We start from the raw sequence: 114,324 nt of genomic DNA on the forward strand, positions 1-114,324 counted from the left end.
GGACATCGAGAACTCGGTCGGCACGCTGACCGAGGAGGACGTCGCCACGACCATCGAGTACCTCGTCCGGCTGCACGCCGGCGAGACCACGATGTCGGTGGGCTCCGGCGACTCCGCCCGGGAGATCCCGGTCGAGACCGACGACATCGACCACTTCGGCAACCGGCGTCTGCGTACCGTCGGCGAGCTGATCCAGAACCAGGTGCGGGTCGGTCTGTCGCGCACCGAGCGGGTCGTCCGCGAGCGGATGACCACGCAGGACGTCGAGGCGATCACGCCGCAGACCCTGATCAACACCCGGCCGATCACGGCCGCGATCCGGGAGTTCTTCGGCACCTCGCAGCTGTCCCAGTTCATGGACCAGCACAACCCCCTCGCGGGCCTGACCCACAAGCGCCGCCTGTCGGCGCTCGGCCCGGGTGGTCTGTCGCGTGAGCGTGCGGGCATGGAGGTCCGTGACGTCCACCCGTCGCACTACGGCCGGATGTGCCCGATCGAGACCCCGGAGGGGCCGAACATCGGTCTGATCGGGTCGCTCGCCTCCTACGCGCGGGTCAACCCGTTCGGCTTCATCGAGACCCCGTACCGCAAGGTCACCGAGGGTGTCGTCACCGAGCAGATCGACTACCTGACCGCCGACGAGGAGGACCGCTTCGTCGTCGCCCAGGCGAACGCCCGGCTGAACGAGGACGGCTCGTTCGCCGAGGACCGGGTCCTGGTCCGCCGCAAGGGCGGCGAGGTCGACCTGATCTCGCCCACCGGCGTCGAGTACATCGACGTCTCGCCGCGCCAGATGGTGTCGGTCGCGACCGCGATGATCCCGTTCCTCGAGCACGACGACGCGAACCGCGCCCTCATGGGTGCGAACATGCAGCGTCAGTCCGTGCCGCTGCTGCGTTCCGAGTCGCCGCTGGTCGGCACCGGCATGGAGCTGCGGGCCGCGGTCGACGCCGGCGACGTCGTGGTGGCCGAGCAGGCCGGTGTGGTCGAGGAGCTGTGCGCCGACTACATCACCGTCATGGACGACGAGGGGCAGCGTCAGACCTACCGTCTGAACAAGTTCCGCCGCTCGAACCAGGGCACCTGCAACAACCAGAAGCCGATCGTCGACGAGGGCATGCGGGTCGAGGTGGGCCAGGTGCTCGCCGACGGACCGTGCACCGAGAACGGCGAGATGGCGCTGGGCAAGAACCTCCTCGTGGCGATCATGCCGTGGGAGGGCCACAACTACGAGGACGCGATCATCCTGTCGCAGCGCCTCGTCCAGGACGACGTCCTGACCTCGATCCACATCGAGGAGCACGAGGTCGACGCCCGTGACACCAAGCTGGGCGCCGAGGAGATCACCCGGGACATCCCGAACGTCTCCGAGGACGTGCTCGCCGACCTCGACGAGCGCGGCATCATCCGGATCGGTGCCGAGGTCCAGCCCGGCGACATCCTGGTCGGCAAGGTCACGCCGAAGGGCGAGACCGAGCTGACCCCGGAGGAGCGCCTGCTCCGCGCGATCTTCGGTGAGAAGGCGCGCGAGGTCCGCGACACCTCGCTGAAGGTGCCGCACGGCGAGAACGGCAAGGTCATCGGCATCCGGGTCTTCTCCCGCGACGACGACGACGAGCTGGCCCCGGGCGTCAACGAGCTGGTCCGGGTCTACGTGGCCCAGAAGCGCAAGATCTCCGACGGTGACAAGCTCGCCGGCCGCCACGGCAACAAGGGCGTCATCGGCAAGATCCTTCCGGCCGAGGACATGCCGTTCCTCCCGGACGGCACGCCGGTCGACATCATCCTGAACACCCACGGTGTGCCGCGTCGTATGAACATCGGCCAGATCCTGGAGACCCACCTCGGGTGGATCGCCAAGACCGGCTGGGAGATCGAGGGGCAGCCCGAATGGGCGTCCCGGATGCCCGAGGAGCTCTACTCGGTGCCCGCCGACACGAAGACCGCGACGCCGGTCTTCGACGGTGCGCGCGAGCACGAGATCACCGGGCTGCTCGGCAGCACCCTCCCGAACCGCGACGGTGAGCGGATGGTGCAGCCGGACGGCAAGGCCCAGCTGCTCGACGGGCGCTCCGGCGAGCCGTACCCGTTCCCGGTCGCGGTCGGCTACATGTACATCCTGAAGCTGGCGCACCTGGTGGACGACAAGATCCACGCCCGGTCGACCGGCCCGTACTCGATGATCACCCAGCAGCCGCTGGGCGGTAAGGCACAGTTCGGTGGTCAGCGCTTCGGTGAGATGGAGTGCTGGGCGATGCAGGCGTACGGCGCGGCCTACACCCTGCAGGAGCTGCTGACGATCAAGTCCGACGACGTCGTGGGCCGCGTGAAGGTCTACGAGGCGATCGTCAAGGGCGAGAACATCCCGGAGCCGGGGATCCCCGAGTCGTTCAAGGTGCTCCTCAAGGAGCTGCAGTCCCTCTGCCTGAACGTCGAGGTGCTCTCCAGCGACGGCGCGGCGATCGAGATGCGGGACGCCGACGACGAGGACCTCGAGCGTGCCGCCGCGAACCTGGGCATCAACCTGTCCAGCCGCCCGGGCTCGGAGTCGATGACCGTCGACGACGTCGTCAACTGACCCCGCCGTAGACCGACTCAGCCGAGATAACGAAGAAACAGAGGACATACGTGCTCGACGTCAACTTCTTCGACGAACTGCGCATCGGCCTGGCCACCGCCGAGGGCATCCGCCAGTGGTCGCACGGTGAGGTCAAGAAGCCGGAGACCATCAACTACCGCACCCTGAAGCCGGAGAAGGACGGGCTCTTCTGCGAGAAGATCTTCGGTCCGACCCGGGACTGGGAGTGCTACTGCGGCAAGTACAAGCGCGTCCGGTTCAAGGGCATCATCTGCGAGCGCTGCGGCGTGGAGGTCACGCGCGCCAAGGTGCGTCGTGAGCGGATGGGCCACATCGAGCTGGCCGCGCCGGTCACGCACATCTGGTACTTCAAGGGCGTCCCGAGCCGGCTGGGCTACCTGCTCGACCTGGCTCCGAAGGACCTCGAGAAGATCATCTACTTCGCGGCGTACGTGATCACCTCGGTGAACACCGAGCTGCGGCACAACGACATGTCCACGCTCGAGAACGAGATGAGCGTGGAGCGCCGGCGGATCGAGCAGACCCGCGACGCGGACCTCGAGGCCCGCGCCCAGAAGCTCGAGTCCGACATCGCCGAGCTCGAGGCCGAGGGTGCCAAGGGCGACGTCCGCCGCAAGGTCAAGGACGGCGGCGAGCGGGAGATGCGCCAGCTCCGCGACCGTGCCCAGCGCGAGCTGGACCGGCTCGACGAGATCTGGACGACGTTCACCAAGCTCGACGTCCAGCAGCTCATCGCGGACGAGTCCATCTACCGCGAGCTGTACGACCGCTACGGCGACTACTTCACCGGCGCCATGGGTGCCGAGGCGATCCAGAAGCTCCTGGAGAACTTCGACATCGAGGCCGAGGCCGAGAAGCTGCGCGAGATCATCCGGTCCGGCAAGGGCCAGAAGAAGCTGCGTGCGCTCAAGCGCCTGAAGGTCGTCGCGGCGTTCCAGTCCACCGGCAACTCGCCGATGGGCATGGTGCTCGACTGCGTCCCGGTCATCCCGCCGGACCTGCGCCCGATGGTGCAGCTCGACGGTGGCCGCTTCGCCACGTCGGACCTGAACGACCTGTACCGCCGGGTCATCAACCGGAACAACCGCCTCAAGCGACTGATCGATCTCGGCGCGCCCGAGATCATCGTCAACAACGAGAAGCGGATGCTCCAGGAGTCCGTCGACGCGCTGTTCGACAACGGCCGTCGCGGCCGGCCGGTGACCGGGCCGGGCAACCGCCCGCTCAAGTCGCTGTCCGACCTCCTGAAGGGCAAGCAGGGCCGGTTCCGTCAGAACCTGCTCGGCAAGCGCGTCGACTACTCGGGCCGTTCGGTCATCGTCGTCGGCCCGCAGCTGAAGCTGCACCAGTGCGGTCTGCCCAAGCAGATGGCGCTGGAGCTGTTCAAGCCGTTCGTGATGAAGCGCCTGGTGGATCTCAACCACGCGCAGAACATCAAGTCCGCCAAGCGGATGGTCGAGCGCGGCCGCTCGCAGGTGTGGGACGTGCTCGAGGAGGTCATCTCCGAGCACCCCGTCCTGCTGAACCGTGCGCCGACGCTGCACCGTCTCGGCATCCAGGCCTTCGAGCCGCAGCTGGTCGAGGGCAAGGCCATCCAGCTGCACCCGCTGGTCTGCGAGGCGTTCAACGCGGACTTCGACGGTGACCAGATGGCGGTGCACCTGCCGCTGTCGGCCGAGGCGCAGTCCGAGGCCCGCGTGCTGATGCTGTCCTCGAACAACATCCTGTCCCCGGCGTCCGGCCGCCCGCTGGCGATGCCCCGCCTGGACATGGTGACGGGTCTGTTCCACCTGACCCGGCTGCGCGAGGAGGCCCACGGGGCCGGCAACCACTACGGCTCCTCGGCCGAGGCGATCATGGCCTACGACCGCAAGGTGCTCCACCTGCAGGCGCCGATCAAGATCCGGCTCCCGCAGGTCACGCCGACCGCGGGTGCCGCGGCCGAGACGGTCACCGAGGACGGCGTCTGGACGGCCGACACCACCCTCGGCCGGGTGCTGTTCAACGAGCTGCTCCCGGCGGACTACCCGTTCGTCAACGAGCCGCTGCCGAAGAAGCGCCAGGCGATGATCATCAACGACCTGGCCGAGCGGTACTCGATGACCGAGGTCGCGCAGGTCCTGGACCGCCTCAAGGACGCCGGCTTCTTCTGGGCGACCCGCTCGGGCGTCACCCTGGCGATCGACGACGTCGTCGTCCCGCCGAAGAAGCAGGAGATCCTGGACTCGTACGAGGTCAAGGCCGACCAGATCAACAAGCGCTACCAGCGCGGCGCCCTGTCGCACCAGGAGCGCAACGACGAGATGGTCAAGATCTGGTCGCAGGCCTCGGAGGAGGTCGCGCGGTCCATGGAGGAGAACTTCCCCCAGGACAACCCGATCCCGACGATCGTGCAGTCCGGTGCCGCGGGCAACATGGCCCAGGTCCGCCAGCTGGCGGGCATGAAGGGCCTGGTGGCGAACCCCAAGGGCGAGTACATCCCGCGGCCCATCAAGTCGAACTTCCGCGAGGGCCTGTCGGTGCTGGAGTACTTCATCTCCACGCACGGCACCCGGAAGGGTCTGGCGGACACCGCGCTGCGGACCGCCGACTCGGGGTACCTGACCCGGCGTCTGGTCGACGTCTCGCAGGACGTCATCGTCCGCGAGGTGGACTGCGGCACCGAGCGTGCGATCACCATGCAGGTCACCGAGGAGACGGCCGACGGCCGCCTGATCCCGCACCGGTACCTGCGCACCTCGGTGTACGCCCGTACCTCCGGTGAGGAGGTCACCGCGCCCGACGGCACGGTGATCGTCCGCAAGGGCGACGACCTGGGCGACCCGGCGCTGGACGCGCTGGTCGGTGCCGGCATCCGGCAGATCCGGGTGCGGTCCGCGCTGACCTGCGCCTCGGCGACCGGCATCTGCGGCATGTGCTACGGCCGCTCGATGGCCACCGGCAAGCTGGTGGACGTCGGCGAGGCCGTCGGCATCGTCGCCGCGCAGTCCATCGGTGAGCCGGGTACGCAGCTGACGATGCGTACCTTCCACATCGGTGGTGTGGCCGGCGACGACATCACGACCGGTCTGCCGCGTGTCACCGAGCTCTTCGAGGCCCGGGTGCCGCGGGGCAAGGCGCCGATCGCCGACGTCGACGGGCGCATCCGCATCGAGGACGGCGACCGCTTCTGGAAGATCACGCTGATCCCGGACGACGGCGGCGAGGAAATCGTCTACGAGAAGCTGTCCAAGCGGCAGTGGCTCGGGATGACCTCGGTCGACGGTGCCGAGCGGCCGCTGGCCGACGGCGACCACGTGACGGTCGGTCAGCTGCTCCTCGAGGGCACGGCGGACCCGCACGAGGTGCTGCGCGTCATGGGCCCGCGTGAGGTGCAGCTGCACCTCGTGCGGGAGGTGCAGAAGGTGTACCGCACGCAGAGCGTGGACATCCACGACAAGCACATCGAGGTCATCGTCCGGCAGATGCTCCGCCGGGTGACGATCATCGACTCCGGTGCGACCGAGTTCCTGCCCGGCGCGCTCGCCGAGCGCGGCGAGTTCGAGTCGGAGAACCGCCGGGTCGTCGCCGAGGGCAACGAGCCGGCCTCCGGCCGCCCGGTGCTCATGGGGATCACCAAGGCCTCGCTGGCGACGGAGTCGTGGCTGTCCGCGGCCTCGTTCCAGGAGACCACCCGGATCCTCACCGATGCCGCGATCAACGGAAAGCGCGACAAGCTCGTCGGGCTCAAGGAGAACGTGATCATCGGCAAGCTGATCCCGGCGGGTACCGGCATCAACCGGTACCGGAACATCCAGGTCCAGCCGACCGAGGAGGCCCGCGCGGCCGCCTACGCGCTGCCGAGCTACGACGACGGCTACTACAGCCCCGACGTGTTCGGCACGGGCACCGGTGCCGCGGTGCCGCTGGACGACTACGACTTCGGGCGCGACTACCGCTGATGCGGTGACCGCACCGCGTCCCGCCGCGACGGCGGCGGGACGCGGCCGAGGAGGTCCCGGACGGGGCCGGGCACCGCTCTCCCGTGGCGGTGTCCGGCCCCGTTCGTGCGTTCCGGGCCCGGCCGGTGGTCAGCGCACGCAGTCCGCCCGCAGTGCCGCCCCCAGGTGACCCAGGACGTCGTCGGCCTCGGCGAGCAGCCCGGCCAGCGTCGGGAAGGCGTGCCACATGCCCTCGACGCGCTGGTACTCCACGGTGCCGCCGGCGGCACGGGCCCGCTCGACGAGGGTGTCGGCGTCGTCGACGAGGATCTCGTCCGATCCCGCGACGACGTGCAGCGGCGGCAGCCCGGAGAGGTCGGCGTCGAGCGGGCGGAGCTCGGGTGCCACGACGCCGCCCGGGGCGTAGTCGGCGGCGGCGGACGGCAGCCACGACGGGTCCAGCATCGCGTCGGACGCGGCGTTGCGCGTCATCGCGTCCGCGGTGCAGCCGAGATCGAGCCAGGGGGAGACGAGCCCGACCGAGCCGGGCAGGTCCTCCCCGTCGGCGCGGAGCCGCAGCAGCAGCGCCATGGTCAGGCCACCGCCTGCGGAATCACCGGCGACCGCGATGCGTTCTGCAGGGTGTCCTGCTGCGCGCAGGGCGTGCCAGGCGGCCAGTGCGTCCTCCAGGCCGGCCGGGAACGGGTGCTCCGGTGCCAGGCGGTACTCGGGTGCGTGCACGGGCGTCCCGGTCGCGTGTGCGAGCCCCGCGAGCAGTGGCCGGTGCGAGGCGGCGGACCCCACGAGGTAACCGCCGCCGTGCAGGTAGAGCACACGGTGCGGTCCGAACGGCACGGACGGCGCGACCACCTCGGTGGGGACGCCACCGAGCTCGCCGCGGGCCCGCCGGGTGCCGCGGGGGAGCGGTACCGACGCGCCGACGAGGTCGAGGCCACGACGCCGGACCGGTACGGGTAGTGTCGGTGCGAGCAGTGGCGCGATGAGCGCGCGCGTGGCGAAGCGGTTGACCGCCGTCGGCAGGTGCATACCGGACGGTAACCGGAACACCGGACCCTCGGGGTGACCAGCCGGACCACGTGCGACAGCACCATCGCCCAGCACCGACCCGGCCGCGACGAGCGGCAGACGATCTGCGACGAGCGGGTGAGCCTGCTTGCCAGGCGCCGCTCCGTGCGGCATCGTCGGGTCACATCAGGTCTCCGCAGGGGCACGGCCCCGGCGGATCCGAGGATCTCCGAAGCCCCCGGAGGATCCCGAGGCGGTGTCCGTGACGGACCCGCTTTGACCGTGTCGAAGAGGGCCGAGTACTCTCATGCTCTGCGCTCGACTTCGGTCGGGCCGGTCCGCGTGCCCCGTGGTACTCGGTCCCGGAAAATCATCACCTCCCGGGACCAGGTAGCGCCGCGGTGACGGGCACGGTGGACGTCCCGACAGCCTCCGCGGGGCCCTTCCGGCCACGAGCGTGCACGGGACGACACGCCCGACCTCGGGGTCCGGCGCGACGGTGGCGGAGATCGGAAGCCACCCCGGCGCCCGGATCCCCGGAGCCATCGAGAACGAAGCACGACGAAGAACAGCGACGAGCGACAACAGTCGAGCCACACCTGACGGGAAGAAGTAGACGGTTCATGCCCACGATCCAGCAGCTGGTCCGCAAGGGCCGCGAGGACAAGGTCGCGAAGACCAAGACCGCCGCGCTCAAGGGGAGCCCCCAGCGCCGCGGGGTCTGCACCCGCGTGTACACCACCACCCCGAAGAAGCCGAACTCCGCGCTTCGCAAGGTCGCCCGTGTGCGGCTCTCGAGCGGCATCGAGGTCACCGCCTACATCCCCGGTGAGGGTCACAACCTGCAGGAGCACTCCATCGTGCTGGTGCGCGGTGGCCGAGTGAAGGACCTGCCGGGCGTGCGCTACAAGGTGATCCGCGGCTCGCTGGACACCCAGGGCGTCAAGAACCGCAAGCAGTCCCGCAGCCGGTACGGCGCGAAGAAGGAGAAGAGCTGATGCCCCGCAAGGGCCCCGCCCCGAAGCGTCCGCTGGTCTCGGACCCGGTCTACGGCTCCCCGCTGGTCACCCAGCTGGTGAACAAGATCCTGAAGGACGGCAAGCGCTCGCTGGCCGAGCGCATCGTCTACGCCGCCCTCGAGGGCACCCGTGACAAGACCGGCACCGACCCGGTCGTCACGCTGAAGCGCGCGCTCGACAACGTGAAGCCGGCCCTCGAGGTCCGCAGCCGCCGTGTCGGTGGCGCGACCTACCAGGTCCCGGTCGAGGTCCGTGCCGTCCGGCAGACCACCCTGGGCCTGCGCTGGATCGTCACCTACTCCGGTCAGCGCCGTGAGAAGACCATGGTCGAGCGCCTCATGAACGAGCTGCTCGACGCGAGCAACGGCCTCGGTGCCAGCGTCAAGCGGCGCGAGGACATGCACAAGATGGCGGAGTCGAACCGCGCCTTCGCCCACTACCGCTGGTGACCGGCCGACCGTCGGGCGCCAACTCGCGATCGAGGGAGAGCTGAGCAGTGGCAGCACAGGACGTGCTGACGGACCTCACGAAGGTCCGCAACATCGGCATCATGGCCCACATCGACGCCGGTAAGACCACCACGACCGAGCGGATCCTGTACTACACCGGGATCAACTACAAGCTCGGTGAGGTGCACGACGGCGCCGCCACCATGGACTGGATGGAGGAGGAGCAGAAGCGCGGCATCACGATCACGTCGGCCGCGACGACCTGCTTCTGGAACGACCACCAGATCAACATCATCGACACCCCCGGGCACGTCGACTTCACCGTCGAGGTGGAGCGGTCCCTGCGGGTGCTCGACGGCGCGGTGGCGGTCTTCGACGGCAAGGAGGGGGTCGAGCCGCAGTCCGAGCAGGTCTGGCGGCAGGCCACCAAGTACGACGTCCCCCGCATCTGCTTCGTCAACAAGATGGACAAGCTGGGCGCGGACTTCTACTTCACCGTCCAGACGATCAAGGACCGGCTGAACGCGACGCCGCTGCCCCTGCAGCTGCCGATCGGGTCGGAGTCGGACTTCATCGGTGTCGTCGACCTGGTCGAGATGCGGGCGCTGACCTGGCGTGGCGAGCCCAAGAAGGGCGAGGACTACGCCATCGAGGAGATCCCGGCCGAGCTCAAGGAGCGGGCCGAGGAGTACCGGACCGCGCTCATCGAGGCCGTCGCCGAGACCGACGACGCCCTGATGGAGGCCTACTTCGGCGGCGAGGAGATCTCGGTCGCGCAGATCAAGACCGGTATCCGGAAGCTGGTCACCGACCGCGCCGCCTACCCGGTCCTGTGCGGGTCCGCCTTCAAGAACAAGGGTGTCCAGCCGATGCTGGACGCGGTGATCGACTACCTGCCGTCGCCGTACGACGTGCCGCCGGTCGAGGGCTTCCTCACCGACGGTGAGACCCCGGCGAGCCGCAAGCCGTCGAAGGACGAGCCGTTCTCGGCGCTGGCCTTCAAGATCGCCGCCCACCCGTTCTTCGGCAAGCTGACCTACGTCCGGGTCTACTCGGGCCGGGTCGCGTCGGGCGCGCAGATCATCAACTCGACGAAGGACCGCAAGGAGCGCATCGGGAAGCTCTTCCAGATGCACTCCAACAAGGAGAACCCGGTCGACGAGGCCGTCGCCGGGCACATCTACGCGGTCATCGGTCTGAAGGACACGACCACCGGCGACACGCTCTGCGACTCGCAGAACCCGATCGTCCTCGAGTCGATGACCTTCCCGGACCCGGTCATCCAGGTGGCCGTCGAGCCGAAGTCGAAGGCCGACCAGGAGAAGCTCTCCACGGCGATCCAGAAGCTCGCCGAGGAGGACCCGACGTTCCAGGTCTCCCTGGACGACGAGACCGGCCAGACCATCATCGCCGGCATGGGCGAGCTCCACCTCGAGGTGCTCGTCAACCGGATGAAGTCCGACTTCAAGGTCGAGGCCAACATCGGCAAGCCGCAGGTCGCCTACCGGGAGACCATCCGGCAGCCGGTCACGAAGTACGAGTACACGCACAAGAAGCAGACCGGTGGCTCGGGGCAGTTCGCCCGCGTCATCATCAACCTGGAGCCGCTCACCGGCGGCGACGGTGCGCTGTACGAGTTCGAGAACAAGGTCACCGGTGGCCGCATCCCGCGGGAGTACATCCCGTCGGTGGACGCCGGTGTCCAGGACGCCATGCAGTACGGCATCCAGGCCGGCTACCCCGTGGTCGGCGTGAAGTGCACCCTGCTGGACGGGCAGTACCACGAGGTCGACTCCTCGGAGATGGCCTTCAAGGTCGCCGGTTCGATGGTGTTCAAGGAGGCGGCCCGCAAGGCGAGCCCCGCCATCCTCGAGCCGATGATGGCCGTCGAGGTCACCACCCCCGAGGACTACATGGGTGACGTCATCGGCGACCTGAACTCCCGTCGTGGTCAGGTCCAGGCCATGGAGGAGCGGGCCGGCGCCCGCGTCGTCAAGGCGCTCGTGCCGCTGTCCGAGATGTTCGGCTACGTCGGTGACCTCCGGTCGCGGACCCAGGGCCGGGCGAACTACACGATGGTCTTCGACTCGTACGCCGAGGTTCCGGCGAACGTGGCCAAGGAGATCATCGCGAAGGCGACGGGCGAGTAAGTCTCGCAACGAGGGCCGGTCGGTACCCAGTCCGACCTGCTCGGAGGGAGCGGTCCGCGGATCTGTAAGGTCCGCGGCCCGCACCTCACACCCACAGACCTGCCGTCAGCACGGCGGAGAAGAAGACAAGAGTCCAGGAGGACCCAGCAGTGGCGAAGGCGAAGTTCGAGCGGACCAAGCCGCACGTCAACATCGGCACCATCGGTCACATCGACCACGGCAAGACCACGCTGACGGCGGCCATCACCAAGGTTCTGCACGACAAGTACCCGAACCTCAACGAGGCTTCGGCGTTCGACATGATCGACAAGGCGCCGGAAGAGCGCCAGCGCGGTATCACGATCTCCATCGCGCACGTCGAGTACCAGACCGAGAAGCGGCACTACGCGCACGTCGACTGCCCCGGGCACGCCGACTACGTGAAGAACATGATCACCGGTGCCGCCCAGATGGACGGCGCGATCCTGGTGGTCGCCGCGACCGACGGCCCGATGCCCCAGACCCGCGAGCACGTGCTGCTCGCGCGTCAGGTCGGCGTGCCGTACATCGTCGTCGCCCTGAACAAGGCGGACATGGTCGACGACGAGGAGATCATGGAGCTCGTCGAGATGGAGGTCCGTGAGCTCCTCTCGGACCAGGACTACCCGGGAGACGACCTCCCGATCGTCCGCGTCTCGGCGCTCAAGGCCCTCGAGGGCGACGAGCAGTGGGCCAACGCGATCGTCGAGCTGATGGACGCCGTCGACGAGGCGATCCCGGAGCCCGAGCGCGACATCGAGAAGCCGTTCCTCATGCCGGTCGAGGACGTCTTCACGATCACCGGTCGCGGCACGGTCGTCACCGGCCGTGTCGAGCGGGGCATCGTGAAGGTCAACGAGACCGTCGACATCGTCGGGATCCGCCCGAACAAGACCTCGACCACCGTCACCGGTGTCGAGATGTTCCGGAAGATCCTCGACGAGGGGCGTGCCGGCGAGAACGTCGGCCTGCTGCTCCGCGGCATCAAGCGCGAGGACGTCGAGCGCGGCCAGGTCGTCGTGAAGCCGGGTTCGATCACCCCGCACACCGAGTTCGAGGGCCAGGTCTACATCCTGGGCAAGGACGAGGGCGGCCGTCACACCCCGTTCTTCAACAACTACCGTCCGCAGTTCTACTTCCGGACGACCGACGTGACCGGTGTGGTGACCCTCCCGCAGGGCACCGAGATGGTCATGCCGGGTGACAACACCACCATGAGCGTTCAGCTGATCCAGCCGATCGCCATGGAGGAGGGCCTGCAGTTCGCCATCCGTGAGGGTGGTCGTACCGTGGGCGCCGGTCAGGTCACCAAGATCAACGCGTGAGGTCGCGGGGCTGCTCCGAGGTGAGCAGCCCCGCTACCCACCCCCCGGTCGAGGGTGCCGCACAGCGGTGTGTCATCCTTGACGGGTTGCACGATGAGCATGGCGCGTGGAAGCGCCGCCTCTGTTCCCGGTCCTCCGGTAGTTCAGGAGTCGCGCTCCACGCGCCATGTTCGTTGTGAGCCCCGAGTTCGTCGTTCCCGTCCCGGTCAGCCGGTGTCGGGCAGCGGGATCGGGGAGATCCAACGACATGCCCGCCCCACAGGGGGTGGGACGCGGTGACCCGGGTAGAACCATGAGGGTCGGGTGCGACACGCCCGACCGCGTGGACCGGAGAGCCCCGGCAGGAAGCCGGTTCCAGGCGACTGGAGCCGCTCCGGGCCGACAGACCTGAACAGAGCACGGGCCGCAGCCGGCCGCGTCCCGGGGATCCCCCGGTGGCAGCACGGCGCGAGTTCTTACGGGGCCGAACCGCGACACCCCCGCGGCAGGAAGAAGAGGACGACCGACGACCATGGCGGGACAGAAGATCCGCATCAGGCTCAAGGCCTATGACCACGAGGCAATCGACGCGTCTGCTCGCAAGATCGTGGAGACCGTGACGCGCACCGGTGCCCGGGTCGTCGGCCCCGTGCCGCTGCCTACCGAGAAGAACGTGTACTGCGTCATCCGCTCGCCGCACAAGTACAAGGACTCGCGCGAGCACTTCGAGATGCGCACGCACAAGCGGCTGATCGACATTCTCGACCCGACGCCGAAGACGGTCGACGCGCTCATGCGCATCGACCTCCCGGCGAGCGTCGACGTCAACATCCAGTAGGCGTGGGGGCGACGATGACTGCAGTGAACAAGAAGACGGCCGCCACGAAGCAGGCCAGGAACATCACCGGGGTCCTGGGCACCAAGCTCGGGATGACCCAGGTGTTCGACGACAACAACCGCGTCGTGCCGGTCACGGTGGTCCAGGTCGGGCCGAACGTCGTGACCCAGGTGCGCTCGGAGGAGTCCGACGGCTACACCGCCGTCCAGCTGGCCTACGGGGCCATCGACCCGCGCAAGGTGAACAAGCCGGAGACCGGCCACTTCGCCAAGGCCGGCGTCACCCCCCGTCGCCACCTCCTCGAGCTCCGCACCGCCGACGCGGCCGACTACACGCCGGGCCAGGAGATCACCGCGGAGGCCTTCGCGGAGATCGCCGAGGTCGACGTGGTCGGAGTGACCAAGGGCAAGGGCTTCGCCGGTGTCATGAAGCGGCACGGCTTCGCCGGCCTGGGCGCCTCGCACGGCACCCAGCGCAAGCACCGCTCGCCGGGCTCGATCGGCGGCTGCGCCACCCCGGGCCGCGTGTTCAAGGGCGTGCGGATGGCCGGCCGGATGGGCTCCGAGCGCCAGACCACGCAGAACCTCAAGGTTCACCGCGTGGACGCCGAGCGCGGCCTGCTGCTCATCAAGGGCGCGGTCCCCGGTGCCCGTGGTGGCCTCGTCGTGGTGAAGACCCCCGCGAAGGGTGATGGCAAGTGAGCACCGTTCAGATCAAGACGCCGGAGGGCGCCGCAGGTGGCAGCGTCGAGCTGCCCGACCACGTCTTCGACGTGACGGCGAACATCGCCCTCATGCACCAGGTCGTGACCGCGCAGCTGAACGCGGCGCGCCAGGGCTCGCACGACACCAAGACCCGCGGCGAGGTCCGCGGTGGTGGCAAGAAGCCGTACCGGCAGAAGGGCACCGGCCGCGCCCGTCAGGGTTCGGTCCGCGCGCCGCAGTTCGCCGGTGGTGGCACCGTGCACGGCCCGACGCCGCGGGACTACTCGCAGCGGACCCCGAAGAAGATGAAGGCCGCCGCCCTGCGCGGTGCCCTCTCGGACCGGGCCCGCGCCGGCCGCGTCCACGTCGTGTCCGCTCTGGTCGAGGGTGACACCCCGTCGACCAAGGCCGCCCGCAAGACCCTCGAGGTCCTGCTGCCGGAGGCCGGTGCGAGCCGCGTGCTCGTCGTCGTCGAGCGGACGGCGGAGACCGCGCTGCTGAGCCTGCGCAACCTGCCGCAGGTCCACATGATCGCGCCGGACCAGCTGAACACCCACGACGTGCTCGTCAACGACGTCGTCGTGTTCACGCAGACGGCGCTGGACGATTTCCTGTCCGGCCCCATCGCCACGCCGAAGGCCGCGAGCCGCCGGGCTGCCGCTGAGGAGGGCGAGAAGTGATCACGGACCCGCGGGACGTGTTGCTCGCGCCGGTCGTCTCGGAGAAGAGCTACGGGCTGCTCGACGAGCGCCAGTACACCTTCGTCGTGGCACCCGACGCGAACAAGACCCAGATCAAGATCGCCGTGGAGAAGGTGTTCGGGGTCAAGGTGACCAGCGTGAACACGCTGAACCGCCCGGGCAAGCGCAAGCGCTCCCGCACCGGCTACGGCAAGCGCAAGGACACCAAGCGCGCGATCGTCACGCTCTCCGAGGAGAGCAAGGCGATCGACGTGTTCGGTGGCCAGGCGAGCTGAGGGAGCGAGCAGACCCATGGCCATTCGTAAGTACAAGCCGACGACCTCCGGTCGCCGCGGCTCCAGTGTCTCGGACTTCGCCGAGATCACCCGGGACCACCCGGAGAAGTCGCTGCTGCGTCCGCTGCACAACAAGGGCGGCCGCAACGCCCACGGCCGGATCACCACCCGGCACCAGGGTGGCGGCCACAAGCGGGCCTACCGCCTGATCGACTTCCGTCGCAACGACAAGGACGGGATCCCGGCGAAGGTCGCTCACATCGAGTACGACCCGAACCGCACCTCGCGGATCGCGCTGCTGCACTACGCGGACGGGGAGAAGCGCTACATCATCGCCCCGGCCCGCCTGAAGCAGGGCGACCCGATCGAGAACGGCCCCCGGGCCGACATCAAGGTGGGCAACAACCTGCCGCTGCGCAACATCCCGACGGGCACCGTGGTGCACGCGATCGAGCTCCGCCCCGGTGGCGGCGCGAAGATCGCGCGCTCGGCCGGCGCCGGCGTCCAGCTGGTCGCCAAGGACGGGCCCTACGCGCAGCTGCGGATGCCCTCCGGCGAGATCCGCAACGTCGACGTGCGCTGCCGCGCGACCGTCGGCGAGGTCGGCAACTCGGAGCACGCCAACATCAACTGGGGCAAGGCCGGCCGCATGCGGTGGAAGGGCAAGCGCCCGACCGTCCGTGGTGTCGTCATGAACCCGGTGGACCACCCGCACGGTGGTGGTGAGGGCAAGACCTCCGGTGGCCGGCACCCGGTCAACCCGGCCGGTACCCCCGAGGGCCGCACCCGTCGCAACAAGCCCTCCGACAAGTTGATCGTCCGCCGGCGCCGTACCGGCAAGAAGCGCTGAGCAGGGAGGTAAAGATGCCGCGCAGCCTGAAGAAGGGCCCCTTCGTGGACGACCACCTGCTCAAGAAGGTGGACGCCCTCAACGAGTCCGGCAAGAAGACCGTCATCCGCACGTGGTCCCGACGGTCCACCGTCATCCCGGACATGATCGGTCACACGATCGCCGTGCACGACGGCCGCAAGCACGTCCCGGTGTTCGTGTCCGACTCGATGGTCGGGCACAAGCTGGGGGAGTTCGCCCCCACGCGGACCTTCCGGGGTCACATCAAGGACGACCGCAAGGCACGTCGGCGCTAGAAGCCGGCCCGAGTAGCGACAAGGAGAGGTGGAGGAAATGGCAGACACTGCCGAGACCACCGGCGCCGTGCTCGAGCCGACTCGTGCGCGTGCCGTGGCACGGTTCGTCCGTAGCTCGCCGATGAAGACCCGCCGCGTCGTGGACCTGGTCCGCGGCCTGCCGGTGTCCGAGGCGCTCGCGATCCTGCGGTTCTCGCCGCAGTCGGCTGCGGAGCCCGTGGCGAAGGTCGTGGCCAGCGCCGCGGCCAACGCGGAGAACAACCTGGACCTGGACCCGGACACCCTCGTGGTGGCCGTGGCGATGGTCGACGAGGGCCCGACGCTGAAGCGCATCCGTCCGCGTGCCCAGGGGCGCGCCTACCGGATCCGCAAGCGGACGAGCCACATCACCATCGAGGTCGAGTCGGTCCCCGCGAAGGCCGGCCGTCGTGGTGCGAAGGGGAGGGCCCGCTGATGGGGCAGAAGATCAACCCGCACGGCTTCCGCCTGGGCATCACCACGGACTGGAAGTCGCGCTGGTACGCGGACAAGCAGTACTCGGAGTACGTGAAGGAGGACGTCGAGATCCGCAAGATGCTCTCCAAGGGCATGGAGCGGGCCGGCATCTCCAAGGTCGAGATCGAGCGGACCCGGGACCGCGTGCGGGTGGACATCCACACCGCCCGTCCGGGCATCGTGATCGGCCGCCGCGGCGCCGAGGCCGACCGCATCCGGGGCAACCTGGAGAAGCTGACGAAGAAGCAGGTCCAGCTGAACATCCTCGAGGTCAAGGCCTCGGAGTCCGACGCACAGCTCGTCGCGCAGGGCGTGGCGGAGCAGCTGTCGAATCGTGTCGCCTTCCGGCGTGCGATGCGCAAGGCCATCCAGTCGGCCATGCGCAGCCCGCAGGTCAAGGGCATCCGGGTCCAGTGCTCCGGCCGGCTCGGCGGCGCCGAGATGTCGCGGTCGGAGTTCTACCGCGAGGGTCGGGTCCCGCTGCACACGCTGCGCGCGGACATCGACTACGGCCTGTTCGAGGCCCGGACCTCCTTCGGCCGGATCGGCGTGAAGGTCTGGATCTACAAGGGTGACGTCGTCGGTGGCCGCCGTGAGGGCGCGCCCGCCGCCGAGGCGCCGGGGCGCGGTCCGCGCCGCGAGCGTCCGGCCCGTCGTCGCTCGGGTGCCTCGGGCACGACCGCGACCAGCACCGAGGCCGGGCGTGCCGCGCAGAGCGGCGGCCAGGGCGGCGCCTCCACGGCGACCGCCGAGGCGCCGGCCTCCGGTGAGAACCAGAGCAACGGTGGGGAGAGCTGACAGATGCTGATCCCACGCAAGGTCAAGCACCGCAAGCAGCACCGGCCCAAGCGCAAGGGCATGGCCAGCGGCGGTACCGCGGTCACCTTCGGTGACTGGGGCATCCAGGCGCTGGAGCCGGCCTACGTGACGAACCGGCAGATCGAGTCCGCACGTATCGCCATCAACCGGCACATCCGGCGTGGCGGGAAGATCTGGATCAACGTCTTCCCGGACATCCCGATGACCAAGAAGCCCGCCGAGGTCCGCATGGGCTCCGGTAAGGGTTCGCCGGAGAAGTGGGTCACGAACGTGAAGCCCGGCCGGGTGCTGTTCGAGATGACCTTCCCGAACAAGGAGACGGCCCACGAGGCACTTCGCCGGGCCATCCACAAGCTGCCCATGAAGTGCCGGATCGTGTCCCGTGAGGGTGGTGACATCTGATGGCGAGCGCTGGCAACACCAAGGCGGCCGAGCTGCGCGAGCTCTCCGACGAGGAGCTGGTCGTGCGCGTCCGGGAGGCCAAGGAGGAGCTGTTCAACCTCCGCTTCCAGATGGCCACCGGGCAGCTGGACAACAACCGGCGGCTGCGGGCCGTCCGCCACGACATCGCGCGGGTCTACACCGTCATGCGCGAGCGTGAGCTGGGCCTTTCCGCTGCGCCGATCGAGAGTGAGGGCGCAGCATGAGCGAGGGCGTGAGCGACGACGTGCGCTCGCCGGCCGACGACGCGACCGCGGCGAGCAAGCCGCAGTCCGCGCACGTCAAGCCGGAGGGGCAGCGCGGCGAGCGCAAGGTCCGCGAGGGCCTGGTCGTGTCCGACAAGATGGACAAGACCGTGGTCGTCTCGCTGGAGGACCGGGTCAAGCACCCGCGTTACAGCAAGGTCATCCGCCGGACCAGCAAGGTCAAGGCGCACGACGAGGGCAACACGGCCGGCATCGGTGACCGTGTCCGCCTCATGGAGACCCGTCCGCTGTCGGCGACCAAGCGCTGGCGGCTGGTGGAGATCCTCGAGAAGGCCAAGTAGGAGTCACAGTGATCCAGCAGGAGTCGCGGCTGCGCGTCGCCGACAACACCGGTGCCAAGGAGATCCTGTGCATCCGGGTGCTGGGCGGCTCCGCGCGGCGCTACGCCGGGATCGGCGACGTCATCGTCGCTACGGTCAAGGAAGCCATCCCCGGCGCAGGTGTCAAGCGTGGTGACGTCGTCAAGGCGGTCATCGTGCGCACCAAGAAGGAGAAGCGCCGTCCCGACGGCAGCTACATCCGATTCGACGAGAACGCCGCCGTCCTCATCAAGGCGGACAACGGACCCCGAGGGACCCGTATCTTCGGCCCGGTCGGGCGCGAGCTGCGCGACCGCAAGTTCATGAGGATCATCTCCCTCGCTCCGGAGGTGCTCTGATCATGAAGGCGAAGATGAAGGTGAAGAAGGGCGACACCGTGCAGGTGATCGCCGGCAAGGACAAGGGCGCGACGGGCAAGGTCATCGCGGCCTACCCGGACCGTGAGCGCGTGCTGGTCGAGGGCGTGAACCGGATCAAGAAGCACACCCGGATCAGCCAGAACCAGCGTGGCGCCGAGAGCGGCGGGATCGTCACGCAGGAGGCGGCCATCCACGTCTCGAACGTGATGGTCGTCGACTCGGACGGCAAGCCGACCCGGATCGGCAAGAAGGTCGTCGAGAACGAGGACGGCACGACCCGCCGGGTCCGGATCTCCAAGCGCAACGGGAAGGAGATCTGAGATGACCGCTCCGACCACCGAGATCCCGCGTCTCAAGCAGCGTTACCGTGACGACATCCTCGGCTCCCTGCGCGAGGAGTTCGGCTACACGAACGTCATGCAGATCCCCGGCCTGACCAAGGTCGTGGTGAACATGGGTGTCGGCGACGCCGCCCGGGACTCCAAGCTGATCGACGGCGCGCTGCGCGACCTGGCCACCATCACCGGTCAGAAGCCGCAGCTGCGCCGCGCGACCAAGTCGATCGCGCAGTTCAAGCTGCGCGAGGGGATGCCCATCGGCGCGAAGGTGACCCTGCGCAACGACCGCATGTGGGAGTTCCTGGACCGGCTGCTGACCATCGCGCTGCCGCGTATCCGGGACTTCCGGGGCCTGAGCGGCGACCAGTTCGACGGTCGCGGGAACTACACGTTCGGGCTGAACGAGCAGTCGATGTTCCACGAGATCGACCCGGACACCATCGACCGGCCGCGGGGCATGGACATCACGGTCGTGACCACCGCGACCACCAACGCCGAAGGCCGGGCGCTGCTGCGCCACCTGGGCTTCCCGTTCAAGGAGAGCTGAGCGAATGGCGAAGAAGGCGCTCATCAACAAGGCGAACGCGAAGCCGAAGTTCGGCGTGCGGGGTTACACCCGCTGCCAGAAGTGCGGCCGTCCGCGTGCCGTCTTCCGCAAGTTCGGCCTCTGCCGCGTGTGCCTGCGCGACATGGCCCACGCCGGCGAGCTGCCGGGTGTGAGCAAGTCCAGCTGGTGATCCGCAGGCCCCGCACCGGCGGGGCCCGGGTCGACCCGATCGCCGAAGGCCCGCGCCGGCGCGGTGCCCCTCCACGGGGGCACCGCGCCGGGCCGCGAGGAACCACGGCGGGAAAGAGACATACACCATGACGATGACCGATCCGATCGCAGACATGCTGACCCGTCTGCGGAACGCGAACTCGGCCTACCACGACCGCGTCGTGATGCCGCACTCCAAGCTGAAGGTCTCCATCGCGGAGATCCTGCAGAAGGAGGGCTACATCGCGGCCCACCACACCGAGGACGCCGAGGTCGGCAAGTCCCTGGTGGTCGAGCTGAAGTACGGCCGCAACCGTGAGCGGAGCATCGCCGGCCTGCGCCGGGTCTCCAAGCCCGGTCTGCGCGTGTACGCGAAGTCGACGAACCTGCCGCGGGTCCTGGGTGGCCTCGGCGTGGCGATCATCTCGACCTCGCGGGGTCTGATGACCGACCAGCAGGCCTACCGGAGCGGCGTTGGCGGGGAAGTCCTCGCCTACGCCTGGTGAGAAAGGGGTAACGAACGATGTCCCGCATCGGAAAGCTGCCCGTCACCGTCCCGTCCGGCGTGGAGATCACCATCGACGGCCGCACGGTCACCGCGAAGGGCCCCAAGGGCACCCTGTCGCACACCGTCATCGAGCCGATCACGGTCGAGCGCGACGACGACGGCGCGGTGCTGGTCCAGCGTCCTGACGAGGAGCGCGAGACCCGGGCCTTCCACGGCCTGTCCCGCTCGCTCGTGAACAACATCGTCGTCGGCGTCAGCGCCGGCTACGAGAAGAAGCTGGAGATCCACGGCGTGGGTTACCGGGTGCAGCTCAAGGGCGCGAACCTCGAGTTCTCCCTGGGCTACTCGCACCCGGTCGTCATCGAGCCGGCGGAGGGCATCTCCTTCGCGGTCGAGTCGCCGACCCGGTTCTCGGTCTCCGGCATCGACAAGCAGCTGGTCGGCGAAACCGCCGCGAACATCCGGAAGCTGCGCCGTCCCGACCCGTACAAGGGCAAGGGCGTGCGGTACGCCGGCGAGCAGGTCCGCCGCAAGGTCGGAAAGACGGGTAAGTGATGGCCGAGACGAACGAGACCGTGTCGGGTGCCGCCCGTCGGCGGATGGCGTCCCAGGTTGCGCGCAAGCGCCGCGACTCGCGCATCCGTCGGCACGCCCGGCTCCGCAAGAAGATCTCCGGTACGCCGGTCCGCCCGCGTCTGGCGGTCAACCGCTCCTCGCGGCACATCACCGTCCAGCTGATCGACGACCTCGCCGGGCACACCCTGGCGCACGCGTCCAGCCTGGACGTCGAGGTGCGCACGGTGGACGGCGACAAGAAGGCCAAGGCGGCCAAGGTCGGCGAGCTCATCGCAGCCCGGGCCAAGGCCGCCGGCGTCTCCGCGGTCGTGTTCGACCGTGGGGGCCTCGCCTACCACGGGCGGATCGCGGCTCTGGCCGACGCCGCCCGCGAGGGGGGCCTGGAGTTCTGATGAAGACGCAGACCATGCACGGAACTGAAGGGATCGTCTGATGCCGGGACGTACGCGGCGTGACGGCGGAGGGCCCGGCGGCGGTAGCAACGACAACCGCAACAGCCGGGACCGCCGGGACGGTGGCCGTGGCGGGGCGGCCCAGGACAAGACCCCGTACATCGAGCGGCTGGTCACGATCAACCGCGTGGCCAAGGTCGTCAAGGGCGGCCGCCGGTTCAGCTTCACCGCGCTGATGATCGTCGGCGACGGCGACGGCCTGGTGGGCGTCGGCTACGGCAAGGCCAAGGAGGTGCCGGCCGCGATCGCCAAGGGCGTCGAGGAGGCGAAGAAGAACTTCTTCCGCGTCCCGCGCATCGGCGGCACGATCGTGCACCGCGTGCAGGGTGAGGACGCCGCTGGCGTCGTTCTCCTGCGTCCGGCGTCGCCGGGTACCGGTGTCATCGCCGGTGGCCCGGTCCGCGCGGTGCTGGAGTGCGCCGGCATCTCGGACATCCTGTCCAAGTCGCTCGGCTCCGACAACGCGATCAACATCGTGCACGCCACGGTGGCCGCGCTGAAGTCGGTGCAGCGTCCGGAGGAGGTGGCGGCCCGCCGTGGCCTGCCGCTCGAGGACGTCGCCCCGCATAGCATGATGCGTCGGCGGGCCGAGGCCGACGCGGCGAGGGTGTGAGCGACATGGCCACTCTGAAGATCACCCAGGTGAAGAGCCGGATCGGGACCAAGAAGAACCAGCGTGACTCGCTGCGTTCGCTGGGCCTGCGCAAGATCCGGCAGTCGGTGGAGCGCCCGGACGACCCGCAGACCCGCGGGTACGTCCACGTGGTGCGCCACCTCGTGACCGTCGAGGAGGTGCAGGCGTGAGCGACGAGCAGAACGTGATCAAGCTGCACGACCTGCGGCCGGCCCCGGGCTCGAAGCAGGCCAAGACCCGTGTGGGTCGTGGTGAGGGCTCGAAGGGCAAGACCGCCGGTCGCGGCACCAAGGGCACGAAGGCCCGCAAGACGGTGTCGCCGCGCTTCGAGGGCGGTCAGATGCCGCTGCACATGCGGCTGCCGAAGCTCAAGGGCTTCAAGAACCGCTTCAAGGTCGAGTACCAGGTCGTGAACGTCGGCGAGCTGGCCGCCCTGTTCCCGAAGGGTGGCGAGGTCGGACCGGCCGAGCTGGCCGAGGCGGGCGCGGTTCGCAAGAACCAGCCGGTCAAGGTGCTGGGCGAGGGCGAGCTGTCGGGCGTCACCCTCACGGTGAAGGCCCACAAGTTCTCGGCCTCCGCGCGCGAGAAGATCTCGGCCGCGGGTGGGTCCGTCTCCGAGCTCTGACGAGCTCGCGGGACGGGGCCCGGCCCCGAGGCCAGGCGGCCGGGGGTGCGGAGCCATCGGCTCCGCACCGCCCCCTCCGACACGTCCACGGCGCCGTCCACGGTGCCCGTCGTCCGCCCAGGCGGGACGGGTTCGTGGGCGGCGCCGAGGCGTGTCCGGGCCGCTGTTACAGTCACTTCCGGACTACGCGTCCGAGGCAACGGGACAGGCGTGTCATCGCGCAGCCCCCGCCGGTGCAGGACCTGCCGGCCCGGGTGTCCCCGCAAGGCGCGGATCGCGTCTTCCAACCGGCCGTCCCCGTCCCGGGGCCGGCGCAGGCGGTGTCGGGCCGCCGACGTCGTAGGAGGATCACCGAGTGCTCAGCGCAGTCCGGTCGGCCCTGACCACGCCGGATCTCCGCAAGAAGATCCTCTTCACGCTGGCGATCGTGGCGGTGTACCGGCTCGGGGCGAACATCCCGTCGCCGGGGGTGTCCTACCCCAACATCCAGGAGTGCGTCCGCCAGGTCGAGGGCGGCGACAACGCGAGCGTCTATTCGCTGATCAACCTGTTCTCCGGCGGGGCGTTGCTCCAGCTGTCGATCTTCGCGCTGGGCATCATGCCCTACATCACCGCGAGCATCATCGTGCAGCTGCTGCAGGTCGTGATCCCGCGGTTCGAGCAGCTGAAGAAGGAAGGCCAGTCCGGCCAGGCGAAGCTGACGCAGTACACCCGCTACCTGACGATCGGTATCGCGGTGCTGCAGGCGACGGGCTTCGTCGCGCTCGCCGAGCGGGGCCAGCTCTTCCAGGGCTGCCAGCTGCCGGTCATCCCGGACTCGTCGGTCTTCACCCTGGTCGTCATCGTCGTCACGATGGTCGCCGGAACGACGCTGGTGATGTGGCTGGGCGAGCAGGTCACCGAGCGCGGCATCGGCAACGGCATGTCGCTGCTGATCTTCGCCTCGATCGCGCACCGGATCCCCGCCGAGGGCCAGCTCATCCTGGAGAACTCGGGCGGCCTGGTCTTCGCCGGTGTCTGCGCCTTCGGTCTCGCCATCATCGCGAGCGTCGTGTTCATCGAGAACGGCCAGCGGCGGATCCCGGTCCAGTACGCCAAGCGGATGGTCGGGCGCCGGATGTACGGCGGCACCTCGACGTACCTCCCGCTGAAGGTGAACCAGGCCGGCGTCGTGCCGGTGATCTTCGGTAGCTCGCTGCTGTACCTGCCCGACCTGGTCGCCCGGCTCGCCGGGAACGAGGGCGGATGGTTCCAGCAGTTCGTGCAGACCTATCTCGTCGATCAGTCCAATCCCGTGCACATCGTGTTGTACATGGCACTGATCATCTTCTTCACGTACTTCTACGTCGGCATCACGTTCAACCCCGACGAGCGCGCCGAGGACATGAAGAAGTACGGCGGCTTCATCCCGGGCATCCGGCCCGGCAGGCCCACCGCCGAGTACCTGAACTTCGTGCTCAGCCGCATCACGCTGCCGGGATCGCTGTACCTGGGCATCATCGCGGTGCTGCCGAACTTCTTCCTCGGCATCACCGGGACCGGCCAGAACCAGAACTTCCCGTTCGGTGGTACGGCCGTGCTGATCATGGTGACGGTGGGCCTCGACACCCTGAAGCAGATCGAGAGCCAGCTCATGCAGCGGAACTACGAGGGTTTCCTGCGTTAGAGTCCGGCGGAACGTGGCCGTGCGGGAACCCCGGTCGGGGCCCCGGCCCCGGTTCGGTGCCGGCGGCACCGCGCGCCGGTAACGCCGCCGGTGTGGACAAGCAAGAGACTTCAGGAGGTCGGGTTCGCGTGCGACTCGTTCTGGTGGGACCGCCCGGTGCCGGCAAGGGGACCCAGGCTGAGCAGATGGCCGAGAAGCTGGATGTCCCGCACATCTCGACGGGCGATCTGTTCCGCGCGAACCTGCGCGACGAGACGGAGCTCGGCCGCGAGGCCAAGCGGTACATGGACGCCGGGGACCTCGTCCCCGACGAGGTGACCGTGGGCATGGTGAAGGACCGTCTCGGCGACGCCGACACGGAGAAGGGCTTCATCCTCGACGGGTTCCCGCGGAACACCGCGCAGGCGGCCTCGCTCGGCGCGATCCTGGACGAGAAGGGCCTGAAGCTCGACGCCGTCGTCCAGTTCGACGTCGAGGACGAGGTCGTCGTGCAGCGGCTGCTGGGCCGTGGCCGCAGTGACGACAACGAGGACACCATCCGCAACCGGCAGCGCGTGTACCGCGAGGAGACCGCGCCGCTGCTGGACCACTACCGCGACCAGCTGGTCACGATCGACGCCGTCGGTGAGATCGACGAGATCACCGAGCGGGTCTTCTCCGCGCTGCGCGACCGCAGCGCCTAGCGGACCGGCGTCGGCAGTGGGCCCCGCCCGGGACGACCGGGCGGTGCCGGCCGGCACGGCGAGGAACCGAGGGAACGCATGAACGGTCGGGGTGGCCTCCGTGGCGCCATCGCCCGGTACCGGGGACGGGACATCGAGCTCAAGACCCCGCGTCAGCTGCAGGCGATGCGGGAGTCGGGGGCACTGGTGGCCGCGACGCTCGCCGCCGTCACCGAGCACGCCAAGCCGGGGGTGAGCACCGCCGAGCTGGACGCGCTGGCCGAGCAGACCATCCGCGACGGCGGCGGGGTCCCCTCGTTCCTCGGGTATCACGGGTTCCCGGGGAGCATCTGCGCCTCGGTGAACGAGCAGATCGTCCACGGCATCCCGTCCGCGGGGCAGGTGCTGGCCGACGGCGACCTGCTGTCGGTCGACTGCGGCGCGATCCTGGACGGCTGGCACGGCGACTCGGCCGTCACCATCGCCGTCGGCGAGGTCTCGCCGGCCGACCTGGCGCTGTCCGCGGCGTGCCGGGGCGCGATGGACGCCGGCGTCGTCGCCGTGCAGGACGGGGCGCGCCTCACCGACGTCTCGTACGCGATCCAGGAGGCGTGCCGGGCCGCCGCGGAGGCGGACCGCGCCGACTACGGCATCGTCGCGGAGTACGGCGGGCACGGCATCGGCACCTCGATGCACATGGACCCGTTCCTGCCCAACCACGGCGAGCCGGGCCGCGGCCCGCGGCTGCGGCCCGGGATGGCCCTGGCCGTCGAGCCGATGCTCGTCGCGGGGGACCCGGAGACCGTGGAGCTGGACGACGGCTGGACCGTCGTCACCGCGAGCGGCGGACGGGCCGTGCACTGGGAGCACACCGTCGCCGTCACCGAGGACGGGCCGTGGCTGCTGACCGCGCCCGCCGGCGCACCCGACCGTCCGGGTAGCTGACCCTCCGGCCACCCGCCCGGCAGGTCAGGCCCTGATCGATACAGGTCGTACCGGGTAATCGATCAAGGGCTCTCCCAGCGGGTAGTGCCCGTCACGTCCCGGGCCCACAGACCGTTGCACGTGGTCTAGGTTCCCCGCATGAGCGATGAGGCCGAGCAGGACGGCCCGCAGAGCACGGTCACGGTCGGGGTGCCGAAGGAGATCCGGGAGGGCGAGCGCCGCGTGGCGCTGGTCCCGAAGGTCGTCGGCAAGCTGGCAGGCCGCGGTGCGCGGGTCGTGGTGGAGACCGGGGCGGGCGAGGGCGCACTGATCCCGGACGACGAGTTCACCGAGGCCGGCGCCGAGATCGGGGACCCGTGGGCGGCCGACGTCGTCGCGGTGGTCAATCCGCCCAGTGCGGAGCAGATCGGGAAGCTCCGGTCCGGCCAGGTGCTGGTCGGGTTCCTGTCCCCGCTGACCCACCCCGAGACCGTGGAGAAGCTGCGCGACGCCGGGGTGACGGCGTTCGCGATGGAGTCGATCCCGCGGATCTCCCGCGCGCAGGGCATGGACGCGCTGTCGTCGCAGGCGAACGTCGCCGGGTACAAGGCGGTGCTGGCCGCTGCCGAGCACTCCACCCGCTTCTTCCCGATGCTGACGACGGCGGCCGGCACCGTGAAGCCGGCGACCGCGCTGGTGCTCGGCGTCGGTGTCGCGGGCCTGCAGGCGCTCGCGACGGCGAAGCGACTCGGGGCCCGCACCACCGGCTACGACGTGCGGCCCGAGGTCGCCGACCAGGTGAAGTCGCTGGGCGCCCAGTGGCTGGACCTCGGCATCGACGCGGCCGGTGAGGGCGGCTACGCCCGCGAGCTCAGCGACGACGAGCGGGCGAAGCAGCAGAAGGCGCTCGAGGAGGCCATCACGGGCTTCGACGTCGTCGTCACCACCGCACTGGTGCCCGGGCGGAAGGCGCCGCAGCTGGTCAGCGCCGCCGCGGTCGAGGGGATGCGGCCGGGCAGCGTCATCGTGGACATGGCGGGCGAGGCCGGCGGCAACTGCGAGCTGACCGAGCCCGGGGAGACCGTCGTGCGTCACGACGTGACGATCGTGTCCCCGCTGAACCTGCCCGCGTCGATGCCCGAGCACGCCTCGGAGCTGTACGCCCGCAACGTCACCTCGCTGCTCGAGCTGATGGTCACCGACGGCCGGCTGTCCCCGGACTTCGACGACGAGGTACTGGCCAAGTCCTGCGTGACGCGTGAGGAGGGGAGCGCCTGATGGACTCCGGACTGCTGGCGAACATCGCCATCCTGGTGCTGGCCGGCTTCGTCGGCTTCGCCGTCATCTCGAAGGTCCCGAACACGCTGCACACGCCGCTGATGTCGGGCACCAACGCGATCCACGGCATCGTGCTGCTCGGCGCGATCGTCGTGCTCGGCCGTGAGGAGGTCGGCGTCGTCGACGCGATCATCCTGGTCGTCGCGATCGCCTTCGGCGTCATCAACGTCGTCGGCGGCTTCCTGGTCACCGACCGGATGCTCGGCATGTTCAAGGGCAAGACGCCCGGTGCCGCGAAGAAGGCCGAGCAGAACGGGAGCGGATCGTGACCCTCGCCGCCACGGAGACGATGCCGGACGGCCCGCTCGGCGTGATCGTCCCGATCCTCTACATCATCGCGTTCGCGCTGTTCATCTACGGCCTGTCCGGCCTGACCGGGCCGAAGACGGCGGTGCGCGGCAACAAGATCGCCGCGGTCGGCATGGCGATCGCGGTGCTCGCGACACTGCTGCTCGTCCAGGCCAACTGGATCCTGATCATCGTCGGCCTGGTGGTCGGCACGCTGCTCGGCGTCCCGTCCGCGCGGAACGTCAAGATGACCCAGATGCCGCAGATGGTGGCGCTGTTCAACGGCGTCGGCGGTGGTGCGGTCGCGCTGATCGCGTGGGCGGAGTTCCGCGGGTCCGACGGGTTCGTCGGCGTCGAGCTCTACATCGTCATCGCGTCGCTGTTCGCCGCGATCGTCGGCTCGATCTCGTTCTGGGGCTCGCTGATCGCGTTCGGCAAGCTGCAGGAGATCCTCCCCGGCAAGCCGATCGGGCTCGGCGGCGCTCAGCAGATCATCAACATCGGGTTGCTGGTGCTGGCCGTCGTCGCCGCGGTGTTCGCCGGCATGGAGGGCGCCTCGGAGATCTGGATCGTCGCGGTGCTGGTGATCGCCGCGGTGGTCGGCGTGCTGGTCGTCCTGCCCATCGGCGGTGCGGACATGCCCGTCGTCATCTCGCTGCTCAACGCCATGACCGGGCTGTCCGCGGCGGCGGCGGGTCTCGCGCTGGACAACACCGCGATGATCGTCGCCGGCATGATCGTCGGTGCCTCGGGCTCGATCCTGACCAACCAGATGGCCGTGGCGATGAACCGGACCATCCCGGCGATCGTCGCGGGCGGGTTCGGCGGGACGCAGGCCGCGGCCGTCGACGACGGCGTCGAGCGCACCGTGAAGTCGACCTCGGCGGCGGACGCGGCGATCCAGATGGCGTACGCGTCGCAGGTCATCGTCGTCCCCGGCTACGGCATGGCGGTGGCGCAGGCCCAGCACGCCGTGAAGGACATGGCCAAGCTGCTGGAGGGCAAGGGCGTCGAGGTCAAGTACGCCATCCACCCGGTGGCCGGCCGGATGCCCGGGCACATGAACGTCCTGCTCGCCGAGGCCGACGTCTCCTACGACGCGCTCAAGGAGATGGACGACATCAACGACGAGTTCTCCCGCACCGACGTCACGCTGGTGATCGGCGCGAACGACGTCACCAACCCGGCCGCGCGCAACGACCCGTCGAGCCCGATCCACGGGATGCCGATCCTCAACGTCGACGAGTCCCGCAACGTCATCGTGCTCAAGCGGTCGATGGGGTCCGGGTTCGCCGGCATCGACAACCCGCTGTTCTTCGCCGACAACACCTCGATGCTCTTCGGCGACGCGAAGTCGTCGGTGACGGAGGTGACGGAGGAGCTGAAGGCGCTGTAGCCGCCCGGGCGTGGTTCCCGGGGGACCGGTCCCCCGGGAACCACGCCCCGGTGCTACTCCGCGCTGAGCGGGTGCGCGGTCTCGTCGCGGGGGAGCCGCCACAGCAGGATGGCCAGCACCGCGAGCACGACCGGCAGGCACCCGGCGACGACGAACGTGATCGGGATGCCGATCGCGGCTCCGACCGGCCCGGCCAGTGCCATCGACACCGGCATCAGCGCCAGCGACACGAAGAAGTCCAGGCTCGAGACCCGGCCGAGCAGGTGCGGCGGGACGCGCCGCTGCAGCAGCGTCCCCCAGATCACCATCGCCGCTGCGCCGGTGGCCCCGACGAGGAACGCGGCGACGGCCATCGGCCACACCGCCGTCGCCAGGCCCAGTGCGACCAGGGGCAGTGCCCCGGTGCCCCACAGCAGCAGCATCACGGTGAGGTAGCGGCGCGGCAGCGGCCGGCTCGCCATCGCGATCGACCCGAGCGCCCCGCCGATGCCGTACGCGGCGAGCACGGCCGCGAACCCCGCCGGCCCGGAGCCCGCGCGGTCCCGCACCGCGAACGGCAGCAGCACCTCGATCGGCCCGATGATCACGACCACGTAGAGCATGGCGAACGCGAGGCTGGCGAACAGCCAGCCGGTCCGGACCAGGTAGCCGAAGCCCTCGCGCAGGTCGTGCAGCACCGAGCGGCGCGGCTCACCCTCCGCCGTCGCACCGGGTTCGCCCGCGGCGAGCGGGGGGACGACCCGCAGGAACAGGAGCGGGACCAGGGCGACGGCGTAGCCGGCCGTCGCCACGGCCAGCCCGGCACCCGGGACGAACGCCCCGACGACGAGCCCGGCGAGTCCCGGCCCGACCGCCTGCATCATCGCCGGGCGCAGGGTCTGCTCGACGCCGTTGGCCGCGAGCAGCTCGCCGGACGGGACGAGCGTGGGCAGGAGCGCCGAGTAGGCGGGGAAGTAGAACGCCTCCGCGGCGCCGATCACGAAGGCGATGGCCGCCAGCGACCAGATCGTCAGGGTGCCGGTCAGGGCGAGCGTCGTGGCACCGGCCGCCGCGACGATCCGGACGACCTCCACCGAGCGCAGCACGGTGCGACGCGGCAACCGGTCCGCGGCCACGCCGCCGATGAGCACGCTGACCAGCAGGCCCGCGCTCGCCGACGCCGTCACGGCGGACAGCGCGGCGGGGCCGCCACCGAGGCCGATGACCTGCCAGACGAGCGAGAGCAGCCACACCCCGGAGGCGAACAGCGACGCGGCCATCGACGCGACGAGGAACCGGTAGTCGCGGTGCCGGAACGGGCGCAACGCCCGGGGCAGCCGGGTGCTGGTCGTCGGCGGGGTGGTTTCGGTACCGTCGGGCACGTGGTCCGTCACGGACCCATGCGATCACCCGGGCACCCGCGTCGTGCAACCGGGCCGCCCGCGGGTGTTCCGCACCCCCGCTCGCACCGGTCCCGTGCGCACTCCGTACACTTGACTATCGGTGCGCCGTCTGGTGCCCGCTCCGCATGTGCTCTGCACACTCTCCGGTCCGGGCCCCGGGTCGCGCGTGCCGATCCGGTCGTCGGCTCCATCGTCGGCCGGTGCAACCGACACCTGTCACGGATAGCGGAGGACATGGCCAAGAAGGACGGGGCGATCGAGGTCGAAGGCCGGGTCGTCGAACCCCTGCCGAACGCGATGTTCCGGGTGGAGCTGGAGAACGGCCACCGGGTCCTCGCGCACATCAGCGGGAAGATGCGGCAGCACTACATCCGGATCCTTCCGGAGGACCGCGTGGTCGTCGAGCTGTCGCCCTACGACCTCAGCCGCGGCCGGATCGTCTACCGCTACAAGTGACCGTCGGTCGCCAGACCGAGAAGATCAACGGACAGAGGCAGACGACGTGAAGGTCAAGCCGAGCGTCAAGAAGATCTGCGACAAGTGCCAGGTGATCCGCCGCAACGGCCGGATCATCGTGATCTGCTCGAACCTGCGCCACAAGCAGCGCCAGGGCTGAGCAGAGCGGTACTCGTCGCGATCGTCTGATCGCGTCAGCAGAAGCCCCCGGTGCACCTGCCGGGCCACGAGGGCCCGGTAGCACCCCCGGAACCAGGCCGGGGCCCGTTCTCGCAGCGGCGGAACGGGACGGACACCGGGAAGACCTGGAACGAGAACTGAAGGAGACAACGCCGCATGGCACGTGTTGCCGGCGTCGACCTCCCCCGCGAGAAGCGGATGGAGATCGCGCTCACCTATATCTTCGGGGTCGGACGGGCCCGGTCGAAGGAGATCCTCGAGGCCACGGCGATCAGCGCCGACCTCCGGTCGAAGGACCTGACCGACGAGGACGTGACCAAGCTCCGCGACTACATCGAGGAGCACCTGCAGGTCGAGGGTGACCTGCGCCGTGAGATCCAGGCGGACATCCGCCGCAAGATCGAGATCGGCTCGTACCAGGGCATCCGTCACCGGCGGGGTCTCCCGGTCCGTGGCCAGCGCACGAAGACCAACGCGCGCGGCCGCAAGGGTCCGAAGAAGACCGTCGCCGGTAAGAAGAAGGCAGGTAAGAAGTAATGCCGCCCCGCGCACGCCAGGGCACCGGACCCAAGAAGGTCCGCCGTCGCGAGAAGAAGAACGTCGCGCACGGGCACGCCCACATCAAGAGCACGTTCAACAACACGATCGTGTCGATCACCGACCCGACCGGTGCCGTCATCGCCTGGGCCTCGTCCGGGCACGTGGGCCTCAAGGGCTCCCGCAAGTCGACGCCGTTCGCCGCACAGCTCGCCGCCGAGAACGCCGCCCGCAAGGCGATGGAGCACGGCATGAAGAAGTGCGACGTGTTCGTCAAGGGCCCGGGTTCGGGTCGCGAGACCGCGATCCGCTCGCTCCAGGCCGCCGGTCTCGAGGTCGGCACCATCAACGACGTCACCCCGCAGCCGCACAACGGCTGCCGTCCGCCCAAGCGGCGCCGGGTCTAAGGGGAAGGGAGAACCACCATGGCTCGCTACACCGGCCCCATGACCCGCAAGTCCCGCCGACTGAAGACCGACCTCGTCGGCGGTGACCAGGCGTTCGAGCGTCGTCCCTACCCGCCCGGCCAGCACGGCCGGATCCGGATCAAGGAGACCGAGTACCTCCTGCAGCTGCAGGAGAAGCAGAAGGCCCGCTTCGGGTACGGCCTGCAGGAGAAGCAGCTGCGCGCCTACTACGAGGAGGCGCACCGCCGGGAGGGCAAGACCGGCGACGAGCTGCTGCAGATCCTCGAGTCGCGCCTCGACAACGTCGTGTACCGCGCCGGCCTGGCGCGCACCCGGCGGATGGCTCGCCAGCTGGTGAACCACGGCCACTTCCTGGTCAACGGGAAGAAGGTCGACATCCCCAGCTTCAAGGTCTCGAAGTACGACATCATCGACGTGCGGGAGAAGTCGCGTAACACCGACCCGTTCGTCATCGCCAAGGAGACCCAGGGCGACCGCCCGGTCCCGGCGTGGCTGCAGGTCGTTCCGTCGACCCTGCGCATCCTCGTCCACCAGCTGCCCGAGCGCGCTCAGATCGACACACAGGTCACCGAGCAGCTCATCGTCGAGTACTACTCGAAGTAGCTCGACACCCCCGCCGCCCCGCAGGGAGGGGCGGCGGGTTCTCACTGCGACATCAAATAGCGGTTGTCGCAGGTGCGAAGGAGGCACACACCCATGCTGATCTCTCAGCGACCCTCTCTCACCGAGGACGTCGTCACCGAGACCCGGTCGCGGTTCGTCATCGAGCCGCTCGAGCCGGGCTTCGGCTACACCCTCGGGAACTCCCTGCGCCGGACGCTGCTCTCGTCCATCCCCGGTGCCGCCGTCACGTCCATCCGGATCGACGGCGTCCTGCACGAGTTCACCACCGTGCCGGGGGTCAAGGAGGATGTCACCGACATCATCCTGAACCTCAAGGAGCTCGTCGTGAGCTCCGAGGAGGACGAGCCGGTGACCATGTACCTGCGCAAGCAGGGCCCGGGCGCGGTCACCGCGGGCGACATCGTGCCGCCCGCCGGTGTCACCGTGCACAACCCGGACCTGCACATCGCCTCGCTGAACGACAAGGGCCGGCTCGAGGTCGAGCTCGTCGTCGAGCGGGGTCGCGGGTACGTCCCGGCGATGCAGAACAAGGCGACCGGCGCCGAGATCGGCCGGATCCCGGTCGACTCGATCTACTCGCCGGTGCTCAAGGTGACCTACAAGGTCGAGGCCACGCGAGTCGAGCAGCGCACCGACTTCGACAAGCTGGTGCTCGACGTCGAGTCGAAGCCGTCCATCACCCCGCGGGACGCGCTGGCGTCGTCCGGCAAGACCCTGGTCGAGCTGTTCGGCCTGGCCCGCGAGCTGAACGTGGACGCCGAGGGCATCGAGATCGGCCCCTCCCCGCAGGAGGCGGACACCATCGCGGCGTTCGCGATGCCGATCGAGGAGCTGGACCTCACGGTCCGGTCCTACAACTGCCTCAAGCGCGAGGGCATCCACACGGTCGGCGAGCTGGTCGGCCGCAGCGAGGCGGACCTGCTCGACATCCGCAACTTCGGCGCCAAGTCGATCGACGAGGTCAAGATGAAGCTCGTCGGTCTCGGCCTGGCCCTCAAGGACAGCCCGCCCGGGTTCGACCCGTCGGCGGCGGCGGCCGAGTACGGCGTCGACGGTGGCAGCGGGTTCGACCCGGACACCTTCGGTGACGACGGTCAGGACTACGCAGAAACGGAGCAGTTGTAGCCATGCCCCAGCCCACCAAGGGAACCCGCCTCGGCGGGTCGCCCGCGCACCAGCGGCTGATCCTGGCCAACCTGGCGACCTCGCTGTTCGAACACGGCCGGATCACCACCACCGAGGCCAAGGCCCGGCGGCTGCGTCCGTACGCGGAGCGGCTGATCACCAAGGCCAAGGCCGGCGACCTGCACAACCGGCGCGAGATCATGAAGGTGATCCGCGACAAGTCGGTCGTGCACCGCCTCGTCACCGAGATCGGTCCGTTCTTCTCGGACCGCAACGGTGGCTACACCCGGATCACCAAGACGATGCCGCGCAAGGGCGACAACGCCCCGATGGCGGTCATCGAGCTGGTCCAGCAGAAGACGGTCACCGACGAGGCGAACCGCGCGCGCCGCGCCGCCGCGTCCCAGGCCGCCACCACCGAGGCCCCGGCCGAGGAGACCGCACCGGAGGAGACCGCCGCCGAGGCGACCACCACCGACGCCGTCGCCGAGGCCACCGAGGCTCCGTACGGCGAGGGCAGCCACGCCCCGCTGGAGGACCCGGCGCAGGCCCCGGAGGGCTTCGAGATCAAGGGCAACGACGACTCGAAGCTCTACCACGTCCCCGGTTCGTCGCACTACGACCGGACCGTGGCCGAGGTCTGGTTCGCCTCCGAGGAGGCTGCCGAGGCCGCCGGTTTCGCGAAGCCGGCGTCCCAGCAGGAGTCCGGCTCCTGACCGGTCCGCACCACTCCGACGAGCCCGCCGTCCCCGACGGCGGGCTCGTCGGCGTTTCCGGGCCGGTCCGGGTGCGCCTCGACATCGCGTACGACGGCACCGACTTCTCCGGCTGGGCGACCCAGCCGACCCGCCGCACCGTCCAGGGCGTCCTCACCGACGCGCTGTCGACCGTGCTGCGCACCCCGCTGCGGCTCACCGTCGCCGGCCGGACCGACGCGGGGGTCCACGCGTCCGGGCAGGTCGCGCACGTCGACGTCCCCGCGGAGCTCGATCCGCAGCTGGACGGGCTGCTCCGACGGCTCAACCGGTTCCTGCCGCCCGACGTCCGGGTCCGGGCGACGACCCGGGTCCCGGAGACCTTCGACGCCCGGTTCTCCGCGCTCCGCAGGCACTACCGCTACCGGGTCACCACCGCGTCGTTCGGGGCCGAGCCGCTGCGCGCCCGCGAGACGGTGGCCTGGCCCCATCCGCTCGACCCGGCGCTCATGAACGCCGCGTCCGCGCTGATGGTGGGCGAGCACGACTTCGCCGCGTTCTGCAAACGCCGGGAGGGCGCCACCACGGTGCGGGCGCTGCAACGCTTCGAGTGGGACCCGGCGCCGGGGGAGCCCGGTGTGCTGGTCGCGTCGGTGTCGGCCGACGCGTTCTGCCACTCGATGGTCCGCAGCCTGGTCGGCGCGGTGTTCGAGGTGGGCCGTGTGCACCGGCCTCCGGAGTGGCCCGCCGAGCTGTTGTCCCGGACGTCGCGGGCGTCGGAGGTGACGGTCGCGCCGCCGCACGGGTTGTCGCTGACCGGCGTCGACTACCCCGCCGACGACGAGCTGGCCGCCCGGGCCGAGCAGACCCGGCGGATCCGGGTCCCCGGCGCCTCCTGATCCGTCGTGCCGGCGGTACCGCTCAGTCCCGGGCGGTCCAGGCCGGGTGCGGCGGTCCCGCCGGTCGCCGCGACGGGCGGTGTGCCAGCACCACGGCGACGCACAGCCACAGCACCGACCCGAGCCACGCGAGCAGCGAGAGCATGCCGATCCCGGTCACGACGGCCGGGACCTCCGCCCCGGACCCGGCCATGATCGGCGCGTGCGCGCGCACGTCGTCGAAGTCCGGCACGGTCAGGGCCGCCAGGAGCAGGAACCCGGCGCACGACAGGAACGGCGCGGCGAGCGCCCGCTCCAGCACCCGCCGCCGGAACACGACGATCGACAGGGCCGTCGGGACCAGCGGAACGAGCAGACCGACGATCGTCACCACCAGGAAGAACAGCAGCCAGCCCGGCGCCGTGAGGCGCAGCCCGGCGGCGGCCAGGACCGCGACCACCTGCAGGGTGAGGTTCCAGCTCGTCCGCATGGGGTGAGTCTGTCGCCCGCGGCCGCGACGGCGGCTCCGTACGACTACCCGGTCCAGGGTCACGGACGGACCCGGCTCCACGGGCGGACGACCTCGCCGGCCCACGCGCCGAGCAACGGCTCGTCGTGGCTGACGGCCAGTACCCCGAGACCACGTCCGGTGACCTCGTCGGCGACGACCGAGACCAGCGCGGCGGTGGTGGAGGCGTCGAGCATCGCCGTCATCTCGTCGCACAGCAGGTAGTCCGGCTCCGGGGCGAGCGCCCGCGCGAGGCAGGCCCGCTGGAGCTGGCCGTCGGAGACCTCGTGCGGGTGCCGCGTGCGCAGCTCCGGGGTGAGCCCGACGAGGTCGGCGACCTCGTCGACCCGTGCGGTCACAGCGGGATCCGGCGTGCCCGCCGCGCGGAGCGGCTCGGCGACGATCCGGTCCAGGGTCAGCCGGGGGTCGGTGGACGCCCGCGGCGACTGGAACACCACGCCGATGCGCCGCCGCAGTGCCGCGGGTGCGCCGAACCGGTACCGGTGGACCGGCTCCCCGCCGACCGTCACCGTTCCCGACCAGGGGGCGTGCAGCAGGGCCAGTACCCGGGTCAGCGTCGACTTCCCGCATCCGGACGGGCCGGCCAGGCCGAGCACGACCCCCGGCTCGACGGTGAGGTCGACGTCGTCGACGACGGGGTGTCCCCGCCGCCACCCGGCGGTGACGGACTCCGCGCGCAGGCTCATCGGGCCCCCTCCGGGACGTGGCACGACACCCGGCGGTCGCCGTAGGACACCGGCTCGGGATCGCCCGAGCAGGACGCCGACACCGCGCACCGGGGAGCGAACGGACAGCCGTCGGGCAGCGCGGACAGCTCGGGCGGGTGCCCCGGGACCGGGGTGAACCCGGCGCCGGGGAGGGCCCCGAGCAGGCCCGCCGTGTACGGGTGCCAGGGCTCGGCGACGACGTCGTCGGCCGGTCCGGTCTCGACCAGGCGCGAGGCGTACATGACGGCGATGTCGTCGGCCACGTCCCGGGCCGCCCGCAGGTCGTGGGTGATGAGCAGGACGGCGTGCCCCTCGTCCGCGAGCCCGGCCAGCAGGGCGGTCACGTGCTCGACGAGCGGGCGGTCGAGGCCCGCGGTCGGCTCGTCGGCCAGCAGCACCGGCGGGTTCCCGGCCAGCGCGGACGCCAGCCCGGCCCGCTGGGCCTGGCCGCCGGAGAGCTCGTGCGGGTAGAGCCCGAGCACGTGCGCGGGCAGCGCGGCCCGGTCGAGGAGCTCGGCCGCCGTCGTGTCCGTGCCGAGCCGGGCGACCGTCTCCCGGAGCTGGGCGCCGACGGTGCGGGTCGGCGTGAGGTGGGAGGCGGCGGACTGCGGGACCAGGCCGATGAGGCGTCCGCGGACGCGGTCGCGCAGCACCGCCTCCGGGGCGGTGAGCAGCTCGACGGTCCCGGCGTCGTCCGGGGTGGACAGGACGGCCGACCCGCGCACCGACGCGGTCCCCGGGAGCAGTCCGGTCAGCGCCTCGGCGAGGACCGACTTCCCGCAGCCGGACTCACCGACCAGGGCGGTGAGGCGTCCACCGCGCAGGGTCAGGCCGGCGCCGGTCACCGCGCGGACGATCCGGGCGCGCGGGCCGCGACCGACGCGGAAGGCCACGTCGAGATCGCGGACGGTGAGCACGTCCGTCCCACGGGCGCTCACAGCGCCTGCTCCGAGCGGCGGCGGGGCAGGGTCCGGTCCCGCCACCACGCTGCGATCCCGGCGACGCACAGCGTCGTCGCCGCCAGCAGGACGCTCGGGAACACCACGATCCACCAGGATCCGAGGAGCACCGCCTGCCGCCCCTCACCGAGGATCGTCCCGAGGCTCGCCAGGTGTGGTGGCAAGCCGAGCCCGAGGAAGCTCAGCGCCGTCTCGTGCCACACCGCGTGCGGGAGGATCAGCACGGCGGACAGCACCGCCTGCGGGACGACCGCGGGGAGCAGGTGCCGCCGCAGCACCCGGAGCCGGGACGCCCCGCCGGAGATCGCGGCGTCGACGAACGGGCGCTCGCGCAGCGAGAGGATTTCCGAGCGGACGACGCGGGCGACGGTCGTCCAGTGGGTGAGGCCGATCGAGGCGATCACCGCGAGCACGCTGCCCCGGTACAGCGCGACGATCACGATCCCGAGCAGCAGGTGCGGGACCGCGTTGACCGCGTCGACGACCCGCATCAGCAGTCGGTCGTACCAGCCGCCGAGCAGCCCGGACAGCGCCCCGAACAGGGTGCCGATCACCGTCGAGAGCACCGCACAGGCCGCCGCGACCTGCAGCGACACCCACAGGCCCGCGAACGAGCGCAACAGGACGTCCCGGCCGACCGAGTCGGTGCCGAACGGGTGCGCCGCCGAGGGGGCCTGCCGGATCGCGGTGTAGTCGACCAGGCCCTCGTCGAGACCGCCGAGCCACGGGACGAGGACGGCGGCGAGCACCAGCAGCGTCAGCCCGGACGCGCCCGCCACGAGCCGGGCCCGGCCCGACGAGCGACGCCCGCGCGGCGAGCCGGGACGGGGCCGCCCGGCCGGGCGCCACGGCCCGGGATCGGGGTGGTGCGTCCCGGTGTGCAGAGCGAGGTCAGACATCGGCGACCACCCGGGGATCGAGGAGCAGGACGGTCAGGTCGGCGACCAGCGACCCGGCGAGCACCGCCACGGCGGACAGCAGGGTGAGCGCGGCGAGCAGCGGGAAGTCCACCGCGAGCGCCGCGGTGACGACCGCGGCCGCGATGCCCGGCCAGGAGAAGACCGTCTCCACCAGCACCGCGCCGGTGACGAGCTCGGGCAGCCGGTTGCCGAGGACGGTGACGAACGGCAGCAGCGCGGTCGGCAGCGCGTGCCGCAGCACGACGACGCGCTCCGGGAGGCCGCGGGCCCGGGCACCCGCGACGTGGTCGTCGTCCAGCGCGGAGATCAGCGAGGCCCGCACGTGCAGCACCAGCCACGGCGTCTGGGACACCCCCAGCACCACCGCGGGCAGGACGAGGTGCCGGGCGACCTGACCGGCCGTCGGTGCGGCACCGGCGTCGGTGAGCCCGGCGACCGGCAGCACCGGCCAGGCGACGGCGAAGACCGCGATCGCCGCGAGCGCCAGGACGAACGGCGGCAGGCCCTCCAAGGTGTGCCCGACGGCGGTGACGGCCCGGTCGAACCAGCCGCCCTGCCGCCACGCCGCCGCCGTCCCGGCCGCCAGCGCGAGGACCAGGGACACCAGCAGGGCGCAGACGACGAGCAGCAGCGTCCACGGCAGCCGCTCGGCGACCACCTGGGCGACCGGCTGGCGCATCGACAGGCTCTGCCCGAGATCACCGGTGAGCAGCCCGCCCAGCCACCGGCCGAGCTGGTCGAACACCCCGCCGTCCAGGCCGAGCGCGCGTTCCGCGGCGGCGATCTCCTCGTCGCCGGCGGAGAAGATCCCGACCCCGAAGTACTGGTACACCGGCCGGAACGGCGACGCCGCGGCGAGCAGGAACACCCCGACCGCGACGATCACGACCGTGGGGACACCGAGCAGGACCCGGAGCCCGACCAGTCGGGCGACCGCGCGTCCCCGCCGGCGCTCGGGTGGCGCGATCGCCGTCACTGCTTCGGCGTCCAGTCCTCGAGGTTCCACCACGGGCCCCACGTGACGCCGTGCGTGTGCGGCTCGACGACCTCGACGTAGCCGTCCCAGCTGTCGCGGGAGACGTAGCTGTGCCCCACGAACACCAGGAAGACCATCCCGGGGTCGGCGGCGTAGGCCCGCTGGAACGCGCGGATCTGCTCGTCGCGGGCGGCGTCGTCGGGGGCGCGCAGTGCGGCGTCGAGGGCCGCGTCGACCTGCGGGTTCGAGTACGAGCCCGGGTTGTTGAAGCCGTCGGCCGCGTTCGACGAGTGCAGCAGCTGCCAGGACTTGAAGCCCGGGTCGAACGGATCGCCGCCGCCGAGGACGAGTGCGTCCCGGCCCATCCGGGGCTCGATGGCCTCCCAGCCCAGGCCCTCCAGCCGCACGTCGATCCCGGCGGCGCGGGCGTCGGAGGCGAACGCCTGCGCGAGGTCCCGCCGGATGGTGTCGGTGGCCGGGTACATCAGGGAGAAGCTCGCGGCCTGCCCGTTCCGGGCGCGGACGCCGTCCGGGCCGGGTGCCCAGCCGGCCTCGTCGAGCAACCGGGCCGCCCCGGCGGGGTCGAAGTCGAAGGCGGCGGACGGCTCGACCTGCTCGGGCAGGGCGTCCGGGATCGGGTTCGAGGCCGGCCGCCCCTGCCCGGCGAGCAGCGCGTCGACCATGCCCTGCCGGTTCACCGCCCTGTTCAGCGCGGCCCGGATCGCCGGGTCCGCCGTCACCGGGTTCGCGAACGGCAGCGCGATCGTGCGGTAGTCGGCCGACGAGTGCTCCCGCAGCGCCATGCCGCTCTGCGCGGCGACCGCCTTCGCCAGGGCCGGGGGCAGGACGGTGCCGTCGAACTCGCCCGCGCCGACCCGCTGGGCGCGCGTGTTGTCGTCGGTCGCGAAGACGACGGTCACCCGCTTCACCGCGGGCGCACCGCCCCAGTAGCCCTCGTGGGCCTGCAGCACCATCGCGTCGCCGCGGCGCCACTCGACGAGCGAGTAGGGGCCGGTGCCGACCGGCCGGGTGTTCACCGGGAGGTCGGCGACGGGCCCGCCGTCCTGCAGCACCTCGGAGGGGAGGATCCCCGAGGTGAGGCGGGCGGGGAACGCGCCGTAGGCGTAGGACAGGTCGAACCGGACGGCGTCCGTGCCGACGGGTTCGACCCGCTCGAGCATCGGGACGGCGGAGCCGATCGTCGCCGCCCGGTCCGGCGCCAGGATCGCCCGGTAGGTCGCGACGACGTCCTCTGGTCCGAAGGTGGAGCCGTCGTGGAACGTGACGCCCTGACGCAGCGGGACGGTCCAGGACCGCCGGTCGGGCGACGGGGTCGCCTCGCCGGCGGCCAGCGCCGGCTGCAGGGCCCGGTCCGCGTCGTGGGCGTAGAGCCCGTCGTAGAACTTGCTCGCGCCCTCCGCGCCGTACCCGAGCAGCGGGTTGAGGTCGTCGGGCTCGTAGCCGTCGGCGAGGGTCATCGTGGTGGGGTCCCCGGTGGGAGCGGACTCCCCGGGCGCGGGCGTGGGGGCCGAGCATCCGGCGACGACCAGGGCGGCCAGCAACGGGACGGCGATGTTCCGCAGGGCGATCACGCAGCGGCACATTATGTGCAACAACCGAGAGCTGGCAACGAAACCGGCCGATCGGACAGGTGAGGTACTTCTACGCAGCGTGTGCCGATCCGGCGCGGCCGGGTGGGTCGCTGCCTACCGTCCGGGTGGTGCCAGCCGAGCCCGGCCCGGTCCGTGTCCAGCGCGCGCCGGCCACCCGCGACCAGGTCGACGCCTACCGGTTCGGTGTGCGCCGGACCGAGGCGGCGCTCGTCCGGGCCGATCCGGTCCCCCTGCACGAGCAGATCCGCTCGCAACGGCGGGCGGTGGTTGCGGGGGCGCTGCTCGGGCTCCTGGCGCTCGGGGTCGCTGCGCTGCTGCCCGGCGGGGCGACGGACTGGCAGCAGCGGGCGCTGGTGCGCGGGGAGCGCAGCGGGGTGCTCTACGCCGTCGCCGCCGGCCCGCCGCGGCTCGTCCCGGTCGCCGATCCCGTCGCCGGCCGGCTCGTCCTCGCCGCGCTCGGCAGGCCCGACGGCGCCGCGGTCCCGGTCGCGGTGTCCGACGCGGTGCTCGCCACGGCCCCGCGCACCCCGCCCGCCGCCGCACGCGGTGCGGTCGGCGTCGCCCTCGACGGCGCGGCCGTGCCGCCCGAGTGGGCGGTCTGCGACACCGCGCCCGCGGCCGGCCCCGGGCCGGGGGACGTCACCGTGCTCGCCGGGTCGCTGGGGCCCGGCCCGGAGGGAGCGGGCCCGTCCCTGCTGCTCACCGCCGAGGGTGGCGCGACCTACCTCGTGCACGACGGCCGCAGGCACCGGCTCGACCCGTCCGACCGGGACGCCCTGTCCGGGCTCGGGCTGCTCGGGGCGCCGGTGCGCCGGGTGGCGGGCGGGCTGCTGTCGGCGATCCCCGAGGGCCCGGCGCTGCGGGTGCCCGCGCCGCGGCCGGACGAGGTGCCCGGTCTCGGGAGGGCCGGGGACGTCGTCGTCACCCGGCCGCTGGGGGCGCCCGCCGCGTACCACCTCGTCGTCGACGGGGGTCTCGCGCCCGTCCCGGTGACCCTCGCCGACGCCGTGCTGTCGCGCAGCGGGCAGGGCCGCCCCACGACCCTGCCGCAGGGCCGGGTGGCGACCGCCCCGGTGGCGACGGTGCCCGGAGCCGGCGCGTGGCCGGCGGCCCGGCTCGCCGGCACGGGGTCCGCACCGGTGCTCTGCCGGACCTGGCGGGACGGCCGCGGCGGGTTCGTCGCCGCCGAGCGGCCGCCCGTCGCGGCCGGCTCCGTCGCGGTGACGACGGCCGGTGCGGACGGGCCGGGACCCGCGCTGGACGGGATCGTCCTGCCGCCGTCCGGGCCCGGCCCGCTGCGCGCGAGGTCCCCCGGCGCCGAGGGGGACGCCGGCGGGACGCGCTGGCTGCTCGCCGCGTCCGGCGCGGTGTTCGGTGTCGCCGACGACCCGACGGCCGCGGCGCTCGGGATCGCGGTGCCCGGGAACGCTCCCGCCGACATCGTGCGGCTGCTGCCGCGCGGCGGTGTGCTGGACGTCGCAGCGGCCCGGGGTACCGCGGACGTCCCGGGCTGACGGACCCGTCCCGGCCGGTGGGAGGCAGTCCTCGTCAGGAGGACCGGAATCGGCGGGCACCGCCCGTGCGCCGTCGCAGACCGGCCAGGACGGCGGCGAGCGCTCCGCCCGCGGCGGCGACCGCGCCGATCCCGGCGACCGCCGGGAGGTCCGGCGGGCGGGGCGTCGGGGCGGGCAGCGGCGCGGTCGCGCCCTGCGGCGTGCCGGGGCCGCCCGCCGTCCCGCCGGCGGTGGGACCGCCCGGACCCGGGACCAGCAGGAGCGGCTCGGCGCTCAGCGCGGCGGACGGGTCCAGCACGCCGTCGCCGACCCGGTCGTCGCGCCCCGCGCCCGGACGGCGTGCGGTCGCCCGCAGCCGGTCGGCCACCTGACCGGCGGTGAGCATCGGGAAACGTTCGCGGACCAGCGCAGCGGTACCCGCCACCAGCGGGGCCGCGTACGACGTCCCGCTGACGACGGCGCCCTCCGGGCCCGCCGGCGCCGGCAGGCCGACGCCCGGGGCGGCCACGTCCACCCACGGGCCCGCGACGGAGAACGGGGCCGGGCGGTCGTCGCCGTCGACGGCGCCGACGGCCAGCACGTCGTCGTAGAGCGCGGGCAGCGGCCGGAGCCCCGGGTCCCCGGTGCAGGTCCCGGCCGGGTCGAGGTTCCCGGCCGCCGCGACGACCAGGACGTCGGCGCGGCGGGCCGCGGCCACGGCCGTGCGGAGCGGCGCGGCGACGTCGTCGAGCCGGTCGGCGGGGACGCAGACGACCTCCGACACGTTGATCACCGAGGCGCCGAGCGCCACGGCCCGGTCGACGGCGGCGGCCAGGGTCCGGATCTCGCCGGCGGGCCGCTCGGTCCCGTCGTCGTCGCGCACCGCGAACCGGGCCGACGACTGTCGCAGCGACACGAGCCCCGCGCCCGGCGCCATCCCGGCGCCGGTGCCGGTGCCGTCGGCGGCGCCGGCGAGCAGGAGTGCGACGTCGGTGCCGTGGCCGTCGCAGTCGTCGAGCCCGTCGCCGCCGGCGAGGTAGTCCCCGCCGCCGCGCAGCCGACCGGCCAGGCGCGGCACGGCGGCGACCCCGGTGTCGATCACCGCGACGATCTGCCCGGCCCCGGTGGCCAGCCCGTCCGGGGGCCGGGGGACAGCGCCGGGGGCGGCGCCGGGCCCGCCGGTGCCGGGTGGGGTGCACGCGCGGGTCCGGCGGAGGCCGTCGGCCGGGCCGGGTGGCGGGCCGGGCTCGCCCACCGCGGCTCGGGTGGCGCCCGCGACGGCGGGGACCGGGCCGGTCGGCGCCGCGGCGAGGTCCGCCGCCGGCACCGCGGCCAGCGCGACCGCCGCCACCCCCGCGACGACGACCCCCGCCGCGCGTGCCCGGGTCACAGCCCGCGGACCAGGCCGAACAGGCCCATGGCGGCGAGCGCGGCCGGGATCGCGGCGGCGGTGAGCACCAGCTCGGTGACGTCGAGGGCGCGCCGGGCCGGTGGCGACGGTGCCGCTCGCGCCGCGACGGCCCCCGCACCGACGGCGAGCAGCAGCGCGACTGCCACCACGATCCGCCCCGGCGGCCCGAGCGCCGCGGCGGCCGGGACGGCGGCGACCGCGACGGCGACCACCGCCGTGCCCGCCAGGAACCGGGCCGGGACCGGCTCGACGAGCGCACGGGCCCGCAGGAGCAGGACCGCTGCCGTGACCGTCAGCAGCAGCGACCCGGTCCAGCCGCCGAGCACCGCCGCGGTCGCCGCCCCGCCCGCGGCCGGAAGCGCGGTCCCGGCGAGGGCGCCGGAGTGCAGCCCGCGGGCGAGCCGGGCCCGGGCGGCCGGCGCGTCGCCCGGGAGGACCTGCTCGGCGTCGGTGAGCCCGCCGGAATCGGCCGGGACCACCGGGGCGGGTACCCCCGCGAGGCGCAGTGCGAGCCGCGGGAGGAGCGGTCCGGCGGCCAGCGCGGGCGCGGCGAGCCCGGCGGCGACCGCGGACACCGGGGCGTCGAGCAGCAGGCGGACCAGGGCGGCCGCCGCGGTGACGGTGGCGGCCAGCGCCACCGCCAGCAGGACGGGGGACACCGGGCGCCGGACCGCCTGCCCCGCCGCCGCGGCGAGACCTGCACCCGCCGCGGCCAGCAGGACCGCCCCCGCCCCGGCGGGTGCCGGCAGTGCGAGCAGGCCCGCGGCCGCCGCGGCCGGGACCGCGCACAGTGCCGCGCCGGTCGCGACCCGGCCGCCGTCGCCGTCCCCGGGGTCGCCGCCGCGGCGTGCCACGGCCAGGGCGGCGACGGCGCCGGTGGCCGCGACCGCCGCCGCGGCCCAGCGCCACGGCCCGTCCACGGTGGACAGCACCGCGCAGGCGGCGGCGGTGCCGATGACCGCCGCGGCGGGACCCGCCCACGGGGCCGGCGCCGACCCGGCGGCGGCCTCGCGGACCGCGTCCGCGACGGTCTCGGCGGCGTCGTCGAGGACCGGGGGAGCGGGCGCGGGCCGGGCCGGGCCGAGGTGGAGCAGCTCGCCGTCGTGCACCCGGAGCTCGCCGAGGGTCGCGTCCGGCGGCAGCGGGCCCCCGCCGGGACCGGTGAACCGCCAGGCCTCCGGGACGGCCGGCCGGGCACCCGGGAGGCCCAGCTCACGGACCATCGGGACCAGCTCGGCCAGCGGGACGTCCGCGGGCAGTGCCAGGTCCGCCGACCCGCGCGGGGTGAGCACGCTGACCCGCACCCAGCGGCCCGGCGACGTTCCGGTGGGGCCGGTCGGCGTGGGCAGGACGGCGGTCACGGGCGGCTCCGGACTTCGCGGGAACGGCCCCGGTGGGCCCGGGGTGGCTGCGAGTATTCGCCGGTCCCGGCGGCCGCCGTGGGCGTTCGGGAGAACTCGGCGAGCGCGGAGGTCCGCGGTGGCGGGAACGGTCGGCCTGCGACGGCCACGGCGGTCGGTGCCCGAGCTGCCCGGCGGGGAGCTGGTGCTGGAGCCGCCGCCGGAGCCGGAGCGGCCCGTCCCCGGCGGCGTGGCGCAACGCCTGCTCCCGCTGGTGATGATCGCCGGGGCCCTGCTGTTCGTCGTGCTGAACCCCCGCGAGTCGGGCAGCTGGCTGTTCGGCGGGATGTTCGTGCTGTCGGCGGCCGGGATGCTCGTCTCCGGGGGCGGGCGCGGTGCCGGTGCCCGCACCGCCACGATGGACGAGGACCGCCGCGACTACCTGCGCTACCTCGACGTCCTCGGCGCCCGGGTCCGCGGGATCGCGGCCGAGCAGCGGCGCGCACTGGAGACCGTGCACCCGGAGCCGGGCGCGTGGCCGGACGTGCTCGCCGCCGGGCGGCTCTGGGAGCGCCGCCCCGGCGACGACGACTTCGGGCGGCTCCGCGCGGGCCGCGGCACCCAGCGGCTCGCGACCCGGCTCACCGCCCCGCACACCGGACCGCTGGAGACCCTGGAACCGCTGTCCGCGCTGGCCCTGCGCCGATTCCTGCGCCGCCACTCGACCGTGCCCGGCCTGCCGGTCGCGGTCGACGTCCGGGCCGCGGCGACCGTCTGGCTCGAACCGCTCGACGACGCCGGCCCGGCCACCCCCGCGCTCGACCTGGCCCGCGCGCTCGTCGCCCAGTTCGTGCTCTGGCACGGCCCGGACGACGCCCGGCTCGCCGTCGTCGCCCCCGGCACCGCCGCTGCCCGCTGGGACTGGGCGAAGTGGCTCCCGCACGTCGAGCACCCCCGGCACCACGACGCCGTCGGGCCGGTCCGGATGATCACCGACGACCCGGACCGGGTGCGGCGCTGGTGGGTCGACGAGCCGTCGTCGGCGCAGCAGCACCTGCTCGTGGTGCTCGACGGTGCGGCGGACACCCCCGGCGCGTGGGCCGGGCTGCCCGGGGTGACGGTGCTGCGGCTCGGCCCGGCCGGGCGGCGCAGGCCGGCCCCGTCGGTGCTGCGCCTCGCCGCGGGCACCGGCCCGGACGGGACGAGGACCCTGCGTCGTGGCGGGCCGGACGGCACGACCGTCGGCCGGCCCGACGGCGTCACCGTCGCGGAGGCGCGGGCGCTCGCCCGGCGGCTCGCGCGCTACCGGCCCGCCGGGGCTCCCGGCGCCGCCGGTCCCGGGACCGACGGCCCGGTCGCCGGCCTGCCGTCGCTGCCCGGGCCGGACGTCGACGCCGCCGCGGTGGCCGCGCTGCGCCGCCGGCGCGGCCCGGCGGAGCGGCTGCGGGTGCCGATCGGCACCGACGACGCCGGCCGCCCCGTGCTGCTCGACGTGAAGGAGTCCGCGCAGGGTGGGGCCGGTCCGCACGGTCTGTGCATCGGCGCGACCGGATCGGGCAAGTCGGAGCTGCTCCGCACCCTGGTGCTGGGACTGGTCGCCGCGCACCCCGCCGACGAGCTGAACCTCGTCCTCGTCGACTTCAAGGGCGGCGCGACGTTCCTCGGGCTGGCCGGTCTCCCGCACGTCTCCGCGGTGATCACGAACCTGGCGGAGGAGCTGGCGCTGGTCGACCGGATGGCCGACGCGCTCGCCGGGGAGATCACCCGCCGGCAGGAGCTGCTGCGGGCCGCCGGGAACCTGGCCTCGCAGGCCGAGCACACGGCCGCGCGCGAGGCCGCCGCGCGGCGCGGGGAGCCCGTGCCGGAACCGCTGCCGTCGCTGCTCGTGGTGGTCGACGAGTTCTCCGAGCTGCTGGCCCAGCGCCCCGAGATGATCGACCTGATGGTCACGGTCGGCCGGCTGGGCCGGTCGCTGGGCATCCACCTGCTGCTGGCGTCGCAGCGGCTGGAGGAGGGACGGCTGCGCGGGCTCGAGTCGCACCTGTCGTACCGGATCGCGCTCCGCACGTTCTCCGCCGCCGAGTCGCGGGCCGTGCTCGGCGTGCCGGACGCGCACCTGCTGCCGCCGACGCCCGGTGCGGCCTACCTGTCCGCAGGTACCGACGAGCTGGTGCGGTTCCGGGCCGCCTACGTCTCGGCGCCCGGACCGGACCTCCCGGCCCGGCGGCACGGTCCGGCCGCGCGTCGCGTGCTGCCGTTCCTCGCCGGACGGGTGTCGCCGCCCGCCGCCCCGGACCGTCCGCGCCCGGCGCCACCGGTGGACCGGTTCCCGACCGTGCTGGAGCGGGTCGTGGCCGCCGTGTCGGGGCCCGGGCCGCGCGCGCACCGGGTGTGGCTGCCGCCCCTCGACGAGCCGCCGCCGCTGTCCACGGTGCTCGGCGAGCCGGCGGTCCGGTCCGGCCGCGGCCTGCAGGCGCCCGGCCCCACCGGACGGCTGGTCGCACCGATCGGGCTGGTCGACCGGCCCTACCTGCAACGACGCGACCCCCTGGTGGTGGACCTGTCCGGGGCGGCGGGGCACCTCGCCGTCGTCGGCGGTCCGCGGTCGGGCAAGTCGACGGCGCTGCGCACGCTGGTCGTCGCGCTCGCCCTGACCCACACCCCGTACGAGCTGGGTGTGCACGTCCTCGACCTCGGCGGCGGCACGCTCGGCCCGCTCGGCGGGCTGCCGCACGTCGGGACGGTCGCCGACCGCCGTCGTACGGACCTGGTGCGGCGGGTCGTGGCGGAGGTCGTCGCGACCGTCGAGCACCGGGAGCGGCTCTTCGGCACGCACGGCATCGCCGGGGTGGAGGACTTCCGCACCCGGCGTGCGGCGGGTGAGCTCACCGACGAGCCCTGCACGGACCTGCTGCTCGTCGTCGACGGCTACCCCGCGCTGCGGTCCGCGGGCGACGACCTCGACGAGCGGCTCACCGCGCTCGCGGCGCGCGGGCTCGCGTACGGCGTGCACGTGGCGGTGTCCGCGGGGCGCTGGGCCGACTTCCGGCCGGTGCTCAAGGACCAGCTCGGCAGCCGCCTCGAGCTGCGTCTCGGTGACCCGTCGGACTCCGAGACCGACCGCCGGCGGGCCGCCGCGGTGCCGGCGCGGCCCGGGCACGGGCTCGCCCCCGACGGCGCGGCGGCCGTGGTCGCCGCCCCGGTGACGGTCACCGGCGCCGACCCCGCACCGCCGGTCGCGGCCGCATGGCCCGGCGCCGGTCTGCCCGCGGTGCGGCTGCTGCCCGAGCGGATCACCGTCGAGGAGCTCCCGCCCGGGCCCGGGCGCGGTCCGGCCCTCGGCGTCGACGAGGACCGGCTGAGCACCGTCGAACTCGACCCGGACGAGCCGCACCTGCTCTGCTTCGCCGATTCCGGCGGCGGCAAGACGAACCTGCTCCGGCTGATCGCCCGCGGCATCGCGGCGCGCCGGACGCCCGAGGAGGCCCGGATCGTCGTCGTCGACCACCGGCGGACGCTGCTCGGTGCGGTCCCGCCGTCGCACCTGCTGGCACACGCCGCGACCGCGGGGGCGACCGCGGAGGCCTGCGCCGACGTCGCCGGGTCGCTGGGGCGGCGGCTGCCCGGCGCCGGCGTCACCCCGGCCCAGCTGCGGGAACGCTCCTGGTGGAACGGGCCGGACGTCTGGGTGCTGGTCGACGACTACGACCTCGTCGTCCCGGCGGCCGGCAGCTCCGGCGGGCACCCGCTGCTGCCGCTGGCCGAGTACCTGCCGCAGGCCCGCGACGTCGGGCTGCACGTCGTCGTCGCCCGGCGGACCGGGGGCGCGAGCCGCGCGCTGTTCGATCCGGTGCTGGGGCGGCTGCGCGAGCTCGGCGCGCCCGGCCTGGTCGGCGCCGGCAGCCCGGACGAGGGGGCGTTGCTGGAGAAGGTGAAGCCGGGCCCGATGCCGCCGGGGCGGGCAGTGCTGGTCGACCGCGGACACGGCGCGCGCCGGGTGCAGTTGGCCTGGACCGAGCCGGAGTGACGACGGTGCCGGGGTTCGCCGTGGCGGTCCACACCCGGCCGTCCGGGGTGCTGCTCGCGGCCGCGGACGAGGGCGGGATCCGGCTGCTCGCCGCCGCCCCGGCGGGGACACCCCCGGCCGACGCGGTCACGGACTTCTTCGGCGACGACCCGCCCGCCGTCGTGGTCCGGGTCGGAACGACGCCGGGTGGCCCGTTCCCCGGGACGCCGCGGGTGCTGCCGGTACCGGTGGCGGTCGCGGTGCTGGCGGTCGGGCCGGTCCCCGCGGCCGGGCCGGTGCTCGTCGTGCACGCCGGTCCGGACGGGACGGACGCGGTCGTGGTCGACGGCGGGACGGTCGTGCCGTCCGGCACCGCCCCGCGCGGTGTCCCGGTGGAGATCGTCCTGGCGGGGGAGCGGGTGCTCGACGACCCCGGCTGGCCGGCCGCGACCGCCCGGACGGCGGTGTGCCCGGTGCGGGTGGCGGGCCCGGCGGGGCCCGGCGACCCGGCGGACGTGCCCGGCGCCGGGCCGGACACCGCGGCGGTGCTCGGCGCGGCGGTGCTCGGGGCGGGGGCCCTGGTGGCGGGACATCGGGGCGCGGGAAACCGGGGCGCGGGAAACCGGGGCGCGGGACATCCGGCCGCGGGACCGTCGTTCGCCGGGGCCGTGGAGCCGGACGGGGAACCCGGGCCGGACGGGGAGCCCGGGCCGGGCGAGGACCACGTCCCCGGCGAGGACCACGACCCGGGCCGCGCCCGGCTGGTCCTCCCGGTGCTCGCCGTGCTCGGGACGGCGCTCGTCGTCGCGGGCCTGCTCGCCGGCGGTCGCGGCCCGGTGGGGGCGGAGGGGCCCGCCGGGCCGGTGGCAGGGGCAGCGGTCCTCGTCCAGTACGGCTACGCGGCGGCGCTGCCCGCCGGGTGGGAGCACACCGGCGGGGACCCGGCCCGCCGGCGCGTGCTGCTCACCCCGGCCGGACGGCCGGACGGCGCCGATCTCGTCGTCGTCGAACGCAGCCCGCTCGGCTACGACGCCGGCCGCGAACCGGACCGGGTGCGCCGCGAGCTCGCCGGTCTGCTCGCCGGCCGGGCCGGGACCGGACCGCCCGGTCCGCGCACCGTCGGCGGCCGGGCGGTGCTCGGCTGGACCCAGCACCCCGGCGACGGCACCGTCGTCGACTGGCACGCGGTGTTCGAGGGCGGTGAGCAGCTCGTCGTGGGCTGCCGTCGTCCGGCGGGCGCGGTGGCCACCCCGGCCTGCGCCGAGGTCGTCGGCTCGGCGCGGACGGTGCGCTGAGGCGTTCCCGGTCGCGAACGGCGGGTCCCGAACGGCCGTGGCCGGGTCCCCGCCCTGCGACGGTGCCCCGGCCGGGGACGGGTGTCCCCGGCCCCGGACGGCCCGGCCGCCCGGGGCGGACACGGGACGGGGTGAGGCGCATGGCCGAGGGGTTCGGCACGACGACGGAGGAGATGGCCCGGGCGGCGGGCCGGGTGCGGGAGGTGAGCACCGCGGTGGACGGCGAGCTGGGTGGGCTGCGCTCGCGGCTGGAGGCGACCCGCGGCCGGTGGGCGGGCGCCGCGGCCACCGCCTTCACCGCGCTGATGGCCGAGTGGGACACCGAGGCGACGCGGCTCAACGCCGCGCTCGCCGACATCGCCGACCAGCTCGGTGGCACGGCCACGGCCTACCGGCGGATCGAGGACGAGAACGCCCGGAACGTCTCGGCCATCACGTCGGCGCTGGGCTGAGGGGCGGGCATGGGAGGCGAGATCAAGGTCACGTTCGCCGCGATCGAGCAGGCCGCGGCCGACATCGACGGGGCGCGGGCGCGCATCCTCGGACAGCTCGACGACCTCCGCGGGTACCTGGCGCCGGTCGTGTCGGGCTGGACGGGCGACGCGGCCACCCGCTACGACGAGGCACAGCGGCGCTGGGACGGCTCCGCGGCCGACCTGACCGGCACCCTGCAGAAGATCAAGGTGCTGGTCCTGGACGCAGGGGCGGGCTACCGGGCCGTCGAGGCGGACAACGCGAAGCGGTTCACGGCCTGACCGCCCGGGAGCGGACCGGAGCGACCCCCCGCGTCCGCTCCCGGGAGCGCCGGGTACTCTTGACTCTCGTTGTGCAGCGGTGGAGACCCGCGGGCGCTGTCCGTCGTCCCTCGAGCAGGTTCGTGAGGGCAGCCGAGTCCGGCGGGCGTGCGTCCCTCCGGCGTCCACCAGCGGCACGCTGAGGAACCAGTGACACACCAGTGTGGACCGGTGGCCGCGCGGATGCCCCGCCGGTACCGCCCACCGAAGCCGAGAACGACGACGAGGTAGATCCGTGCCCACGTACAGCCCGAAGCCCGGCGACATCAACCACGCCTGGCACGTGATCGACGCCGACGACGTGCGCCTCGGTCGGCTCGCCACCCACGCCGCCACGCTGCTGCGTGGCAAGCACAAGCCGACCTACGCGCCGCACGTCGACAACGGCGACTTCGTGGTGATCGTGAACGCCGAGAAGATCTCGGTGTCCGGCAACAAGCGCACCGACAAGTTCGTGTACCGGCACTCCGGCTTCCCGGGTGGCCTCAGCCAGCGGTCGGTCGGCGAGATGATCGACAGCCACCCGGACCGCCTGGTCGAGAAGGCCATCAAGGGCATGCTGCCGAAGAACCGTCTCGGCCGTGCGATGGCCAAGAAGCTGAAGGTCTACGCCGGCCCGTCGCACCCGCACGAGGCCCAGAAGCCGCAGCCGTTCGAGATCAAGCAGGTCAGCCAGTGACCACCCCGAGCAACGAAGAGGGACAGCCCGTGACCAGCCCCGAGAACGGACCCGACGAGGTCGTCGAGACGGTCGAGACCGAGGGTGCCGCCGCCGAGGCGACCGACACCGAGCTGACCGAGACCGTCGGCGAGGCCGTCGCGGACGTCGACTACTCGATCGACGACTCCTCCGAGTTCGACGCCGATGCGTTCGCCGCCGAGGCGCCCGTCCTGGGTGACCGTCCGGTGCAGACCGTCGGCCGCCGCAAGGAGGCCGTCGTCCGCGTGCGTCTGCTGCCCGGCAGCGGCCAGTTCACGCTGAACGGCAAGCCGCTCGAGACGTACTTCCCGAACAAGCTGCACCAGCAGGTCGTCAAGGACCCGCTGACCACGGTCGAGAAGACCGAGCGGTTCGACATCTTCGCGAACCTGCGCGGTGGCGGCACCGCGGGTCAGGCCGGCGCCCTGCGCCTGGCCATCGCCCGTGCGCTCGCCGAGCTCGACGCCGAGGACCGTCCGGCCCTGAAGAAGGCCGGCTTCCTCACCCGGGACGCCCGCGCCGTCGAGCGCAAGAAGTACGGCCTCAAGAAGGCCCGCAAGGCGCCCCAGTACTCCAAGCGCTGAATCGCAGCCGGATGCGTCGCCTCTTCGGAACCGACGGCGTCCGGGGCCTGGCCAACGGCGAACTCCTCACACCGGAGTTCGCCGTTGGTGTCTGTGCCTCGGCTGCGCGCACCCTGTCGAACGGCTCCGGCCGACGGCCCGTCGCGGTCGTCGGGCGGGACCCGCGTGCCAGCGGCGAGATGCTGGAGTCCGCGGTCGTCGCCGGGCTCACCTCGGCCGGTGCGGACGCGATCCGGGTCGGGATCCTGCCCACGCCCGGTGTCGCGCACCTGGTCGCCGAGACCGGTGCCGACCTCGGCGTGATGATCTCCGCCTCGCACAACCCGATGCCCGACAACGGCATCAAGCTCTTCGCCGCCGGCGGGCACAAGCTCCCCGACGACGTCGAGGCCGAGATCGAGCGCGGGCTCGACCGCCCGGCGGACGGCCGCCCCACCGGGGACGGCATCGGCCGCGTCTGGGACGCGCCGGACGCCACCGGCGTCTACGTCGCGCACCTGCTCGAGGCCGCCCCGGGCTCGCTGAACGGCGTCCGCGTGATCGTCGACTGCGCGCACGGCGCGGCGTCGGTCGCGGCGCCGGAGGCCTACCGGCAGGCCGGTGCCGATGTCATCGCCCTGCACGCCGAGCCGGACGGCCTCAACATCAACGACGGCGTCGGGTCGACCCACCTGGAGCCGTTGCGCGCGGCCGTCCGGGAGCAGGGCGCCGACCTGGGCATCGCGCACGACGGCGACGCCGACCGCTGCCTCGCCGTCGACGCGGCCGGGAACGTCGTCGACGGTGACCAGATCATGGCGGTGCTCGCGCTCGCGATGCGTGACGCGGGCGAGCTGGCCCACGACACGCTCGTCGCGACCGTGATGAGCAACCTCGGTCTGCACCTCGCCATGCGCGACGCCGGGATCACCCTGGACACCACCAAGGTCGGTGACCGGTACGTGCTCGAGCGGCTGCGCGAGGGTGGGTTCACCCTCGGCGGCGAGCAGTCCGGGCACGTCGTGCTCCCGGGGCACGCCACCACCGGCGACGGCCTGCTGACCGCGCTGCGGCTCATGTCGCGGATGGCGTCGACGGGCTCCTCGCTCGCCGAGCTGGCCGCGGTCGTCACGCCGCTGCCGCAGGTGCTGCGCAACGTCGCGGTCGGGGACAGGGACACCGTGGCCGCGTCCGCGCAGGTCGCAGAGGCGGTGGCGACGGCGAGCGCCGAGCTCGGGGAGACCGGGCGGGTGCTGCTGCGCCCGTCGGGCACCGAGCAGCTGGTGCGGGTCATGGTGGAGGCTCCGACGGCGGCCGAGGCCGATGCCGTCGCGGGCCGGCTGGCCGAGGTGGTCGCGGCCGCGAGCTGACCGACGCCACAGGGTTCCGGACGGGGCCGTCACCCACAGGGTGGCGGCCCCGCCCGCGTGTCCGTGCCCGCTCCCGTACCCCCGCCCTCTCCGCTGCTCTGCTCACCGGTACGCGCCGCCCCGCTGTCGTTCACCGGTGCGAACGTCCTCCGCGGAACGGCGGTGCGGCCGACCCGGTGACGGCACGCTGGGGCGATGCGACCGGACGTGCAGCGGGATCCCGACGCCCTGGACCGTGCGGCGGCCCGGCTCCGCGAGACGGCCGCGGACCTCCGGAGCGTGGTGGCGGGCCGGTCCCTGGGCGACCACCACCGGATCGGCGCGCACCGGATCGTCGACGAGCTCGACAGCCTGGCCACGACCGCCACGCACGCCGCCACCACCACCCGCCACGCCGACAACGCCGCAGCCGCCCGGCTCCGGGCGGGCGTCGAGGTGCACGGTGCGGCCCCGGGGAGGGCAGGATCGTGCGTCCGGATCCGGCCGTGACCGGGGTCGAGGACCAGGCGGGGGCGCTGCGGCGGCTCGTGGAGCGCCTGGACGGCACCGCGGACGTCCTGGCGGGGGTGCGGGCCGCCGTCGCGTGGGACGACGACGCCGGACGCGAGTGGACCGCCCGCCTCGACCTGGTGCAGCGGGCCGCCCGGCGCCTCGCCGACGACGTCGCGGCCGAGGCCGCCGAGCAGGACCGTGCGGAGGCAGGGGCCGCCGGGTCCGCGCCCGCGGTGCCCGGGATCCGGCTGCCCGGCACCGCCGGGATCCGCACGACCGACCGTCGCGGCGTGGTCGCGCCGCTGCTCCCGCCGATGGACGGCCGGTGAGGGTCAGCTCCCGATGCCGAGGAGCCCGTGGGTCTCGCCGGAGTCCTGCTCGGCCTCCGGGTCCGGCGGTTCCACGATCGGCGCCCCGGGGACGTCGCCCGACGTCAGCGCGGACACCCGCTTCTCGCCCAGCAGCTCCTGCATGAGGAACGCCGTCACCAGCGCCCGGGTGATCTTGCGGGTGCGGTGCTGCGGCCGGTTCTGCAACAGGTAGCTCGACCAGTGCCTGCCCTCGCAGAAGCCGAGGTGCCCGGCCTTCTCGATGCTGCGGAGCGTCACGTCGGCGCCGGCCTCGCGCTGGGCGGCGGCGATCCGCTCGGCGTGCCCCGCGGCCGGTGCCAGCGAGTCGACCTCGGCGGCGAGGTGCAGGGTGGGGGCACCCACCCGGGCCGCCGCCTCGATCGCGGACGGCTGGATCTCCGACGGCGCCAGGGTGACGAGTGCGCCGAGCCGCTCCCGCCGGGCAGCGGTGAGGATCGCGGCGCCGCCGCCGGTGCCGTGCCCGATCAGTGCGGTGCGGCGGGCGTCGACGCTGATCCGGCCGTCGCCCAGCCGGACGCCGGCGCAGACGTCGAGCACCGTGTCGAGGTCCGAGGAGAACCGGGAGAGGCTCGGGACCGGCCCGCGCTGCGTGTTCGGGGCGGCGGCGACGATCCCCCAGGTCGCGAGGTGGCGGAGCAGCTCGTGGTAGCGGCGGACCGGCTGCAGCCACGCGTGCCCGAGGACGACCGCGGGCAGCTGGTAGCCCTCGGCCGGGGTGTAGACGATCCCCGGCAGCCCGATCAGGCCGAGGTCACCGAACCGGACCCGGTTCGGGCCCGGCCGGGAGAGCACGCCGAGTGCGTCCTTGGCACCCTTCATCGACGGGGGGCGGGTCACGCTGCTCCGGGCCACGGACGGCACCGTACCGGGGCAGGTCACCCGGCGCCCGGCTCGCGCCCGGTCCTCGGCGTGGCGCCCGTCCCACCCTGCGGCGGAAGATCGCGGATCGGGCGCGGATACCCTCACCGGCATGTGTGGCATCGTCGGTTACGTCGGTCATCAAGGCGCACTCGACGTCGTTCTCGGTGGTCTGCGACGTCTGGAGTACCGGGGGTACGACTCCGCCGGTGTCGCCCTCCCGGTCGACGGAGGGTTGCTGGTCGAGCGCAAGGCCGGGGCGCTGGCGAATCTGGAGGCCCTGCTCGACGAGGTCGGCCGGGAGCGGTTCGCGGGGACGGCCGGGATCGGGCACACCCGCTGGGCGACCCACGGCCCGCCGAACGACCGGAACGCGCACCCGCACCGGAGCAGCGACGGCAAGGTCGCGGTCGTCCACAACGGGATCATCGAGAACTTCATGGAGCTGCGTGCCGAGCTGGAGGCACGCGGGATCTGGGCCGAGTCCGACACCGACACCGAGACCGCGGCGCACCTCGTCGCGCTCGCGTACGCCGGTGAGCTGGCCGGGGTGGAGGACGCGCGCGGTGACCTGCCCGCGTCCGTCCGCGCCGTCGCCCGGCTGCTGGAGGGTGCGTTCACCCTGGTCGTGACGCACGCCGACGAGCCGGACCGGATCGTCGCCGCCCGGCGGAACTCGCCGCTGGTGCTCGGCATCGGTGAGGGCGAGACCTTCCTCGCCTCCGACGTCGCCGCCTTCATCGAGTTCACCCGCTCGGCCGTCGAGCTGGGGCAGGACCAGGTCGTCACGATCACCCGGGACGGCTACGACGTCACCGACTTCGCCGGTGCGCCCGTCGCCGCCAACCCGTTCGAGGTGACGTGGGACCTCGCGGCCGCGGAGAAGGGCGGCCACGACTACTTCATGCTCAAGGAGATCGAGGAGCAGCCCACCGCGATCGCGAACACGCTGCGCGGGCACCTCGTCGACGGCCGGATCGTGCTCGACGAGCAGCGCCTCACCGACCAGGACCTGCGGGACGTCGACAAGGTCTTCGTCATCGCCTGCGGCACCGCGTACCACTCCGGGCTGCTGGCTAAGTACGCGATCGAGCACTGGACGCGGCTGCCCGTCGAGATCGAGCTCGCCTCCGAGTTCCGCTACCGGGACCCGGTGCTGGACCGCTCGACGCTGGTCGTCGCGATCTCCCAGTCCGGCGAGACCGCCGACACCCTCGAGGCGCTGCGGCACGCCAAGGACCAGAAGGCCCGGGTGCTCGCGATCTGCAACACCAACGGTGCGCAGATCCCCCGCGAGTCCGACGCGGTGATCTACACCCACGCCGGTCCCGAGATCGGCGTCGCGGCCACCAAGACCTTCACCGCGCAGGTCGCGGCGAACTACCTGGTCGGCCTGGCGCTGGCGCAGGCGCGCGGGACGAAGTACCCGGACGAGGTCGTCCGCGAGTTCGAGCAGCTGGAGGCGATCCCGGAGGCGGTCGCCGAGGTGCTGGAGTCGCTCGGCGAGGCGCGTGCGCTGGGCCAGGAGCTGGCGCCGTCGAAGGCGGTCCTGTTCCTCGGGCGCCACGTCGGCTTCCCGGTGGCGCTGGAGGGTGCGCTCAAGCTCAAGGAGCTCGCCTACATGCACGCCGAGGCGTTCGCGGCCGGCGAGCTCAAGCACGGCCCGATCGCGCTGATCGAGGACGGCCTGCCGGTCGTCGTCGTGATGCCGTCGCCGAAGGGCCGCGCGGTGCTGCACTCGAAGCTGCTCTCCAACATCCAGGAGATCAAGGCGCGCGGCGCCCGGACGGTCGTGATCGCCGAGACCGGCGACGAGACGGTCCGCCCGTTCGCCGACCACCTCTTCGAGCTGCCCGCGGTGCCGACGCTGTTGCAACCGCTCGTCGCGACGATCCCGCTGCAGGTCATCGCGGCCGAGATCGCCCGTGCCCGCGGCTACGACGTCGACAAGCCCCGCAACCTCGCGAAGTCCGTCACGGTGGAGTGAGCCCGGTCCCCGCTCACGGGTTCCGGCGATGCTCACGCGATGGCGTGAGCGTCCGCGGATCCGGTGAGCGGACCGGGACGAGCACTAGCCTGCCGGGCATGCACGGGGTGTACACGGCGGAGCAGATCCGGGCGGCCGAGTCGGCCATGATGCGCACCGTCGCCGACGGCGTGCTCATGCGCCGCGCGGCGGGCGGGCTGGCGGCCCACCTGCGCGGGTTCCTCGGCTCCACCTACGGGCGCCGGGTGGTGCTGCTGGTCGGGGCCGGTGACAACGGCGGCGACGCCCTCTGGGCGGGCGCCGAGCTGCGCCGCCGTGGCGCGCGCGTCACCGCGGTCCTGCTGGCACCGGACCGCGCCCACCCGGGTGGCCTGGCGGCGCTGCGGGCGGCCCGCGGCCGGGTCCTCCCGCTCGGCCCGGGTGCCGGCCTCGGTGGCGTCGCGGACCCGGGAGCGCTCGACGCCGCGCGGGCCGCGGTCGCGGGCGCGGACGTCGTCGTCGACGGGATCGTCGGCATCTCCGGGCGCGGGGCGCTGCGGGACCCGGCGCCCGCACTCGTCGAGGCCGCCGACGACGCCGGGGTGCCGATCGTCGCGTGCGACCTGCCGTCGGGGGTGGACACCGACACCGGCACGACCGACGGGCCGCACGTCCGGGCGGCGCTCACCGTCACCTTCGGCGCCCGCAAACCGGTGCACGCCCTCGCCGCGCCGCTGTGCGGGCCGGTCCGGCTCGTCGACTTCGGGCTCGGGCCGTTCCTGCCTGCCGACCCGCACGCCCGGCTCCTCACCGACGCCGACGCCGGCCTGTTCTGGCCGGTCCCCGGCCCGGACGACGACAAGTACAGCCAGGGCGTCGTCGGGATCGCCGCCGGATCGGCCACCTACCCCGGGGCAGCGGTGCTCGCCGCCGGTGCCGCCGCGCTCGCCACCTCCGGCATGGTGCGGTTCGCCGGATCCGCCGCCGACGAGGTGCGCCGGCACTGGCCGGAGATCGTCGCCACCGGCGACATCACCGACGCGGGCCGCACCCAGGCGTGGGCGGTCGGCCCGGGCATCGGGACCGGTGCGCAGGGCCTGGCGGTGCTGGAGTCGGTGCTCGACCGCGAGGTCCCGCTGTGCATCGACGCCGACGGCATCACCCTGCTGGCCCAGCACGCCCACCTGCGCGACCGGATCCTCGGCGAGCCGGTCGTGCTCACCCCGCACGCGGGGGAGTTCGCCCGGATCGCGGGCGACGTCGGCCCGGACCGCGTCGCCGCCGCCCGCAGGGCCGCCGCCGACCTGGGGGTGACGGTGCTGCTCAAGGGCAACGCGACCGTCGTCGCCGCACCGGACGGGCGGGCCCTGGTCGACCCGGCCGGCGACTCCTGGGCGGCGACCGCGGGGTCCGGGGACGTCCTGACCGGCATGATCGGCGCCTTGCTCGCGGCCGGGCTGGACCCCTGGTGGGCGGCCGGGTGCGCCACGCTCGTGCACGCCCGCGCCGCGACGGCCGCCGCCCGCGAGCACGGCCTGCCCCCGGTCCCGGCACCGGCATCGGCGATGCAGGCCGCGATCCCGGTGGCCCTGCGCGCCGTCCGCGCCGCCGCCGGATCCGGCTGACCCGCCGACCACGCGCCGCCGCGCACCCCGTGCCCGCGCGCCGCACCCGTCGCGTGGGGTGCGCCGGCCCGCTACGGGTTGCGCCGGCCCACCACGGGGTGCGTGCGGCGGCCCGCTACGGGGTGCGCCGGGCCGCCACGGGGTGCGGCGGCCGCTACGGGGTGTGTCGCCCCGCCACGGGGTGCGCTGGGCGCAGGTCGGGGTGCGTCGTCCGCGGGGCCGCCGGATCCGGTCGCTTCCGCCGCGCCCGGCGCTGCCGCGCACCCCATGGCCGTGCGCCGCACCCCTTGCGCGGGGTGCCGCGAGCCGCGACAGGGTGCGCCAGACAGGGAAGGGGTGCGCAAGCCGGGGACGGGGTGCGTCGGCGTGGGGCTCGGTGTGGGCGGCCGGGCGGACACCGGCCGACCTGCGCGTCGGCCGGGTTGTTAGCGTCTTCGCGTGCCGAAGATCCTGACCAGCCTCCCCGTCGGCGAGCGCGTCGGCATCGCCTTCTCCGGTGGCCTCGACACCTCGGTCGCGGTCGCCTGGATGCGCGAGAACGGCGCGGTCCCGTACGCCTACACGGCCGACCTGGGACAGCCCGACGAGCCCGACCTCGTCGCGGTCCGCGAGCGGGCGCTCGAGTACGGCGCCGAGTCCGCGCGGGTCGTCGACTGCCGTCGTGCGCTGGTCGACGAGGGCATCGCCGCGATCGCGTGCGGGGCGTTCCACATCCGCGCCGGTGGCATGCCGTACTTCAACACCACGCCGATCGGCCGCGCCGTCACCGGCACGCTGCTGGTGCGCGCGATGGCCGAGGACGGCGTCTCGATCTGGGGCGACGGCTCGACGTTCAAGGGCAACGACATCGAGCGCTTCTACCGCTACGGGCTGCTCGCGAACCCGGCGCTGCGGATCTACAAGCCGTGGCTCGACGAGGTGTTCGTCGACCAGCTCGGCGGCCGCACCGAGATGAGCCACTGGCTGGGCGAGCGGGACCTGCCCTACCGGGCGTCGGCGGAGAAGGCGTACTCGACCGACGCCAACATCTGGGGCGCCACCCACGAGGCCAAGAGGCTCGAGCACCTCGACACCTCGCTGGAGATCGTCGAGCCGATCATGGGCGTGCGGTTCTGGGACCCGGCCGTCGAGGTCGAGACCGAGGACGTCACCGTCGAGTGGGAGGCCGGCCGCCCGGTCGCGATCAACGGCACCCGCTACGACGACCCGGTCGCACTGGTCGACGAGGCCAACCGGATCGGTGGCCGGCACGGCCTCGGCATGACCGACCAGATCGAGAACCGGATCATCGAGGCGAAGAGCCGCGGCATCTACGAGGCCCCGGCCATGGCGCTGCTGTTCGTCACTTACGAGCGGCTGGTCTCCGCGATCCACAACGAGGACTCCCTCGCCGCCTACGAGACCGAGGGGCGCCGGCTGGGCCGGCTGCTCTACGAGGGCCGCTGGCTGGAGCCGCAGTCGCTGATGCTGCGCGAGTCGCTGACCCGCTGGGTCGGCAACGCGATCACCGGCTCGGTGACCGTGCGGCTGCGCCGCGGCAACGACTGGTCGGTGCTCGACACCCGCGGGCCGGCGCTGGCCTACGCCGAGGACCGGCTGTCGATGGAGCGCGTCGAGGACGCCCCCTTCACGCCCGGCGACCGGATCGGCCAGCTCACCCTGCGCAACCTCGACCTGGCCGACTCCCGCGCCAAGCTCGAGCAGTACGCCGCGACCGGGATGCTGGGCGGGTCGTTCCGGACCTTCGTCGGCGACGTCGAGCCGGGCCGGGCGGCGGAGATCACCGCGACGCCCGCCGAGGAGGGTGCCGAGCAGGTCGAGGAGTCCCTCGACCGGGCCGCGATGGAGGCCGGGACCGACTGAGGGACGGGCCCGTCGTTCCGGGATGCGATGATCGGGGCCGTGTTGCCAGCCACCGAACCCGTACCCGGTGCGGGCGCCCCCGCGCCCCCGCCCGGCGGACCCCGGGCCGAGGCCGTGGTCGACCTGGACGCGGTGCGGCACAACGTCGCGTACCTGTCCGGCCTGGCCGCGCGCAGCGGCGCCGCGACGATGGTCGTGGTCAAGGCCGACGGGTACGGCCACGGCGCGGCCGGCGTCGCCCGGGCGGCGCTGTCGTCCGGGGCGGGCCGCCTCGGCGTCGCGACCCTGGACGAGGCCCTCGCGCTGCGCTCCGCCGGGATCGGCGCGCCGCTGCTGTCCTGGCTGCACCTGCCCGACGAGGACTTCGCCGCCGCCGTCGCCGCGGGGGTGGAGCTGTCGGTGTCGTCCCGCGAGCACCTGGCCGCGGTGCTGGCCGGTGCCCGCGCGGCCGGGCGGCCGGTCCGGCTGCACCTCAAGGCGGACACCGGGCTGTCCCGCAACGGCTGCCCGCCCGACGAGTGGCCCGGCCTGGTCGACGACGTCGCCGCCGCGGCCGCGGAGGGGACCTGCGAGGTCGACGCCGTCTGGTCGCACCTCGCCCGGGCCGACGAGCCCGGCGACCCCAGCATCGACGCGCAGGCCGCGCGGCTGCGGGCCGCCGCCTCGCACGTCCGCGACCGCGGGTTCGCCCCGCTGGTCCACCTCGCGAACTCGGCGGCCCTCATGACCCGCCCCGACCTGCACCTCGACCTGGTGCGCCCGGGGATCGCCGCCTACGGACTGGACCCGATCGCCCAGCCGGCCGACAGCCCGTTGCGCCCGGCGATGACGGTGCGCGGCCGGGTCGCGCTGGTGAAGACCGTCGCCGCCGGCGAGGGCGTCTCCTACGGCCACGAGTGGACCGCGCCCGGGCCGCGGACCCTCGCGCTGGTCCCGCTCGGCTACGCCGACGGCGTCCCGCGGCGGATGAACGACGGCCGCCGGATGCGGGTGCGGATCGGGGACACGGTCCGCCCGGTCGCCGGGCGGGTGTGCATGGACCAGTTCGTCGTCGACTGCGGTGCACCGGGTGAGCTCGGTGTCGTGGTCGGCGACCGGGTGGAGCTGTTCGGCACCGGCGACGGCGGCGGGCCGACCGCCCGCGAGTGGGCCGACGAGCTGGGCACCATCCACTACGAGATCGTCACCGGCATCAAGGGCCGGGTGCGCCGCACCGTGCTCGGCGGGGGGAACGCATGAGCCGCAGGGGTTGGACGGTCGCCGGGATCGCCGGTGGCCTGGTCGGTGCGGCGGGTGCCGCCGCGGGCGTCGGCGTCGCCTCGCAGCGCCGGAAGATCGCGTCGGCGCGGCGCAGCCTGGCCACCGAGATGGCCGAGCACGGCGGGCAGGAGCCTGCCGGCTGGTCCGGCGAGGAGAGCTCGGTGATGGCCGACGACGGCGTCCGGCTCGCCTGCGAGGAGGTCGGGCCGGCCGACGGCGCGGAGCCGGCGGTCACCGTCGTCCTGGTGCACGGGTTCGCGCTGGACCGGCGGACCTGGCAGGAGCAGCGCGAGTACCTGGCGCTGCTGTCGGGGCCGTCGGTCCGGATGGTGCTCTACGACCAGCGCAGCCACGGCCGCTCCGAGCGGGCGCCGCAGGAGAGCTGCACGATCGACCAGCTCGGGCGCGATCTCGACGCGGTGGTCCGCGCGCTCGCCCCGGAGGGGCCGCTGGTGCTGGTCGCGCACTCGATGGGCGGCATGACGGTGATGGCGCTCGCCGAGCAGCACCCGGAGCTGTTCCACGACCGCGTCGCGGGGGTCGCGCTGGTGTCGACCTCGGCCGGGGAGATGGCGTCGTCCGGGCTGCCGGGCACGTTCCTGTCCCGCCGCAACCCGGTGATCCGCACGCTCGGTGGCCTGGCCGCGTGGCAGCCGAACCTGGTCGAGACCGGGCGGCGCGCGCTCGGCGACATCATCTGGGCGATCACCAAGCGGTTCGCCTACGGCGACCGGGCGGTGGACCCGCGGATGGTCGACCTGGTCGACACCATGATCGACTCGAACGCGGTCGGGGCGCTGACCGACTTCGTCGACACCCTCGGCACGCACGACCGGCTGGCCGCGCTGCCCGGGCTGTCCGACGCCGAGGTGCTGGTCCTCGCCGGGGACGCCGACCGGATCATCCCGTACCGGCACTCCGAGGTGATCGCCGAGGCGATCCCGACCGCGCGGCTGGTGCGGCTGCACGGCGTCGGCCACATGCCGATGCTGGAGCAGCCCGACGCCGTCGACGACGAGCTCGGGAACCTGATCGAGCGCAGCCTGGAGCGGTCCCGCGGCGACCGGTTCCGGCTCACCCGCCCGCCGCACCGTTCGATGCGCTCGCGCCGTGCGGCGGCCACCGACGAGCCCGCCGCCGGCGAGACCACGGCGGACGGGGCCACGGCGGACGCGACCGACGGCCCGGGCCGGACGGCGCCGAGCGGCACACGGGGCACCGGCCGCCGGCGCGGAGGCGTGCTGCGGGGAACGGGCCGGGGGACCGGACGCGGCACGGGCCGTTCCCGTGGCGGGAAGGCCGGCCCGGGGTCGCGCAAGGACCGGTCGTGATCCCGCCCGCGGGGGCCGGGCCGCTGCGCCGTGAACTGCCCACCGTCGCCGACACGGAGGCGTTCGGCGAGGAACTCGGCCGCGAGCTCGCTGCGGGGGACCTGCTGCTGCTCGCCGGGCCGCTGGGGGCGGGGAAGACCGCGCTCGTCCGCGGGCTCGCCCGGGGGCTCGGCGTGACCGGCTCCGTCGCGTCGCCGACGTTCGTGATCGCGCGCGAGCACCCCTCGTCGGGCGGCGGGCCGGCGCTGGTGCACGTCGACGCCTACCGGCTCGGCGGCCCCGACGGGAACGTCGACGTCGCCGCCGAGCTCGACGACCTCGATCTCGACACCGAGCTGGGCCGGGCCGTCGTCGCCGTCGAGTGGGGGGTCGGTCTCGCGGAACGCCTCGCCGGTGACGACGAGCGCGGGGCCGTCGAGGTCGTGCTGGAGCGCCGCGACGACGAGACCCGGGTCGCCACGCTGCGCCGCACGGCACGACCGTAGGCTGGTCGACCGTGCTGGTACTGGCCCTGGACACCGCGACGACGGTCGTGACCGCCGGGCTCGTCGCGCTGCCCTCCGACGGCCCTCCCGAGACCCTCGCCGCCCGCGCCCACGACGGGCGCAAGCACGGTGAGCTGCTCGTGCCCGCCGTCCGCGCGCTCTGCGCCGAGGCAGGGCGGGAGCTGTCCGGGATCGGCGCCGTCGTCGTCGGGGCGGGGCCGGGGCCCTTCACCGGGCTGCGCGTCGGGATCGTCTCGGCCGCCGCGCTCGGGCACGCACTCGACGTCCCGGTGCACGGGGTCTGCTCGCACGACGCGCTCGCCCTGACCGCGGCCGGGATCGCCGAGCCGGGCGCCCCGGACCCGCGGACGGGACCGGACAACCTGCTGGTCGTGACCGACGCGCGTCGCCGCGAGGTGTACTGGGCCGCGTACGACCCGGCCGCGCGGCGGCTCACCGGACCGGCCGTCGAGCCACCCGCCGAGCTGGCCGCACGGCTCCCCGGGCTGGCCGTCGGCACCGTCGTCGGCGACCCGTCGTTCGCCGACCGGCTCGGCGTGGAGGTCACCGGGCCGTCCGCGCCGTCGCCGGCGGCACTCGTCGGCGTGGCCGCGGCCGCGCTGCGGGCCGGGCGCACCCCCGAGCCGGTCGAGCCCCTCTACCTGCGCCGCCCCGACGCCGTCGAGCCGACCGGGCGCAAGCGCGTCACCGCATGACCGCCACCGTCACCGTCGGCCCGCTCTACCGGGCGGACGCCGAGCGCTGCGCGGAGCTGGAGGACCTGCTGTTCCCCGGAGACGACCCGTGGAGCGCGCAGGCGTTCCGCGAGGCCGTCACGTCCGGACAGCTCTACCTCGCCGCCCGGGTGGACGGCCGGCTCGTCGGGTACGCGGGGCTCGCCGTCGTCGCGGGGCCGCCGCAGGCCGAGGCCGAGGTGCACACCATCGGCGTCGACCCGGGCTGGCAGCGGCACGGGATCGGGCGGGCGCTGCTCGCGCGGCTGCTCGAGGCGGCGGACGAGCTCGGCGCGACCGTGTTCCTCGAGGTCCGGACCGACAACGAGCCGGCCCGCACGCTGTACGAGGCTCACGGCTTCGGGATCGTCGGGCTGCGGAAGCGGTACTACCGGCCGTCCGGGGCCGACGCGCACACGATGCGGCGCGACCCGGCGGGCACGGCCGGCACCTGACCGCGACCGCGGTCAGAGCCCGGCCGCCACCGCGTCCAGCCCGGCCCGGGTGGCCTCGGCCAGCAGGTCCAGGTGTTCCGGGGTCGCGGTGAGCGGCGGTGAGAACCCCAGCGCCGACACCATCGGGCGGATCAGCACGCCCCGCTCCCGGGTCGCGCGGAACACCCGCTGGGGCAGGTCCGGCGCACCGGCCAGCCGCTCCGGGTCGAAGCCGAGCCCGCCGAGCACGCCGACGCCGCCGCGGGCGTGGTCGACCAGCGGGTGGTCGGTGAGTCCCTGCAGGCGTTCCAGCAGCTGCGGCTCCAGGGCGTCGGCCCGGGCCAGCAGGCCGTCCCGCTCCAGCAGCGCGATCGTCGCCGACCCGGCCGCGCACGCCGCGGGATGACCCGCGTAGGTCTGGCCGTGCCGGAACACGCGGCCGGGCTCGTCCCAGAACGGGGCGGCGATCCGCTCGGAGGCGACGATCCCGCCCAGTGGCTGGTAGCCGGACGTGACGCCCTTCGCGAAGACCGCGATGTCCGGGCGCACCCCGAACCGCTCGACGCCGAACCAGTCGCCGAGCCTGCCGAACCCGCAGATCACGGCGTCGGCGACGAACAGCACGCCGTGCCGGCGGCAGATCTCGGCGGCCGCCTCCACGTAGCCCTCCGGCGGCGGCAGCACGCCGCCCGCGCCGATCACCGGCTCGCAGAAGAAGGCCGCGACCCGCTCCGGGCCGAGGTCGACGATCGTCTTCTCCAGCCCGGCGGCGTCGTCCCACGGGGTCCGGACGACGTCCGGCACGAAGGGCCCACCGGTCCGGTTCCCCGGGATCCCGGCCAGTGCGGTGCCCAGGCCGTGCGTGCCGTGGTAGCTGTGCTCGCGGTGCAGCAGCACCGTGCGTTCCGGCTCCCCGACGGCCGCGAAGTACTCGCGGGCCAGCTTCGCCGCGGTCTCGATGGAGTCGCCGCCGCCACTGGTGAAGAACACCTTGCCGCCGTCGAGCGGGGCGCGGGCGGCGATCTCGTCGGCGAGCCGCTCGGCGGGCTCGTTGGAGAAGTCGGTGAAGGTGGAGTACGCCTCCAGCCGCCCGAGCTGCTCGGTGACGGCGTCCACGATCTCGCGGCGGCCGTGTCCGACGTTGGCGTACCAGAGGCTCGCGGTGCCGTCGAGGTAGCGGTTCCCCGCGTCGTCGTGGACCCAGACGTCGTCGCCGCGGGTGATCGTCACCTTGGCGTCGCGGACGGAGTGCATGGCGGCGAACGGGTGCCAGAACGCGGACAAAGTCGGCCTCCTCGTCGGGGCGGTGGGGTCCACGCTAGGCCGCCGCACCGGGCACGCGACCGGTGGAATCCACAACTGTGGACAACTCTGCTGTGCTATCCACAACCGGTGGACCTGGACGACCTGCTCGACCGCGGCGAGCTGGGGCTCGTGCCCGTCGTCCCGGGGCGTCGCGTCCCCGTGCACGGCGCGCACGTCGTCGAGATCCCGCAGCCGACGCGCTGGGTGCCGCCCGGCTGGGTGCTGCTGACGACCGGACTGCGGCTGACCTCCGGCGCCGAGTGCCGTGAGCTGGTCGCCGAGCTCGCCGGCGGCGGGGTGGCCGGCCTCGGGTTCGGCGTCGGCATGGTGCACGACGACGTCCCGGACGAGCTCGTGACGGAGGCCCGGCGCCGCGAGCTGCCCCTGTTCGCGGTGCCGGAGGCGACACCGTTCCGGGAGATCGTCCGCGCGGTGGACACCGCCGTCCTGGACCGGGACCTCGACGCCTTCCGGCGGGCCGCGGCGATCACCGACACGCTCACCGCCCTGCTCGGTGGCCCCGACCCGGCCGAGACCCTGGTACACGGGCTCGCCCGGGTGCTGCGGTGCGGGGTCGCGCTGCACCGCCCGGACGGCTCGGTCCTGGCCGCCGATCCCGGTTCCGGCCCGGACGGCGCCCGCGAGCGCTGGACGCGCTTCCGGGCGCTGCCCGCCACCGGGCCGCCGGTCGAGGTCGTGGACGCCGACGGCCTGTTCGCCGCGGCCGTCCGGCCGGCGGGCCGGGTCCGGGCGTGGCTGGTCGCGGGCGTCTCCCGGGGGTCGGTGCCGGTACCACTGATCGTGCGGGCGGTGGCGCTGGTGGCGCGGCTGCTGGCCGGGCTGACCGCCGCCGATGACGACGACACGGCCCGCCGCCGCGCGGACCGGGCGGCGGCGCTGCACGCCCTCCTGTCCGGCGGGGACGGCGAGCACGGCGGGGGCCCGGGACCGGGCCCCGGTGGTGGGCGGACCGTCGTCGTGCTCCCGCCGTCGGCCACGGCGGCCGGTGCGGAGCGTGTCCTGGACGACGCCCGCGCCCCGTACCTGCTCGCCGAGATCGACGGTGAGCTGGTCGCGATGGTCACCGAGGTGCCGCCGGAACTCACCGTGGCGGGGACGGCGACCATCCCGCCCGGAGCCGAGGTCGCGCCCGCCCACCGCGACGCCCGCCTCGCCGCACGGCGCTGCGCGCTCACCGGTGCCGGGCCGGTGCGGGCCGAGGACCTCCCGGTGCTGGACCGGATGGTGCTGGAGATCGGCGCGGACCGGGTGGCCGAGCTGACCCGGGACGTCCTGACCCCGCTCGACGCCGCCCTGCGCGCCACCGTGCGGACCTGGCTGGCACACCGTCAGGACGTCCCCGCCACCGCGCGCGCCCTGCACGTCCACGAGAACAGCGTCCGGCACCGCCTCGGCCGGATCCGGGCACTGGTCGGGGACCTGCGGGACCCGGCGGTGACGGCCGCGGTGTACCTGGCGCTGCTCACCGAACGGTGATCACGGATCCGGAAGGGAGACGGCCACATACGGCCGGATCCGCACCGGATCCGTGATCACACGGGTCAGCTCGTCGCGGACAGGTACGAGAGCAGGCGCAGTTCGTCGTGGGTCAGCTCCAGGGTCCGCATCGGGAGCAGCTGGGCGAGCTGCTCCGGGGTGCGGGCACTGGCGATCGGCGCGGTCACCGACGGCTGGGCCGCGAGCCAGGCCAGCGCGACCGCCGGGACCGGGACCTCGTGGCCCGCCGCGATCTCGTCGAGCCCGGCCAGCACGGCCCGGCCACGGGAGTCGAGGTAGGCGGACGCCCCCTCGCTGCGCGGGCCCTCCGGGGCGGGGGAGTCGGGCCGGTACTTGCCGGTGAGGAAACCCTTCGCGAGCCCGTAGTACGGGTAAAGGGCCAGGCCGGCCGACTCCGCGAGCGGCACGAGTGCGGCCTCGACGTCGTCGCGCTCCATGAGGTTGTAGTGCGGCTGGACCGCGGTGAACGCCGCCAGCCCGTCCCGCTCGGAGATCTCCAGGGCCGAGCGGAGCCGTTCGGCGGAGAAGTTGGACGCACCGATCTCGCGGACCAGCCCCTCGCGGACGAGGGCGTCGAACGCGTCGAGCGTCTCCTCCTGCGCCGTGTCCGGGTCGTCGCGGTGGGCGTAGTAGAGGTCGATCCGGTCGGTGCCCAGGCGCCGCAGCGAGTCCCGTGCCGCCGCGGCGACGTTCGCGCCGCCGAGGCCCGGCCGCTCGGGCCACGAGCCCACCTTCGTGGCGAGGTGCAGCGTGTCCCGGTTGCCCCGGGCCGCCATCCACTCGCCGAGGATCGTCTCCGACTCGCCGCCGGAGTTGCCGGGCGCGCGCCACGTGTAGGAGTCCGCGGTGTCGATCCGCGTCCCGCCGGCGGCGACGAACGCGTCGAGCACCGCGAACGAGGTGTCCCTGTCCGCGGTCCAGCCGACGACGTTCGCACCGAGTACCAGGTCAGCCACGGTCGGCGACGCTACCGGGCACCGCGGCGCGGTGGACCGCCGGACGGTTGCGGCGGCCGCCGGGCGGGTAACCGCCGTGTGCCCGGGCCACGGCACCGGCGTGACGAGCAACGACGCCGGACCGGCCGCCCGCCGCGATCTCCGACCGGCCGGCACGCGAGCGTCCCCCACGCGGGTGAACGAACCGGTTGAGCCCCCGCCACGCTTCTGGCACTCTCGTGAGTAGAGTGCCAATGCGCGCGACGGAGACCGGTCGCCCCGGCACCCGCGACGGCGGGGCGGGAGGTCGCCACGTGTGCGCTGCTGACACCGGACAGAACCGTCTTACCGGATTCACCCCAGGAAGGGGAGGTCATCGTCGTGGCGAACATCAAGCCGCTCGAGGACAAGATCGTCGTCCAGGCCAGCGAGGCGGAGACCACCACCGCCTCCGGCATCGTCATCCCGGACACCGCCAAGGAGAAGCCCCAGGAGGGCAAGGTCCTGGCCGTGGGCCCGGGCCGGGTCGACGACAACGGGAACCGCGTCCCGCTCGACGTGGCGGTCGGCGACGTCGTCATCTACTCGAAGTACGGCGGCACCGAGGTCAAGTACAACGGCGAGGAGTACCTGATCCTCTCCGCCCGCGACGTGCTGGCCGTCGTCAACTGACGCCGGAACTCGCGTGACGCGAACCGCCCCGGGCGGCCCACCGGACGGTGGTCCGGCCGGGGCGGTCGTGTCTGTACCCCCGCTAGCCCATGACGAGAGGCTGAGACAACAGACATGGCGAAGCAGATCAGCTTCGACGAGGACACCCGCCGCGCGCTCGAGCGCGGCGTGAACCAGCTCGCCGACGCGGTGAAGGTGACCCTCGGCCCGCGCGGCCGGCACGTCGTCATCGACAAGAAGTTCGGCGGCCCGACCGTCACCAACGACGGCGTCACGATCGCCCGCGAGGTCGACCTCGAGGACCCGTACGAGAACCTCGGCGCCCAGCTGGCGAAGACCGTCGCGACCAAGACCAACGACGTCGCGGGCGACGGCACCACCACCGCCACCGTGCTGGCCCAGGCCCTGGTCAAGGAGGGCCTGCGCAACGTGGCCGCCGGCGCCGCGCCGTCCGCGCTCGGCGAGGGCATCGCCGCGGCCGCGCAGAAGATCTCCGACGTGCTGCTGGCCAAGGCCACCCCGGTCGACGCCGGGAGCCACATCGCGCAGGTCGGCGCCATCGCCTCGCGCGAGCAGGAGATCGGCGACCTGATCGCCCAGGCGATCCAGACCGTCGGCAACGACGGCGTGATCACCGTCGAGGAGGGCTCCACGCTCGCCACCGAGCTGGAGATCACCGAGGGCCTGCAGTTCGACAAGGGCTACCTGTCGCCGTACTTCGTCACCGACTCCGAGTCGATGGAGGCGGTGCTCGAGGACGCCTACATCCTGCTGCACCGCGACAAGATCAGCTCCATCCAGGACCTGCTCCCGCTGCTGGAGAAGGTGCTCGGCGAGGGCAAGCCCCTGCTGATCATGGCGGAGGACGTCGAGGGCGAGGCGCTGTCCACCCTGGTCGTCAACTCGATCCGCAAGACCGTCAAGGTCGCCGCGGTCAAGTCGCCGTTCTTCGGTGACCGCCGCAAGGCGTTCATGGACGACCTCGCGATCGCCACCGGTGGCCAGGTCATCAACCCGGAGGTCGGCCTCAAGCTCAACGAGGCCGGGCTGGACCTGCTGGGCAAGGCCCGGCGCGTCGTCGTCACCAAGGACAACACCACGATCGTCGAGGGCGGCGGTGACAAGGCCGACGTCGAGGGCCGCGTCGCGCAGCTCAAGCGCGAGATCGAGGCGTCCGACTCGGACTGGGACAAGGAGAAGCTCCAGGAGCGCCTGGCCAAGCTCTCCGGTGGTGTCGCGGTCATCCGGGCCGGTGCGGCCACCGAGACCGCGCTCAAGGAGCGCAAGCACCGCATCGAGGACGCGGTGTCGGCCACCCGGGCCGCGGTCGAGGAGGGCATCGTCCCCGGTGGCGGGTCCGCGCTCGTGCACGCCGCAGCGGAGCTCGACGGCGGCCTCGGCCTCACCGGCGACGCCGCGACCGGTGTCGCGATCGTCCGCAAGGCGCTGTCCTCCCCGCTCTACTGGATCGCGGAGAACGGCGGGGACGAGGGCTCCATCGTGGTGTCCCGCGTCGCCGAGAAGGGCTGGGGGACCGGGTACAACTCGGCCACCAAGACCTACGGCGACCTGGTCGCCGACGGCGTCATCGACCCGGTCAAGGTGACCCGGTCGGCCGTCGAGAACGCGGCCTCCATCGCGCGCATGGTGCTGACCACCGAGAGCGCCGTGGTGGACAAGCCGGAGGAGGAGCCTGCTCCGTCCGCCGGCGGCCACGGCCACGGGCACGGGCACTGAGTTCCGGGCCTACGCACGACGAAAGGCGGGCGACCGATGGTCGCCCGCCTTTCGTGTGTCGCGGGGCAGGGAGTAGAGGATCCGGTGGTGCCGGGCCTCTCAGACGGCGCCGAGCTTCTCCACCGGCTGGGCGGTCGCCTCGGCGGCGACCTTGAGCGTGCGGCGCGGACCGCGGATGATCGCATCCCGCTCGGACTCGGACAGGCCGCCCCAGATGCCGTACGGCTCGTGCACGTTGAGGGCGTGCTCGCGGCACTGCGCGAGGACCGGGCAGTCGTTGCACACCTGCTTGGCGCGGTTCTCACGGCGTGCCCGTGCGGGACCACGCTCACCTTCGGGATGGAAGAAGAACGCGCTGTCCATCCCCCGGCAGGCCCCCTCCCTCTGCCAGTCGTAGATGTCGGCGACCGGGCCGGGAAGCCTCCGGATGTCCGCCATGTTCGTCACCTGCCTTCGACCTCGGGCTTGACATGGTGAAGATTCCCGGCGTTCGACGGGTGCAAACCTGTTGGGAGGAGAACGATCGTGCACGTCCGGTCCCCGGATCCGGTGGCGTCCCCGCCACGCGCCGTGATCCGGCTGCTCGGCGGGGCGGCGACGAGCCACGATGCCGGCCGGGCGGCCCGGTCGCCGTCCGCGATCACCCGCTGGGCTGCTGCCGTCGCGCTGGGTGGCGTCGGTCACTACGCCCGCGCGGCGGGTGTCCTGGAGGCTCTTCGGCGGGACCCGGCCGTGGATCCCGGCCTGCGGGCGCACGCGCTGGTGACGCGGGCGTCGCACCTGCGGCAGCTGGGCGGGCACGCGGCCGCCACCCCGCTGGACGGCCGGGCGGCACGTCTCGCGCGGGGGCTCGGGTGTCCTGTCGGACCGGACGACCCGTGGGGGACGGGCGCCGTTGCCGCCGTGGCGGACGCGCTCACCGGCCTGGCCGCGGACGCACTGGGCCGGTTCGACGCCGCCCGTGCCGCCGTCCTGCTGGACCGGGCGGGCCCGTGGTGTGGCGCGGCAGGGTCCCGCACCCGGGTCCGGCACGACTGGGTGAGCGCCGAGACCGCGCTGGTCGCCGGTGACGCGGGCGCCGCACTGGTCGCGGCGGACCGGGCACTGGCCGGCGCCCGGACGCTCGGTTCCGACCGGCACGTCCTGAAGAGCCGGCTGGTGCGGGCGGTCGCTGCCGGGGTGGCGGGCGAGGATCCGTCGGCCGTGCTCGCCGAGCTGGACGCCGTCGCGGCGGACGCGCTGGCGACCGGGATGGTGCCGTTGCACCGGCCGGCACTGCTGGCCGCGGCGGACCTCGCCGACCGCCACCCGCCGGAGAGGGTCGGAGCGGTCGTCGACCCGGATGACGGCGAGGTCCTGTCACGAAGCGGTCACGGTACGGCTGAACAGGGGATGAACAACCGGGCCGGTGCATCGGACGCCGCACCGCGACACGCCGGAGAGTCACGTTTCGATACGCGCAGTCGCCGAGCGGGTGCGGAGGGTCGCCGACATGCGGCATTGCACACGGTGAGCGTCCTCTATACGCGAAGTGACGGTCCCGGCCGGGAACTGCTGCGGGAGTAGTGCTGGATCCCCGGACCGGAGGATGTACCGTACGGACTACTCCATTCGGCGACCCTTCACCCACATGACGCTGAGGCAGGTGGGCCGGAGTTCCGAACGGAGGCCACAAAATCGCCCCGACCGTGTCAAGGTGAGAGGGTCACCCGCCGATTCGGAGGGTGAATATCACCCGGCTGCAGGAAGCTGCAGGAAGGAATCGTCGTGACGACGGTACTCATCTGCGACGATCGTCGCAGCGTCCGCGAGGGTCTGACCCGCGTCATGTCCGCGGTCCCCGGGGTCCAGCGCATCGACTGCGTGGCCCACGGGGACGAACTCCTCGCCCGCTACGCCCGCCAGTCCGTCGACGTCGTCCTGGTCGGGACCCAGCGTGCGGTGCCCACCGGTGTGGAGGCCACCCGGCGCCTGGTCGCCGCGCACCCCCAGGCCAACGTCATCGTCTTCGGTGCTCCGGACGACGCGGGCAGCATCGCCGCCGCGATCGCCGGCGGCGCCCGTGGCTACCTGCGCTGGGACGCCTCGCGGCCCGAGCTGGTCGCCGCGCTGGCGCACACCCTGGCCAGCACCTCGGTGCCCACCCCGCGGGTCCCCACCGACCCGGGCGTCCAGCTCACCGAGCGTGAGCTGCAGGTGCTGCGCGGGATGAGCCAGGGCAAGAGCAACGGCCAGATCGGCCGCGAGCTCTACCTGTCCGAGGACACGGTCAAGACCCACGCCCGGCGGCTGTTCCGCAAGCTGGGTGTCCGGGACCGCGCGCAGGCCGTCGCGCACGGGTTCCGGCGCGGTCTCGTCTCCTGACGGACGACCTGCTGCACCCCGCGTACCGCGCCGGATCCCCGAACCCGGCGTGACCCGCACCCCGTGCCGCCCGCGAGGGCCGGTCACGGGACCCACGGGCCGGACCGACCCCCGCGGTCCCGCCCACGACGGCTCCGGCGTGCCGCCACGCGCGCCACCCCGGCTCCGGACGGTCGTCCGGCACCGGTCGTGCTCCCCGCGACCGGACCCGCGACCTCCGCCGGCCGCCATCGCCGAGCCCCGCTCCCGCCGGCCGGGTCGCACCCCGCCGGTCGTGGGGCATCGCTGCCGCCGCGCCCCGGCGGCCCAGCCCGCGCCCGGCGTCGTCCCGGACGCCCCTCCTGCCACACGACCCGTCCCGTGCCCGTGCCTGTCGTCCCGGCCCCGGGTCGGAGCCCGGGCGACGAGCGGTCGCCGTCGAACCGGGAACAGTCACCTCACGTCCCTGTGGTCCCTTTCGTCACTCACGTCACGTTCGTTACACGGGCGTCGTGTGCCGGTGCTGTGAACGTCGCCGGAGCGGATGCCGCCCGCGCCGGGCGGTCCACGACCGGCTGCCCACCAGGGATGATCTTCTTCCCGTCCGGCCACAGCGCCCGACGGTGCCGCGTGTACCGCTCGCCGACCGTGCCCGCCTGGTGACCGCGTGCACCCGAGGCGTCACGCAACCCGACACTCCGCACGATCGTCTGACTCTGCATGGAGCAGCTCCCACGGGCGTACGGCGCTCGGATACGGTGGACCCTCCGTGGTCCCACCTGCCGGAACGCGGGTTGCCTCCACGATCGGATGACACCGAAGCAGTCTCGTAACACCTGGACGGTTCCCCACGATGAGTGAATCAAGAGACGTTCCCGACGAGTGGATCGAAGCGGCGATGGCCGGCGATCGATCCGCGGTCGAGCGCGTTCTCACCATGATTCGGCCCCTCGTCGTGCGCTACTGCCGGGCACGACTGGGGACCGACAGAGGATCCGTCTCGGCGGACGACGTCGCCCAGGAGGTGTGTGTAGCCGTGCTCACGGCGTTGCCGGGGTACCGGGTGCAGGGCCGCCCGTTCCTCGCGTTCGTCTACGGCATCGCGTCGCACAAGGTGATCGACGCGCACCGGGCGGCGTCCCGCAACCGCTCCGAGCCCGTCGCCGACGTGCCGGAACGGATGGAGACGTCCGACGGCCCGGAGACCCGGGCCCTTCAGGTCGAACTGTCCGAGGAGATGTCCAGGCTGCTGGAGGTCCTCCCGGAGAAGCATCGGGAGATCATCGTGTTGCGGGTGGTCGTGGGGTTGTCCGCGGAGGAGACCGCGGCAGCCGTCGGCTCCACACCGGGCGCCGTCCGGGTGGCACAGCACCGGGCGCTGTCCCGGCTGCGGAAGATCATGAGTGAGGAGGTGGTCCGGGATGCGTGACCAGGATCCGTACGGCCCGGGCCGACCCCCACGGCCGGGCGACGGGCAGGAGCGCCCGCCCGCACCGGTCACCCGCGGCCGCTTCGGCGAGCCGCGGCCCGGTCCCCAGGGCGGCCGTCCCCCGTCGGGCCAGAACGGCCACCGGGGCGGGCAGCCGGTCGGCCGGCCGTTCGCCGACCAGCCGGAGCTCGACGACGAGGGCCCGGTCGACCTGGTCGAGCTGCAAGCCGACGACGAGCTGATCAACGCGTTGTCGTCCGGCCTGGGCGTGTCCGGACCGGGCAACCGCGGCTACGACGTCGACGATCGTCTGGTCGCGCTGCTCTCCACCTGGAAGGACGACGTCGACCGCGAGCCGGTCCCCGAACTCGTCGGGACCGACGAGGCCGTCGAGATGTTGCAGCCGGCGAAGCCGTCGCGGAAGGTGTCCTTCCTGCGCCCGCTGGTCGCGGCCGCCGCGGTGGCCGCCTGCGCCCTCGCCGTCGTCTCGATCGGTGCGCACGAGGCCCAGCCGGGCGACGCGCTCTGGGGTGTCAGCAGGGTGCTCTACAGCGAGCGTGCCGAGCAGGTCCAGGCCGCGTCCGACCTGCGGACGGGCATCGAGCGCGTGAACGCGAAGCTCGCCTCCGGCGACACCGTCGGTGCGCAGCAGGATCTCGCCGCGCTCGGCCCGCTCCTCGACCGGACCGATCCCGAGCAGCGTGACGACTTCGAGCAGCAGAACCGTTTCCTGACGCAGAAGGTGGCGGAGTCCCCGGCCGGTGTCCCGACCGACCCGCGGGCACCGCTGCGCGACGGCACCCCGGCGCCGCCGCCGCCGTCGTCGGAGGGGCGTCCGGAGCCGCAGCAGCCCGTCTCGCCGCGGCCGGAGTCCGGTACCTCGAACCCGGGCGGCAGCTCGTCGGGTGGCAGCACGAGCCCCGAGGGGAGCAGCAGCCCGGAGGGCAGCAGCGACCCGCGGGTGCTGCAGGGGCCGGGCACCGGGAGCCCGTCGCCGAGCACGACGACGTCGCCGAGCCCGTCCGAGACCTCGCCGACGACCGAGGGATCGGCCGACCCGAGCACGACGTCCACGTCGCCGACGGCGTCGGGCGAGGGCGGTCGTTCCGAGTCCGATCGGGACACGCCGTCGTCGTCCACCTCGACCGGGGCGGTCAGCAGCTCCCCGAACTGAGGCACGTACGAGAAGGGCCCCGGAGGCGTCGTCCTCCGGGGCCCTTCTCGTCGTTCCGTCCGCGCTACTCGTCCTCGGCCAGGGTGGCGTCGGCGTAGCCGCGGCAGTACTCCCACGTCACGTAGTGCGCGGGGTCCGGGTCGAAGGCCGGCTCGTGCGGGCGCATCCGGCCCTCGTCGAGCAGCTGCTGGAGGCTGGCGCGCAGCAGGTTCCACTCGTGGAAGTGCTGCTCTCCGCAGTCGGTGCAGTCGACGACGATGCCGCGGACCCCACGCTTCGACAGCAGCGCCTGGTAGACCGCGAGATCCGCCAGGTCCGCCAGGATCTCACCGCGGTCGGTGTCGGTCAGCGGGGGACCGTCGGGGTCACCGGAGTCCGCCCACGCGTCGTCACCGTGATCGTCCAGCGCCTCCAGGGAGCGCGCAGGGTCATCCGGGTCTCCGGCGAACGGGTCCGGTGGCAGCGCCTCTGGTGACACGGCGTACACGGTACCGGTGTCGGGGGTCGGGCCCCGGCCCACCCCGTAACGGTCCACGTACGATGGCGTCCTGCGGCGAGCGACCGCCGCGTTAGTCGCGACTGCAAGGGGAGCTCCGGAGAGATGACGAGCGAGATCGGCGGCCTGCCGGACAAGTTCGCGACGATCGGCCTGACCTTCGACGACGTCCTGCTGCTCCCTGCCGAGTCGGACGTGATTCCCAGTTCGGCCGACACGTCCAGCCAGGTGACCCGCCGCGTGCGGGTCCAGGTGCCGCTCGTGTCGTCCCCGATGGACACGGTCACCGAGTCCCGGATGGCGATCGCGATGGCCCGCGCGGGCGGGCTCGGTGTGCTGCACCGCAACCTCGCGCCGGACGCGCAGGCGGCCCAGGTCGAGGTGGTCAAGCGGTCCGAGGCCGGGATGGTGACCGACCCGGTGACGTGTGCGCCGGACGCGACGCTGTCCGACGTCGACGCGCTGTGCGCCAAGTTCCGGATCTCCGGCGTGCCGGTGACCGACGAGGGCGGCCGGCTGGTCGGCATCATCACCAACCGGGACATGCGGTACGAGGTCGACACCGACCGCCCGGTCTCCGAGGTGATGACCCGCGCCCCGCTGGTGACGGCGAAGGTCGGCGTGACGGCGGAGGCGGCGCTCGGGCTGCTCCGAAGGCACAAGCTGGAGAAGCTCCCGATCGTCGACGGCGACGACGTGCTGCGCGGCCTGATCACGATCAAGGACTTCAACAAGACCGAGCAGTACCCGCTCGCCACCAAGGACCCGGACGGCCGCCTGGTCGTCGCGGCCGCCGTCGGTGTCGGGGACGACGCGTACTCGCGGTCGATGGCCCTGGTCGACGCCGGCATCGACGTCCTCATGGTCGACACCGCGCACGGCCACTCCCGCCGGGTGCTGGAGACCGTCGCGAAGCTGCGCGCCGAGGTCGGCGACCAGGTCGACGTCGTCGGCGGGAACGTGGCGACCTACGAGGGCGCGAAGGCGCTCGTCGAGGCGGGCGCCGACGCGGTCAAGGTCGGCGTCGGGCCGGGCTCCATCTGCACCACCCGTGTCGTGGCCGGGGTCGGCGCCCCGCAGATCACCGCGATCTACGAGGCGACCCGGGCCTGCGCGCCGGCGGGCGTGCCGGTGATCGGCGACGGCGGCATCCAGTACTCCGGTGACGTCGCCAAGGCGATCGCCTCCGGTGCGTCGACGGTGATGCTGGGCTCGCTGCTGGCCGGGACCGCGGAGTCCCCGGGCGAGGTCGTGCTCGTCGGCGGCAAGCAGTTCAAGACCTACCGCGGCATGGGCTCGCTGGGTGCCATGCAGGGCCGGGCCGGTGCCGCCGGGCGCAGCTACTCCAAGGACCGCTACGCGCAGGACGACGTGCTGTCCGAGGACAAGCTCGTCCCCGAGGGCATCGAGGGCCGGATCCCGTTCCGCGGGCCGCTCTCGTCGGTCGTGCACCAGCTCGGCGGCGGGCTGCGCTCGGGCATGGGCTACGTCGGCGCGCAGACGATCGCGGAGCTGCAGCAGGCGAAGCTGGTGCGGATCACCGCGGCCGGGCTCAAGGAGAGCCACCCGCACGACATCACGATGACGGTCGAGGCGCCGAACTACGTCGCCCGCTGACTCTCCGGCGGTACCGGGTAGGCCGCGGCACGGACGCGGGAGGGCGCCGCTTAGGGTGTCCCCGTGCGTGACCTCGTGGAGATCGGGATGGGCCGGGAGGCCCGTCGTGCCTATGACCTCGACCAGATCGAGATCGTGCCGTCGCGGCGGACCCGCAGCTCCAAGGTGGTGTCGACCTCCTGGCAGCTCGACGCCTACCGGTTCGACATCCCGCTCGTGACCCATCCGACCGACGCGGTCGTGTCGCCGGCGTCGGCGGTGCGGGTCGCCGAACTCGGCGGTCTGGCGGTCCTGAACGCCGAGGGCCTGTGGGCGCGGCACGGCGACGCCGAGGGCGCGCTGGCGCGGGTCGTCGAGGCGGCCACCGGTGACGAGCCCGACTCGGCGCTCGCGCTGCTGCAGGAGCTGCACCAGGCCCCGATCCGCGAGGACCTGATCGTGGAGGCCCTGCGCCCGCTGCGCGAGGCCTCGCACACGGTCGCCGCCCGGGTCAGCCCGCAGCGGGCCCGTGAGCTCACCCCGGCGCTGCTCGCCGCGGGCGTCGAGGTGCTGGTCGTGCAGGGCACGATCGTCTCCGCCGAGCACGTCTCGGAGGGCGAGCCGCTCAACCTCAAGGACTTCATCGCCGACCTCGACGTGCCGGTCGTCGCCGGCGGGGTGGGTGACTACCGCACCGCGCTGCACCTGATGCGGACCGGCGCGGCCGGCGTCATCGTCGGGTACGGGCAGTCGACGGCCACCACCACCGACGAGGTGCTCGGCGTGGGCGTCCCGATGGCGACGGCGATCGTCGACGCCGCCGCGGCGCGCCGCGACTACCTCGACGAGACCGGCGGTCGCTACGTCCACGTGATCGCCGACGGCGGCATCGGCACCTCCGGTGACATCGCCCGCGCGGTCGCCTGCGGCGCCGACGCCGTGATGCTCGGCGAGCAGCTCGCCGAGGCCACCGAGTCCCCGGCCGGCGGGCTGTACTGGACGTCGGCGGCGGCACACCCGTCGCTGCCGCGGTCCGAGGTCACCGGCCTCGCCCGGTCCGGCCGGTCGCTGGAGCAGGTGCTGTTCGGACCGACCGACAGCCCGTACGGCACGACGAACCTGTTCGGCGCCCTGCGCCGCGCGCTGGCGAAGACCGGCTACTCCGACCTCAAGGAGTTCCAGCGGGTCGGGCTGAACCTGCGCACCTGAGCCGGTCGGCCTACCCCTCGGCGGTGACGGCCGCGACGAACTCGACCGCCCGCTCCCGCAGGCCGGCCCGGCGCTCGTCCACCGTGGTGCCGGGCGTCGGCTTCAGCACGGCGGTCGCCGTCTCGACCCGGACGTGCTCGGCACAGGCGAGATCGGTGCAGATGTAGGTGCCGACCGTGTCGCCCTGGCGTCCCTTCGCGCCCCGGCGGGGCGCCGCGAAGAGCGCGACCCCGCCGACCGAGTGCGTGGTCCGGCAGAGCGCGCACATCGCGGCCGCCCGCGCCGTGCCGGTGGCGGCCCGCAGGACGACGCCCGCAGGGCCCTCCGTCGTCGGCACCAGCAGCACCCCGCGGTCCGGGGCCTTGGGGTCACGCCAGCCGTGGACGTCGTCGAGGCTGTCGGGGTCGAGCTCGCGGACCCACGCCGGCAGGGTCATCCGGTTCGCCTCGCCCTTCGAGCAGTTCGTCAGGGCGCGGCGGATCCGGTTCTCGTTCGGGCTGGTCACGTCCGGCGACGTTAGGCGTGCCGGTGGCGGGCGGTCCACCGGGTTCCGGCCGGTGATCGCGCCGTGGACCGGCTCCCGTGCATGATGGCGGGATGAACCGACCCACCGCAGGGGCCGCCATGGGTGGGGGCCGCGCGTTCGTCGACGCCACCGGCACGCCCGTCCCGCTGCGCGGTCCGGTCCGGCAGGTCGTCGCGACCGACCCGGAGGTCGGCGCGTTGCTGGTCGAGCTGGGGGCGACGGTCGTCGGCTGCGCCGGCGTGCTGGACGGCGTCGACGAGGTCGGTACCGACCGTGCCCCGGACCCGCAGGCCGTGGCCACTCTCCGGCCGGACGCGATCGTGACCGGGCTCGCCGGTGGCGCCCACGATCTCGCCGACCCGGCCCTGCTCGGGCGGCTGCGGGAGGTCGCACCGGTCGTGGCCGTCGACCTGGAGCGGCGAGCCGCGACCGCGGCGGACCTGCGTGCCCTCCTGGGCACGGTCCAGCCCCCACCTCACCGCTCCCTCGGCCGGCACGAGGACTGATCCCGCGACGCTCACGGGATCGGTGTCCGCGCACGCGATCGGGTGCGCACCGCCGGAACCGGTGAGCGTCCGGCTCGTGGGGAGGGTGTGGCGGGGTCAGGTCAGGGCGGTGTGGATTCGGGTCGCTGTTGCGGTCAGGTCCTGGCGGACCAGGGCGGACTGCTCGGTGAAGGCCGTCAGCTGCCGCGCGTCGAACGTCAGCGCCCCGGACATGCAGGCGGTCGCGGCGGCCGAGCCGTGGTCGAGCAGCGCGGTCCAGTGGCCCTGCGCGACGGCGTCCGGCACCGCGTCGTAGCCGCGGGCGTCGCGCATCACGGTCTGCAGCGTCCCGCAGGCGACGGCGAGCTCGACGGCGTCCTGCCGGCCCGCGGCGGCGGCGAGCCGGTCGAACCCGTCGCCGATCGCGACGAGGTGGCCGAGACCGCCGTTGTCCCGCCACGCGGTCAGCGCGACCACCGGATCGGCGGCCGACAGCGCGGTGCCGGGCACCGCGTCGACGAGTGCGGCCGCCGCGGCGGGGGAGAGCGGCGCCATCCGGGGCAGCGGTGCTCCGGAGCCGGTCACGGTGGCCGGGGTGGGCAGCGGCGAGGACGACGATGGAGTCAGCAGCAGCCCGGTCGCGGCGATCGTGGCGGTGGCGACGGCGGCGGCGCCGAGGAACACCGGCAGTACCGCCGTGCGGAACGCGCGGGCCCGGGTGACGGGCAGGGCCGGACCCGGCTCCGTGGTGCCGGCGGGAACCGGCAGGGCGGTGTCGTCCGGCGTCGGCGTACCGGGCGCCGGGGCCACGGTCCGGGCGGGAGCCGGGCGCTGCTCCGGGATCGTCCGGTCCGGCAGCACCCCGGGGCCCGGCTGCGGCGACGCGACCGCGCCGGGCGGGACGCCGGCCTCGGTGCGCTGGGCCGGGATCGTCGCCGCGGCGTCGACCGTCCCGGGGTCGCCGGTCGGGGTGCTGGCCATCTCGGTGCCTCCGGGGGAGTCGTGCGGAGCGGACGTACCCCTGATCGGCCGAACGCCGGTGCGTCGTTACCGGTGTGCGGGCCCCGGCGGCGTCGATCATCAGGATCGATGATCGGAGGGACGGGGCGCGGGGCCGATAGGGTACGCCGTACGAAGAGTCGGCGAGGGAGTTCGGTGACGGATCAGCAGGGGTGGGGGACGCCCGAGGGCCAGGCGATGATCGAGCTGCTCTGGGACCCGCCGGCCCCGCCACGGCGCGGTCCGCGGCAGAAGCTGACGCTCGACCGCGTCGTCGAGGCGGGCATGGCCGTCGCCGCCCGCTCGGTCGACGAGCTGTCGATGCGCAAGGTCGCCCAGGAGCTGGGGGTCGGCGCCATGAGCCTCTACACCTACGTGCCCGGCCGGGACGAGCTGTTCGAGCTCATGGTCGATCGCGCGTGGGGGACGCGGGAGCTGCCCGCCCGGGACCTCGGGTGGCGGGCGCAGGCGGAGTTCCACGCGCACGAGGCGTGGCGGATGTACCGCGAGCACCCGTGGCTGATCAGCTCGAACCTGTGGCGGATGCCGCTGGGGCCCCACGTGCTCGACGTCCAGGAGGACCTCTACCGCGCGGTCTCGCTGGCCGGGCTGGACCCGGTGACGGTCGTCCGGTCGGCGGGGCTGATCGAGTCGCACGTCTTCGGAGCGGCCCGCGCGAAGATCACCGACACGTCGGTGGCGTCCCGCACCGGTGTCGACCGCGACGACCACTACGCCACCCGGGCCGGGTTCTGGGGGAGCTACTTCAGCGAGGAGCGGTTCCCGTCGATGAACCGGCTCTGGTACGCGGGCGGGTTCGACGAGGAGGACGCCGACGGTGACTGGGAGTTCGGTCTCGGCCTGATCCTCGACGGCATCGAGCGGCTGGCGGGATGATCCTGGGTTCATTCCACGACGTGAATCGTTCTTGACCGCCGTACGCCAGCGTTGGTTGGCTGTGATCCACAATGGCGGCGAACGGAGTGACATGGAACTGAACCGGATCGCGGGTGGTGACTGCGGACGGGACGACTGCCCGACGGTGTTCGTGACCGATCGAGGAACGGTTGCCGTCCAAGGATATGTCGTCGATCGAGCGACTCCGGACGACGAGGCAATCGTCGAGATTCCGGTGACTATTTTACGGGACGCTGCTCGTGCGCTTGGAGTCTGATTCCTGGCGCCGATTTTTCGATTCGTACGAGCGAACCGCCTTCCGTCTGGAGACGCTGCCCTCGTACGGGGTTCCCGAGGAGGACGCCGAGCTGGCCGCGTTCCTCTCCACCGGGGGGCTGCACATCCCGGACGACGATCAGTGGCTCGTCCGGGTGAGGAGGTTCCGGGCGACGGGGCGGTGGGTCGGCCGGGTGCACGTCGTCCGCCGGCCGCTGACCGACTATCTGCGCTACGAGTTCGCGGTCTACGCGCACACGGTGCGGGCAGGTGAGGACGTCCGGATCCTGGACGTCACCGACGACCCGGTGCCCGGCCTCCCGCAGCAGGACTTCTGGCTTTTCGACGACACACGGATAGTCCTGATGGCCTATGACGCCGACGGGCGCCAGATCGACCGGGAGCTGCTGAACGACATCGATCCTGCCCCGTACGTGCAGTGGCAGCAGCGCGTGTGGGAGCGAGCGGTCCCGTTCACCGCATACGAGGCCATGCTGGACGGGTGAGGATCGAACCCGGCTGGACGACCGAGGACCGCGAGGATCTTGCCGCGGCTCTGCTGCGTCTCCATAGGGCCTCGGGGCTCTCCGGTGAGCGGCTCGCCCGCAGGGCCGGAATGAGCCAGAGCAAGATCAGCCGGATCGAGACCGGACGGCTGTTGCCGAGCGTCGTCGACGTCGAGCAGATGCTGGCAGGCCTGGGTATCGATGGGCAGAGCCGTACAGATCTCCTGGCCTTGACACGTGTTGCGAACTCCGAGTTCCAGGACGTCCGCAGCTCAGTGCGCCGCGGCCTGCATCACCGGCAGCGTGAACTCGCCGCATTGGAGCAGCGGGCGACGGAGATCCGGCACTTCCTCCCGGCGCTGATCACCGGCCTGCTTCAGACGCCCGGGTACATGCGTGCGGCGTTGTCCACGCCGCTGACGCCCGTCGGTGACGACATCAACCGGACGATCGCGGCCAAGCGGGACCGGCAGGCGGTCCTCCACGATCCTGACAAGCGGTTCAGCTTTCTTCTGACCGAGTCCGCACTGCGCTGGCGGTTGTGTCCACCGGACGTCATGGCGCCGCAGCTCGAGCACCTGCACGCGTTGTCGCTGCTGTCATCCGTTTCGATCGGCGTCCCGCCGTTGGATCGAACAGTTCCGGACGGCGCCTATCACACGTTCGTCGTCTACGATCGCCGTCTGGTCACTGCGGAACTGTTCTCGGGGCAGCTGGTTCTGCGTGACCCGAAAGACGTAGACCATCATCGTGGCCTGTTCGATCTCTTCGCCGGGCGCGCTCTGTGGGGCGACGAATCCAGACGGATCATGCAATCTGCTGCAGACGATTTCCGTAGCGCGGGATGATGCGGCGACGCGCATAGTCGGACAGTTTCACCCGAAGCTCTTCTAGATTCACTTCCGTGAATTCGACGACAGTCCGAATCTGGCAATTCCGGTGAGGGTGCGATCTGTTTGCCTGATGTGCGGACGTGCGCTCGACCTGCCGGCCCCACCGCTGCCGCCACGCGACTGCGTACGGCGGCGCTGTCGTCGTGCGGCGGTCCGTGCGAGTGGTATGGGCTGGCCGGGCCGGAAACGACGCCGTTCCGCTCGCTGGTGGCAGCAGATCTCTCGCCCGATCGGTGTGAGGTGGGGCGGTGCGGGCACCGGGTGACGCCGGTCGCGTCGTTACCCTGGACGGCGTGCAGACCCCGACCGTCCTCGTCGTCGACTACGGCGCCCAGTACGCGCAGCTGATCGCCCGCCGGGTGCGCGAGGCGGACGTGTACTCCGAGATCGTCCCCGCGTCGACGCCGGTGTCCGAGATCGTCGACCGCGCCCCCGCCGCCGTGATCCTCTCCGGCGGCCCGGCCAGCGTGTACGCGGACGGCGCCCCGGCCGTCGACCCGGCGCTCTTCGAGGCCGGCATCCCGGTCTTCGGCATGTGCTACGGCTTCCAGGCGATGGCCCGCGCGCTCGGCGGCGAGGTCGCGCACGACGGCACCCGGGAGTACGGCCGCACCGAGATCGCACTCTCGGGCACCCCCGGCACGCTGCACGGCGGGCTGCCGGCGACGCACCCGGTCTGGATGAGCCACGGCGACTCGGTGACCGCGGCGCCCGCCGGTTTCACGGTGACGGCGTCGTCGGACCGGGTCGCGGTCGCCGCGTTCGAGGACACCGACCGGCGCCTGGCCGGCGTCCAGTACCACCCGGAGGTCGGCCACTCCCCGCACGGGCAGGAGGTGCTGCGGCGATTCCTGCACGACGTCGCCGGCATCACCCCGACCTGGACGACCGCGTCGATCATCGACGAGACCGTCGACGCGATCCGGGCGCAGGTCGGCGACGGCCACGCGATCTGCGCGCTGTCCGGAGGGGTGGACTCCGCGGTCGCCGGTGCGCTCGTGCAGCGTGCGATCGGGGACCGGCTGACCTGCGTGTTCGTCGACCACGGGCTGCTCCGTGCCGGTGAGCGTGAGCAGGTGGAGAAGGACTTCGTCGCCGCGACCGGGGCGACGCTGCACACCGTCGACGTCGCCGACCGGTTCCTCGACGCGCTCGCCGGGGTCACCGACCCCGAGGAGAAGCGCAAGATCATCGGCCGGGAGTTCATCCGGGTCTTCGAGGCCGCGACGGCCGAGGTCGTGGCCGACCACCACGTCGGCTTCCTGGTGCAGGGAACGCTCTACCCGGACGTCGTCGAGTCCGGCGGCGGTGACGGCACGGCCACGATCAAGAGCCACCACAACGTCGGCGGGCTGCCCGACGACATCGAGTTCGCTCTGGTCGAGCCGCTGCGGGCGCTCTTCAAGGACGAGGTCCGCATGGTCGGTGCGGAGCTGGGGCTGCCCGAGGTGATCGTCGGCAGGCAGCCGTTCCCCGGCCCCGGCCTGGGCATCCGCATCATCGGCGAGGTCACCCACGACCGGTTGGAGACGCTGCGGGCGGCCGACGCGATCGCCCGCGAGGAGCTGACCGCGGCCGGGCTGGACCAGCAGATCTGGCAGTGCCCGGTGGTGCTGCTCGCCGACGTCCGCAGCGTCGGCGTCCAGGGCGACGGCCGCACCTACGGCCACCCGATCGTCCTGCGTCCGGTGTCCAGCGAGGACGCGATGACCGCGGACTGGACCCGGCTGCCCTACGAGGTCCTCGAGCGGATCTCCACCCGGATCACCAACGAGGTGTCCGAGGTGAACCGGGTCGTGCTGGACGTGACGAGCAAGCCGCCGGGCACCATCGAGTGGGAGTGACCCCGGACGTCGAGCGGGGCGGGACCGGTGTTCCCGGTCCCGCCCCGGCCTGCCCGGGCCTGCGTCCCCGACCCCCGTCGGGTCCGCGGCCGCACGGGCGGCGGTGGGCGCCGGCGACGCTCCCCAGCTCGCCGGCGACCCCCACGTGTGGTGTCGCTGACTAGTTGTCGTCGGAGGGGGCCCGGGAGTTACGCAGGCTCGCCACCAGGAACGCGATCCCGGCGACGACGGCGGTCCCGGCGAGCAGCCAGCGCAGGTCGACGAACTCCCACGGGCCCACCCCGGTCAGCCCCGAGACCGCCACGAGCAGGGCGAGGATCCCCGCCACCAGGGCGACCACGTCCGGCCGGCGACGTCCGACCTCGGTCTCAGCCACGCTGCACCTCCACGACCCCCATCTCGGCCCGCAGGTCGAGCTCCAGTACCCGCCCGCCGGGGCCGTCCGGCCCGGGGTCGGTGACGGCCAGGTCCGAGTTCTCCCCGGTCCGGGACTGACCGTCGATCGTCACGTCGCCGAGCCCGGCCGACCCGCGGACGACGAGATCGGCGTTCTCGGGTACCCGCACGGTGATCGCGCCGGCGCCGACCTCGGCGCGGGTGCGGACCGGGCCCTCGGCCCCGGGCGCCGGGGTCAGGTCGATCCGGGTGAGGTCGAGGTCGATGGTCCCGGAGCCGCGCCGGTACTCGGGCGCGACCTGTGCCGCCGTCGCAGGGGCCTCCACGATCGGGCCGACGCCGCCGCGGACCGCCCAGCCGTCCGGGCCGAACGCGCCGTTCACCAGCGAGGTCAGGCCGGTCAGCAGGGCGAGCACCAGTGCGAACGGGATCAGCCAGCGCCCCACCCGCCGGAACGCGCCGATCAGCAGCCCGACCCCGACGACGGCGAGCGCCGCCCCCGGCACCGCGGACAGCGGCAGGACGCCCGGTGCGGCCAGCACGATCACCCCCACCATCCCGGCGACGACGAGTGCGACGGCCAGCGTGACCGGCGTCAGCTTCGAGCGCGGCGCGGGCGGGGGCACCGGCTCGGGGCCCGGCTCGGGCAGGTCCCAGGCGAACGGTGCGACTCCGAGCGGGTCCCACGACGGCGGCGTGCGCTCCGGGTCTCCCGGCATCGCCGGGTGCGCCGCGCCGGTGGGGCCCGTGGCGCCCGGCGCCGCCGCCCACGGGACGGCCGGGGTGGCGGCGGTGGCAGCCGTCCGGGCCGCGGGCCGTCCGCCGCGGGTCAGGTGCAGGGCCACCAGGAGCCCCACCGCGACCACCGTGGCCACCAGCCGCTCGGCCGAGGTGACGAGCGGGATCGCCAGCAGGCCCGCGATCGTCAGCAGGGTGATCGAGAGGACCGACGCCGGCGCGTTCCGCTGCGGCGGCGCCCCCGGCGGGCCGGCGTCCGGCAGAACGGCGCAGCCCGCGAGGTAGAGCGGCAGGCCCGGGCCGGTCACCGTGGCGACGACGAACGCGATCCGCACCAGCGTCGGGTCCACGTCGTAGCGGCGGGCGATCGCGGAGGAGACCCCCGCCAGTTTCCGGTCGTCCCGTGGCCGCACCGGCCGGGACTCCCACATCTCCCGCAGGGTGTCCATGCCCTGCGCCCCCGCCCGGCGTGGCCCCGGGGTCCGGGCCTGTGTTCCGCTCATGACGACAAGCCTGCACGGCCGGGTGACCCCCGGGTCTCGGGGACAACCCCGAGCCGACCCCGGAACCGGACCGGAGGGGGACGGCCGCGAACCGTGTGACGATGGAGTCGTGAACAGCCCGAACCCGTCCGCCCGCGGTGCGCCCGCCGGTGCGCCGCCGGAGCCTCCGACCCCACCCGGCCCCGCTTCCGGGCCCCGGACCGAGCCGACGGCCGGCGAGGCCCGGACCGGGCCGGTGTCCGGGGAGGAGCGGACGGAGCCGGCCCCGGTGGGGGACCGCACGACCGCGCGGGTCGCCGCGTCCGCCGCCCCCGCCGCGCCGCTCACCCGGCGCCGGTCCGGCCGGATGCTGGGCGGCGTCGCGGGTGGCGTCGCCGACCATCTCGGCGTCGACGTGCGCTGGGTGCGTGCGGCGTTCGTCCTGCTGACGTTCCTGGGCTGGGCGGGCGTACTGGCGTACGGCCTGCTGTGGGTGTTCGTCCGGCAGGAGGTCTCCGCGGCCGAGCGGACGGTGACCCGTTCCGAACGGCTGCAGGCGGCCGGGCTGCTCACCCTCGGCCTGGGGCTGTCGCTGGTCGCGGCCACGTCCGGCTCGGTGATCGGATGGATCGCCGGCCCGCTGGGGCTGGCGACGGTCGGTGCGGCCGTCGTCTGGCGGGAGGCGGACGAGGCGCAGCGCCGCCGCTGGGCGCGGGACGCGCGCACCCGCGTCGTCGGGGGCCGGGCCGCGCTGGTGCGGTCGCTGCTCGGGGCCGCCCTGGTCCTGACCGGGCTGATGGCGTTCCTGCTGGGGAACCTGGACCTCGGCCAGGTGCGGTTCGGCATCCTGGCCGCGCTGGCGACCCTGCTCGGTGTCGCGGTGCTGACCGTCCCGTGGTGGGTGCGGCTGGTGCGCGATCTCGGCGAGGAACGGCGGGCCCGCGCGGTCGAGGCGGAGCGGACCGAGATCGCCGCGCACCTGCACGACTCGGTGCTGCAGACCTTGGCGCTGATCCAGCGCCAGGCGGGCGACTCCCGCGAGGTGCAGCGGCTGGCCCGCGGGCAGGAGCGCGAGCTGCGGGCGTGGCTGTACGGGCCCGGCGGGCGTGCCACCGGCGGCGCCGGGGTGCCGCCCTCGGAGGCGGCGGAGACGACGCTGTCCGCGGCGATCACCCGCGTGGCGGGGGAGGTCGAGGACACCTACGCGGTCGCCGTCGGGCCGGTGCTGGTCGGCGACGCCGAGCTCGACGGCGACCTGCGCGCCCTGGTGCTCGCGGCGCGGGAGGCGATGGTGAACGCGGCCAAGCACTCCGGGACGGCGGAGGTGGACGTCTACGTCGAGGTCGAACCGGCCTCCGACGAGGTCCCCGGCGTCGCGGAGGTGTTCGTCCGCGACCGCGGGAAGGGCTTCGACCCGGACGCGGTCGACGGCGACCGGCACGGCCTCGCCGACTCGGTGCACGCCCGGATGCGCCGGCACGGCGGTACGGTCCGGATCCGCACCGGTGCGGGCGAGGGCACGGAGGTGCGGCTGACGATGCCGCTGGAACGGGAGGGGACGGCATGAGCTCCGCGGAGGCCGACGGGCCGATCCGGGTCTACCTGGTCGACGACCACGCGTTGTTCCGGTCGGGGGTGCGCGCCGAGCTGGATCGCGGCGACGGCCGGTCGCCCGCCGTCGAGGTGATCGGCGAGGCGGGCTCGGTGGACGAGGCCGTCGCCGGTGTCGCGCACCTGGAGCCGGACGTCGTGCTGCTGGACGTGCACCTGCCCGGTGGCGGGGGCGCCGAGATCCTGCGCCGCACCCGGGCGGCGGGGACGGAGTCGGTGTTCCTCGCGCTGTCGGTGTCCGACGCGGCGGAGGACGTCATCAGCGTCATCCGGTCCGGGGCCCGTGGCTACGTCACCAAGACGATCTCGGGGCGCGATCTGGCGGACGCGGTGCGCCGGGTGCGGGTCGGCGACGCGGTGTTCTCCCCGCGGCTGGCCGGGTTCGTGCTCGACGCGTTCTCCGACCGTCCGGGGGCGGCGCCGCCGGTGGACCCGGAGGTGGACCAGCTGACGAAGCGTGAGCGCGACGTGCTGCGGCTGCTGGCGCGCGGCTACGCGTACAAGGAGATCGCCGGGGAGCTGTTCATCTCGGTGAAGACGGTGGAGACCCACGTGTCGAGCGTGCTGCGGAAGACGCAGACGTCGAACCGGCACGAGCTGTCCCGCTGGGCTTCCGACAGGAGGCTCGTGTAGGTCGCTACCCCCTGCACGACGACGGCGCCGGACCCGATCGCGGGGGACGGCGCCGTCGTCGTGCGGAAGGGGTGGTCAGCCGCCCAGCAGGGAACCGGCGCCCTCGGTGACGCCACCGACGAGCCCACCGACCGGCTCGGTGACCGTCGACGCGGCCTTCCCGACCGGCTCGGTCACGGTGCCGAGAGCCTTCCCGACCGGCGCGGTGACCTTCTGCAGCGGCTGGGTCCGCTCGTTCCCGGAGGAGCCCGAGGACCCGTCGGTCTTCTTCGTCGCGGCCGAGGTGTCCAGCAGCCCGGTGACCGGCTCGGCGGCCTTCAGGACCGGCCCGGTCAGCGGCTCGGTGGCGCCCAGGACCGGCTCCGTCACGGGCGACAGCGCACCCAGCACCGGCGTCGTGACGGGCTCGAGGGTGTCGGTGAGCGGGCGGGTCACCGGCTTCACCGCGTCCGTCACGGGGGCGACGGCGCCGGTGACCGGCTCCAGGGCCCCGCCGACGGTCCGGCCCACCGGGCCGGCGGCCCGCGCGACCGGGGCCACGACGCCGTCGGCGACACCGGCGACGACCGGCCGGGTCGGTTCGGTGACGCCCTGCAGCGGACCGGTGCTGGTGCCGCCCGCGGACGGGCTCGGCGTGGTGAGCGGCGCGATCAGGTTCGGCGCGGACGGCCGGTCCGGGTTGTTGAGGGCCTGCACCGGTGCGAGCCCGCCGATCGGCGAGCCGGTGCCGGTGGAGCCGGTCCCGGTGGGGCCGTTGCCGGACGGCGTGCCCGGGGATCCCGCGGGCGGGGTCGCGGCGGCCGTCGTCGTGGTGCGCTGGGCCGGGATCGCCGCGGCCGCTCCGGAACCGGTGCCGGTCGAGACCTGACGCAGGGTGCCCGCGGCGGCGGACTGCTGCGGGAACGCGACGTCCATCCAGTCGGTCGCTCCGGGCGCGGTGCCGGGCAGCTCGTGCAGCGGCGACGAGAGCGCGACGTTCGCCGGCAGGTACTGGCCGGGCAGCGTGTCGGGCGCCTGACCCGCGGGCAGCGCGACGCCGGGGAAGAGGCCGTCCGCGGCGGCCTGGGCGTCGGAGTCGTGCGAGGCGGCGCCGTTGTACATCGCGGCGCCGAGCACCGAGCCGGCGGCGACCAGCGCACCGGCGACCGCACCGGCCCGCCGGCGCCCGGACGTCGGCCGGGCGGCCCAGCCCTGGGCACCCTCGGTGCGCGGCTGCGGGAGGTCGATGTCGGGCCACCCGCCGGGCGCGCCGGCGGCGGGGACGTCGGACGCGGGAACAGCTGCGGCCGACTCGCGGCCCTCGCGGCGCAGCAGATCGCCGACGGACAGGATCGGGCCGGTCAGCGGCCCGGGGCGGGAGTCGCGTGCGCCGGCCGCATGACGGGCCAGAAGCTCGGCGACACTCACGACCTCACGGTGCCCGGGGGCGCCGGGGGCGCCGGGGAGCGGGGCTCCGGCAGGGGTGTCGGTCACGGCCGCACGTCCTCCTTCAGGTGTCGTTTCGACCCGGGAAGGTCTACCGGAACCCTCGCCCGATCCCAAGTGATGACCCTCCGCTCGTCGCGCGTAACCCGATCAGGTGATTCCCGTTCGACGGGCGTAACCGACCGCTCACCCCGTTCGTTGACCACCGAGGCAACCGGTCTGCGACGACACCGGGTCGGAAACCGCAGGTCGGTCTTCCGGCCGGAGCGACCCCGGTCACATTCCGTGCACTTCCGGTGAATCGCCGAATGGTCGCCGTTCCCGGGCGGATGCGGAGCGCGACGACGGCGGCCCGGGCGGCGACCCGCGCTCAACGACCGCCGAGTCGCCCCCGGCCGAGCCGCAGCAGCATCAGTGCGAGCTCCCGGCCCTCCGGGCCCAGCTCGTGGAACCGGTCCAGCACCGCCATCTCGCGGCTGTAGACGATCCGCGGCCCGCCCGCGGCCATCCGCGCGGCGCCGATCCGCTTCGACACCTCCGTGCGGCGCAGGACGGCGTCGAGGATCTCGGAGTCGAGGCGGTCGATCTCCTTGCGGAGGTCGTCGATCTCGGAGTCGGCGCCGGTGGGGACGGAGTCCCCGCTCGGCGCGTGGGAAACGGCGGGTTCGGTCACGGTCGTGGCTCCTCGTCTCGGTCGCCGGGTCTCGAGGACCGAGGACATGCGAACGCCCCGGGTCCTGCCGGACTCCGGGGCGCGCTGGGGGGTCTGTCCTCAGACAGGGTGTGCAGCGGGTGCCGGAGACCGGAACCCGTAGCGAAATCGCCTGTCGTCGTACACGGCCGCGAGTGTAGACCACCGGCGGGGTACGGGCGTCGTCGTTCCACCCGCCGGGGCCGGGCTGTCGGACCCCCGGCGTACCGTGTTCGACACGATGAGTGCGCTGTTCGAACTCCCCGGGACGAGCTCGGTCACCGAGCCGACGACCTCACGCGGCCGGCAGCTGCTCGAGGGCCTCAACGACCGGCAGCGGGAGGCCGTGACCCACGCCGGGTCCCCGCTGCTCATCGTCGCGGGAGCAGGCTCGGGGAAGACGCGCGTGCTCACGCACCGGATCGGCTGGCTGCTCGCCGAGCGCGGGGTGCACCCCGGCGAGATCATGTCGATCACCTTCACGAACAAGGCCGCGGCCGAGATGAAGGAGCGGGTCGACGGCCTCGTCGGTCGCCGCTCCGGCCCGATGTGGGTGTCGACGTTCCACTCCATGTGCGTGCGGATCCTGCGCCGCGAGGCCAAGCACCTGGGTGTGCGCAGCGCGTTCTCGGTCTACGACGCCGACGACTCCCGCCGCCTGGTCGGCATCGTGGGCCGGGACCTGGAGCTCGACCCGAAGAAGTTCGCCCCGCGGGCCCTCGCCGCGCAGATCTCGAACCTGAAGAACGAGCTGCTGTCGCCGGACGACGCGGCCGAGCGTGCCGGCACCGACCACGAGCGGCGGATCGCCGAGGTCTACGGCGTCTACCAGTCCCGGCTGCGGCAGGCGAACGCGTTCGACTTCGACGACCTGATCATGGAGACGGTCTCGCTGCTGGACCGGATGCCCGCGGTGGCCGAGTACTACCGGCGGCGGTTCCGGCACGTGCTGGTCGACGAGTACCAGGACACCAACCACGCCCAGTACGAGCTGGTCCGCCAGCTGGTGCTCCCGGCCACGGAGAAGGGGAAGCCCGCCGAGCTCTGCGTGGTCGGCGACTCGGACCAGTCGATCTACGCGTTCCGCGGCGCGAACATCCGCAACATCATCGAGTTCGAGCAGGACTTCCCGGACGCGCGGACGATCCTGCTGGAGCAGAACTACCGCTCCTCGCAGACGATCCTGTCCGCCGCGAACGCGGTGATCGCCCGGAACCCGGAGCGCCGGGACAAGCGACTGTGGTCCGACGCGGGCGACGGGGAACGCGTCGTCGGCTACGTCGCCGACAACGAGCACGACGAGGCGTCGTTCGTGGCGAGGGAGATCGACCGGCTCGTCGACTCCGGCGAGTACCGCAACAGCGACATCGCCGTCTTCTACCGCACGAACAACCAGTCCCGTGTCTTCGAGGACGTGTTCCTGCGGGTCGGGATGCCGTACAAGGTGGTCGGCGGCGTCCGCTTCTACGAGCGCCGCGAGATCCGCGACGCGCTCGCGTACCTGCGGGTGCTGTCCAACCCGGAGGACACGGTCAGCCTGCGGCGCATCCTCAACGTGCCCAAGCGCGGCATCGGGGACCGGGCCGAGTCGGTCGTCGCGGAGTACGCGGAGCGGGAGCGGACGTCGTTCTCCCGGGCGTTGCGCACCGCGGCCGAGGAGCCCGCGAAGCTCCCGGCCCTGGCGACGCGCTCGCAGAAGAACATCGCCGGGTTCGTCCGCATGCTCGACGATCTCGGCGAACTGGTGGACCGCGGCGACGACACCGCGGAGATCCTGGAGGCGGTCTACGCCCGCACCGGGTACGTGGAGGAGCTGCAGGCCTCCGAGGACCCGCAGGACGGCACCCGGATGGACAACCTCGCCGAGCTGGTCACCGTGGCCCGCGAGTTCGCCGGTGACGCCGCGGTGGCCGACCTGGAGGCGCTGAGCACCGACCCGGACGCCGGTGGCGGGGCGATCGGGTCCGGAGCGGCCCCCGGCGAGGACCCGGCTCCCGCTGCGGGGGCACCGGCGAGCCCCGGCGACGACGTCGACACCGACGCCGGCGCCCCCGAGCCCGGTTCGCTGGCCGCGTTCCTGGAGCGGGTGGCCCTGGTCGCCGACGCCGACTCCATCCCCGACGACGACACCGGCGTCGTCACCCTGATGACCCTGCACACCGCGAAGGGCCTGGAGTTCCCGGTCGTGTTCCTGACCGGCTGGGAGGACGGGATCTTCCCGCACCTGCGGACGCTGGGGGACCCGAAGGAGCTCGCCGAGGAGCGCCGGCTCGCCTACGTGGGGATCACCCGGGCCGAGCAGCGCCTCTACGTGTCCCGCGCGATCGTCCGGTCGGCGTTCGGGCAGCCCAGCACCAACCCGGCGTCCCGGTTCCTCGACGAGGTGCCGGCCGAGCTGACCGAGTGGCGGCGCACCGAGGAGCAGCTGGTGGCCGAGCGGCCGTCCGCCCCGGTGGGCCGGTTCGGCTTCGGCCGCTCCGGCGGGCGGGGCGCGACGGGGTCGGGCGGCCGCGGGGACTGGAAGGTCCCCGAGCGCAGCCTGAACAACACCTCGCTGCATCTCGACGTCGGCGACCGCGTCAACCACGACAAGTACGGTCTGGGCACGGTGATCGCCGCGGACGGCGTCGGCCCGCGGGCGACGGTGACGATCGACTTCGGCTCGGGCGGGACGGTCCGCCTGATGCTGATCGGCGGCGTCCCGATGCAGAAGCTGTAGCCCGGGCCGGGTCAGTCGTCGTCGGAGTCCCGGTCGGAGTCGCCGCGGCCGGGGTCCGCCGCGGCCTCGGCCGGGGTGAGGATCTCGATCGAGGTGAAGGCCCCGGAGGCGTCGACGGTGACGGTGCGGGGTGCGGGCACCGCGCACGCCGTCGGGCACTCGGTCGACCCGAAGACGGTGAAGCCGCTGACGTCGGCCCGCACGCCGTCGGGGACGACGATGCGCAGCGACCCGAGGACGGCACGGGTCTCCACCCGGTCCTGGTCGGGCGCCACGGCGATCGTCCGTGAGCTGAGCACCGCGGCGCCGTCCTGCGCGGAGATCAGGTGCGAGCCGCCCCAGAGCGCCGCCGCGACCAGCGCGACCGTCCCCAGTGCACCTCCCGCCGACCGGGCCGCCGTCGTGAGCAGGTCCCGTCCGCGGGACGCCGGGGCGGCCGTGGCGACCGTCGGTGCGGCGGTGTCGGCGGGCAGGTCGACGGTCAGCGGTTCCAGGTCGGCGCGGGTCCGGGCGGCCCAGGCGCGGGCGGACCGTTCCTCGTACTCCTCCAGGGAGAGCCGGCCCTCGCCGTGGGCCCGCTGGAGGCGGGCGTCGACCGCGCGGCGTTCGGTGTCGCCGACGCGGAGTTCCGATCCGTCCGTCACGCGGCCATTCTGCCGCGTGCGGATCAGGCGTCGCGGTCGCCGGTCAGCCGGGTGACGTCCAGGCCGCGTTCGGTGAGCCAGGGCAGCGGGTTGGTCTTGCTGCCGTCGGACTCCCAGATCTCCAGGTGGAGGTGCGGGCCGGTGGACTGGCCGCGGTTCCCGACCTCGGCGATCTCGTCGCCCGCCTTGACCTGCTGTCCGACCTCGACGAGCGAGCGGTTGATGTGGCCGTACACCGAGCTGGTTCCGTCGGGGTGCTTGAGCACCACCCACATCCCGAAACCGCTGGCCGGGCCGGCCTTCTCCACGACGCCGTCGGTGAGGGCGAAGATCGGCGTGCCGATCGGCGCGGCGAGGTCGATGCCGTAGTGCTGCACGCCCCAGCGGGCGCCGAAGCCGGAGGTGAAGCGGCCCGCGGTGGGCATCACCAGGGGCTCGCCGTCGAACACGACGGCCTTCGGTGCGCCGTGCGACATGGCGCCGGAGATGGCGCGTTCCTGCGTGGCGGCCTGCTCGCCGAGGCGGGCGGCCTTGGTGAGGCTGGCGACGTCGACCTCGGTGGTGTCGTCGAGATCGGGCAGCGAGGCCTGCGAGGCCAGCTGCTCGCCACCGATCGCCGAGGTCACCGCGGGAGCGGTCGTGTCGGCGGGACGGGGCTCGGCCGACACCGGCAGCATCGCCGAGGCGGCGAGCCGTGCGTAGGAGTCCTCGACGGCCTGCTCGCCGGACAGTCCCGGGATGCCGAGGGCGCCTGCCATCGTCTGGCCGGCCGCGACGAGTGCGCCACCGGCTGCGGCGGCGACGGTCACCCGGGTCCGGTGGCCGGTCGCCGGGGGCAGCGGGAACTGGTGCCCGCCGGCCGTCGCCGGGCGCGCGGCCCCGGTCGTGGGTGTGGCCGCGCCGTGCACGGTTCCGTCGTGGGACGTCGCGCGTACGGCTCCGCCGGGTGCGGCCGTGCGGGCGGTCGCCGCCGGGCCGGGGTGCGGCGCGGCGGCACGGGCGACGGGCGCGTCCGCGGTGCCGTGTCGGGCCGGTACGGCGGGACGGGCGACGGGCGCGTCCGGGGTGCCGGGACGCGCTGGTGCGGCGGGGCGGTGCCCGTCGCGCGGACCCTGCGGGCGGCTGTGGGGCGCGGCGGTGCCGGGCCGGTTCCGGGGACCCGCCTGTTCCGGGCGGGTACGGGCGGGCACGTGGGCCGGCGGATGCGGACGGTGCACGTCGGCGCCGGCCGGCACGCGGGTACGCGTGACCGACGGCGGAGGCGCCGGGTGCCGGTGGCCGCCCGCGGTGACCGGCACGTGGGGGATCGTGCCGGGCCGGGACTCCGGTCGGACGGCGCCGCTGGGGGAGCGGTGGCGCGCCAAGACCTGCCCTTCTGGTGTTCAGGTCGTCCCGGGCCGGTCGGCGGTGGTCGTCGGAGTGGGGGCTCCGCGGGGGTGTGCGCCGTTTCGGGGGCGGCGCCGACCACCGTGATCGGCTCGTGACGTGGACGACTGGACGGTAACCCGACAGTCGCAACGCGGCAACGGCGGGCCGCCGTACGGGTACGGACGGTCGGAGATCATCGGCGACCGGTCGGGGGAACGCGCCGGAGGGCGACGGCTCCGGGTCACCCGGTCGTCCGCCGCCGTACGGGTGGGCGGACTCCGCGGCTCAGGACGCGGGGGCGCCCGGGACACCGGGGACGCCGCCGCCGGTGCCGGTGCCGTCGAGCTCCGCGTCCACCGCGTGCCGGCCGGCCGGGCGGAGGGATCCACGCAGCCGGCGGTCCCGGACCGCGTCGTGCTCGCGCCGCTCCACCTCGCCGCGCGCCAGTGTGCTGGCCACCCAGTGCACCGTGCGCCGGTCGATCGGCAGCGACAGGTGCCCGACGTCGTCGAGGCGGAGCTCCTGGACGTCGAGGTCCGGATGCTGCAGCCGGGCGTTGCGCTGCGGGACGACGACCTCGTCCATCCGGGACCAGACGACGAGGAACCGGGTCCGGCACCCCGGTGCCGGTACGTCGAGCTCGGCGAGCACCTCGGAGCCGGGACGGAGCTGGCGGCACAGCGCGGTCGGCGCGAGCCGGGCCAGATTGCTGCCCGAGTGCGGGCTGCCGAGCGTGACCAGGGTGTCGACGACGTCGTCGCCGCCCATCCGCTGGACGTAGTAGCGGGCGACGACCCCGCCGAGCGAGTGCCCCACGATGTGGACCTTGTCCGAGCCGGTCGCCTCGCGCAGCCGCTCGACGTGCCCGCGGAGTTCGTGGGCGGCGCTGCGCAGGTCGCCGGTGAGCAGGCTGTAGTTGATCGCGTGCACCGTGCCGAACCCGCGCCGGCGCAGCGCGTGCGCGAACACGGTGAACACCGACCGGTTGTCCATGATCCCGTGGATCAGCAGGATCGGGGTCCCCGCGGCGGCCGGGTCGGCGACGACCAGGCTGCGCTTGACCGGCGGGAGGGTGTCGGTGCGCCAGTGCCCGTGTGCCCGGACCGTCTCCTCGGCCAGCCCGATCGGGTAGAGCGCGAGGTGGGCCGACAGCCACGCCCACTCGACGGCCAGGCCCCTGAGCCCGGCCGGGGAGGTGAAGGTGCGCACGGCGTAGCCCGTCGCCTGCCCGAGATCGCTCGCGAGGTCCGTCGCTCCGGAAGCGATCGCGCGCAGGCGACGCCACCCGGGTAGCGACGTCGCCATGGTGGAAAGGTAAGTCAGATCACAGCCGTTCGCCCGGTGGCGGCCCGGCGCGTGGTCGGCATCACTCGGACGGGGCATCTGAATCGAACACTGCCCCGACGGGGTGACAGCAGTCACCGGCCCAGGTCAGGACCGGTGCGGACGGCGTGGCTAGGCTCCCGGACGCAGCACGACCGACGTCCGCGACCGCTGCCGCCTCCCAGCGCGGGGCGCCCCCGGAGGAACCCGGGGACGCGCCGGTCGCGGCCGATAGCGAAGTGGAGCGGGAGAGCCGAGTGGACCTGTACGAGTACCAGGCGAAGGACCTCTTCGCCGCGCACGGAGTCCCGGTGCTGCCGGGGAAGACCGTGGACAACGCCGCCGACGCCGCGGCCGCAGCGTCCGAGCTGGGCACCGCCGTCGTGGTCAAGGCCCAGGTCAAGACCGGCGGCCGGGGCAAGGCGGGCGGCGTGAAGCTGGCCCAGAGTGCCGACGAGGCCAAGGAGAAGGCCGAGGCCATCCTCGGCCTCGACATCAAGGGCCACACCGTCCACCAGGTGCTGGTGACCGAGGCCAGCGACATCTCCGAGGAGTACTACTTCTCGTTCCTGCTGGACCGCTCGAACCGGACCTTCCTGGCCATGTGCTCGGCCGAGGGCGGCATGGAGATCGAGGAGCTGGCCGTCGAGCGCCCGGAGGCGCTGGCCCGCATCGCGATCGACCCGATCGCCGGTGTCGACAAGGCGAAGGCCGACGAGATCGTCGCCGCGGGGAAGATCCCGGCCGCCGTCGCCGACGAGGCCGCGAACGTCATCGTGAAGCTGTGGGAGACCTTCGTCGCCGAGGACGCCACCCTCGTCGAGGTCAACCCGCTGGTCCGTGACCCGCAGGACAAGGTGATCGCCCTCGACGGCAAGGTCACCCTCGACGAGAACGCCGCGTTCCGCCACGAGGCGCACGCCGAGCTCGTCGACGAGCGGACCGAGAACCCGCTCGAGGCGAAGGCCAAGGCCAAGGGCCTGAACTACGTCAAGCTCGACGGCGGCCAGGTCGGCATCATCGGCAACGGCGCGGGTCTCGTCATGAGCACCCTCGACGTCGTGGCGTACGCCGGTGAGGCGCACGGCGGCGTGAAGCCGGCCAACTTCCTCGACATCGGCGGCGGCGCCTCGGCGCAGGTCATGGCCGACGGCCTGGACGTCATCCTGGGCGACGACGAGGTCAAGAGCGTCTTCGTCAACGTCTTCGGCGGCATCACCGCGTGCGACGCGGTGGCGAACGGCATCGTCGAGGCCCTGAAGATCCTGGGCGACGACGCCACGAAGCCGCTGGTCGTCCGCCTGGACGGCAACAACGTCGAGGAGGGTCGCAAGATCCTGGCCGACGCGAACCACCCGCTCGTCACTGTGGTGGGCACGATGGACGACGCGGCCGCCAAGGCCGCCGAGCTGGCGAACGCCGCGGGAGCCTGAGAGAAATGTCGATCTTCCTCAACGAGAACAGCAAGGTCATCGTCCAGGGCATCACCGGCGGCGAGGGCACCAAGCACGCCACGAAGATGATCGCCTCCGGCACGAACATCGTGGGCGGCGTCAACGCCCGCAAGGCCGGGACCACGCACACGGTCGGCGACAAGGACGTCACCGTGTACGGGACGGTCGAGGAGGCGATGAAGGAGACCGGCGCCGACGTGTCGGTGCTGTTCGTCCCGCCGAAGTTCGCCAAGGACGCGGTCATCGAGGCCATCGACGCCGAGATCCCGCTCGCCGTCGTGATCACCGAGGGCATCCCGGTGCACGACTCGGCGTACTTCTGGGCGCACGCCGTCGCCAAGGGCAACAAGACCCGCATCATCGGGCCGAACTGTCCCGGGATCATCTCGCCCGGGAAGTCCAACGCGGGCATCATCCCGGCGAACATCGCCGGCCCCGGCAAGATCGGTCTGGTGTCGAAGTCCGGCACGCTGACCTACCAGATGATGTTCGAGCTGCGCGAGTTCGGCTTCTCCACCGCGATCGGCATCGGCGGTGACCCGGTCATCGGCACCACGCACATCGACGCCCTCGAGGCGTTCGAGGCGGACCCCGACACCGAGGCCATCGTGATGATCGGTGAGATCGGTGGCGACGCCGAGGAGCGTGCCGCGGACTTCATCAAGGCCAACGTCACCAAGCCGGTCGCCGGCTACGTCGCGGGCTTCACCGCGCCGGAGGGCAAGACGATGGGCCACGCCGGCGCCATCGTCTCCGGCTCGGCCGGCACCGCGCAGGCGAAGAAGGAGGCCCTCGAGGCTGCGGGCGTGAAGGTCGGCAAGACGCCGTCCGAGACCGCCGCGCTCATGAAGGAGATCCTCTCCGCCAAGTAGGGCGTACGACCGACGACGCGCGGGTCCCGGGAACTCCGGGGGCCCGCGCGTCGTCGTGTGTACGGCGCCCGTCGGGCGTCACCCGGCCGTGGAGCGGAATCGACTAGCGTGCGGCCCGGAGTCCTGTCACCGACGCCAGCGGGAGTAGTCGTCATGTCCAGCAACCAGCCGCCCTCCCCCGGGGCCGGCCCCGACGACGCGGTGACCCCACCTGCGGGCACGGTGCGGCTCGCCGTGCTGGGCGGCGCGGCCGCCGCGCTGCTCGTCCTGGTCACGGCCTTCTTCGGGCTCCCCCCGGCCGCCGCCTACGCGCTCGCCATGGTCGTGGCGGGCGGGATCGCGGGTGGGCTGTCGCTGCTGCCCGGGACGGGCCGGGTGCTCGTCGCCGGGACCGTGCTGTCCGGGACCGGGTTCCTGACGCTGCTGTTCCTGTTCACCGCCAGCGGCAGCCCGGTCGCGGCCGGCGCCGTCGGGTGGGTGGCCGTGGCGTTCGCGCTGCTGTCGGTCGCCGGCCTGTTCTACGGCCAGCTGCTGCTCTCCGGTGTCCTCGCCGCCCCCGCCCCGCGCGCGGCGCGGCCGGCGCACGCGCCGTCGAACGAGCCGCCGTGGGCGACGCCCGGCCTGCCCCAGCAGCCCGGTCACGGCCGCCCCGGGCAGGCGGGCGGGTACGACGCGTACGGCCCCGGCCGGGGCGGACACCCGGGAGCCCACGAGGGCCCGGGTCAGTACGCCCAGCAGCCGGGTCAGTACGGCGTCCAACACGGCCAGTACGCCGCCGATCCGGGTCAGTACGGCGGCCAGCCGGGTCAGTACGGCGGCCAGCCGGGTCAGTACGGCGGCCAGCCGGGTCAGTACGGGATCCAGCCCGGGCAGTTCACCCAGCAGCCCGGTCAGTACGGCGCGCAGGCCGGTCAGCCCGGTGCCCAGCCCGGCGCTCCGGCGGGTCAGTACGGCATCCCGGCGGCGGACCAGTCCGGCGGTCAGCCCGGTCAGTACGGTGGCCAGCCCGGTCAGTACGGCGGCCAGGCCGGTCAGTACGGCCAGCAGCCCGGTCAGTACGGCGAGCCCGGTCAGTACGGGCAGCAGCCGCAGGGGGCCGGGCAGGCCGTCCCGGGGTCGTACGCGCCGTCCACGGCCGCCTCGGGCGGGGCGTTCTCCGGGGTCGCCTACGGCGAGCGCGCGGCCGACCCCGGGCGCGGCCACGGCGGCGGCGCCGTCCCCGGTCAGCAGGCCGCAGGTGCCGACGCACCGGGTGCCCCGGGGCAGGGTGGCCCCGCCGGGCCGGCGGAGTTCGGGCAGCAGGGCCCCGCCGAGCAGCCGGCTCAGGGTGCACAGGGATCGGCGCAGCACACCCCCGACGAGGTCGCTGGGCAGCACCTGCCCGGCGAGCCGGCGGTCGGGCAGACCGCGCCCGGCGTCCCGGGGGCCGGGCAGAACGGGCCCGGTGGCCAGGCCGCGGACCCGAACGCTCCGGCCGTGTCGGCAGCCGGGGGCCGCGCGCAGCCCGGGACGCCGGAGCAGCAGGCGTCCGGGGAGCAGTCGCCGGGGCACGACCCGGCCCGGCAGACCCCGGTGACCGACGACGACGCCACCCGGGCCTTCCGTGCGGGGGGCGGCCGGCCGCCGTCGTCCTGACTCCGGTCGTCCAGGGCGCCGGTCGTCCGGGGCGCCGGTCGTCACGGCCCGGTGGTCGTGACGCCGGGTGTCCGGTCCCGCCGGTCGTGACCCGCGTCGGCCCTGTCCGGTCGTCCGCGTCCCGCTGGGACCCGGGCGGTCCCGTGGGGCCGGGCACGTGCGGCGTGCCTGCCGCCGCGGGCGTCCCGGCGCTGCGACCCTGACCGGGTGAGCACCCCGCCCCGCCCCGCCCGCGGCCGTCCCGCGTCCCGCTCCCGGCCGTCCGGTCCCGGCGCGTCCCGGTCCCGGGACGACGCGGCCGCGCGCGACGGCCGGGGCGGCGTCGCCGAGCGGGAACGGCCCCGTGCCACGACCCGGCGGCCCGCACCGGACCGGCGCGCGGGCGATGGCAACGGCCTCGACCGCCTGCGGATCCTGCTCGCGTCGACGATGGGCGCGGTGCTGGCCGGCTACACGCTGCTGGTGCCGGTCGCGGCGCTGATCGCCGGCACCGGCGGTGTGCCGGTGACGGCCGACGCCGCGCTGGCCACCGCCGTCCCGATGTGGCTGGCCGCGCACCAGATCCCGATCGCACTCGACGGCCGCCCGCTCGGGGTGCTGCCGCTGCTGCCGACCCTCGTGATCGTGGCCGTCGTCGCGTGGTTCTCCCGCTGGGCGGTCCGGCGGCTGGGTGGCCGGGTCCGGCACGACGCGGGCGCCGTCGTCGCCGCGCAGGCGGGCGCGGCGGCCGCGGTCGCCGTGCTGGCGGGTGCGCTGCTGCCCAAGGAGATGGCGGTGACCGCGCCGTGGGCCTCCCTCCTCGGCGCCGGCCTGATCGGTGGCGCCGCGGCCGGTGCGGGCGTCGTCCACGCCTGCGGGATGCCCGCCGCGTGGAAGCGGGTGCTCGCGGGGTGGCCCGGAGCCGCGCTCGCCGGGGTCCGGGTCGCCGCGACCTCCCTGCTGCTGACCGGCGCGCTCGTGCTGACGGGGGCGCTGCTGCTCACCGCGACCGCCGTGAGCGACGCCGCTGCCCGTCTCGGACCGGGCATCGGAGCGGGCTTCGGCGTCCTGGTGCTCGCCGTGGGGTATCTGCCGAACGCGCTGGTCGGGGCGGTGTCCTGGATGCTCGGCGCGGGTGTCTCGGTCGGGGTCGCGACGTCCGGCCCGCTGCTCGCGGAGCCCGGGCCGCTCCCGGCGTTCCCGCTCACGGCCCTGCTGCCGGTGACGACGGTGCCGCCCGCCGCGCCCCTGGTCCTGCTGCTCCCGGTCCTCGCCGGTGTGCTGACCGGGCTCGCCTGCCGCCGCGCGCTGGCGGACGGCGCCCCGATGGCGGAGCGGGCGGCGGCCCCGGCGACGGCGGCGGTCGTCGTCGCGATCGGGGCCGGAGCGCTGGCCACGGTGGCCGGCGGGCCCCTCGCCGGCGGGCCCTACGACCCGGTGTCGTTCCACCCCGGGGCGGTGTTCGGCGCCGTGCTGCTGCTGGTGGGGCTGCCCGCGCTGCTGACCTGCGCCGGACCCGAGCTGGCCCGGCACGTGCCGATGGGCGGTCCCGCCGGTGGGCGGGCCGGCCGGGCCCCGGGCACGGGGTCGCGGGCGGTTCGGCGCGAGCGGTCGTCGACGGTCGCCGATCTCGTCGAGGGGCGCCGCCGGTCCGGCGCGAGCAGCCGCTCCGGCGGGAGCGCGGGCCGGGACGGGCGCGTCCGGCGGGAGGGGCGCCGTGACCCCGCCGGGGCCGTGGGCGACGGGGCGACGCGGGCCGGGGGCGCTCCGCACGACGACCCCGATCACGAGGGCCCCGGTGATCCCGACACCGCCGACCACGACGGCCCCGCCGACCACGCCGACCACGCCGACCACACCGACCACACCGACCACACCGACCACACCGACCACGCCGACCACGCCGACCACGCCGACCACGCCGACCACGACGGCCCTGCCGACCACGACGGCCCCGCCGACCCCGACCACGACGACTCCGGCACCGACCGGGACGGCCCCCGCCGGGGCTCCCGCGGCGACGACCGGGACCCCACCGGCTGAGCACCGGGCCGGGAGGGTGACAGCCACCCCGCCGCGGCCCGGACCGGGCCCGGCGACGATCACGCCGACGGTGACGGGGCCTGCGCGGAGCGTTCCCGGAGCAGGGGGACGCCGGGCGGGGTGCCCCGCGCGTCTACGCTGGTCACCGGCCGCCACCGCGGCCGCAGCGACGGCGTCGGAGGGACAGCGGTGCACGCCCAGGAACAGGCCGGACCGTTCCGCGTCGTCGTACTCGTCTCCGGGGCCGGCACGTTGCTGCAGGCCCTGCTCGATGCGTCGCCCGCCGATCCGTCCGGCTACCGGGTCGTGGCCGTCGGCGCCGACCGGCCCGGCGCGGCCGGACTGGACCGCGCCCGGGAGGCCGCGCTGCCGACGTTCGTCGAGCGGGTCGCCGACCACCCCGACCGGGACGCCTGGAACGCCGCCCTCGCCGCTGCCGTCGTCGCGCACCGGCCGGACGTCGTCGTCGGGGCGGGCTTCATGAAGCTGGTCGCACCGGTCTTCCTGGACGCGATCGGATGCCCGATGCTGAACACGCACCCGGCCCTGCTGCCGGCGTTCCCCGGTGCGCACGCCGTGCGTGACGCGCTGGCCGCCGGTGTCCGGACCACCGGAGCGACCGTGCACGAGGTCGACGCCGGGCTGGACACGGGGCCGGTGCTCGCGCAGGTGGAGGTGCCCGTCCTCCCGACCGACGACGAGACCGTCCTGCACGAGCGGATCAAGACCGAGGAACGACGGCTGCTGGTCGAGACGGTGCTGCGTCTCGCCGCGGCCGGGAGAACGCACGAGGTGAGTCAGTGAGTGAGCGCAGGCCGGTCCGCCGGGCCCTGATCAGCGTCTACGACAAGGCCGGGCTGCTGGACCTGGCGACCGGGCTGCACGCGGCCGGTGTGGAGATCGTCTCGACGGGATCCACCGCGCAGCGGATCGCCGACGCAGGGGTCCCCGTGACGCCCGTCGAGGAGGTCACCGGTTTCCCCGAGTGCTTCGACGGCCGGGTGAAGACCCTGCACCCCCGGGTGCACGCGGGGCTGCTCGCGGACACCCGCAAGGACGAGCACGTCGTGCAGCTCGAGCAGCTGAACATCGCGCCGTTCGACCTGCTGGTGTCGAACCTCTACCCGTTCCGGGAGACCGTCGCGTCCGGCGCGAGCCGCGACGAGGCCGTCGAGCAGATCGACATCGGTGGCCCGGCGATGGTGCGGGCCTCGGCGAAGAACCACGAGAGCGTTGCCGTGGTCGTCGAGCCGTCCCGCTACGAGTGGGTGCTGGAGCAGGTCGCCGCCGGCGGGTTCGTCGTCGCCGACCGGCGCCGGCTGGCCGCGGACGCGTTCCGGCACACCGCCGCCTACGACGTCTCGGTCGCCACCTGGATGGGCGAGCAGTTCCCGGCGGGCGACGGGACCGAGGCGACGCCGGAGTGGTTCGGCGCCACCTGGACCCGCGAGCGCGCGCTGCGCTACGGCGAGAACCCGCACCAGGCCGCCGCGCTGTACGCCGACGGCGGCGCCACCGGCCTCGCCGGTGCCGAGCAGCTGCACGGCAAGGAGATGTCCTACAACAACTACGTCGACGCCGACGCCGCCTGGCGGGCCGCGCACGACCACGGCGACCGGCCGACGGTCGCGGTGATCAAGCACGCGAACCCGTGCGGGATCGCGGTCGGCGCGGACGTCGCCGAGGCGCACCGCAAGGCGCACGCCACCGATCCGGTGTCCGCGTTCGGTGGTGTCGTGGCGGTCAACGGCGAGGTGTCGGTCGCGATGGCCGAGCAGGTCGCGGAGATCTTCACCGAGGTCGTGGTGGCCCCGTCCTACGCCGACGGTGCGCTGGAGGTCCTGCAGCGCAAGAAGAACGTCCGGCTGCTCCGCATCCCGGGGGAGGTCGCCCGTGGCGGCACCGAGCTGCGGCCGATCTCCGGCGGGGTCCTCGTCCAGCAGCGCGACCTGGTCGACGCCGCCGGCGACGACCCGGCCGCCTGGAAGCTCGTCACCGGCGACCCGGCGTCCCCGGAGCTCCTCGCCGACCTGGCGTTCGCCTGGCGGGCCTGCCGCGCGGTGAAGTCGAACGCGATCCTGCTCGCGCACGACGGCGCCGCGGTCGGCGTCGGCATGGGCCAGGTCAACCGGGTGGACGCCGCGAAGCTGGCGGTCGAGCGGGCCGGTGACCGGGTGCGTGGTGCGGTCGTGGCGTCGGACGCGTTCTTCCCGTTCCCGGACGGCCTGGAGGTGCTGCTCGACGCCGGTGTCGCGGCCGTCGTGCAGCCGGGTGGTTCGGTGCGGGACGAGCAGGTCGTGGCCGCGTGCGCGAAGGCCGGCGTCCCGATGTACCTCACGGGGACGCGGCACTTCGCCCACTGATCCCCGGCACGTCCCGGACGGCCCGGACCGCCTCGCGCGGTCCGGGCCGTCCTGCGTCTGCTCCCAGATCTGCGGACCCGTCGAGATGCAGCTCAGCGCGCTCATCCGCTCCCCACGGCGACGCTGAGCTGCTTCTCGGCGGGGGGCACCTCGGTGGTGGCTCTCGCGGCGAGGGTGCGCGGCCCGGAACTGTCGGGGGTGCGTGCGACGGTGCTCCGCGTCGGTCCACGGATCCCCCGACCGGGGGCTGCGGCAGGGCCGGCACAGGCCCTATGATTCGAACGTCAGTTCGAGCACGCACCACCTTCCCCGTGGTGCGCCGGGCAGGTTCCGACCGGTCGGCAGGCCGGTCGCGGTGCGACGGGGGAGGTCCGTGTGGGCAGGGCTGCGCCGAGCGGGACGGTCTCGGACGAGAGGGTCACGGTCGTCGGGGGAGCGGCGGCGGTGGGCCGGGTGATCGGATCCGCGCCGGACGGTGCGGGGGAACCGGGCGGGGGCCCGGAACCCCGGTACCGCCCGGAGACCGGGGAGCCGCATCCCGGTCCGGAGGAGGCGGCCGGGCCGGTGATCGGGGCCGGCGTGCGGAGCGCGGGGACGGACGGGGAGCCCGTCCCCGCGGGCCGTGCCGGTTCCGGGGCCGGACCGCGGGCCGGGCTCGCCGGGTCCCGTGACCCCGGGAGCGGGCGGGAGCCGCTCCACGGGGCACGGGGCCCGGTCGGGGGGCCGGTGTCGGACCGGCTCGCCCGGGCCCGGCAGGTGCTGCACCGGGTGGAGACCCGGGCCGACGTCGAGCGGTCCCGTCCGGTTGCCCGTCCCGGGTGCGGGGCGACGGCGGCCGACGCGGGCCCCGCGCGCACCACCGGTACGGCCGATCCCGACGACGCCGCGCTGCTCCCGGTCCCCGGCCCGCTGGCCGGGTTGCTGCCGGCGGGCGGCCTGCGCCGGGGGTCCACGGTCGCGGTGGGCGCGGGCGCCGGCGCGGGGTCGTTGCTGTTCGCGCTGCTCGCCGCGGCGTCCGCGGAGGGGTGCTGGGCGGGTGTCGTCGGGCGTCCCGGGCTGGGGGCGGCGGCCGCGGCCGAGGCGGGCGTGCGGCTGGACCGGCTCGCGCTGGTCCCGGATCCCGGTGCCGACCTGGTCGGGGTCACCGCGGCCCTGCTCGACGGGCTGGACCTGGTCGTGGTGGCGGGTCCGGAGCGGGCCGGGCTCCGTGCCGGTGACCGGCAACGTCTGACGGCGCGGGCCCGGCAGCGCGGGGCGGTGCTGCTGGCGCTGGGGTCCTGGCCCGGGGCGGACCTGCGGCTGCACTGCGAACGTCCACGCTGGGAGGGCGTGGGCCGCGGGGAGGGCCGGTTGCGGTACCGCCGGATCGAGGTGCGGGCGTCCGGGCGCGGGATCGGGCCCGCGGGCCGGGGCGCCGAGGTGCTGCTGCCGGGGCCGGGCGGGGCGGTACTCGCCGCCCCGGAGCAGGTGCCGGCCGGGAGCCGGCCGACGCCCGTCGCCGCCCCCGGGCAGGTGCTCCCCGGCCGGCCGGTCGTACAGGTGGCCGGATGAGCGCGGCGGGCAGCGCGGCGGACGTCGCCGACCCGGCCGCCCGGGGGCCGGGCGGTGCGGGGGCGCGGGTGCCGGACCCGCGGGTGCTGGCGGTCTGGTCCCCGGACTGGCCGGTCACCGCGGCGGCCCGGGCCGCCCACGTCCCGGCGCACCGCCCTGCGGCGGTGTTCCACGCCAACCGGGTGCTGGCCTGTTCGGCCATCGCCCGCAGGCACGGGGTGCGCCGGGGGCTGCGACGGCGCGAGGCGCAGGCCCGGTGTCCCGACCTGGCGGTGCTCGCACCGGACCCGGGGCGGGACGCCCGGCTGTTCGAGCCGGTCGCGGCCGCGGTCGAGGGGCTCGCGCCGGGTGTGGAGGTCGTCCGTCCCGGGTTGCTCGTGCTGCCCGCCCGCGGCCCGGTCGGCTGGTTCGGCGGGGAGCGGGAGGCGATCGAGCGGCTGATCGACCAGGTCGCCCTGCACGCCGCGACGGAGTGCCAGATCGGTGTCGCCGACGGCATGTTCGCCGCCGAGCTCGCCGCCCGCCGGGGGCGCGGGGTGCCGTCCGGCCGGTCGGCGGAGTTCCTCGCGCCGCTGGAGGTCGCCGAGCTCGACCGGGACCCGGAGACCGACCGCTCCGCGCTGATCGACCTCCTGCGCCGGCTCGGGCTGCGGTCGCTGGGTGCGTTCGGCGCGCTGACCGAGGCCGACGTCGCCTCCCGGTTCGGTGCCGACGCGGTGGCGGCGCACCGGCTCGCCCGCGGGCTCGATCCGCGGCCTCCGGTGCGGCGGGTCCCGCCGGAGGAGCTCGCCGCGGCGATCGAGCTGGATCCGCCGGTGGACCGGGTGGACGCGGCGGCGTTCGCCGCCCGCGGGCTGGCCACCCGGCTGCACGAGGCGCTCGCCGGGCACGGCCTGGCCTGCACGCGGCTCGGTGTGCACGCCCGCACCGACAGCGGAGAGGAACTGTTGCGGGTGTGGCGGTGCGCCGAACCGCTGACTCCCGCGGGCACCGTCGACCGGGTGCGCTGGCAGCTCGACTCGTGGCTCGGCCGCGGCGGCTCCGGCACCCTGGTCGCCCTGCGCCTCACCCCGGAGGACACCGTGGTGGCCGGCGCGCTGCAGCGCGGGTTGTGGGGCGACGTCGGTGAGAACGACGAACGCGCCGGTCGCGCGCTGGTCCGGGTGCAGGCGCTGCTCGGCCCGGAGTCCGTGGTCACCGCGGTCCCGACCGGTGGCCGGGATCCCGGGGAGCGGGTCCGGCTGGTGCCCTGGGGTGAGGAACGGGTCGTCGAGGCGCCGGCACCCCCGCGGTCGGGGGTGCCGAAGGATCCGCCGGCGTCGTGGCCGGGCCGGTTGCCGGCGCCGTCACCGGCGACGGTCCTGCCGGACCCGGCGCCGGTCCGGCTGCTCGACGCCGATGGCTCCGAGGTGTCCCTGCCGGCCCCGGACCTGCTCGACGGGGACCCGCACCGGATCTCCGGTGGAGGTGGTCCGGACCGCGAGATCGCGGGCTGGGCCGGCCCCTGGCCGGTGCACACCCGCTGGTGGGCCCCCGACGCCCCCGGCCCCACGGCCCGGTTGCAGGTCGCGCTCGCGGACGGCGCGGCGTTGCTGCTCGTCCACCGCGGGACGCGCTGGGAGGTGGCCGGTGTCTACGACTGAGACGGCCGGGACGGCCGGGACGCGGGCCCCGCTACCGGGCGGGGACCCCCGTCATGTCCACCGCGAAGCGACCGATCGCGTTGCCCATCGCCGTGACGTTCCGGTCCAGCGCCACCCGGTCGATGTTGGTCAGCCGGTCGCACGGCGTGTGGTAGCAGGCGTCGTAGGACTGGCCGGGCGTCCCGCCCCACTTCTGCGCCTGCTCCGGGGTCTTCCGCTCCTCGGCGCCGGTGAACAGCCCGCCCGCCGGGATCCCCGCCTCGATGAAGGGGCCGTAGTCGGAGCGGCCGTCGAACGCGGTGCCCTCCGGGCCCTGCACACCGGCGGCGACCAGCGACTCGGTCAGGACCTGCTCCGCGGCCCCCGAACCGGGCGGTCCGGCCTCGCCGCCGAGGCGGTCCGAGTCGTCGCCGTCGTAGACCAGGTACGCCGCGTTCGGCGAGGCCACCATGTCGAAGTTCAGGTAGAGCCCGACCTTCGCCCGGTCCTGCTGCGAGAGCGACTCGACGTAGCGCGTCGCCCCGACCAGGCCGATCTCCTCGGCGCCCCACCAGGCGAAACGCACCTTCTGCCCGGCGGGCGGGGCCGCGCCGAGCTTCTGCGCGACGTCCAGCAGCGCGGCACTGCCGCTGCCGTTGTCGTTGATCCCCGCGCCCTCCGGCACGGAGTCCAGGTGTGCCCCGGCCATCACGACCCGGTCCGGGTCACCGGTGCTCGTCTCGGCGATCACGTTGCGGGAGGTCTGCTGCTGGATCGTGGTGTCCAGCAGGAGGGTGGCCTGCTGTCCGTCCCGGAGGGCGGCGCCGGCGGTCCTCTGCACGGCGGCGGTCGGCACGACGCCCGGTGTCTCGCCGAGGGTGGCGGGCAGCGCCGCGTCCTCGGTGTTGGTGACGATCACGGCCACCGCTCCGGCGGCCCCGGCCAGCCGCGACTTCTGACCGAACTCGCAGACGCCCCGCTCGACGACGGCGATCGCGCCGGCCGGCATCCCGGCGTAGTCCTCGGCCTCGCACCCCGGGCTCGGGTCCTGCGGGGCGCGCGGCCGGACCGACAGCGGTGCGGTCAGGCCGCCGGGCGGGGTGGCCGGCGAGAAGCTCAGCACCTCGGTGGGCACCGGCGCGCCCGCCACCGTCAGCCGGGCGTCGCCCGCGGTGAAGGTGCGGACGTCGAACGACGGCGTCTGCACGTCGTAGCCCGCCTCGCGCAGCGTGCGCGAGACGTAGTCGACGCTCGCGTCGTAGCCGGGGGTGCCGATCGCCCGGTTGCCGTCGTTCGCGTCGGCGATCTTCTGCAGCTGCTCGAGGTGGGCGTAGGCGGCGTCACCGCTCACCGCCCCGGCCAGCCGGGCGGGCAGGCCCGGATCGGACCGGGGCGCGGCGCCGTCGGTGCCGGCGGCCCCCGGCGGGAGGACGGCCGTGCCCGGTCCGGCCGGGACGTTCGCGCAGGCGGCCAGCGCGGCCACCGCCACACCGGCTCCGAGCACCCGAGCCAGGCGGCGACCGGCCACCCGGCGCCGGGTGCTGCCGCCCGGCGTCGTTCCCGTCGTTGCCGTCCTCATGGTCCCCCCACTGTCCGGCCCGGTCCCGGGCGTCGTCGGCACCGGCGGTCCGGTGCTCGTGGTGCGCGGCCGGACACGGTCCGGGTGCACGGCGTCGCACCAGGATCCGTCATCAGGTGTGGACGTGTCGTGAACTCTCGATCTCGACACGGGGTCCCCGATCGGGCGATGTGTCCCGGGAACCGGACGAACGGAGCGGATCCACGGTCGGTTCACGGTCCTGTCTCAGGACTTCCACAGGTTCGGCTGGTGGACTCGGTCCTGTCGGTGAGGCACTCGCGAGCAGCCCGCCGACATCCGACAGGGCCCTCCGGGTGGCCCCGCGGCCCGGCGCTGGGGAGCGGCCGGTGCCGTGGAGGAATCCGGTACCGCCGTGCGGGGCCGACCGGCGCTGGGGAGCGGCCGGCCGGTCCCCGCACGGCACGCCCGTCGCCTCCCTCCGGGCCCGCGCGGGAGCACTCGCGCATCGAACTGACGTTCGAGTACCCTCGGGCCGTGGGCTGGCAGAATCCGGACGTCCCGTGGTCCGAGCTGGAGGGTGCGCTCTCGGGCCGGTCCGTCCGCGACGGTTCGAGCCTGCGCGGTGGCCCGGAGGCCGACGGCGGCGACGCCCCGGCCTGGTCCGCCCACCGCGGACCGTACGAACCGCCCGCGGGCCTGCGGACCGGTGCGGCGACCGTCCCGTACGCCGAGCTGCACTGTCACTCGCACTTCAGCTTCCTGGACGGCGCGAGCGCCCCCGAGGAGCTCGTCGAGCGGGCCGCCGAGCTGGGGCTCGAGGCGATCGCGCTCACCGACCACGACGGCATGTACGGCGTGGTCCGGTTCGCCGAGGCGGCCCGGGCGCTCGGCATCCGGACCGTGTTCGGCGCCGAGCTGAGCCTGGGCCTGTCCGCCCCGCAGAACGGTGTCGCCGACCCGGAGGGGGAGCACCTGCTCCTGCTCGCCCGCGGGCCCGATGGCTACCGCGCGCTGTGCCGCACGATCTCCACCGCGCAGATGCGCGGCGGCGAGAAGGGCCGCCCGGTCTACGACCTCGACGAGGTCGTCGCCGACACCGCGGGCCGGGTCGTCGTGCTCACCGGCTGCCGCAAGGGCGCGGTGCGCCGGGCGCTGGACCGGCACGGACCCGGGGCGGCGGCCGCCGCGCTGGAGCGCCTCGCGGAACGGTTCGGCCGGGAGAACGTGCGGGTGGAGCTCACCGTGCACGGCGAGCCGTGCGACACCGAGCGGAACGACGCACTGGCCGCGCTCGCCGCCGCGGCCGGTGTCGCGACCGTCGCCACCACCGCCGCGCACTACGCGGCCCCGGACCGGGCGCCGCTGGCCGCCACGGTCGCCGCGGTGCGGGCCCGGCGCAGCCTGGACGAGATCGACCCGTGGCTGCCCGCGGCGGGCACGGCACACCTTCGGTCCGGCCGGGAGATGACGCGCCGGTTCGAGGACCGGCACCCGGGCGCGGTGGCCCGGGCGGCCGGGCTGGGCCGGGAGCTGGCGTTCGAGCTGCACCTGGTGGCGCCGGACCTGCCGCCGTTCGACGTGCCGGAGGGGGAGACCGAGGCCTCGTGGCTGCGGGCGCTCACCGAGCGCGGGCGGCTGCAGCGTTACGGCAGCCACGACGAGAACCCGTTCGCCGCGTACACCGTCGAGCGCGAGCTGGCGATCATCGAGGAGAAGAACTTCCCCGGCTACTTCCTGATCGTGCACGACATCGTGGACTTCTGCCGCCGCGAGGACATCTTCTGCCAGGGCCGGGGATCCGCCGCGAACTCCGCGGTCTGCTACGCGCTGGGCATCACCAACGTCGACGCCGTCCGGCACGGCCTGCTGTTCGAGCGGTTCCTGTCCCCGGACCGCGACGGCTATCCCGACATCGACCTGGACATCGAGTCCGGACGGCGGGAGGAGGCGATCCAGTACGTCTACCGGCGCTACGGCCGGCTCTTCGCCGCACAGGTCGCGAACGTGATCACCTACCGGCCGCGGTCGGCGGTCCGCGACACCGCCCGTGCGCTCGGGTTCTCACCCGGCCAGCAGGACGCGTGGAGCAAGCGGGTGGAGCGGTGGCACGCGCTGGAGGCGTCCGAACTCGGGACGGGCGGGGAGCAGACACTGCAGATGCCGCCGCTGCTGCTCGATCTCGCCGGGCAGCTCATGGGCGCACCCCGGCACCTCGGCATCCACTCCGGTGGCATGGTCATCTGCGACCGTCCGGTGTCCGAGGTCGTCCCGGTGGAGTGGGCCCGGATGGAGGACCGCACGGTCGTCCAGTGGGACAAGGAGGACTGCGCGGCGGCCGGCCTGGTCAAGTTCGACCTGCTGGGCCTGGGCATGCTCACCGCCCTGCACCTGATGGCCGACCTGGTCGAGCGGAACGACGGCACCCGGATCGAGCTGCACCGGATCGGTGAGTCCGACCCGGAGGTGTACGCGATGCTCTCCCGCGCCGACTCGGTCGGGGTGTTCCAGGTCGAGTCCCGCGCCCAGATGGCGACGCTGCCGCGGCTGCGCCCCCGCGAGTTCTACGACCTGGTCGTCGAGGTCGCGTTGATCCGGCCGGGCCCGATCCAGGGCGGCTCGGTGCATCCCTACATCCGGCGCCGCAACAGGATCGACGACTGGGAGCACGACCACCCGCTGCTGAAGCCCGCGCTGGACAAGACCCTGGGCATCCCGCTGTTCCAGGAACAGATGATGCAGATCGCCGTCGACGTCGCCGGGTTCTCCGCCGCCGAGGCCGACGAGCTGCGCCGCGCGATGGGCGCCAAGCGCTCCACCGAGAAGATGGAGCGGTTGCGGGGCCGGTTCTTCGACGGGATGGCGGCCAACGGGATCACCGGCGAGCTCGCGGAGACGATCTTCACGAAGATGCTGGCCTTCGCGAACTTCGGTTTCCCGGAGAGCCACTCGATCAGCTTCGCGGCGCTCGTCTACTACTCGGCC

General features: G+C 73.7%; 111 protein-coding genes (2 of these 111 running past the window's edge). 86 read left to right on the plus strand and 25 right to left on the minus strand.

All coding sequences use genetic code 11. The features are described from left to right. A protein-coding gene (gene rpoB, locus PP1_RS20610; protein WP_010232380.1) for a DNA-directed RNA polymerase subunit beta crosses the window boundary here: on the plus strand, positions 1-2,578 show its 3' portion. It extends 932 nt beyond the left edge of the window; 2,578 of the gene's 3,510 nt are visible here — the last part of the coding sequence; the start codon falls outside the window, past its left edge; the stop codon is at positions 2,576-2,578. Positions 2,579-2,628: 50 nt separating this feature from the next. Beyond that, positions 2,629-6,540 carry a DNA-directed RNA polymerase subunit beta' gene (locus tag PP1_RS20615; protein ID WP_010232379.1) on the plus strand — a complete coding sequence of 1,304 codons (3,912 nt, stop codon included), beginning with the start codon at positions 2,629-2,631 and terminating at the stop codon, positions 6,538-6,540. Between the two features lie 129 nt (positions 6,541-6,669). Here the strand turns inward: PP1_RS20615 and PP1_RS20620 are convergent, their stop codons facing one another. After that, on the minus strand, positions 6,670-7,566 hold the full coding sequence (locus PP1_RS20620) for an alpha/beta hydrolase (protein ID WP_010232378.1): 897 nt from the start codon (positions 7,564-7,566) through the stop codon (positions 6,670-6,672). Positions 7,567-8,168: 602 nt separating this feature from the next. On the opposite strand from PP1_RS20620, the gene rpsL reads away from it, so the two are divergent. The 31 genes from rpsL to PP1_RS20775 all read left to right on the plus strand — a co-directional run bounded on the left by rpsL (position 8,169) and on the right by PP1_RS20775 (position 29,013). Then, positions 8,169-8,543: a 30S ribosomal protein S12 gene (gene rpsL / locus PP1_RS20625; protein WP_010232377.1), complete on the plus strand. Its 375-nt coding sequence runs from the start codon at positions 8,169-8,171 to the stop codon at positions 8,541-8,543. Then, positions 8,543-9,013, plus strand: coding sequence for a 30S ribosomal protein S7 (rpsG, locus tag PP1_RS20630; RefSeq protein ID WP_010232376.1), 471 nt, complete (start codon positions 8,543-8,545; stop codon positions 9,011-9,013). Before rpsL ends, rpsG begins: the two co-directional genes overlap by 1 nt. 47 nt (positions 9,014-9,060) lie before the next feature. Then, a complete protein-coding gene (fusA, locus tag PP1_RS20635; RefSeq protein WP_010232374.1) occupies positions 9,061-11,163 on the plus strand; it encodes an elongation factor G in 2,103 nt (700 codons plus the stop codon). 149 nt (positions 11,164-11,312) lie between these two features. Continuing rightward, positions 11,313-12,506: an elongation factor Tu gene (gene tuf, locus PP1_RS20640; protein ID WP_010232372.1), complete on the plus strand. Its 1,194-nt coding sequence runs from the start codon at positions 11,313-11,315 to the stop codon at positions 12,504-12,506. 511 nt (positions 12,507-13,017) lie between these two features. After that, positions 13,018-13,323, plus strand: coding sequence for a 30S ribosomal protein S10 (gene rpsJ / locus PP1_RS20645; RefSeq protein WP_003938093.1), 306 nt, complete (start codon positions 13,018-13,020; stop codon positions 13,321-13,323). Positions 13,324-13,337: 14 nt separating this feature from the next. Further along, positions 13,338-14,024 carry a 50S ribosomal protein L3 gene (gene rplC / locus PP1_RS20650; RefSeq protein WP_050802408.1) on the plus strand — a complete coding sequence of 229 codons (687 nt, stop codon included), beginning with the start codon at positions 13,338-13,340 and terminating at the stop codon, positions 14,022-14,024. After that, positions 14,021-14,707 carry a 50S ribosomal protein L4 gene (rplD, locus tag PP1_RS20655; protein WP_010232351.1) on the plus strand — a complete coding sequence of 229 codons (687 nt, stop codon included), beginning with the start codon at positions 14,021-14,023 and terminating at the stop codon, positions 14,705-14,707. The genes rplC and rplD overlap by 4 nt, the downstream gene beginning before the upstream one ends. Next, positions 14,704-15,003: a 50S ribosomal protein L23 gene (gene rplW, locus PP1_RS20660; protein ID WP_010232350.1), complete on the plus strand. Its 300-nt coding sequence runs from the start codon at positions 14,704-14,706 to the stop codon at positions 15,001-15,003. Before rplD ends, rplW begins: the two co-directional genes overlap by 4 nt. Positions 15,004-15,019: 16 nt before the next feature. Beyond that, positions 15,020-15,853 carry a 50S ribosomal protein L2 gene (rplB, locus tag PP1_RS20665; protein ID WP_010232349.1) on the plus strand — a complete coding sequence of 278 codons (834 nt, stop codon included), beginning with the start codon at positions 15,020-15,022 and terminating at the stop codon, positions 15,851-15,853. A 14-nt stretch (positions 15,854-15,867) separates the two neighbouring features. Beyond that, on the plus strand, positions 15,868-16,149 hold the full coding sequence (rpsS, locus tag PP1_RS20670) for a 30S ribosomal protein S19 (protein ID WP_010232348.1): 282 nt from the start codon (positions 15,868-15,870) through the stop codon (positions 16,147-16,149). A gap of 37 nt (positions 16,150-16,186) precedes the next feature. Next, entirely contained in the window at positions 16,187-16,603 is a 417-nt protein-coding gene (gene rplV, locus PP1_RS20675; protein WP_010232347.1) for a 50S ribosomal protein L22, read from the plus strand. Beyond that, entirely contained in the window at positions 16,603-17,442 is an 840-nt protein-coding gene (gene rpsC, locus PP1_RS20680; protein WP_075297572.1) for a 30S ribosomal protein S3, read from the plus strand. Before rplV ends, rpsC begins: the two co-directional genes overlap by 1 nt. Before the next feature lie 3 nt (positions 17,443-17,445). Beyond that, on the plus strand, positions 17,446-17,865 hold the full coding sequence (rplP, locus tag PP1_RS20685; protein WP_010228475.1) for a 50S ribosomal protein L16: 420 nt from the start codon (positions 17,446-17,448) through the stop codon (positions 17,863-17,865). Then, positions 17,865-18,110: a 50S ribosomal protein L29 gene (gene rpmC, locus PP1_RS20690; RefSeq protein ID WP_010228477.1), complete on the plus strand. Its 246-nt coding sequence runs from the start codon at positions 17,865-17,867 to the stop codon at positions 18,108-18,110. Before rplP ends, rpmC begins: the two co-directional genes overlap by 1 nt. Continuing rightward, the gene (gene rpsQ, locus PP1_RS20695) at positions 18,107-18,451 is read left to right on the plus strand and encodes a 30S ribosomal protein S17 (RefSeq protein WP_082398774.1); all 345 of its coding nucleotides are present in this window, start codon (positions 18,107-18,109) and stop codon (positions 18,449-18,451) included. The genes rpmC and rpsQ overlap by 4 nt, the downstream gene beginning before the upstream one ends. An 8-nt stretch (positions 18,452-18,459) precedes the next feature. Next, positions 18,460-18,828, plus strand: coding sequence for a 50S ribosomal protein L14 (rplN, locus tag PP1_RS20700; protein ID WP_010228481.1), 369 nt, complete (start codon positions 18,460-18,462; stop codon positions 18,826-18,828). Between the two features lie 14 nt (positions 18,829-18,842). Next, positions 18,843-19,169, plus strand: a complete 327-nt coding sequence (gene rplX, locus PP1_RS20705; protein WP_010228482.1) for a 50S ribosomal protein L24 — start codon at positions 18,843-18,845, stop codon at positions 19,167-19,169. Position 19,170: 1 nt separating this feature from the next. Then, a complete protein-coding gene (gene rplE / locus PP1_RS20710; RefSeq protein ID WP_010228484.1) occupies positions 19,171-19,734 on the plus strand; it encodes a 50S ribosomal protein L5 in 564 nt (187 codons plus the stop codon). 4 nt (positions 19,735-19,738) lie between these two features. After that, positions 19,739-19,924 carry a type Z 30S ribosomal protein S14 gene (locus PP1_RS20715; protein WP_010228486.1) on the plus strand — a complete coding sequence of 62 codons (186 nt, stop codon included), beginning with the start codon at positions 19,739-19,741 and terminating at the stop codon, positions 19,922-19,924. A 127-nt stretch (positions 19,925-20,051) separates the two neighbouring features. After that, positions 20,052-20,450 (plus strand): 30S ribosomal protein S8, encoded by a 399-nt coding sequence (gene rpsH, locus PP1_RS20720; RefSeq protein WP_010228487.1) that lies wholly within the window; start codon positions 20,052-20,054, stop codon positions 20,448-20,450. Positions 20,451-20,467: 17 nt separating this feature from the next. Next, complete coding sequence (rplF, locus tag PP1_RS20725; protein ID WP_010228489.1) at positions 20,468-21,007, plus strand: 50S ribosomal protein L6; 540 nt, start codon at positions 20,468-20,470, stop codon at positions 21,005-21,007. 44 nt (positions 21,008-21,051) lie between these two features. Continuing rightward, positions 21,052-21,420 carry a 50S ribosomal protein L18 gene (gene rplR, locus PP1_RS20730; protein WP_227012851.1) on the plus strand — a complete coding sequence of 123 codons (369 nt, stop codon included), beginning with the start codon at positions 21,052-21,054 and terminating at the stop codon, positions 21,418-21,420. Between the two features lie 40 nt (positions 21,421-21,460). After that, complete coding sequence (rpsE, locus tag PP1_RS20735) at positions 21,461-22,093, plus strand: 30S ribosomal protein S5 (protein ID WP_010228493.1); 633 nt, start codon at positions 21,461-21,463, stop codon at positions 22,091-22,093. 5 nt (positions 22,094-22,098) lie between these two features. Further along, positions 22,099-22,284, plus strand: coding sequence for a 50S ribosomal protein L30 (gene rpmD / locus PP1_RS20740; RefSeq protein WP_010228496.1), 186 nt, complete (start codon positions 22,099-22,101; stop codon positions 22,282-22,284). After that, positions 22,281-22,739 (plus strand): 50S ribosomal protein L15, encoded by a 459-nt coding sequence (rplO, locus tag PP1_RS20745; protein ID WP_010228497.1) that lies wholly within the window; start codon positions 22,281-22,283, stop codon positions 22,737-22,739. The genes rpmD and rplO overlap by 4 nt, the downstream gene beginning before the upstream one ends. A gap of 355 nt (positions 22,740-23,094) precedes the next feature. Further along, positions 23,095-24,405, plus strand: coding sequence for a preprotein translocase subunit SecY (gene secY, locus PP1_RS20750; protein ID WP_010228500.1), 1,311 nt, complete (start codon positions 23,095-23,097; stop codon positions 24,403-24,405). A gap of 128 nt (positions 24,406-24,533) precedes the next feature. Continuing rightward, positions 24,534-25,088, plus strand: coding sequence for an adenylate kinase (locus PP1_RS20755; RefSeq protein ID WP_010228502.1), 555 nt, complete (start codon positions 24,534-24,536; stop codon positions 25,086-25,088). A 78-nt stretch (positions 25,089-25,166) separates the two neighbouring features. Then, on the plus strand, positions 25,167-26,012 hold the full coding sequence (map, locus tag PP1_RS20760) for a type I methionyl aminopeptidase (RefSeq protein ID WP_010228504.1): 846 nt from the start codon (positions 25,167-25,169) through the stop codon (positions 26,010-26,012). 138 nt (positions 26,013-26,150) lie between these two features. Then, positions 26,151-27,269 carry a Re/Si-specific NAD(P)(+) transhydrogenase subunit alpha gene (locus PP1_RS20765; RefSeq protein ID WP_010228506.1) on the plus strand — a complete coding sequence of 373 codons (1,119 nt, stop codon included), beginning with the start codon at positions 26,151-26,153 and terminating at the stop codon, positions 27,267-27,269. Then, positions 27,269-27,598: an NAD(P) transhydrogenase subunit alpha gene (locus PP1_RS20770; RefSeq protein ID WP_010228509.1), complete on the plus strand. Its 330-nt coding sequence runs from the start codon at positions 27,269-27,271 to the stop codon at positions 27,596-27,598. Before PP1_RS20765 ends, PP1_RS20770 begins: the two co-directional genes overlap by 1 nt. A 20-nt stretch (positions 27,599-27,618) precedes the next feature. Then, on the plus strand, positions 27,619-29,013 hold the full coding sequence (locus tag PP1_RS20775) for an NAD(P)(+) transhydrogenase (Re/Si-specific) subunit beta (RefSeq protein ID WP_029239451.1): 1,395 nt from the start codon (positions 27,619-27,621) through the stop codon (positions 29,011-29,013). Between the two features lie 53 nt (positions 29,014-29,066). Here the strand turns inward: PP1_RS20775 and PP1_RS20780 are convergent, their stop codons facing one another. Next, positions 29,067-30,386: an MFS transporter gene (locus tag PP1_RS20780; protein WP_010228512.1), complete on the minus strand. Its 1,320-nt coding sequence runs from the start codon at positions 30,384-30,386 to the stop codon at positions 29,067-29,069. A gap of 243 nt (positions 30,387-30,629) precedes the next feature. On the opposite strand from PP1_RS20780, the gene infA reads away from it, so the two are divergent. The 8 genes from infA (at position 30,630) to truA (ending at position 35,339) form a co-directional block, all read left to right on the plus strand. Further along, positions 30,630-30,851 (plus strand): translation initiation factor IF-1, encoded by a 222-nt coding sequence (gene infA, locus PP1_RS20785; protein WP_010228514.1) that lies wholly within the window; start codon positions 30,630-30,632, stop codon positions 30,849-30,851. A 46-nt stretch (positions 30,852-30,897) separates the two neighbouring features. After that, on the plus strand, positions 30,898-31,011 hold the full coding sequence (gene rpmJ, locus PP1_RS20790; protein ID WP_010228516.1) for a 50S ribosomal protein L36: 114 nt from the start codon (positions 30,898-30,900) through the stop codon (positions 31,009-31,011). A 176-nt stretch (positions 31,012-31,187) separates the two neighbouring features. Then, a complete protein-coding gene (gene rpsM, locus PP1_RS20795; RefSeq protein WP_010228518.1) occupies positions 31,188-31,568 on the plus strand; it encodes a 30S ribosomal protein S13 in 381 nt (126 codons plus the stop codon). Then, positions 31,568-31,975 carry a 30S ribosomal protein S11 gene (gene rpsK, locus PP1_RS20800; RefSeq protein ID WP_010228520.1) on the plus strand — a complete coding sequence of 136 codons (408 nt, stop codon included), beginning with the start codon at positions 31,568-31,570 and terminating at the stop codon, positions 31,973-31,975. The genes rpsM and rpsK overlap by 1 nt, the downstream gene beginning before the upstream one ends. 18 nt (positions 31,976-31,993) lie before the next feature. Then, positions 31,994-32,599, plus strand: coding sequence for a 30S ribosomal protein S4 (gene rpsD, locus PP1_RS20805; protein WP_010228522.1), 606 nt, complete (start codon positions 31,994-31,996; stop codon positions 32,597-32,599). Between the two features lie 93 nt (positions 32,600-32,692). Further along, positions 32,693-33,745, plus strand: coding sequence for a DNA-directed RNA polymerase subunit alpha (locus tag PP1_RS20810; protein WP_010228524.1), 1,053 nt, complete (start codon positions 32,693-32,695; stop codon positions 33,743-33,745). Positions 33,746-33,747: 2 nt separating this feature from the next. Beyond that, the gene (rplQ, locus tag PP1_RS20815; protein ID WP_010228526.1) at positions 33,748-34,461 is read left to right on the plus strand and encodes a 50S ribosomal protein L17, sunset domain variant; all 714 of its coding nucleotides are present in this window, start codon (positions 33,748-33,750) and stop codon (positions 34,459-34,461) included. 71 nt (positions 34,462-34,532) lie between these two features. Continuing rightward, on the plus strand, positions 34,533-35,339 hold the full coding sequence (gene truA, locus PP1_RS20820; RefSeq protein ID WP_010228528.1) for a tRNA pseudouridine(38-40) synthase TruA: 807 nt from the start codon (positions 34,533-34,535) through the stop codon (positions 35,337-35,339). Positions 35,340-35,361: 22 nt separating this feature from the next. Here the strand turns inward: truA and PP1_RS20825 are convergent, their stop codons facing one another. From PP1_RS20825 to PP1_RS20850, 6 genes are read right to left on the minus strand one after another with little or no spacing between them, the layout of a single operon-like run. Then, positions 35,362-35,808, minus strand: a complete 447-nt coding sequence (locus tag PP1_RS20825) for a hypothetical protein (protein WP_010228530.1) — start codon at positions 35,806-35,808, stop codon at positions 35,362-35,364. Positions 35,809-35,867: 59 nt separating this feature from the next. Further along, a complete protein-coding gene (locus PP1_RS20830; protein WP_010228531.1) occupies positions 35,868-36,533 on the minus strand; it encodes an ABC transporter ATP-binding protein in 666 nt (221 codons plus the stop codon). After that, positions 36,530-37,492, minus strand: coding sequence for an ABC transporter ATP-binding protein (locus PP1_RS20835; RefSeq protein ID WP_010228533.1), 963 nt, complete (start codon positions 37,490-37,492; stop codon positions 36,530-36,532). Before PP1_RS20835 ends, PP1_RS20830 begins: the two co-directional genes overlap by 4 nt. Beyond that, on the minus strand, positions 37,489-38,412 hold the full coding sequence (locus PP1_RS20840) for an ABC transporter permease (protein WP_075314729.1): 924 nt from the start codon (positions 38,410-38,412) through the stop codon (positions 37,489-37,491). Before PP1_RS20840 ends, PP1_RS20835 begins: the two co-directional genes overlap by 4 nt. Beyond that, on the minus strand, positions 38,405-39,409 hold the full coding sequence (locus PP1_RS20845) for an ABC transporter permease (protein WP_010237981.1): 1,005 nt from the start codon (positions 39,407-39,409) through the stop codon (positions 38,405-38,407). The genes PP1_RS20840 and PP1_RS20845 overlap by 8 nt, the downstream gene beginning before the upstream one ends. Further along, positions 39,406-41,001: an ABC transporter substrate-binding protein gene (locus PP1_RS20850; protein WP_010237978.1), complete on the minus strand. Its 1,596-nt coding sequence runs from the start codon at positions 40,999-41,001 to the stop codon at positions 39,406-39,408. The genes PP1_RS20845 and PP1_RS20850 overlap by 4 nt, the downstream gene beginning before the upstream one ends. 128 nt (positions 41,002-41,129) lie before the next feature. Here PP1_RS20850 and eccB point away from each other — a divergent pair, with 128 nt between their 5' ends. Continuing rightward, complete coding sequence (eccB, locus tag PP1_RS20855; protein ID WP_075314727.1) at positions 41,130-42,536, plus strand: type VII secretion protein EccB; 1,407 nt, start codon at positions 41,130-41,132, stop codon at positions 42,534-42,536. A gap of 34 nt (positions 42,537-42,570) precedes the next feature. On the opposite strand, the gene mycP is transcribed toward eccB, so the two are convergent. Further along, positions 42,571-43,905, minus strand: a complete 1,335-nt coding sequence (gene mycP, locus PP1_RS20860) for a type VII secretion-associated serine protease mycosin (protein ID WP_075314725.1) — start codon at positions 43,903-43,905, stop codon at positions 42,571-42,573. Continuing rightward, positions 43,902-45,287, minus strand: coding sequence for a type VII secretion integral membrane protein EccD (gene eccD, locus PP1_RS20865; protein WP_075314723.1), 1,386 nt, complete (start codon positions 45,285-45,287; stop codon positions 43,902-43,904). The genes mycP and eccD overlap by 4 nt, the downstream gene beginning before the upstream one ends. A gap of 118 nt (positions 45,288-45,405) precedes the next feature. On the opposite strand from eccD, the gene eccCa reads away from it, so the two are divergent. From eccCa to PP1_RS20910, 9 genes are all read left to right on the plus strand, one after another. Next, positions 45,406-49,293 carry a type VII secretion protein EccCa gene (eccCa, locus tag PP1_RS20870; RefSeq protein WP_075314721.1) on the plus strand — a complete coding sequence of 1,296 codons (3,888 nt, stop codon included), beginning with the start codon at positions 45,406-45,408 and terminating at the stop codon, positions 49,291-49,293. Beyond that, complete coding sequence (locus PP1_RS20875) at positions 49,290-50,567, plus strand: type VII secretion-associated protein (protein WP_075314719.1); 1,278 nt, start codon at positions 49,290-49,292, stop codon at positions 50,565-50,567. The genes eccCa and PP1_RS20875 overlap by 4 nt, the downstream gene beginning before the upstream one ends. 140 nt (positions 50,568-50,707) lie before the next feature. Continuing rightward, positions 50,708-51,019: a WXG100 family type VII secretion target gene (locus PP1_RS20880; RefSeq protein ID WP_010234331.1), complete on the plus strand. Its 312-nt coding sequence runs from the start codon at positions 50,708-50,710 to the stop codon at positions 51,017-51,019. A 9-nt stretch (positions 51,020-51,028) separates the two neighbouring features. After that, the gene (locus PP1_RS20885) at positions 51,029-51,322 is read left to right on the plus strand and encodes a WXG100 family type VII secretion target (RefSeq protein WP_010234328.1); all 294 of its coding nucleotides are present in this window, start codon (positions 51,029-51,031) and stop codon (positions 51,320-51,322) included. A gap of 274 nt (positions 51,323-51,596) precedes the next feature. Then, the gene (gene rplM / locus PP1_RS20890; protein ID WP_010234325.1) at positions 51,597-52,040 is read left to right on the plus strand and encodes a 50S ribosomal protein L13; all 444 of its coding nucleotides are present in this window, start codon (positions 51,597-51,599) and stop codon (positions 52,038-52,040) included. Further along, the gene (gene rpsI / locus PP1_RS20895; RefSeq protein WP_010234323.1) at positions 52,037-52,645 is read left to right on the plus strand and encodes a 30S ribosomal protein S9; all 609 of its coding nucleotides are present in this window, start codon (positions 52,037-52,039) and stop codon (positions 52,643-52,645) included. The genes rplM and rpsI overlap by 4 nt, the downstream gene beginning before the upstream one ends. 11 nt (positions 52,646-52,656) lie before the next feature. Further along, complete coding sequence (gene glmM, locus PP1_RS20900; RefSeq protein ID WP_010234321.1) at positions 52,657-53,994, plus strand: phosphoglucosamine mutase; 1,338 nt, start codon at positions 52,657-52,659, stop codon at positions 53,992-53,994. A gap of 195 nt (positions 53,995-54,189) precedes the next feature. Beyond that, positions 54,190-54,483 carry a hypothetical protein gene (locus tag PP1_RS20905; protein ID WP_010234317.1) on the plus strand — a complete coding sequence of 98 codons (294 nt, stop codon included), beginning with the start codon at positions 54,190-54,192 and terminating at the stop codon, positions 54,481-54,483. After that, entirely contained in the window at positions 54,480-54,815 is a 336-nt protein-coding gene (locus tag PP1_RS20910; RefSeq protein WP_010234314.1) for a hypothetical protein, read from the plus strand. Before PP1_RS20905 ends, PP1_RS20910 begins: the two co-directional genes overlap by 4 nt. Before the next feature lie 3 nt (positions 54,816-54,818). Here PP1_RS20910 and PP1_RS20915 read toward each other — a convergent pair whose 3' ends face one another. Next, on the minus strand, positions 54,819-55,709 hold the full coding sequence (locus tag PP1_RS20915) for a dienelactone hydrolase family protein (RefSeq protein WP_227012768.1): 891 nt from the start codon (positions 55,707-55,709) through the stop codon (positions 54,819-54,821). Positions 55,710-55,827: 118 nt separating this feature from the next. On the opposite strand from PP1_RS20915, the gene glmS reads away from it, so the two are divergent. The 8 genes from glmS to rimI all read left to right on the plus strand — a co-directional run bounded on the left by glmS (position 55,828) and on the right by rimI (position 65,434). Further along, positions 55,828-57,702, plus strand: a complete 1,875-nt coding sequence (gene glmS / locus PP1_RS20920; protein WP_010234308.1) for a glutamine--fructose-6-phosphate transaminase (isomerizing) — start codon at positions 55,828-55,830, stop codon at positions 57,700-57,702. Between the two features lie 98 nt (positions 57,703-57,800). Beyond that, entirely contained in the window at positions 57,801-59,306 is a 1,506-nt protein-coding gene (locus PP1_RS20925) for an NAD(P)H-hydrate dehydratase (protein ID WP_075314717.1), read from the plus strand. A 438-nt stretch (positions 59,307-59,744) separates the two neighbouring features. Further along, entirely contained in the window at positions 59,745-61,169 is a 1,425-nt protein-coding gene (argG, locus tag PP1_RS20930; protein WP_010236504.1) for an argininosuccinate synthase, read from the plus strand. Positions 61,170-61,211: 42 nt separating this feature from the next. Continuing rightward, positions 61,212-62,408 (plus strand): alanine racemase, encoded by a 1,197-nt coding sequence (gene alr / locus PP1_RS20935; protein WP_075315239.1) that lies wholly within the window; start codon positions 61,212-61,214, stop codon positions 62,406-62,408. Beyond that, a complete protein-coding gene (locus PP1_RS20940; RefSeq protein ID WP_075314715.1) occupies positions 62,405-63,760 on the plus strand; it encodes an alpha/beta fold hydrolase in 1,356 nt (451 codons plus the stop codon). Before alr ends, PP1_RS20940 begins: the two co-directional genes overlap by 4 nt. After that, positions 63,757-64,245: a tRNA (adenosine(37)-N6)-threonylcarbamoyltransferase complex ATPase subunit type 1 TsaE gene (gene tsaE / locus PP1_RS20945; RefSeq protein WP_010227307.1), complete on the plus strand. Its 489-nt coding sequence runs from the start codon at positions 63,757-63,759 to the stop codon at positions 64,243-64,245. Before PP1_RS20940 ends, tsaE begins: the two co-directional genes overlap by 4 nt. Before the next feature lie 11 nt (positions 64,246-64,256). Further along, complete coding sequence (gene tsaB, locus PP1_RS20950) at positions 64,257-64,961, plus strand: tRNA (adenosine(37)-N6)-threonylcarbamoyltransferase complex dimerization subunit type 1 TsaB (protein WP_010227304.1); 705 nt, start codon at positions 64,257-64,259, stop codon at positions 64,959-64,961. Further along, positions 64,958-65,434 carry a ribosomal protein S18-alanine N-acetyltransferase gene (gene rimI / locus PP1_RS20955; RefSeq protein WP_010227302.1) on the plus strand — a complete coding sequence of 159 codons (477 nt, stop codon included), beginning with the start codon at positions 64,958-64,960 and terminating at the stop codon, positions 65,432-65,434. The genes tsaB and rimI overlap by 4 nt, the downstream gene beginning before the upstream one ends. A 12-nt stretch (positions 65,435-65,446) precedes the next feature. On the opposite strand, the gene PP1_RS20960 is transcribed toward rimI, so the two are convergent. Beyond that, a complete protein-coding gene (locus PP1_RS20960; RefSeq protein WP_010227300.1) occupies positions 65,447-66,697 on the minus strand; it encodes an aminotransferase family protein in 1,251 nt (416 codons plus the stop codon). 108 nt (positions 66,698-66,805) lie between these two features. Between PP1_RS20960 and PP1_RS20965 the strand changes: the two genes are divergently transcribed. Next, positions 66,806-68,215 carry a helix-turn-helix domain-containing protein gene (locus PP1_RS20965; protein WP_075314713.1) on the plus strand — a complete coding sequence of 470 codons (1,410 nt, stop codon included), beginning with the start codon at positions 66,806-66,808 and terminating at the stop codon, positions 68,213-68,215. A 65-nt stretch (positions 68,216-68,280) separates the two neighbouring features. Here PP1_RS20965 and PP1_RS20970 read toward each other — a convergent pair whose 3' ends face one another. Next, complete coding sequence (locus PP1_RS20970; protein ID WP_010225613.1) at positions 68,281-69,192, minus strand: aldo/keto reductase; 912 nt, start codon at positions 69,190-69,192, stop codon at positions 68,281-68,283. Between the two features lie 360 nt (positions 69,193-69,552). Here PP1_RS20970 and groES point away from each other — a divergent pair, with 360 nt between their 5' ends. Both groES and groL read left to right on the plus strand, forming a co-directional pair. After that, complete coding sequence (groES, locus tag PP1_RS20975) at positions 69,553-69,843, plus strand: co-chaperone GroES (RefSeq protein WP_010225616.1); 291 nt, start codon at positions 69,553-69,555, stop codon at positions 69,841-69,843. Positions 69,844-69,957: 114 nt separating this feature from the next. After that, entirely contained in the window at positions 69,958-71,580 is a 1,623-nt protein-coding gene (groL, locus tag PP1_RS20980) for a chaperonin GroEL (RefSeq protein WP_010225618.1), read from the plus strand. 99 nt (positions 71,581-71,679) lie between these two features. Here the strand turns inward: groL and PP1_RS20985 are convergent, their stop codons facing one another. Then, positions 71,680-72,018 (minus strand): WhiB family transcriptional regulator, encoded by a 339-nt coding sequence (locus PP1_RS20985; protein ID WP_050802229.1) that lies wholly within the window; start codon positions 72,016-72,018, stop codon positions 71,680-71,682. An 87-nt stretch (positions 72,019-72,105) separates the two neighbouring features. Here PP1_RS20985 and PP1_RS20990 point away from each other — a divergent pair, with 87 nt between their 5' ends. The 4 genes from PP1_RS20990 to PP1_RS21005 all read left to right on the plus strand — a co-directional run bounded on the left by PP1_RS20990 (position 72,106) and on the right by PP1_RS21005 (position 76,526). Continuing rightward, the gene (locus PP1_RS20990; RefSeq protein ID WP_010225622.1) at positions 72,106-73,146 is read left to right on the plus strand and encodes a hypothetical protein; all 1,041 of its coding nucleotides are present in this window, start codon (positions 72,106-72,108) and stop codon (positions 73,144-73,146) included. Positions 73,147-73,347: 201 nt separating this feature from the next. Then, positions 73,348-73,944 carry a response regulator transcription factor gene (locus tag PP1_RS20995; RefSeq protein WP_010225624.1) on the plus strand — a complete coding sequence of 199 codons (597 nt, stop codon included), beginning with the start codon at positions 73,348-73,350 and terminating at the stop codon, positions 73,942-73,944. 832 nt (positions 73,945-74,776) lie between these two features. After that, positions 74,777-75,352: a sigma-70 family RNA polymerase sigma factor gene (locus PP1_RS21000; protein ID WP_029239687.1), complete on the plus strand. Its 576-nt coding sequence runs from the start codon at positions 74,777-74,779 to the stop codon at positions 75,350-75,352. Next, positions 75,345-76,526: an anti-sigma-D factor RsdA gene (locus PP1_RS21005; protein WP_029239688.1), complete on the plus strand. Its 1,182-nt coding sequence runs from the start codon at positions 75,345-75,347 to the stop codon at positions 76,524-76,526. The genes PP1_RS21000 and PP1_RS21005 overlap by 8 nt, the downstream gene beginning before the upstream one ends. Positions 76,527-76,590: 64 nt before the next feature. Here the strand turns inward: PP1_RS21005 and PP1_RS21010 are convergent, their stop codons facing one another. Next, positions 76,591-77,004, minus strand: a complete 414-nt coding sequence (locus tag PP1_RS21010) for a DUF5319 domain-containing protein (RefSeq protein ID WP_033199942.1) — start codon at positions 77,002-77,004, stop codon at positions 76,591-76,593. 123 nt (positions 77,005-77,127) lie between these two features. Between PP1_RS21010 and guaB the strand changes: the two genes are divergently transcribed. Next, entirely contained in the window at positions 77,128-78,639 is a 1,512-nt protein-coding gene (guaB, locus tag PP1_RS21015) for an IMP dehydrogenase (protein WP_010233290.1), read from the plus strand. A 63-nt stretch (positions 78,640-78,702) separates the two neighbouring features. Further along, positions 78,703-79,827 carry a GuaB3 family IMP dehydrogenase-related protein gene (locus PP1_RS21020; RefSeq protein WP_010233293.1) on the plus strand — a complete coding sequence of 375 codons (1,125 nt, stop codon included), beginning with the start codon at positions 78,703-78,705 and terminating at the stop codon, positions 79,825-79,827. A 10-nt stretch (positions 79,828-79,837) separates the two neighbouring features. On the opposite strand, the gene PP1_RS21025 is transcribed toward PP1_RS21020, so the two are convergent. Then, entirely contained in the window at positions 79,838-80,332 is a 495-nt protein-coding gene (locus PP1_RS21025) for an FBP domain-containing protein (RefSeq protein WP_010233296.1), read from the minus strand. A gap of 92 nt (positions 80,333-80,424) precedes the next feature. Here PP1_RS21025 and PP1_RS21030 point away from each other — a divergent pair, with 92 nt between their 5' ends. Continuing rightward, positions 80,425-80,859, plus strand: a complete 435-nt coding sequence (locus PP1_RS21030) for a hypothetical protein (protein ID WP_139323960.1) — start codon at positions 80,425-80,427, stop codon at positions 80,857-80,859. 96 nt (positions 80,860-80,955) lie between these two features. Here the strand turns inward: PP1_RS21030 and PP1_RS21035 are convergent, their stop codons facing one another. Next, the gene (locus PP1_RS21035) at positions 80,956-81,819 is read right to left on the minus strand and encodes a hypothetical protein (RefSeq protein ID WP_075314711.1); all 864 of its coding nucleotides are present in this window, start codon (positions 81,817-81,819) and stop codon (positions 80,956-80,958) included. A 174-nt stretch (positions 81,820-81,993) separates the two neighbouring features. On the opposite strand from PP1_RS21035, the gene PP1_RS21040 reads away from it, so the two are divergent. From PP1_RS21040 to guaA, 5 genes are all read left to right on the plus strand, one after another. Further along, positions 81,994-82,734 carry a TetR/AcrR family transcriptional regulator gene (locus tag PP1_RS21040; protein WP_249266050.1) on the plus strand — a complete coding sequence of 247 codons (741 nt, stop codon included), beginning with the start codon at positions 81,994-81,996 and terminating at the stop codon, positions 82,732-82,734. 91 nt (positions 82,735-82,825) lie between these two features. Then, a complete protein-coding gene (locus PP1_RS21045; RefSeq protein ID WP_075314709.1) occupies positions 82,826-83,011 on the plus strand; it encodes a hypothetical protein in 186 nt (61 codons plus the stop codon). Beyond that, positions 82,995-83,516, plus strand: a complete 522-nt coding sequence (locus PP1_RS21050; protein WP_010224596.1) for a DUF6879 family protein — start codon at positions 82,995-82,997, stop codon at positions 83,514-83,516. The genes PP1_RS21045 and PP1_RS21050 overlap by 17 nt, the downstream gene beginning before the upstream one ends. Beyond that, positions 83,513-84,364, plus strand: coding sequence for a helix-turn-helix domain-containing protein (locus PP1_RS21055; protein ID WP_010224595.1), 852 nt, complete (start codon positions 83,513-83,515; stop codon positions 84,362-84,364). The genes PP1_RS21050 and PP1_RS21055 overlap by 4 nt, the downstream gene beginning before the upstream one ends. Positions 84,365-84,702: 338 nt before the next feature. Further along, a complete protein-coding gene (guaA, locus tag PP1_RS21060; protein ID WP_033198698.1) occupies positions 84,703-86,253 on the plus strand; it encodes a glutamine-hydrolyzing GMP synthase in 1,551 nt (516 codons plus the stop codon). A 160-nt stretch (positions 86,254-86,413) separates the two neighbouring features. Here the strand turns inward: guaA and PP1_RS21065 are convergent, their stop codons facing one another. Further along, positions 86,414-86,629 (minus strand): hypothetical protein, encoded by a 216-nt coding sequence (locus tag PP1_RS21065; protein ID WP_010224593.1) that lies wholly within the window; start codon positions 86,627-86,629, stop codon positions 86,414-86,416. Continuing rightward, positions 86,622-87,890 carry a PspC domain-containing protein gene (locus tag PP1_RS21070; protein ID WP_075314707.1) on the minus strand — a complete coding sequence of 423 codons (1,269 nt, stop codon included), beginning with the start codon at positions 87,888-87,890 and terminating at the stop codon, positions 86,622-86,624. The genes PP1_RS21065 and PP1_RS21070 overlap by 8 nt, the downstream gene beginning before the upstream one ends. A gap of 109 nt (positions 87,891-87,999) precedes the next feature. Between PP1_RS21070 and PP1_RS21075 the strand changes: the two genes are divergently transcribed. After that, a complete protein-coding gene (locus PP1_RS21075) occupies positions 88,000-89,436 on the plus strand; it encodes an ATP-binding protein (RefSeq protein ID WP_443217601.1) in 1,437 nt (478 codons plus the stop codon). After that, on the plus strand, positions 89,433-90,113 hold the full coding sequence (locus PP1_RS21080; RefSeq protein ID WP_010224067.1) for a LuxR C-terminal-related transcriptional regulator: 681 nt from the start codon (positions 89,433-89,435) through the stop codon (positions 90,111-90,113). Before PP1_RS21075 ends, PP1_RS21080 begins: the two co-directional genes overlap by 4 nt. Positions 90,114-90,188: 75 nt before the next feature. Here PP1_RS21080 and PP1_RS21085 read toward each other — a convergent pair whose 3' ends face one another. Then, on the minus strand, positions 90,189-91,586 hold the full coding sequence (locus PP1_RS21085) for a hypothetical protein (RefSeq protein ID WP_075314705.1): 1,398 nt from the start codon (positions 91,584-91,586) through the stop codon (positions 90,189-90,191). Between the two features lie 322 nt (positions 91,587-91,908). Further along, positions 91,909-92,211: a chorismate mutase gene (locus PP1_RS21090; protein WP_010228337.1), complete on the minus strand. Its 303-nt coding sequence runs from the start codon at positions 92,209-92,211 to the stop codon at positions 91,909-91,911. A gap of 259 nt (positions 92,212-92,470) precedes the next feature. Between PP1_RS21090 and PP1_RS21095 the strand changes: the two genes are divergently transcribed. Then, a complete protein-coding gene (locus PP1_RS21095) occupies positions 92,471-94,948 on the plus strand; it encodes a UvrD-helicase domain-containing protein (RefSeq protein ID WP_029239439.1) in 2,478 nt (825 codons plus the stop codon). An 11-nt stretch (positions 94,949-94,959) separates the two neighbouring features. Here the strand turns inward: PP1_RS21095 and PP1_RS21100 are convergent, their stop codons facing one another. From PP1_RS21100 to PP1_RS21110, 3 genes are all read right to left on the minus strand, one after another. Beyond that, positions 94,960-95,592: a DUF1707 SHOCT-like domain-containing protein gene (locus PP1_RS21100; RefSeq protein WP_010228332.1), complete on the minus strand. Its 633-nt coding sequence runs from the start codon at positions 95,590-95,592 to the stop codon at positions 94,960-94,962. 23 nt (positions 95,593-95,615) lie between these two features. Next, complete coding sequence (locus tag PP1_RS21105) at positions 95,616-96,500, minus strand: M23 family metallopeptidase (protein WP_249266049.1); 885 nt, start codon at positions 96,498-96,500, stop codon at positions 95,616-95,618. A gap of 745 nt (positions 96,501-97,245) precedes the next feature. Next, positions 97,246-98,265, minus strand: a complete 1,020-nt coding sequence (locus PP1_RS21110) for an alpha/beta fold hydrolase (protein WP_010235739.1) — start codon at positions 98,263-98,265, stop codon at positions 97,246-97,248. A gap of 257 nt (positions 98,266-98,522) precedes the next feature. Here PP1_RS21110 and sucC point away from each other — a divergent pair, with 257 nt between their 5' ends. The 8 genes from sucC to PP1_RS21150 all read left to right on the plus strand — a co-directional run bounded on the left by sucC (position 98,523) and on the right by PP1_RS21150 (position 109,823). Next, positions 98,523-99,716: an ADP-forming succinate--CoA ligase subunit beta gene (gene sucC / locus PP1_RS21115; RefSeq protein WP_256385587.1), complete on the plus strand. Its 1,194-nt coding sequence runs from the start codon at positions 98,523-98,525 to the stop codon at positions 99,714-99,716. A gap of 5 nt (positions 99,717-99,721) precedes the next feature. After that, the gene (sucD, locus tag PP1_RS21120; protein ID WP_010235746.1) at positions 99,722-100,609 is read left to right on the plus strand and encodes a succinate--CoA ligase subunit alpha; all 888 of its coding nucleotides are present in this window, start codon (positions 99,722-99,724) and stop codon (positions 100,607-100,609) included. Positions 100,610-100,762: 153 nt separating this feature from the next. Then, positions 100,763-102,244, plus strand: coding sequence for a hypothetical protein (locus tag PP1_RS21125; protein ID WP_075314703.1), 1,482 nt, complete (start codon positions 100,763-100,765; stop codon positions 102,242-102,244). A gap of 207 nt (positions 102,245-102,451) precedes the next feature. Continuing rightward, positions 102,452-104,266: a cell division protein PerM gene (locus PP1_RS21130; RefSeq protein WP_075314701.1), complete on the plus strand. Its 1,815-nt coding sequence runs from the start codon at positions 102,452-102,454 to the stop codon at positions 104,264-104,266. Positions 104,267-104,455: 189 nt separating this feature from the next. After that, positions 104,456-105,070, plus strand: a complete 615-nt coding sequence (gene purN, locus PP1_RS21135) for a phosphoribosylglycinamide formyltransferase (protein ID WP_010225770.1) — start codon at positions 104,456-104,458, stop codon at positions 105,068-105,070. Next, positions 105,067-106,629 (plus strand): bifunctional phosphoribosylaminoimidazolecarboxamide formyltransferase/IMP cyclohydrolase, encoded by a 1,563-nt coding sequence (gene purH / locus PP1_RS21140; protein WP_010225768.1) that lies wholly within the window; start codon positions 105,067-105,069, stop codon positions 106,627-106,629. The genes purN and purH overlap by 4 nt, the downstream gene beginning before the upstream one ends. A gap of 453 nt (positions 106,630-107,082) precedes the next feature. Further along, positions 107,083-108,180 (plus strand): hypothetical protein, encoded by a 1,098-nt coding sequence (locus tag PP1_RS21145; RefSeq protein ID WP_212592123.1) that lies wholly within the window; start codon positions 107,083-107,085, stop codon positions 108,178-108,180. Then, positions 108,177-109,823 (plus strand): DNA polymerase Y family protein, encoded by a 1,647-nt coding sequence (locus PP1_RS21150; protein WP_083697235.1) that lies wholly within the window; start codon positions 108,177-108,179, stop codon positions 109,821-109,823. The genes PP1_RS21145 and PP1_RS21150 overlap by 4 nt, the downstream gene beginning before the upstream one ends. A 31-nt stretch (positions 109,824-109,854) precedes the next feature. Here PP1_RS21150 and PP1_RS21155 read toward each other — a convergent pair whose 3' ends face one another. Continuing rightward, complete coding sequence (locus PP1_RS21155) at positions 109,855-111,381, minus strand: M28 family metallopeptidase (protein ID WP_083697390.1); 1,527 nt, start codon at positions 111,379-111,381, stop codon at positions 109,855-109,857. Between the two features lie 495 nt (positions 111,382-111,876). Here PP1_RS21155 and PP1_RS21160 point away from each other — a divergent pair, with 495 nt between their 5' ends. Further along, positions 111,877-114,324, plus strand: partial view of an error-prone DNA polymerase gene (locus tag PP1_RS21160; RefSeq protein WP_075314697.1) — the 5' portion only. Its footprint extends 909 nt past the window's final position; the window shows 2,448 of its 3,357 coding nt (coding positions 1-2,448); the start codon lies at positions 111,877-111,879; its stop codon lies beyond the right edge, outside the window.

This window comes from Pseudonocardia sp. P1 (assembly GCF_000178675.2).
Taxonomy (GTDB): Bacteria; Actinomycetota; Actinomycetes; order Mycobacteriales; family Pseudonocardiaceae; genus Pseudonocardia.

What these genes read in the sequence shown, in the direction of transcription:
- PP1_RS20620 (WP_010232378.1), bottom strand. Translation starts at nt 7,566, where the DNA reads ATGCACCTGCCGACGGCGGTCAACCGCTTCGCCACGCGCGCGCTCATC.
- rpsL (WP_010232377.1), top strand. Translation starts at nt 8,169, where the DNA reads ATGCCCACGATCCAGCAGCTGGTCCGCAAGGGCCGCGAGGACAAGGTC.
- rpsG (WP_010232376.1), top strand. Translation starts at nt 8,543, where the DNA reads ATGCCCCGCAAGGGCCCCGCCCCGAAGCGTCCGCTGGTCTCGGACCCG.
- rpsJ (WP_003938093.1), top strand. Translation starts at nt 13,018, where the DNA reads ATGGCGGGACAGAAGATCCGCATCAGGCTCAAGGCCTATGACCACGAG.
- rplC (WP_050802408.1), top strand. Translation starts at nt 13,338, where the DNA reads ATGACTGCAGTGAACAAGAAGACGGCCGCCACGAAGCAGGCCAGGAAC.
- rplB (WP_010232349.1), top strand. Translation starts at nt 15,020, where the DNA reads ATGGCCATTCGTAAGTACAAGCCGACGACCTCCGGTCGCCGCGGCTCC.
- rpsS (WP_010232348.1), top strand. Translation starts at nt 15,868, where the DNA reads ATGCCGCGCAGCCTGAAGAAGGGCCCCTTCGTGGACGACCACCTGCTC.
- rplV (WP_010232347.1), top strand. Translation starts at nt 16,187, where the DNA reads ATGGCAGACACTGCCGAGACCACCGGCGCCGTGCTCGAGCCGACTCGT.
- rpsC (WP_075297572.1), top strand. Translation starts at nt 16,603, where the DNA reads ATGGGGCAGAAGATCAACCCGCACGGCTTCCGCCTGGGCATCACCACG.
- rplP (WP_010228475.1), top strand. Translation starts at nt 17,446, where the DNA reads ATGCTGATCCCACGCAAGGTCAAGCACCGCAAGCAGCACCGGCCCAAG.
- rpmC (WP_010228477.1), top strand. Translation starts at nt 17,865, where the DNA reads ATGGCGAGCGCTGGCAACACCAAGGCGGCCGAGCTGCGCGAGCTCTCC.
- rpsQ (WP_082398774.1), top strand. Translation starts at nt 18,107, where the DNA reads ATGAGCGAGGGCGTGAGCGACGACGTGCGCTCGCCGGCCGACGACGCG.
- rplX (WP_010228482.1), top strand. Translation starts at nt 18,843, where the DNA reads ATGAAGGTGAAGAAGGGCGACACCGTGCAGGTGATCGCCGGCAAGGAC.
- rplE (WP_010228484.1), top strand. Translation starts at nt 19,171, where the DNA reads ATGACCGCTCCGACCACCGAGATCCCGCGTCTCAAGCAGCGTTACCGT.
- PP1_RS20715 (WP_010228486.1), top strand. Translation starts at nt 19,739, where the DNA reads ATGGCGAAGAAGGCGCTCATCAACAAGGCGAACGCGAAGCCGAAGTTC.
- rpsH (WP_010228487.1), top strand. Translation starts at nt 20,052, where the DNA reads ATGACGATGACCGATCCGATCGCAGACATGCTGACCCGTCTGCGGAAC.
- rplF (WP_010228489.1), top strand. Translation starts at nt 20,468, where the DNA reads ATGTCCCGCATCGGAAAGCTGCCCGTCACCGTCCCGTCCGGCGTGGAG.
- rplR (WP_227012851.1), top strand. Translation starts at nt 21,052, where the DNA reads ATGGCGTCCCAGGTTGCGCGCAAGCGCCGCGACTCGCGCATCCGTCGG.
- rpsE (WP_010228493.1), top strand. Translation starts at nt 21,461, where the DNA reads ATGCCGGGACGTACGCGGCGTGACGGCGGAGGGCCCGGCGGCGGTAGC.
- rpmD (WP_010228496.1), top strand. Translation starts at nt 22,099, where the DNA reads ATGGCCACTCTGAAGATCACCCAGGTGAAGAGCCGGATCGGGACCAAG.
- map (WP_010228504.1), top strand. Translation starts at nt 25,167, where the DNA reads ATGAACGGTCGGGGTGGCCTCCGTGGCGCCATCGCCCGGTACCGGGGA.
- PP1_RS20765 (WP_010228506.1), top strand. Translation starts at nt 26,151, where the DNA reads ATGAGCGATGAGGCCGAGCAGGACGGCCCGCAGAGCACGGTCACGGTC.
- PP1_RS20770 (WP_010228509.1), top strand. Translation starts at nt 27,269, where the DNA reads ATGGACTCCGGACTGCTGGCGAACATCGCCATCCTGGTGCTGGCCGGC.
- PP1_RS20775 (WP_029239451.1), top strand. Translation starts at nt 27,619, where the DNA reads ATGCCGGACGGCCCGCTCGGCGTGATCGTCCCGATCCTCTACATCATC.
- infA (WP_010228514.1), top strand. Translation starts at nt 30,630, where the DNA reads ATGGCCAAGAAGGACGGGGCGATCGAGGTCGAAGGCCGGGTCGTCGAA.
- rpsM (WP_010228518.1), top strand. Translation starts at nt 31,188, where the DNA reads ATGGCACGTGTTGCCGGCGTCGACCTCCCCCGCGAGAAGCGGATGGAG.
- rpsK (WP_010228520.1), top strand. Translation starts at nt 31,568, where the DNA reads ATGCCGCCCCGCGCACGCCAGGGCACCGGACCCAAGAAGGTCCGCCGT.
- rpsD (WP_010228522.1), top strand. Translation starts at nt 31,994, where the DNA reads ATGGCTCGCTACACCGGCCCCATGACCCGCAAGTCCCGCCGACTGAAG.
- PP1_RS20810 (WP_010228524.1), top strand. Translation starts at nt 32,693, where the DNA reads ATGCTGATCTCTCAGCGACCCTCTCTCACCGAGGACGTCGTCACCGAG.
- rplQ (WP_010228526.1), top strand. Translation starts at nt 33,748, where the DNA reads ATGCCCCAGCCCACCAAGGGAACCCGCCTCGGCGGGTCGCCCGCGCAC.
- PP1_RS20825 (WP_010228530.1), bottom strand. Translation starts at nt 35,808, where the DNA reads ATGCGGACGAGCTGGAACCTCACCCTGCAGGTGGTCGCGGTCCTGGCC.
- PP1_RS20830 (WP_010228531.1), bottom strand. Translation starts at nt 36,533, where the DNA reads ATGAGCCTGCGCGCGGAGTCCGTCACCGCCGGGTGGCGGCGGGGACAC.
- PP1_RS20840 (WP_075314729.1), bottom strand. Translation starts at nt 38,412, where the DNA reads ATGTCTGACCTCGCTCTGCACACCGGGACGCACCACCCCGATCCCGGG.
- PP1_RS20880 (WP_010234331.1), top strand. Translation starts at nt 50,708, where the DNA reads ATGGCCGAGGGGTTCGGCACGACGACGGAGGAGATGGCCCGGGCGGCG.
- PP1_RS20885 (WP_010234328.1), top strand. Translation starts at nt 51,029, where the DNA reads ATGGGAGGCGAGATCAAGGTCACGTTCGCCGCGATCGAGCAGGCCGCG.
- glmM (WP_010234321.1), top strand. Translation starts at nt 52,657, where the DNA reads ATGCGTCGCCTCTTCGGAACCGACGGCGTCCGGGGCCTGGCCAACGGC.
- PP1_RS20905 (WP_010234317.1), top strand. Translation starts at nt 54,190, where the DNA reads ATGCGACCGGACGTGCAGCGGGATCCCGACGCCCTGGACCGTGCGGCG.
- glmS (WP_010234308.1), top strand. Translation starts at nt 55,828, where the DNA reads ATGTGTGGCATCGTCGGTTACGTCGGTCATCAAGGCGCACTCGACGTC.
- PP1_RS20925 (WP_075314717.1), top strand. Translation starts at nt 57,801, where the DNA reads ATGCACGGGGTGTACACGGCGGAGCAGATCCGGGCGGCCGAGTCGGCC.
- PP1_RS20940 (WP_075314715.1), top strand. Translation starts at nt 62,405, where the DNA reads ATGAGCCGCAGGGGTTGGACGGTCGCCGGGATCGCCGGTGGCCTGGTC.
- rimI (WP_010227302.1), top strand. Translation starts at nt 64,958, where the DNA reads ATGACCGCCACCGTCACCGTCGGCCCGCTCTACCGGGCGGACGCCGAG.
- groL (WP_010225618.1), top strand. Translation starts at nt 69,958, where the DNA reads ATGGCGAAGCAGATCAGCTTCGACGAGGACACCCGCCGCGCGCTCGAG.
- PP1_RS20985 (WP_050802229.1), bottom strand. Translation starts at nt 72,018, where the DNA reads ATGGCGGACATCCGGAGGCTTCCCGGCCCGGTCGCCGACATCTACGAC.
- PP1_RS21000 (WP_029239687.1), top strand. Translation starts at nt 74,777, where the DNA reads ATGAGTGAATCAAGAGACGTTCCCGACGAGTGGATCGAAGCGGCGATG.
- PP1_RS21005 (WP_029239688.1), top strand. Translation starts at nt 75,345, where the DNA reads ATGCGTGACCAGGATCCGTACGGCCCGGGCCGACCCCCACGGCCGGGC.
- guaB (WP_010233290.1), top strand. Translation starts at nt 77,128, where the DNA reads ATGACGAGCGAGATCGGCGGCCTGCCGGACAAGTTCGCGACGATCGGC.
- PP1_RS21030 (WP_139323960.1), top strand. Translation starts at nt 80,425, where the DNA reads ATGAACCGACCCACCGCAGGGGCCGCCATGGGTGGGGGCCGCGCGTTC.
- PP1_RS21035 (WP_075314711.1), bottom strand. Translation starts at nt 81,819, where the DNA reads ATGGCCAGCACCCCGACCGGCGACCCCGGGACGGTCGACGCCGCGGCG.
- PP1_RS21045 (WP_075314709.1), top strand. Translation starts at nt 82,826, where the DNA reads ATGGAACTGAACCGGATCGCGGGTGGTGACTGCGGACGGGACGACTGC.
- PP1_RS21070 (WP_075314707.1), bottom strand. Translation starts at nt 87,890, where the DNA reads ATGAGCGGAACACAGGCCCGGACCCCGGGGCCACGCCGGGCGGGGGCG.
- PP1_RS21080 (WP_010224067.1), top strand. Translation starts at nt 89,433, where the DNA reads ATGAGCTCCGCGGAGGCCGACGGGCCGATCCGGGTCTACCTGGTCGAC.
- PP1_RS21095 (WP_029239439.1), top strand. Translation starts at nt 92,471, where the DNA reads ATGAGTGCGCTGTTCGAACTCCCCGGGACGAGCTCGGTCACCGAGCCG.
- PP1_RS21110 (WP_010235739.1), bottom strand. Translation starts at nt 98,265, where the DNA reads ATGGCGACGTCGCTACCCGGGTGGCGTCGCCTGCGCGCGATCGCTTCC.
- sucD (WP_010235746.1), top strand. Translation starts at nt 99,722, where the DNA reads ATGTCGATCTTCCTCAACGAGAACAGCAAGGTCATCGTCCAGGGCATC.
- PP1_RS21125 (WP_075314703.1), top strand. Translation starts at nt 100,763, where the DNA reads ATGTCCAGCAACCAGCCGCCCTCCCCCGGGGCCGGCCCCGACGACGCG.
- PP1_RS21150 (WP_083697235.1), top strand. Translation starts at nt 108,177, where the DNA reads ATGAGCGCGGCGGGCAGCGCGGCGGACGTCGCCGACCCGGCCGCCCGG.
- PP1_RS21155 (WP_083697390.1), bottom strand. Translation starts at nt 111,381, where the DNA reads ATGAGGACGGCAACGACGGGAACGACGCCGGGCGGCAGCACCCGGCGC.